This window comes from Bacillus sp. NPDC057893, assembly GCF_042796455.1.
GTDB lineage: Bacteria > Bacillota > Bacilli > Bacillales > Bacillaceae_G > Bacillus_A.
Map to the genome: position 1 here is coordinate 836,985 of NZ_JBHVNG010000001.1, position 115,343 is coordinate 952,327.

121 protein-coding genes, 1 pseudogene and 1 other annotated feature (1 of these 123 only partly in view) are annotated in these 115,343 nt (G+C 36.4%); of the genes and pseudogenes, 101 read left to right on the plus strand and 21 right to left on the minus strand.

Annotated features, from left to right (window positions below):
* Nucleotides 1–46: 46 nt before the first annotated feature.
* The 10 genes from ACFVQC_RS04660 to ACFVQC_RS04705 all read left to right on the plus strand — a co-directional run bounded on the left by ACFVQC_RS04660 (nt 47) and on the right by ACFVQC_RS04705 (nt 7,071).
* Nucleotides 47–283: a YkuJ family protein gene (locus ACFVQC_RS04660; protein ID WP_002111509.1), complete on the plus strand. Its 237-nt coding sequence runs from the start codon at nt 47–49 to the stop codon at nt 281–283.
* Between the two features lie 184 nt (nt 284–467).
* Nucleotides 468–617 carry a hypothetical protein gene (locus ACFVQC_RS04665; protein WP_002033828.1) on the plus strand — a complete coding sequence of 50 codons (150 nt, stop codon included), beginning with the start codon at nt 468–470 and terminating at the stop codon, nt 615–617.
* A 74-nt stretch (nt 618–691) separates the two neighbouring features.
* On the plus strand, nt 692–1,210 hold the full coding sequence (locus ACFVQC_RS04670) for a ribonuclease H-like YkuK family protein (RefSeq protein ID WP_002111508.1): 519 nt from the start codon (nt 692–694) through the stop codon (nt 1,208–1,210).
* A gap of 127 nt (nt 1,211–1,337) precedes the next feature.
* The gene (gene abbA, locus ACFVQC_RS04675) at nt 1,338–1,529 is read left to right on the plus strand and encodes an antirepressor AbbA (protein WP_002145987.1); all 192 of its coding nucleotides are present in this window, start codon (nt 1,338–1,340) and stop codon (nt 1,527–1,529) included.
* 162 nt (nt 1,530–1,691) lie between these two features.
* The gene (gene cbpB / locus ACFVQC_RS04680; RefSeq protein WP_002145988.1) at nt 1,692–2,135 is read left to right on the plus strand and encodes a cyclic-di-AMP-binding protein CbpB; all 444 of its coding nucleotides are present in this window, start codon (nt 1,692–1,694) and stop codon (nt 2,133–2,135) included.
* A gap of 177 nt (nt 2,136–2,312) precedes the next feature.
* Nucleotides 2,313–3,197, plus strand: a complete 885-nt coding sequence (locus ACFVQC_RS04685; RefSeq protein WP_377892824.1) for a transcriptional regulator CcpC — start codon at nt 2,313–2,315, stop codon at nt 3,195–3,197.
* A 71-nt stretch (nt 3,198–3,268) separates the two neighbouring features.
* Nucleotides 3,269–3,991: a 2,3,4,5-tetrahydropyridine-2,6-dicarboxylate N-acetyltransferase gene (gene dapD, locus ACFVQC_RS04690; RefSeq protein ID WP_002014841.1), complete on the plus strand. Its 723-nt coding sequence runs from the start codon at nt 3,269–3,271 to the stop codon at nt 3,989–3,991.
* Nucleotides 3,992–4,052: 61 nt separating this feature from the next.
* Entirely contained in the window at nt 4,053–5,183 is a 1,131-nt protein-coding gene (locus ACFVQC_RS04695) for an N-acetyldiaminopimelate deacetylase (protein WP_377897529.1), read from the plus strand.
* A 272-nt stretch (nt 5,184–5,455) separates the two neighbouring features.
* The gene (locus ACFVQC_RS04700; RefSeq protein ID WP_377892828.1) at nt 5,456–6,322 is read left to right on the plus strand and encodes a cytochrome C oxidase assembly protein; all 867 of its coding nucleotides are present in this window, start codon (nt 5,456–5,458) and stop codon (nt 6,320–6,322) included.
* Between the two features lie 83 nt (nt 6,323–6,405).
* Nucleotides 6,406–7,071 carry a potassium channel family protein gene (locus ACFVQC_RS04705; protein ID WP_000504032.1) on the plus strand — a complete coding sequence of 222 codons (666 nt, stop codon included), beginning with the start codon at nt 6,406–6,408 and terminating at the stop codon, nt 7,069–7,071.
* Between the two features lie 38 nt (nt 7,072–7,109).
* Here the strand turns inward: ACFVQC_RS04705 and rnjA are convergent, their stop codons facing one another.
* On the minus strand, nt 7,110–8,777 hold the full coding sequence (rnjA, locus tag ACFVQC_RS04710) for a ribonuclease J1 (protein WP_002014844.1): 1,668 nt from the start codon (nt 8,775–8,777) through the stop codon (nt 7,110–7,112).
* Nucleotides 8,778–8,781: 4 nt separating this feature from the next.
* Nucleotides 8,782–8,994, minus strand: coding sequence for a DNA-dependent RNA polymerase subunit epsilon (locus tag ACFVQC_RS04715; RefSeq protein ID WP_000576437.1), 213 nt, complete (start codon nt 8,992–8,994; stop codon nt 8,782–8,784).
* Between the two features lie 539 nt (nt 8,995–9,533).
* Here ACFVQC_RS04715 and ACFVQC_RS04720 point away from each other — a divergent pair.
* Nucleotides 9,534–10,307: a Cof-type HAD-IIB family hydrolase gene (locus tag ACFVQC_RS04720; RefSeq protein WP_377897531.1), complete on the plus strand. Its 774-nt coding sequence runs from the start codon at nt 9,534–9,536 to the stop codon at nt 10,305–10,307.
* A 62-nt stretch (nt 10,308–10,369) separates the two neighbouring features.
* Here the strand turns inward: ACFVQC_RS04720 and def are convergent, their stop codons facing one another.
* Both def and ACFVQC_RS04730 read right to left on the minus strand, forming a co-directional pair.
* Nucleotides 10,370–10,924: a peptide deformylase gene (def, locus tag ACFVQC_RS04725; RefSeq protein WP_002145995.1), complete on the minus strand. Its 555-nt coding sequence runs from the start codon at nt 10,922–10,924 to the stop codon at nt 10,370–10,372.
* A gap of 166 nt (nt 10,925–11,090) precedes the next feature.
* A complete protein-coding gene (locus ACFVQC_RS04730; protein ID WP_002160675.1) occupies nt 11,091–11,240 on the minus strand; it encodes a YjcZ family sporulation protein in 150 nt (49 codons plus the stop codon).
* 513 nt (nt 11,241–11,753) lie between these two features.
* On the opposite strand from ACFVQC_RS04730, the gene pdhA reads away from it, so the two are divergent.
* The 5 genes from pdhA to ACFVQC_RS04755 all read left to right on the plus strand — a co-directional run bounded on the left by pdhA (nt 11,754) and on the right by ACFVQC_RS04755 (nt 17,091).
* Entirely contained in the window at nt 11,754–12,869 is a 1,116-nt protein-coding gene (gene pdhA, locus ACFVQC_RS04735) for a pyruvate dehydrogenase E1 component subunit alpha (RefSeq protein ID WP_002160676.1), read from the plus strand.
* 3 nt (nt 12,870–12,872) lie between these two features.
* Nucleotides 12,873–13,850 (plus strand): pyruvate dehydrogenase complex E1 component subunit beta, encoded by a 978-nt coding sequence (gene pdhB / locus ACFVQC_RS04740; RefSeq protein WP_000068162.1) that lies wholly within the window; start codon nt 12,873–12,875, stop codon nt 13,848–13,850.
* Nucleotides 13,851–13,943: 93 nt separating this feature from the next.
* Complete coding sequence (pdhC, locus tag ACFVQC_RS04745; protein ID WP_002145996.1) at nt 13,944–15,233, plus strand: pyruvate dehydrogenase complex dihydrolipoyllysine-residue acetyltransferase; 1,290 nt, start codon at nt 13,944–13,946, stop codon at nt 15,231–15,233.
* Nucleotides 15,234–15,238: 5 nt separating this feature from the next.
* On the plus strand, nt 15,239–16,651 hold the full coding sequence (lpdA, locus tag ACFVQC_RS04750) for a dihydrolipoyl dehydrogenase (protein WP_002145997.1): 1,413 nt from the start codon (nt 15,239–15,241) through the stop codon (nt 16,649–16,651).
* Nucleotides 16,652–16,863: 212 nt separating this feature from the next.
* Nucleotides 16,864–17,091, plus strand: coding sequence for a hypothetical protein (locus tag ACFVQC_RS04755; RefSeq protein ID WP_002111500.1), 228 nt, complete (start codon nt 16,864–16,866; stop codon nt 17,089–17,091).
* A gap of 1 nt (nt 17,092) precedes the next feature.
* On the opposite strand, the gene ACFVQC_RS04760 is transcribed toward ACFVQC_RS04755, so the two are convergent.
* A complete protein-coding gene (locus tag ACFVQC_RS04760; protein ID WP_377892834.1) occupies nt 17,093–17,485 on the minus strand; it encodes a DUF1885 family protein in 393 nt (130 codons plus the stop codon).
* Nucleotides 17,486–17,618: 133 nt separating this feature from the next.
* On the opposite strand from ACFVQC_RS04760, the gene ACFVQC_RS04765 reads away from it, so the two are divergent.
* The 4 genes from ACFVQC_RS04765 to ACFVQC_RS04780 all read left to right on the plus strand — a co-directional run bounded on the left by ACFVQC_RS04765 (nt 17,619) and on the right by ACFVQC_RS04780 (nt 18,600).
* Nucleotides 17,619–17,915, plus strand: coding sequence for a DUF3055 domain-containing protein (locus ACFVQC_RS04765; protein WP_000462037.1), 297 nt, complete (start codon nt 17,619–17,621; stop codon nt 17,913–17,915).
* Between the two features lie 195 nt (nt 17,916–18,110).
* Nucleotides 18,111–18,239 (plus strand): GapA-binding peptide SR1P, encoded by a 129-nt coding sequence (locus ACFVQC_RS04770; protein WP_002111499.1) that lies wholly within the window; start codon nt 18,111–18,113, stop codon nt 18,237–18,239.
* A gap of 59 nt (nt 18,240–18,298) precedes the next feature.
* Entirely contained in the window at nt 18,299–18,427 is a 129-nt protein-coding gene (locus ACFVQC_RS04775) for a GapA-binding peptide SR1P (protein WP_002146000.1), read from the plus strand.
* Between the two features lie 44 nt (nt 18,428–18,471).
* Complete coding sequence (locus ACFVQC_RS04780; protein WP_002111497.1) at nt 18,472–18,600, plus strand: GapA-binding peptide SR1P; 129 nt, start codon at nt 18,472–18,474, stop codon at nt 18,598–18,600.
* Nucleotides 18,601–18,637: 37 nt separating this feature from the next.
* Here the strand turns inward: ACFVQC_RS04780 and ACFVQC_RS04785 are convergent, their stop codons facing one another.
* Together ACFVQC_RS04785 and speA are read right to left on the minus strand one after the other, a co-directional pair.
* Nucleotides 18,638–19,468 carry a protein-glutamine gamma-glutamyltransferase gene (locus ACFVQC_RS04785; RefSeq protein WP_377897533.1) on the minus strand — a complete coding sequence of 277 codons (831 nt, stop codon included), beginning with the start codon at nt 19,466–19,468 and terminating at the stop codon, nt 18,638–18,640.
* 452 nt (nt 19,469–19,920) lie between these two features.
* Nucleotides 19,921–21,393 carry an arginine decarboxylase gene (gene speA, locus ACFVQC_RS04790; protein ID WP_377892837.1) on the minus strand — a complete coding sequence of 491 codons (1,473 nt, stop codon included), beginning with the start codon at nt 21,391–21,393 and terminating at the stop codon, nt 19,921–19,923.
* Between the two features lie 383 nt (nt 21,394–21,776).
* Here speA and ACFVQC_RS04795 point away from each other — a divergent pair, with 383 nt between their 5' ends.
* Nucleotides 21,777–22,046, plus strand: a complete 270-nt coding sequence (locus tag ACFVQC_RS04795; protein ID WP_002146003.1) for a UPF0223 family protein — start codon at nt 21,777–21,779, stop codon at nt 22,044–22,046.
* A gap of 88 nt (nt 22,047–22,134) precedes the next feature.
* On the opposite strand, the gene ACFVQC_RS04800 is transcribed toward ACFVQC_RS04795, so the two are convergent.
* Nucleotides 22,135–22,761: a YktB family protein gene (locus ACFVQC_RS04800; protein ID WP_377892841.1), complete on the minus strand. Its 627-nt coding sequence runs from the start codon at nt 22,759–22,761 to the stop codon at nt 22,135–22,137.
* A gap of 205 nt (nt 22,762–22,966) precedes the next feature.
* Between ACFVQC_RS04800 and ACFVQC_RS04805 the strand changes: the two genes are divergently transcribed.
* Both ACFVQC_RS04805 and ACFVQC_RS04810 read left to right on the plus strand, forming a co-directional pair.
* Entirely contained in the window at nt 22,967–23,155 is a 189-nt protein-coding gene (locus ACFVQC_RS04805) for a hypothetical protein (RefSeq protein ID WP_002088326.1), read from the plus strand.
* An 88-nt stretch (nt 23,156–23,243) separates the two neighbouring features.
* A complete protein-coding gene (locus ACFVQC_RS04810) occupies nt 23,244–24,035 on the plus strand; it encodes an inositol monophosphatase family protein (protein WP_377892843.1) in 792 nt (263 codons plus the stop codon).
* Nucleotides 24,036–24,079: 44 nt separating this feature from the next.
* Here ACFVQC_RS04810 and ACFVQC_RS04815 read toward each other — a convergent pair whose 3' ends face one another.
* Nucleotides 24,080–24,259: a DUF5325 family protein gene (locus ACFVQC_RS04815; RefSeq protein ID WP_000400127.1), complete on the minus strand. Its 180-nt coding sequence runs from the start codon at nt 24,257–24,259 to the stop codon at nt 24,080–24,082.
* Between the two features lie 140 nt (nt 24,260–24,399).
* On the opposite strand from ACFVQC_RS04815, the gene typA reads away from it, so the two are divergent.
* The 3 genes from typA (at nt 24,400) to ACFVQC_RS04830 (ending at nt 26,999) form a co-directional block, all read left to right on the plus strand.
* Nucleotides 24,400–26,244 (plus strand): translational GTPase TypA, encoded by a 1,845-nt coding sequence (typA, locus tag ACFVQC_RS04820; RefSeq protein ID WP_002146007.1) that lies wholly within the window; start codon nt 24,400–24,402, stop codon nt 26,242–26,244.
* A 160-nt stretch (nt 26,245–26,404) separates the two neighbouring features.
* Nucleotides 26,405–26,707: a YlaH-like family protein gene (locus tag ACFVQC_RS04825; protein WP_002066917.1), complete on the plus strand. Its 303-nt coding sequence runs from the start codon at nt 26,405–26,407 to the stop codon at nt 26,705–26,707.
* Between the two features lie 16 nt (nt 26,708–26,723).
* Nucleotides 26,724–26,999: a hypothetical protein gene (locus tag ACFVQC_RS04830; protein ID WP_002146008.1), complete on the plus strand. Its 276-nt coding sequence runs from the start codon at nt 26,724–26,726 to the stop codon at nt 26,997–26,999.
* Nucleotides 27,000–27,034: 35 nt separating this feature from the next.
* On the opposite strand, the gene ACFVQC_RS04835 is transcribed toward ACFVQC_RS04830, so the two are convergent.
* Nucleotides 27,035–27,235, minus strand: a complete 201-nt coding sequence (locus ACFVQC_RS04835; protein WP_002111485.1) for a YlaI family protein — start codon at nt 27,233–27,235, stop codon at nt 27,035–27,037.
* Nucleotides 27,236–27,380: 145 nt separating this feature from the next.
* Here ACFVQC_RS04835 and ACFVQC_RS04840 point away from each other — a divergent pair, with 145 nt between their 5' ends.
* Together ACFVQC_RS04840 and ACFVQC_RS04845 are read left to right on the plus strand one after the other, a co-directional pair.
* Nucleotides 27,381–27,836: a PNPOx family protein gene (locus ACFVQC_RS04840; RefSeq protein WP_377892848.1), complete on the plus strand. Its 456-nt coding sequence runs from the start codon at nt 27,381–27,383 to the stop codon at nt 27,834–27,836.
* A 246-nt stretch (nt 27,837–28,082) separates the two neighbouring features.
* Nucleotides 28,083–29,411, plus strand: coding sequence for a PhoH family protein (locus tag ACFVQC_RS04845; protein WP_219919809.1), 1,329 nt, complete (start codon nt 28,083–28,085; stop codon nt 29,409–29,411).
* A gap of 49 nt (nt 29,412–29,460) precedes the next feature.
* Here the strand turns inward: ACFVQC_RS04845 and ACFVQC_RS04850 are convergent, their stop codons facing one another.
* Nucleotides 29,461–29,958 (minus strand): hypothetical protein, encoded by a 498-nt coding sequence (locus ACFVQC_RS04850; RefSeq protein ID WP_078172903.1) that lies wholly within the window; start codon nt 29,956–29,958, stop codon nt 29,461–29,463.
* A gap of 150 nt (nt 29,959–30,108) precedes the next feature.
* Between ACFVQC_RS04850 and ACFVQC_RS04855 the strand changes: the two genes are divergently transcribed.
* The 3 genes from ACFVQC_RS04855 to pyc all read left to right on the plus strand — a co-directional run bounded on the left by ACFVQC_RS04855 (nt 30,109) and on the right by pyc (nt 35,480).
* On the plus strand, nt 30,109–30,396 hold the full coding sequence (locus tag ACFVQC_RS04855) for an Fpa/YlaN family protein (protein WP_000135698.1): 288 nt from the start codon (nt 30,109–30,111) through the stop codon (nt 30,394–30,396).
* A 125-nt stretch (nt 30,397–30,521) separates the two neighbouring features.
* Nucleotides 30,522–31,700, plus strand: coding sequence for a putative lipid II flippase FtsW (ftsW, locus tag ACFVQC_RS04860; protein ID WP_377897534.1), 1,179 nt, complete (start codon nt 30,522–30,524; stop codon nt 31,698–31,700).
* A gap of 333 nt (nt 31,701–32,033) precedes the next feature.
* Complete coding sequence (pyc, locus tag ACFVQC_RS04865; protein WP_377897536.1) at nt 32,034–35,480, plus strand: pyruvate carboxylase; 3,447 nt, start codon at nt 32,034–32,036, stop codon at nt 35,478–35,480.
* Between the two features lie 86 nt (nt 35,481–35,566).
* Here the strand turns inward: pyc and ctaA are convergent, their stop codons facing one another.
* Nucleotides 35,567–36,502, minus strand: coding sequence for a heme A synthase (ctaA, locus tag ACFVQC_RS04870; RefSeq protein WP_002146013.1), 936 nt, complete (start codon nt 36,500–36,502; stop codon nt 35,567–35,569).
* Nucleotides 36,503–36,999: 497 nt separating this feature from the next.
* On the opposite strand from ctaA, the gene ctaB reads away from it, so the two are divergent.
* From ctaB to ACFVQC_RS04905, 7 genes are all read left to right on the plus strand, one after another.
* Complete coding sequence (ctaB, locus tag ACFVQC_RS04875; RefSeq protein ID WP_070144659.1) at nt 37,000–37,923, plus strand: protoheme IX farnesyltransferase; 924 nt, start codon at nt 37,000–37,002, stop codon at nt 37,921–37,923.
* 93 nt (nt 37,924–38,016) lie between these two features.
* Nucleotides 38,017–39,066 carry a cytochrome c oxidase subunit II gene (coxB, locus tag ACFVQC_RS04880; protein ID WP_002088304.1) on the plus strand — a complete coding sequence of 350 codons (1,050 nt, stop codon included), beginning with the start codon at nt 38,017–38,019 and terminating at the stop codon, nt 39,064–39,066.
* A 60-nt stretch (nt 39,067–39,126) separates the two neighbouring features.
* Nucleotides 39,127–40,962, plus strand: coding sequence for a cytochrome c oxidase subunit I (ctaD, locus tag ACFVQC_RS04885; protein WP_171903074.1), 1,836 nt, complete (start codon nt 39,127–39,129; stop codon nt 40,960–40,962).
* Nucleotides 40,962–41,585: a cytochrome c oxidase subunit III gene (gene ctaE, locus ACFVQC_RS04890; RefSeq protein ID WP_000557861.1), complete on the plus strand. Its 624-nt coding sequence runs from the start codon at nt 40,962–40,964 to the stop codon at nt 41,583–41,585. The genes ctaD and ctaE overlap by 1 nt, the downstream gene beginning before the upstream one ends.
* Nucleotides 41,586–41,588: 3 nt before the next feature.
* Nucleotides 41,589–41,921, plus strand: a complete 333-nt coding sequence (gene ctaF, locus ACFVQC_RS04895; protein ID WP_002121961.1) for a cytochrome c oxidase subunit IVB — start codon at nt 41,589–41,591, stop codon at nt 41,919–41,921.
* An 81-nt stretch (nt 41,922–42,002) separates the two neighbouring features.
* Nucleotides 42,003–42,908, plus strand: coding sequence for a cytochrome c oxidase assembly factor CtaG (ctaG, locus tag ACFVQC_RS04900; RefSeq protein ID WP_002146015.1), 906 nt, complete (start codon nt 42,003–42,005; stop codon nt 42,906–42,908).
* 387 nt (nt 42,909–43,295) lie between these two features.
* On the plus strand, nt 43,296–44,294 hold the full coding sequence (locus ACFVQC_RS04905) for a formamidase (protein ID WP_000535796.1): 999 nt from the start codon (nt 43,296–43,298) through the stop codon (nt 44,292–44,294).
* 46 nt (nt 44,295–44,340) lie between these two features.
* Here ACFVQC_RS04905 and ACFVQC_RS04910 read toward each other — a convergent pair whose 3' ends face one another.
* Nucleotides 44,341–44,706: a YugN family protein gene (locus ACFVQC_RS04910; RefSeq protein WP_002066906.1), complete on the minus strand. Its 366-nt coding sequence runs from the start codon at nt 44,704–44,706 to the stop codon at nt 44,341–44,343.
* 207 nt (nt 44,707–44,913) lie between these two features.
* Between ACFVQC_RS04910 and ACFVQC_RS04915 the strand changes: the two genes are divergently transcribed.
* The 6 genes from ACFVQC_RS04915 to ACFVQC_RS04940 all read left to right on the plus strand — a co-directional run bounded on the left by ACFVQC_RS04915 (nt 44,914) and on the right by ACFVQC_RS04940 (nt 48,471).
* Nucleotides 44,914–45,948 carry a CAP domain-containing protein gene (locus ACFVQC_RS04915; protein WP_377897537.1) on the plus strand — a complete coding sequence of 345 codons (1,035 nt, stop codon included), beginning with the start codon at nt 44,914–44,916 and terminating at the stop codon, nt 45,946–45,948.
* A 216-nt stretch (nt 45,949–46,164) separates the two neighbouring features.
* Nucleotides 46,165–46,602: a YlbD family protein gene (gene ylbD, locus ACFVQC_RS04920; RefSeq protein WP_002111470.1), complete on the plus strand. Its 438-nt coding sequence runs from the start codon at nt 46,165–46,167 to the stop codon at nt 46,600–46,602.
* Between the two features lie 11 nt (nt 46,603–46,613).
* A complete protein-coding gene (locus tag ACFVQC_RS04925) occupies nt 46,614–46,859 on the plus strand; it encodes a YlbE-like family protein (RefSeq protein ID WP_002121947.1) in 246 nt (81 codons plus the stop codon).
* A 77-nt stretch (nt 46,860–46,936) separates the two neighbouring features.
* Complete coding sequence (locus ACFVQC_RS04930; RefSeq protein WP_377897539.1) at nt 46,937–47,509, plus strand: histidine phosphatase family protein; 573 nt, start codon at nt 46,937–46,939, stop codon at nt 47,507–47,509.
* A gap of 116 nt (nt 47,510–47,625) precedes the next feature.
* Nucleotides 47,626–48,078, plus strand: a complete 453-nt coding sequence (locus tag ACFVQC_RS04935; protein WP_070144653.1) for a YlbF/YmcA family competence regulator — start codon at nt 47,626–47,628, stop codon at nt 48,076–48,078.
* A 126-nt stretch (nt 48,079–48,204) separates the two neighbouring features.
* Nucleotides 48,205–48,471, plus strand: coding sequence for a YlbG family protein (locus ACFVQC_RS04940; protein WP_002088292.1), 267 nt, complete (start codon nt 48,205–48,207; stop codon nt 48,469–48,471).
* 53 nt (nt 48,472–48,524) lie between these two features.
* Here ACFVQC_RS04940 and ACFVQC_RS04945 read toward each other — a convergent pair whose 3' ends face one another.
* Nucleotides 48,525–48,914 carry a DUF7147 family protein gene (locus ACFVQC_RS04945; RefSeq protein WP_002111466.1) on the minus strand — a complete coding sequence of 130 codons (390 nt, stop codon included), beginning with the start codon at nt 48,912–48,914 and terminating at the stop codon, nt 48,525–48,527.
* A 521-nt stretch (nt 48,915–49,435) separates the two neighbouring features.
* Here ACFVQC_RS04945 and rsmD point away from each other — a divergent pair.
* On the plus strand, nt 49,436–50,002 hold the full coding sequence (gene rsmD / locus ACFVQC_RS04950; protein WP_377895207.1) for a 16S rRNA (guanine(966)-N(2))-methyltransferase RsmD: 567 nt from the start codon (nt 49,436–49,438) through the stop codon (nt 50,000–50,002).
* The gene (gene coaD, locus ACFVQC_RS04955; protein WP_000200601.1) at nt 49,999–50,490 is read left to right on the plus strand and encodes a pantetheine-phosphate adenylyltransferase; all 492 of its coding nucleotides are present in this window, start codon (nt 49,999–50,001) and stop codon (nt 50,488–50,490) included. Before rsmD ends, coaD begins: the two co-directional genes overlap by 4 nt.
* On the opposite strand, the gene ylbJ is transcribed toward coaD, so the two are convergent.
* Entirely contained in the window at nt 50,482–51,711 is a 1,230-nt protein-coding gene (gene ylbJ, locus ACFVQC_RS04960) for a sporulation integral membrane protein YlbJ (protein WP_377897540.1), read from the minus strand. The genes coaD and ylbJ overlap by 9 nt on opposite strands.
* A 112-nt stretch (nt 51,712–51,823) precedes the next feature.
* Between ylbJ and ACFVQC_RS04965 the strand changes: the two genes are divergently transcribed.
* Both ACFVQC_RS04965 and ACFVQC_RS04970 read left to right on the plus strand, forming a co-directional pair.
* The gene (locus ACFVQC_RS04965; RefSeq protein ID WP_002088284.1) at nt 51,824–52,615 is read left to right on the plus strand and encodes a patatin-like phospholipase family protein; all 792 of its coding nucleotides are present in this window, start codon (nt 51,824–51,826) and stop codon (nt 52,613–52,615) included.
* Nucleotides 52,608–53,633 carry a SepM family pheromone-processing serine protease gene (locus tag ACFVQC_RS04970; RefSeq protein WP_377895209.1) on the plus strand — a complete coding sequence of 342 codons (1,026 nt, stop codon included), beginning with the start codon at nt 52,608–52,610 and terminating at the stop codon, nt 53,631–53,633. Before ACFVQC_RS04965 ends, ACFVQC_RS04970 begins: the two co-directional genes overlap by 8 nt.
* Before the next feature lie 26 nt (nt 53,634–53,659).
* Here the strand turns inward: ACFVQC_RS04970 and ACFVQC_RS04975 are convergent, their stop codons facing one another.
* The gene (locus tag ACFVQC_RS04975) at nt 53,660–54,901 is read right to left on the minus strand and encodes a nucleotidyltransferase (RefSeq protein WP_377895213.1); all 1,242 of its coding nucleotides are present in this window, start codon (nt 54,899–54,901) and stop codon (nt 53,660–53,662) included.
* A gap of 153 nt (nt 54,902–55,054) precedes the next feature.
* Here ACFVQC_RS04975 and ACFVQC_RS04980 point away from each other — a divergent pair, with 153 nt between their 5' ends.
* The 3 genes from ACFVQC_RS04980 (at nt 55,055) to ACFVQC_RS04990 (ending at nt 56,427) form a co-directional block, all read left to right on the plus strand.
* Nucleotides 55,055–55,555, plus strand: coding sequence for a YceD family protein (locus tag ACFVQC_RS04980; protein WP_002111456.1), 501 nt, complete (start codon nt 55,055–55,057; stop codon nt 55,553–55,555).
* 61 nt (nt 55,556–55,616) lie between these two features.
* Nucleotides 55,617–55,790: a 50S ribosomal protein L32 gene (gene rpmF / locus ACFVQC_RS04985; protein WP_001984764.1), complete on the plus strand. Its 174-nt coding sequence runs from the start codon at nt 55,617–55,619 to the stop codon at nt 55,788–55,790.
* 130 nt (nt 55,791–55,920) lie between these two features.
* On the plus strand, nt 55,921–56,427 hold the full coding sequence (locus ACFVQC_RS04990) for an RsfA family transcriptional regulator (protein ID WP_002146023.1): 507 nt from the start codon (nt 55,921–55,923) through the stop codon (nt 56,425–56,427).
* A 35-nt stretch (nt 56,428–56,462) separates the two neighbouring features.
* Here ACFVQC_RS04990 and ACFVQC_RS04995 read toward each other — a convergent pair whose 3' ends face one another.
* Nucleotides 56,463–56,936, minus strand: coding sequence for an N-acetyltransferase (locus ACFVQC_RS04995; protein WP_377897542.1), 474 nt, complete (start codon nt 56,934–56,936; stop codon nt 56,463–56,465).
* A gap of 295 nt (nt 56,937–57,231) precedes the next feature.
* On the opposite strand from ACFVQC_RS04995, the gene panE reads away from it, so the two are divergent.
* The 39 genes from panE to pyrE all read left to right on the plus strand — a co-directional run bounded on the left by panE (nt 57,232) and on the right by pyrE (nt 101,109).
* A complete protein-coding gene (panE, locus tag ACFVQC_RS05000; protein ID WP_377897544.1) occupies nt 57,232–58,119 on the plus strand; it encodes a 2-dehydropantoate 2-reductase in 888 nt (295 codons plus the stop codon).
* Nucleotides 58,120–58,198: 79 nt separating this feature from the next.
* Nucleotides 58,199–59,815 (plus strand): bacillithiol biosynthesis cysteine-adding enzyme BshC, encoded by a 1,617-nt coding sequence (bshC, locus tag ACFVQC_RS05005; RefSeq protein ID WP_377897546.1) that lies wholly within the window; start codon nt 58,199–58,201, stop codon nt 59,813–59,815.
* 366 nt (nt 59,816–60,181) lie between these two features.
* A complete protein-coding gene (gene rsmH, locus ACFVQC_RS05010; RefSeq protein WP_002014746.1) occupies nt 60,182–61,114 on the plus strand; it encodes a 16S rRNA (cytosine(1402)-N(4))-methyltransferase RsmH in 933 nt (310 codons plus the stop codon).
* Between the two features lie 15 nt (nt 61,115–61,129).
* Nucleotides 61,130–61,492, plus strand: a complete 363-nt coding sequence (ftsL, locus tag ACFVQC_RS05015) for a cell division protein FtsL (RefSeq protein ID WP_016106033.1) — start codon at nt 61,130–61,132, stop codon at nt 61,490–61,492.
* 22 nt (nt 61,493–61,514) lie between these two features.
* Nucleotides 61,515–63,665 (plus strand): penicillin-binding protein, encoded by a 2,151-nt coding sequence (locus tag ACFVQC_RS05020; RefSeq protein ID WP_483861755.1) that lies wholly within the window; start codon nt 61,515–61,517, stop codon nt 63,663–63,665.
* 81 nt (nt 63,666–63,746) lie between these two features.
* Nucleotides 63,747–65,663, plus strand: coding sequence for a stage V sporulation protein D (locus ACFVQC_RS05025; protein ID WP_002165145.1), 1,917 nt, complete (start codon nt 63,747–63,749; stop codon nt 65,661–65,663).
* Between the two features lie 210 nt (nt 65,664–65,873).
* Nucleotides 65,874–67,349 (plus strand): UDP-N-acetylmuramoyl-L-alanyl-D-glutamate--2,6-diaminopimelate ligase, encoded by a 1,476-nt coding sequence (murE, locus tag ACFVQC_RS05030; protein ID WP_002121908.1) that lies wholly within the window; start codon nt 65,874–65,876, stop codon nt 67,347–67,349.
* Between the two features lie 22 nt (nt 67,350–67,371).
* Entirely contained in the window at nt 67,372–68,346 is a 975-nt protein-coding gene (mraY, locus tag ACFVQC_RS05035; RefSeq protein ID WP_002146030.1) for a phospho-N-acetylmuramoyl-pentapeptide-transferase, read from the plus strand.
* Nucleotides 68,347–69,699, plus strand: a complete 1,353-nt coding sequence (gene murD / locus ACFVQC_RS05040; RefSeq protein WP_377897548.1) for a UDP-N-acetylmuramoyl-L-alanine--D-glutamate ligase — start codon at nt 68,347–68,349, stop codon at nt 69,697–69,699.
* Between the two features lie 89 nt (nt 69,700–69,788).
* A complete protein-coding gene (gene spoVE, locus ACFVQC_RS05045) occupies nt 69,789–70,880 on the plus strand; it encodes a stage V sporulation protein E (RefSeq protein WP_377895749.1) in 1,092 nt (363 codons plus the stop codon).
* Nucleotides 70,881–70,982: 102 nt separating this feature from the next.
* Nucleotides 70,983–72,077 carry an undecaprenyldiphospho-muramoylpentapeptide beta-N-acetylglucosaminyltransferase gene (gene murG / locus ACFVQC_RS05050; protein ID WP_002088269.1) on the plus strand — a complete coding sequence of 365 codons (1,095 nt, stop codon included), beginning with the start codon at nt 70,983–70,985 and terminating at the stop codon, nt 72,075–72,077.
* A gap of 62 nt (nt 72,078–72,139) precedes the next feature.
* On the plus strand, nt 72,140–73,045 hold the full coding sequence (gene murB, locus ACFVQC_RS05055) for a UDP-N-acetylmuramate dehydrogenase (protein WP_377897550.1): 906 nt from the start codon (nt 72,140–72,142) through the stop codon (nt 73,043–73,045).
* A 98-nt stretch (nt 73,046–73,143) separates the two neighbouring features.
* Nucleotides 73,144–73,914: a cell division protein DivIB gene (gene divIB / locus ACFVQC_RS05060; RefSeq protein WP_215553994.1), complete on the plus strand. Its 771-nt coding sequence runs from the start codon at nt 73,144–73,146 to the stop codon at nt 73,912–73,914.
* A 397-nt stretch (nt 73,915–74,311) separates the two neighbouring features.
* Nucleotides 74,312–75,613, plus strand: a complete 1,302-nt coding sequence (ftsA, locus tag ACFVQC_RS05065) for a cell division protein FtsA (protein ID WP_002146035.1) — start codon at nt 74,312–74,314, stop codon at nt 75,611–75,613.
* A gap of 39 nt (nt 75,614–75,652) precedes the next feature.
* Complete coding sequence (gene ftsZ / locus ACFVQC_RS05070) at nt 75,653–76,807, plus strand: cell division protein FtsZ (RefSeq protein WP_002066873.1); 1,155 nt, start codon at nt 75,653–75,655, stop codon at nt 76,805–76,807.
* A gap of 457 nt (nt 76,808–77,264) precedes the next feature.
* A complete protein-coding gene (gene spoIIGA / locus ACFVQC_RS05075) occupies nt 77,265–78,179 on the plus strand; it encodes a sigma-E processing peptidase SpoIIGA (RefSeq protein WP_002146036.1) in 915 nt (304 codons plus the stop codon).
* Between the two features lie 19 nt (nt 78,180–78,198).
* Nucleotides 78,199–78,918: an RNA polymerase sporulation sigma factor SigE gene (gene sigE, locus ACFVQC_RS05080; protein WP_377894787.1), complete on the plus strand. Its 720-nt coding sequence runs from the start codon at nt 78,199–78,201 to the stop codon at nt 78,916–78,918.
* Nucleotides 78,919–79,075: 157 nt separating this feature from the next.
* Nucleotides 79,076–79,855, plus strand: coding sequence for an RNA polymerase sporulation sigma factor SigG (sigG, locus tag ACFVQC_RS05085; RefSeq protein WP_002014725.1), 780 nt, complete (start codon nt 79,076–79,078; stop codon nt 79,853–79,855).
* A 293-nt stretch (nt 79,856–80,148) separates the two neighbouring features.
* Nucleotides 80,149–80,427: a YlmC/YmxH family sporulation protein gene (locus tag ACFVQC_RS05090; protein ID WP_377894790.1), complete on the plus strand. Its 279-nt coding sequence runs from the start codon at nt 80,149–80,151 to the stop codon at nt 80,425–80,427.
* Nucleotides 80,428–80,544: 117 nt separating this feature from the next.
* Nucleotides 80,545–81,354: a peptidoglycan editing factor PgeF gene (gene pgeF / locus ACFVQC_RS05095; RefSeq protein ID WP_377894792.1), complete on the plus strand. Its 810-nt coding sequence runs from the start codon at nt 80,545–80,547 to the stop codon at nt 81,352–81,354.
* A gap of 5 nt (nt 81,355–81,359) precedes the next feature.
* Nucleotides 81,360–82,034: a YggS family pyridoxal phosphate-dependent enzyme gene (locus ACFVQC_RS05100; RefSeq protein ID WP_002146040.1), complete on the plus strand. Its 675-nt coding sequence runs from the start codon at nt 81,360–81,362 to the stop codon at nt 82,032–82,034.
* Between the two features lie 19 nt (nt 82,035–82,053).
* On the plus strand, nt 82,054–82,524 hold the full coding sequence (locus ACFVQC_RS05105) for a cell division protein SepF (RefSeq protein WP_002014721.1): 471 nt from the start codon (nt 82,054–82,056) through the stop codon (nt 82,522–82,524).
* Between the two features lie 6 nt (nt 82,525–82,530).
* The gene (locus ACFVQC_RS05110) at nt 82,531–82,794 is read left to right on the plus strand and encodes a YggT family protein (RefSeq protein WP_377894794.1); all 264 of its coding nucleotides are present in this window, start codon (nt 82,531–82,533) and stop codon (nt 82,792–82,794) included.
* Nucleotides 82,795–82,809: 15 nt separating this feature from the next.
* Nucleotides 82,810–83,577 carry a YlmH family RNA-binding protein gene (locus ACFVQC_RS05115; RefSeq protein WP_377894796.1) on the plus strand — a complete coding sequence of 256 codons (768 nt, stop codon included), beginning with the start codon at nt 82,810–82,812 and terminating at the stop codon, nt 83,575–83,577.
* 89 nt (nt 83,578–83,666) lie between these two features.
* Nucleotides 83,667–84,173 (plus strand): septum site-determining protein DivIVA, encoded by a 507-nt coding sequence (divIVA, locus tag ACFVQC_RS05120; protein ID WP_002146043.1) that lies wholly within the window; start codon nt 83,667–83,669, stop codon nt 84,171–84,173.
* 51 nt (nt 84,174–84,224) lie between these two features.
* Nucleotides 84,225–84,449 (plus strand) — a binding site (T-box leader).
* Nucleotides 84,450–84,521: 72 nt separating this feature from the next.
* The gene (ileS2, locus tag ACFVQC_RS05125; protein ID WP_377897555.1) at nt 84,522–87,287 is read left to right on the plus strand and encodes an isoleucine--tRNA ligase; all 2,766 of its coding nucleotides are present in this window, start codon (nt 84,522–84,524) and stop codon (nt 87,285–87,287) included.
* Nucleotides 87,288–87,443: 156 nt separating this feature from the next.
* On the plus strand, nt 87,444–87,773 hold the full coding sequence (locus tag ACFVQC_RS05130; RefSeq protein ID WP_002111422.1) for a TraR/DksA C4-type zinc finger protein: 330 nt from the start codon (nt 87,444–87,446) through the stop codon (nt 87,771–87,773).
* A gap of 124 nt (nt 87,774–87,897) precedes the next feature.
* A complete protein-coding gene (gene lspA, locus ACFVQC_RS05135) occupies nt 87,898–88,356 on the plus strand; it encodes a lipoprotein signal peptidase LspA (RefSeq protein WP_002088246.1) in 459 nt (152 codons plus the stop codon).
* A gap of 4 nt (nt 88,357–88,360) precedes the next feature.
* A complete protein-coding gene (locus tag ACFVQC_RS05140) occupies nt 88,361–89,269 on the plus strand; it encodes an RluA family pseudouridine synthase (RefSeq protein WP_002111420.1) in 909 nt (302 codons plus the stop codon).
* A gap of 205 nt (nt 89,270–89,474) precedes the next feature.
* The gene (gene pyrR, locus ACFVQC_RS05145; protein WP_377894805.1) at nt 89,475–90,017 is read left to right on the plus strand and encodes a bifunctional pyrimidine operon transcriptional regulator/uracil phosphoribosyltransferase; all 543 of its coding nucleotides are present in this window, start codon (nt 89,475–89,477) and stop codon (nt 90,015–90,017) included.
* Nucleotides 90,018–90,163: 146 nt separating this feature from the next.
* Nucleotides 90,164–91,447 (plus strand): uracil permease, encoded by a 1,284-nt coding sequence (gene uraA, locus ACFVQC_RS05150; protein WP_377897556.1) that lies wholly within the window; start codon nt 90,164–90,166, stop codon nt 91,445–91,447.
* 148 nt (nt 91,448–91,595) lie between these two features.
* Nucleotides 91,596–92,510: an aspartate carbamoyltransferase gene (pyrB, locus tag ACFVQC_RS05155; RefSeq protein ID WP_377894811.1), complete on the plus strand. Its 915-nt coding sequence runs from the start codon at nt 91,596–91,598 to the stop codon at nt 92,508–92,510.
* Nucleotides 92,494–93,780, plus strand: coding sequence for a dihydroorotase (pyrC, locus tag ACFVQC_RS05160; RefSeq protein ID WP_377897558.1), 1,287 nt, complete (start codon nt 92,494–92,496; stop codon nt 93,778–93,780). Before pyrB ends, pyrC begins: the two co-directional genes overlap by 17 nt.
* Entirely contained in the window at nt 93,777–94,874 is a 1,098-nt protein-coding gene (locus ACFVQC_RS05165; protein ID WP_377894816.1) for a carbamoyl phosphate synthase small subunit, read from the plus strand. The genes pyrC and ACFVQC_RS05165 overlap by 4 nt, the downstream gene beginning before the upstream one ends.
* The gene (carB, locus tag ACFVQC_RS05170) at nt 94,859–98,077 is read left to right on the plus strand and encodes a carbamoyl-phosphate synthase large subunit (RefSeq protein WP_002146052.1); all 3,219 of its coding nucleotides are present in this window, start codon (nt 94,859–94,861) and stop codon (nt 98,075–98,077) included. Before ACFVQC_RS05165 ends, carB begins: the two co-directional genes overlap by 16 nt.
* On the plus strand, nt 98,074–98,853 hold the full coding sequence (gene pyrK, locus ACFVQC_RS05175; RefSeq protein ID WP_002088239.1) for a dihydroorotate oxidase B electron transfer subunit: 780 nt from the start codon (nt 98,074–98,076) through the stop codon (nt 98,851–98,853). Before carB ends, pyrK begins: the two co-directional genes overlap by 4 nt.
* A complete protein-coding gene (gene pyrD, locus ACFVQC_RS05180) occupies nt 98,850–99,761 on the plus strand; it encodes a dihydroorotate oxidase B catalytic subunit (RefSeq protein ID WP_377897559.1) in 912 nt (303 codons plus the stop codon). The genes pyrK and pyrD overlap by 4 nt, the downstream gene beginning before the upstream one ends.
* Nucleotides 99,762–99,763: 2 nt before the next feature.
* The gene (pyrF, locus tag ACFVQC_RS05185; protein WP_377897560.1) at nt 99,764–100,480 is read left to right on the plus strand and encodes an orotidine-5'-phosphate decarboxylase; all 717 of its coding nucleotides are present in this window, start codon (nt 99,764–99,766) and stop codon (nt 100,478–100,480) included.
* On the plus strand, nt 100,477–101,109 hold the full coding sequence (pyrE, locus tag ACFVQC_RS05190; protein WP_000711457.1) for an orotate phosphoribosyltransferase: 633 nt from the start codon (nt 100,477–100,479) through the stop codon (nt 101,107–101,109). Before pyrF ends, pyrE begins: the two co-directional genes overlap by 4 nt.
* 116 nt (nt 101,110–101,225) lie before the next feature.
* On the opposite strand, the gene ACFVQC_RS05195 is transcribed toward pyrE, so the two are convergent.
* On the minus strand, nt 101,226–101,480 hold the full coding sequence (locus tag ACFVQC_RS05195; protein WP_377897562.1) for a YbeF family protein: 255 nt from the start codon (nt 101,478–101,480) through the stop codon (nt 101,226–101,228).
* Nucleotides 101,481–101,647: 167 nt separating this feature from the next.
* The gene (locus tag ACFVQC_RS05200; RefSeq protein WP_377897563.1) at nt 101,648–103,033 is read right to left on the minus strand and encodes a hypothetical protein; all 1,386 of its coding nucleotides are present in this window, start codon (nt 103,031–103,033) and stop codon (nt 101,648–101,650) included.
* A gap of 38 nt (nt 103,034–103,071) precedes the next feature.
* Here ACFVQC_RS05200 and ACFVQC_RS05205 point away from each other — a divergent pair.
* From ACFVQC_RS05205 to ACFVQC_RS05215, 3 genes and pseudogenes are all read left to right on the plus strand, one after another.
* Nucleotides 103,072–103,215 (plus strand): annotated as a pseudogene (locus tag ACFVQC_RS05205) (YoqO family protein); the annotation flags it as partial.
* Nucleotides 103,216–103,362: 147 nt separating this feature from the next.
* Complete coding sequence (locus tag ACFVQC_RS05210; protein ID WP_377894823.1) at nt 103,363–103,698, plus strand: YoqO family protein; 336 nt, start codon at nt 103,363–103,365, stop codon at nt 103,696–103,698.
* A 16-nt stretch (nt 103,699–103,714) separates the two neighbouring features.
* A complete protein-coding gene (locus ACFVQC_RS05215) occupies nt 103,715–104,083 on the plus strand; it encodes a YoqO family protein (protein ID WP_377894822.1) in 369 nt (122 codons plus the stop codon).
* 43 nt (nt 104,084–104,126) lie between these two features.
* Here ACFVQC_RS05215 and ACFVQC_RS05220 read toward each other — a convergent pair whose 3' ends face one another.
* Nucleotides 104,127–105,197: a M24 family metallopeptidase gene (locus ACFVQC_RS05220; protein ID WP_016106014.1), complete on the minus strand. Its 1,071-nt coding sequence runs from the start codon at nt 105,195–105,197 to the stop codon at nt 104,127–104,129.
* 463 nt (nt 105,198–105,660) lie between these two features.
* On the opposite strand from ACFVQC_RS05220, the gene ACFVQC_RS05225 reads away from it, so the two are divergent.
* A complete protein-coding gene (locus tag ACFVQC_RS05225) occupies nt 105,661–106,842 on the plus strand; it encodes a lysozyme inhibitor LprI family protein (RefSeq protein WP_377897564.1) in 1,182 nt (393 codons plus the stop codon).
* Between the two features lie 47 nt (nt 106,843–106,889).
* On the opposite strand, the gene ACFVQC_RS05230 is transcribed toward ACFVQC_RS05225, so the two are convergent.
* Complete coding sequence (locus tag ACFVQC_RS05230; protein ID WP_002146064.1) at nt 106,890–108,599, minus strand: Rqc2 family fibronectin-binding protein; 1,710 nt, start codon at nt 108,597–108,599, stop codon at nt 106,890–106,892.
* Between the two features lie 105 nt (nt 108,600–108,704).
* Here ACFVQC_RS05230 and ACFVQC_RS05235 point away from each other — a divergent pair, with 105 nt between their 5' ends.
* The 7 genes from ACFVQC_RS05235 to priA form a co-directional block, all read left to right on the plus strand.
* Complete coding sequence (locus ACFVQC_RS05235) at nt 108,705–111,428, plus strand: calcium-translocating P-type ATPase, SERCA-type (RefSeq protein ID WP_377897565.1); 2,724 nt, start codon at nt 108,705–108,707, stop codon at nt 111,426–111,428.
* A gap of 99 nt (nt 111,429–111,527) precedes the next feature.
* Nucleotides 111,528–112,403, plus strand: coding sequence for a YicC/YloC family endoribonuclease (locus tag ACFVQC_RS05240; protein WP_002146067.1), 876 nt, complete (start codon nt 111,528–111,530; stop codon nt 112,401–112,403).
* Between the two features lie 67 nt (nt 112,404–112,470).
* Nucleotides 112,471–112,734: an extracellular matrix/biofilm regulator RemA gene (gene remA, locus ACFVQC_RS05245; RefSeq protein ID WP_001251456.1), complete on the plus strand. Its 264-nt coding sequence runs from the start codon at nt 112,471–112,473 to the stop codon at nt 112,732–112,734.
* Between the two features lie 13 nt (nt 112,735–112,747).
* A complete protein-coding gene (gene gmk / locus ACFVQC_RS05250) occupies nt 112,748–113,365 on the plus strand; it encodes a guanylate kinase (RefSeq protein WP_001257739.1) in 618 nt (205 codons plus the stop codon).
* Between the two features lie 2 nt (nt 113,366–113,367).
* Entirely contained in the window at nt 113,368–113,580 is a 213-nt protein-coding gene (rpoZ, locus tag ACFVQC_RS05255; protein WP_002146068.1) for a DNA-directed RNA polymerase subunit omega, read from the plus strand.
* A gap of 200 nt (nt 113,581–113,780) precedes the next feature.
* Nucleotides 113,781–114,986 carry a bifunctional phosphopantothenoylcysteine decarboxylase/phosphopantothenate--cysteine ligase CoaBC gene (gene coaBC, locus ACFVQC_RS05260; RefSeq protein WP_377897567.1) on the plus strand — a complete coding sequence of 402 codons (1,206 nt, stop codon included), beginning with the start codon at nt 113,781–113,783 and terminating at the stop codon, nt 114,984–114,986.
* Nucleotides 114,983–115,343, plus strand: the start of a protein-coding gene (priA, locus tag ACFVQC_RS05265; protein WP_377897569.1) for a primosomal protein N'. Its footprint extends 2,045 nt past the window's final position; 361 of the gene's 2,406 nt are visible here — the first part of the coding sequence; its start codon is at nt 114,983–114,985; its stop codon lies beyond the right edge, outside the window. The genes coaBC and priA overlap by 4 nt, the downstream gene beginning before the upstream one ends.

The window sequence follows — 115,343 nt, forward strand, 5'->3', positions numbered from 1 at the left end:
AGCTGTAAAACCTATTGGTAGGAAGATCAGAGAAAGGAGAGATTTCATGTCTCTACTCCAAGGAATTTTAACTCGACTTGTTAGTCTACAAGAACAAGCTGAAAGCGGTGAAGTAGCACAACGCTATTTTGAAGTGAACGGTGAGCGCAAATGTAGCGTGAAATTTTTCGATAAAAGTGAAATGTATGAATTAGAAGTGTATCAACAAGGTGAAAAACCTCAAGTGTATCAATTCGATAACATCGATATGGTTGCAATTGAGATTTATGATATCATTAATTGATACATATAAAAAAGGTACTGCCAAATGGCGGTACCTTTTTTAGTTATATTAATTAATGGGCTATACAGGTAGTAGAAGTTGCAATTTAAGTCGCGATTAAATAAAAGGTTTTTACAAATGTATATGTATAGGAATTTTTTATTTTTCCTACAATGATAGTAAATATTAATAGGAGGTGCAAAGGATGGAACGCTTACCGATTGTTATTTGTCCTAATTGTCACAGTCATGCTGAAATTAATCATGTATTAACCGCCCAGTCTAATCAAAATGTAATTTATACATGTAGGTTTTGTAATTATGTAATTCGAAATATTGAAACGAATAAAGGGTAGTAAGTTATAATTTTTATTTTTGTCCCATACAATGAGAATACGAAAAGTCTGTCTAATTGAAAGGACGTGACTATGTGGACGGTGAGCATACATTTTATAATGTTTCAGAGAGACATTTGAATTTTGATATGGTATTTAACCGTATTTGTAGTTTCATTGAAAAGGATCCACGAAATTTATATCGATTATCTATTGGGACAGACTCACAAGCGCATCAAAAGGATACGAGGTTTATTACAGCGATACATATTCATCGGGTTGGAAAAGGAGCATGGGGATGTTTGCATCATAAATCAGTGAAAAATAAGCCAGCAACGTTGCGAGAGAAAATATATTTAGAAACACAGTTTAGTCAAGAAATCGCCTATTTATTTACTCCCAATCATATACAAACAATATGGGATTTATTGCACCCATACGCTCAAGATGGAGCAGGATTCATAATGGAAATTCATTTAGATATCGGGAATGATGGTTTAACAAAAGAATTTATTTTAGATATGACGATGAAAATTCAAGCAATGGGATTAACAGCAAAAATTAAGCCAGATGCTTATGCGGCATTTAGTTATGCGAACAGATATACGAAATAATGTGAAATGATGTCTATATATTCGCAGTCGTTAAGTGGTTCTGGCAAAAACCGAATATTACATCTATTGAATAAGTTGAAAATCTTATATAATAAGAGTGATGATGTGAGTGCAAGGAGAGGAGCATATGGAAAAGGAATTTGTTTTAACAAGAGAAGAAGAAAATTTATTGTTGGATATTCTGTTTCAGCAAAATTATGCGAGCGAAATTTTAGCGGTGGAGCTTACAGACATTGAGAATGGTTTAAAACAGACAGATGTGACGCAATATAAAAAAATTACAAGATTGTTTTACCGTTTAAAAAATAAAGGGTATTAAGCGCTACCGGAATGGTAGTCTTTTTTTTATGTTGTATGCTAAAATAGCTGTGTATCTTTATTTTTATTAGAAGAATGTTAGGACAAAATAATAACATGAAAACGCTATCATAAAATGTAAGTAGGATTGGAGAATATAAGCAAGGGAAATGGGGGATGTAACATGATTAGTATTCCGAAAGATGAGTTTCAACAAATTCTTGTGAAGGATTTAATGATTTCATCAGAAAAAGTAGCACATGTCCAAATAGGGAATGGTTTAGAACATGCTTTACTCGTTCTTGTGAAATCTGGATATTCGGCGATTCCTGTTTTAGACCCTATGTATAAATTACATGGGTTAATTAGTACTGCTATGATTTTAGATGGTATTTTAGGATTAGATCACATTGAGTTTGAAAGACTTGAGAATATGAAAGTGGAACAAGTGATGAAGGAAGAGATTCCAGTTCTTATGTTAGAAGATTCTTTTGCAAAAGCTTTAGAAATGACAATTGATCATCCTTTTATTTGCGCTGTCAATGAAGAAGGTTACTTCGAGGGTATTTTAACACGTCGGGCTATTTTAAAATTATTGAATAAAAAAGTGAGACAGCATAATCGATAACGTAGGGAAAGTGACTTCACTGAAAAGGCGAAGTCACTTTTTTTCGTGCATATCAGTTGTGTATGTATTATATTTAAAAAGACATACAGCATAAGAAAAGTTTGAACTAACAAACCGTTCTAATGTATAAAAGTATGCAATTAAATTAAGGATGAAATACTTATTTAAATTAGGTGTATGGAAGCTAAGGAAAGAGGGAGAAAGTTGCAAATTGATGATTTTCAAATGATGGTTGTGTTAGCTCAGGAATCAAATATGAGAAAAGCGGCGGAACGTTTATTTGTTTCCCAACCTGCGCTTAGTCAACGATTACAATCTATGGAGAAACACTGGGGAATGAAATTTTTTATTCGTTCACAAAAAGGATTAACAATTACACCTGAAGGGGAAAAAGTTGCAAATTATGCAAAAGAAATGTTACAACGGGAAGAGGATATTAAAAGTGAACTGGCTCTTTTTAGAACGGAAACATACGGTACGTTAAAAATAGCTGTTGCATCAGTCATTGGGCAATATTGGCTTCCACCTGTTTTGAAAAAATTTGTGCATAAGTATCCTTCTGTGAAGATAGCTCTGTTTACTGGCTGGAGTAGTGAAGTGCAAAAGCAATTTTATGAAGGAGACGTTCATGTTGCTATACTGAGAGGATCACAAGAATACAAAGGGCAGAAACAACAATTATTTGAAGATGAATTATATTTAGTTGATAAAGAAATAAAAGATATTTCGATGTTAAAAGAGACAAATAGACCATTTATTCAATTTAAAAGTGATTCGACCTACTATGGACAAATACAAAATTGGTGGTATGGATTATTTTCAAATCCACCTAAGCGAACGATTGTAGTTGACCAAATTGAAACGTGCAAACAGCTTGTTTTAAATGGAATAGGTTACGCTCTTTTACCTTCGACTGTTTTAAAAGAAGTGCAGGAAAATATGTATAAAACACCTGTTCAATTAACGAGAGAAACATGGTTATTGACGAGTGACTCGGCAAGGCAGTTGAAGCAAGTACAAGCATTTTTAGAAATTATAGAAGAAATTCAAATGGAAAAATAAGATTATTGTCTTGCTACTCGCTCTATCGTTTGGTAGAGTAACATTATAAATGGATTTAGGAGGCAACAAGAATGAAAATGATGGACGCTAACGAAATTATTTCGTTTATTCAAAACAGTGAAAAGAAAACTCCTGTAAAGGTATACATAAAAGGGGATTTAAAAGAAGTAACATTCCCTGAAACTGTACAAGCATTTGTAAATAAAAAATCTGGTGTATTATTCGGAGAATGGTCTGAGATTAAGACAATTCTTGATGAAAATAACAAGCACATTGTTGACTATGTAGTTGAGAACGACCGTCGTAATTCTGCAATTCCAATGCTTGATTTAAAAGGTATTAAAGCTCGTATTGAGCCAGGCGCGATTATTCGTGACCATGTAGAAATTGGTGACAACGCTGTTATCATGATGAATGCAACAATTAACATCGGTGCTGTAATTGGTGAAGGTACTATGATCGACATGAACGCAGTGCTTGGTGGACGTGCAACAGTTGGTAAAAACTGTCACGTAGGTGCAGGTGCTGTACTTGCCGGTGTTATTGAGCCACCTTCTGCAAAACCAGTTATCGTTGAAGATGACGTTGTAATTGGTGCAAATGTAGTGGTTCTAGAAGGCGTTACAGTAGGTAAAGGTGCAGTTGTAGCAGCAGGAGCTGTTGTAACAGAAGATGTGCCTCCATATACAGTTGTTGCGGGAACTCCGGCACGTGTAATTAAAGAAATTGATGAGAAGACAAAAGCAAAAACTGAAATCAAACAAGAGCTTCGTCAATTAAACCCAGAGAAATAAAAAACAAAAAGCGTAAGAGCATGAATGTGCTCTTACGCTTTTTATAGATAGAGGTGCAAAAGTGACAGTAAGCAAATTTGTCCAAGTTCGTAGAGATCTACATAAAATTCCGGAAATCGGATTTAAAGAGTGGAAAACACAACAGTATATTTTAGATTATATAGGAACGCTTCCTAACGAATATTTGGAAGTGAGAACATGGAAAACAGGTGTAATTGTTAAAGTAAATGGGAAAAACCCTGGAAAAATAATAGGTTATCGTGCAGATATAGACGGTCTACCTATTACAGAGGAAACTGGATATGAATTCTCTTCTGTCCATGAAGGAATGATGCATGCATGTGGACATGATTTGCATGCAACAATCGGTTTAGGACTTTTAACAGCGGCTGTAAGCGAAAGAATAGATGATGATCTTGTATTTATATTCCAACCAGCTGAAGAAGGTCCAGGTGGTGCACTTCCTATGTTAGAAAGTGATGAGTTAAAAGAATGGAAGCCTAATATGATTCTTGGACTTCATATTGCACCTGAATACTCTGTGGGAACAATTGCGACAAAAGACGGTTTATTATTTGCGAATACATCAGAGTTATACGTTGATTTAAAAGGAAAAGGTGGGCATGCTGCATATCCGCATACAGCAAATGATATGATTGTTGCAGCGAGTCATCTAGTTACACAACTTCAATCAGTTATTAGTCGTAATGTGAATCCTCTTGACAGTGCGGTAATTACAATTGGGAAAATTACAGGTGGTACAGTTCAAAACATTATTGCAGAAAAGTCTCGTTTAGAAGGAACAATTCGAACGCTATCAGTGGAATCAATGAAACGTGTTAAAAGCCGAATTGAGGCAATTGTTGCGGGAATAGAAGCTTCCTTTCAATGTGAAGCTGTTATTGACTACGGAGCGATGTATCATCAAGTGTATAACCATGAAGAGTTAACGAGAGAGTTTATGCAATTTACACGTGAACAAACGAATATGGACGTAATTACATGTACGGAGGCAATGACAGGTGAAGACTTCGGCTATATGCTTCGAGAGATACCTGGATTTATGTTTTGGCTTGGAGTAAATTCAGAATATGGTTTACATCATGCGAAATTAAAACCAGACGAAGAGGTTATTGAGAAAGCGATTGTATTTTTAAATCAATATGTGAAGTGGAAGGGAAATAGAAAGTGAACTTACTCGCTAATTGTGCAACAGTTTAGAGTGGGGATTTTTTAGTTCCGAGACGAAAACATCTTTTGTATTTGTTAGTGTTAGACATCTTCATACAAATGAGTAGAGTTAAATTTGACGTCTTAATAATGAGCAGGGGTTTTTAGCCACTGCTCATTATTAATTAGTACTAATAGGTAAGATAATTATTTAACTACCTTATACAGGTTTACTTTTAGTATGAAAAGTGTGTAAAATCAATGTGATACATAGAAAAAAGGGTGGGGAATTACGTGCAAATTAGCAGTGCGATTTTATGTTTCGTCTTATATGCATATGTTATTATTGCGGCGGTTTATTTTGGGATAAGTTTTTACGCCTATCGTTTAGCAAATAATAGTGAATATGAAGAAACATACAAATGGGTGAAAAGATATTTGTCACCTGTACTAGAAATTATGAATGGATTTGTTCTTTTTTTATTTATTGGATTAATTGCTTTCTCAACGAGTTTAGTAGGGAATAAGACTACGTTATTTGTATTAGGTATCACTATTTTTATGCTATTAGGAATTCGAATTGGTAATACGGTGTTTTGGAACGAAAGAAAAATAGATGGTTGGACAGGGATGTTTATTCCATGTATGTTAGCTGCAATTGTGACGAATATAGAACATGAATATTATCAATTACATTTTTGGCTTATCATTGTTTTAACAATCCTCTCTGTTTTGTATATAAGTACTGTCGTGCTAACATACATCGCAAATGAAAAAGGAGATGCAAAAGGTGCGCGCTTCTTTAGAGGGCGTGCATTATTATGGAGTGTGCCGACGATGGCAGTTATAGGAATTATTGCGATATTAGTAAATGGATATCAATTCACTAATTGGCAATTGTTTTTAGAAACTTGGTGGATCTTCATTGTTTCGCTTGTAGCTTTTTTAGGCGCAACACATTATTTATTCCATCAACATCATTACATATTGGCACTGTTATTCGCATTTACACAACTTTTATTTGCTTTTTTCGGACAAGAAACGCTATTGTTCGTTTTTGAAACATTTAGTTCATTTGGAAATATATTTGTATTTGGTATGTTAATTTTCGGTATCGCGTTTTATTTACAACAGTATTTTTATATGCAAAAACAAAAATGAGAAGTATATACAGTTTTTTGTAGCGAATTTAAAGTATGTTACAATAAAAGTACATAGTACTTGATGTTATTGGAGGAATTCCTGTGGGCGAAAAAGAGAAAGAATTTGCTGTTATTGGGCTTGGCCGTTTTGGTGGAAGTATTTGCCGTGAATTAGCTCAATTAGGTATGGAAGTAATGGCAATTGACTCAGATGAGGATAAAATTAATGAGTTTGCAAATATAGCTTCGCATGCTGTAATTGCAGATTCAACAGATGAGATGGTATTAAAAAGTCTTGGTATTCGTAATTTTGATCATGTAGTCGTTGCTATTGGAGATAATTTGAATTCAAGTATTTTAACAACGTTAATTTTGAAAGAATTAGGTGTGAAAAATATTACTGTAAAAGCTCAAAATGACTATCATGAAAAAGTGCTAAGTAAAATAGGGGCAGATCATATTGTGCATCCAGAACGAGATATGGGAAAAAGGATTGCTAATAATATCGCATCAAGTAATGTGTTAGATTACCTAGAGCTTTCAGATGAGCATAGTATTGTAGAGATTATCGCAAATAAAAAAATTGATGGGCACTCTTTAATTGAATTAGATATTCGTGCGAAGTTTGGTTTGAACATTGTAGCAATTAAGCGTGGGAAAGAAGTTATCGTATCTCCTCGAGCTACAGAAAACATTCAGGCGGGAGATATATTAATTGTAATTGGTCATGACGATGAAGTAGATCGTTTTAAGCATTTTTTAAGATAAGAGAAAAGGACAATGCCTCCTCGGCATTGTCCTTTTTCTTATATTTCCATAATGATTGGTAAAATCATTGGACGACGTTTTGTTTTTTCGTATAGGAATGGTGCTAATGTGTCTGTAATCTCATTTTTAATTTCAGACCATTGTGTTGTTTTTCGCTCCATTACTTTTTCTAAATGTGTTGTAATTAATGTTTGAGCATCGTTGATTAAATCGCTGCTTTCACGCATATAAACGAAACCACGCGAGATGATATCAGGTCCTGCTGCAACTTTAAATTCTTTCATATCAATGCTTACAACTACAATAACGAGTCCTTCTTCAGAAAGAATGCGACGATCACGTAATACGATATTACCGATATCTCCAATACCATTTCCATCGATATAGACAGAGCCAGATGGGATTTTCCCAGCTACGCTTGCTTCATCAGAACGTAAAGCGAGAACATCCCCGTTATCCATAATGAAACAATTTTCTTCTGGAATACCACAATCATTCGCTAATTTCATATGCATGCGTTGCATACGATATTCACCATGAATTGGCATGAAATATTTTGGCTTAATAAGACGTAGCATTAACTTTTGTTCTTCTTGTCCACCGTGTCCACTCGTATGAATATTTGAGAGTTTACCATGGATTACATCAGCGCCAGCGCGGTACAACATGTTAATTGTACGACTTACACTAATTGTATTGCCTGGGATTGGTGAAGAAGAGAAAACAACTGTATCGCCAGGGATAATTTGAATTTGACGATGTGTACCATTGGCAATACGTGAAAGTGCTGCCATCGGCTCCCCTTGACTACCTGTACATAACATAACAACTTTATTAGCTGGTAGGCGGTTTAGCTGAGATGTGTCTATGAATGTATCCTTTGGACACCGGATATAACCAAGGTTTTGTCCGATTTCAATAGCTGCTTCCATACTTCGACCGAATACAGCTACTTTACGATTGTTTTCAACAGCAGCCTCAACAACTTGTTGTAAGCGATGGATATTCGATGCAAAGGTTGCGAAGATAATACGACCGTCTACTTTGCGGAATATATCTTGAATACTATCACCAACGCGGCGCTCAGACATCGTAAAGTTTGGCACTTCACTGTTTGTACTATCAGATAAGAGACAAAGTACACCGTCTTTTCCGATTTCGGCCATTTTTGTTAAATCTGCTGGCTCGCCTACTGGTGTGAAATCAAATTTAAAATCACCTGTATGAACGACTTGTCCTTGAGGTGTTTTCACAACAACTCCGTATGAATCCGGAATACTGTGAGTTGTACGGAAGAAGGAAACAGATGTCTTTTTAAATTTAATAACATCATCTTCTTGAATTTCATAAAGTTTTGCTTTACGAAGTAATCCGTGCTCTTCTAATTTGTTTTTTATTAGGGCAATTGCTAATTTTCCACCGTAAATTGGAATGTTTACTTGACGTAATAGGTAAGGAATTCCACCGATATGATCTTCGTGACCATGTGTAATGAATAACCCTTTAATTTTATCTTCGTTTCGCACAAAATAAGTGTAATCTGGTATTACATAATCGATCCCGAGGAGTTCGTCTTCTGGAAATTTAATTCCAGCGTCAATTATAATAATTTCATCTTGAAATTGAACAGCATATGTATTTTTACCGATTTCACCAAGACCACCGAGGGCAAAAACGGCAGCTTGATCATTTTTTAGGAATTTCATATGACTATACGATCTCCGCTAATATTAAATCAGCGTTTTGTTTTTCATATTCAAGATGAGCACCAGTAACAGACTGAACGAACTCGATATTATATGCGAACTTTTGTAATTTTTTACGAACATCCTTTTGAGACGTAGCCTCTAAATATAAAACTTTTGTATTTTCACGTACTGGGACCTCAGTTAATTTTTCTTGATAAAATACTTTAAAAATCATTGGGAAAACCTCTCCTTGTCTATGTTTTGCATTATCTGTTACTTATTATAAAGCAAACAGTCACGATTTTCATGTTTTTTCGAATGAGAATGAAGAAAAAGCCCGAAATGGGCACAATTTAAGCGATTGTCTTCTTACGGACTAAATCGTTTAAATAACGCTTGAGCTTTTTCTTCAGCATGATTACTCCTTCCTTTCCTTATTTTAAACATGCATATTACTAATGATAACTCCGTCTCCCGTACAAGAAAGAAGATAAGAAGTGAATAGTGAATCTTGTTCTTTTTAGTATAGTGTAAGTTATCCTGTAGTAACGATTAGTAGCCGTTAGTTATAGATATAGTATGAGGAAGAATAGAAAAGAAAATTCATCCGAACAAGTATCCACATTTTTTTACTAATATTATATGCGCATTTCATAAATAAGGTCAGAAAGTGAACGCTTTCTTCACAGATGTTTAATATGTTATACTTTTTTTTGAAATTTGAAAAGTGATAATCAAAATAGGAATATAGAGTGCCAGAAAGGATTTTGACAAATGAATGATAAAATTGTCTTTTTTGATATTGATGGAACATTATTAGATCATGATAAAAAAATTCCGCAATCTACAAGAGATGCAGTAAGAGATTTACAAGAAAAAGGTGTGCATGTAGCGATTGCGACAGGGCGTGCGCCATTTATGTTTGAAGATATTCGTGAGGAACTCAATATACATAATTATGTTAGTTTTAACGGACAGTATGTTGTATTTGAGGATGAGGTATTATTTAATAATCCATTACATCCTGATGCTCTACATAAGTTTACTCAGTTTGCAAAACAAGAAGGATATCCACTTGTATATCTTGACCATCAAGAAATGAGAGCGTCAGTGGAATATCATGATTATGTAAAAGAAGGTTTTGGAACCTTACAATTCGAGCATCCGGCATATGAACCTGATTTTTATGAGAAACGCGATATTTATCAAACGCTTCTTTTTTGTGAAGTAAACGAAGAAGAAAAGTTTATTCATCATTATCCAGATTTTCATTTTATACGCTGGCATGCATATTCGATGGATATTATTCCTAATGGGGGTTCTAAGGCAAAAGGGATTGAGAAGTTTATTGAGAAAATAGGATTTAATCGTGAACAAGTATATGCATTTGGGGACGGATTAAATGATTTAGAAATGATTGAAGCAGTAGGAACGGGCATTGTGATGGGGAATGGTCATGAGGATTTGAAAAAACTTGCTAATCATGTGACAAAAGATGTTAATGAAGACGGTATTTATCACGGATTAAAGTGGGCTGGCTTGTTATAAGTAAGTGTGGAACCCATTTCATATAATAAAAAGGCGGAAGGTTAACTTCCGCCTTTTTACTATTATCGCTCGAGAGGTTTTGAATCATCGGGAGCCACAAATGGATTGTCTTTATTAATATGGTCATAGAACATAACACCGTTTAAATGGTCGATTTCATGTTGGAATACAATTGCTGGTAAACCTTTTAATCGCAGTTTTACGTCTTCACCGTTAATCGTTGTTGCCTTTACTGTAATTCTTGTGTAACGAGGGACATAACCAGGTACTTCATGGTCTACAGATAGACAGCCTTCACCATTTTGTAAATATGTACGTTCAACAGAATGACTAATGATTTTTGGGTTAAATAATGCGTAGCTATATAACGTATCGTTCGTATCAGTTACATGAACCGCAATCATTTTCTTTGAAATACCGATTTGCGGAGCCGCTAATCCGATTCCGGGGCGTAAATTATATTTTTCAGCCATTTCAGGGTCCTGGCTATTTATTACAAATTCAATCATTTCTTTAAGCGTATTTGTATCTTCCTCACTAGCAGGTAAGGAGACCTCTTCTGCGACGTCGCGCAAAATAGGATTTCCTTCACGAATTACTTCATTCATTGTAAGCATATGTAATCTCTCCTTTCTTCTTTAGTCTACCAAAGGAGATAAAAAAAGTCATCGGCAAGTAAGGAAGAGCTACTTGGAAACAAATCTTCTATAGATAAGTTATGTAATAAAAGAAAAGACGGCAAAGCCGTCTGTTTCTTTCCATAGTTGTTTCATTTTACATTAATTAGCGAATGCAAGCAGCACCAACGATAATTAAAAGGATAAACAACACAACGATTAAGGCGAAGCCGCGTCCAGATTCGCCACAAGAACCGCCATAACCGTAGGAAGGATATGAACAAGTTGTTGGATAGCAATATGAGTATCCGTACATGAGATGACCTCCTTTATCATTTCCCGCTAATACTGCGGTTACTATAATGTATGGAGGAATGATCAGAAATGTATAGGTATTTACCTATAAAAGGAAGAAGTGTTTGTATAATTTTATTGAGAAGAGAGAAAAACTAAAGAGAATTAAATCGTTTACATATTATTCTAAGAGAAAAAACAAGTTAAAAAGGGAATAATATAACAGTAGGTTATTGCTTACTAATACAGATGTGAAAAATAAAAACACGTTTGTGTAGAGGAAACCTGCATATTATTTATAAAAAAACGTATTCAAAGTAATTGACATCGTAATTAGAATAGTTGTAAACTAAAAAACGTGATCAAGATTGTATTAATATGTTTTTGAAAAAACATTAGTACAGATTGTTAGGTACACAAAATTATTCTCAACCGACAGACAAATTTGTTGGTTTACATTGTTGCGCTTTCAGTCTAGTTAATAGATAGTGAAAGCGTTTCAGAATATGGTTCAAGAGAGGAAGAGGTGAACGGAATGGGTACTAAAACAAAAAACACCCTATTTAATGTTGATGAGCAAATGAAAGCTATCGCAGCTCAATTTGAAACATTACAAATTTTAAATGAAAAAGGCGAAGTTGTGAATGAAGCAGCTATGCCTGAATTATCAGACGATCAATTAAAAGAGTTAATGCGCCGTATGGTGTATACTCGCGTACTAGATCAACGTTCTATTTCTTTAAACCGTCAAGGACGTTTAGGTTTCTACGCACCAACTGCTGGACAAGAGGCTTCTCAATTAGCAAGTCATTTCGCACTTGAAGCAGAAGATTTCATCTTACCAGGATATCGTGATGTTCCACAATTAGTGTGGCACGGTCTACCATTATATCAAGCATTCTTATTCTCTCGTGGACATTTCATGGGTAACCAAATGCCTGAGAATGTAAATGCACTTGCTCCACAAATCATTATCGGTGCGCAAATCATCCAAACTGCTGGTGTTGCGTTAGGTATGAAACTACGTGGTAAAAAATCTGTTGCAATTACTTACACTGGTGACGGTGGTGCTTCACAAGGTGACTTCTACGAAGGTATGAACTTTGCGGGTGCATTCAAAGCTCCAGCAATCTTCGTTGTACAAAACAACCGTTATGCAATCTCTACTCCAGTAGAAAAGCAATCTGCAGCTAAAACTGTAGCACAAAAAGCAGTAGCAGCAGGTATTTACGGAATTCAAGTAGACGGTATGGATCCATTAGCTGTATACGCAGCAACTGCTTTCGCTCGTGAGCGCGCAGTAAACGGCGAAGGCCCTACTTTAATCGAGACTTTAACATTCCGTTATGGTCCACATACAATGGCTGGTGATGACCCAACTCGTTACCGTACAAAAGATATCGAAAACGAATGGGAACAAAAAGATCCAATCGTACGCTTCCGTGCATTCTTAGAAAACAAAGGCCTATGGTCTCAAGAAGTTGAAGAGAAAGTAATCGAAGAAGCAAAAGAAGATATCAAACAAGCAATTGCTAAGGCTGACCAAGCTCCAAAACAAAAAGTTACTGATTTAATGGAAATCATGTACGAAAAAATGCCTTACAACTTAGCTGAACAATATGAAATTTACAAAGAAAAGGAGTCGAAGTAAGCCATGGCTCAAATGACAATGATTCAAGCAATCACTGATGCTTTACGCGTTGAAATGAAAAATGATCCTAATGTACTTGTGTTTGGTGAAGACGTTGGTGTAAACGGCGGAGTATTCCGTGCTACTGAAGGTTTACAAGCTGAATTCGGTGAAGATCGTGTAATGGATACTCCACTTGCAGAGTCTGGTATTGGTGGACTTGCAGTTGGACTTGCACTTGAAGGCTTCCGTCCAGTTCCAGAAATCCAATTCTTCGGTTTCATTTATGAAGTAATGGATTCAGTTTCTGGTCAATTAGCTCGTATGCGTTACCGTTCTGGTGGACGTTGGACTGCTCCAGTAACAATTCGTTCTCCATTCGGTGGTGGCGTTCATACTCCAGAACTACATGCTGATAGCTTAGAAGGATTAGTGGCTCAACAACCTGGTCTAAAAGTTGTTATTCCATCTACTCCATACGATGCAAAAGGTCTTTTAATCTCTGCGATTCGTGACAACGATCCAGTTATCTACTTAGAGCATATGAAATTGTACCGTTCATTCCGTCAAGATGTACCAGAAGGCGATTACACAATTGATTTAGGTAAAGCTGATATCAAACGTGAAGGTACAGATGTATCTGTTATCGCTTATGGTGCTATGGTTCATGCTGCATTAAAAGCTGCTGAAGAACTTGAAAAAGAAGGTATCTCTTTAGAGGTTGTTGACTTACGTACAGTTCAACCATTAGATATCGAAACAATCATTGCTTCTGTTGAAAAAACAGGTCGCGTAGTTGTAGTTCAAGAAGCTCAAAAACAAGCTGGTATTGCAGCTAACGTTGTAGCGGAAATTAACGACCGTGCAATCTTAAACTTAGAAGCTCCAGTTGTTCGTGTTGCAGCTGCTGATACAGTATTCCCATTCTCTCAAGCTGAGAGCGTATGGTTACCAAACCATAAAGATATTGTTGAAGCTGTTAATAAAGTAATGAACTTCTAATTTTTAGTTTTTCATGTGCAAAAGAAATCAGCACATGCTGGTTTCTTTTGTACATATTCCATAATAATGAAATGAATCAGGGGGCTGAATTCCGTGGCATTTGAATTTAAACTACCAGATATCGGTGAAGGTATCCACGAAGGTGAAATCGTAAAATGGTTTATTAAACCAGGCGATGAAGTAAATGAAGACGATGTACTTCTTGAAGTGCAAAATGATAAAGCAGTAGTAGAAATCCCTTCTCCTGTTAAAGGTAAAGTACTTGAAGTACTTGTAGAAGAAGGAACAGTTGCAATAGTAGGAGATACATTAATTAAATTTGATGCTCCTGGATACGAAAACCTTAAATTTAAAGGTGACGATCATGATGAAGCTCCAAAAGCTGAAGAAGTAGCAGTAGAAGCTCCAGCAGCGGAAGCTACTCCAGCAGCAACTGCAGAAGTAGTAAATGAGCGTGTAATCGCTATGCCATCTGTTCGTAAATATGCTCGTGAAAAAGGTGTAGATATTCATAAAGTAGCTGGTTCTGGTAAGAACGGCCGTGTTGTGAAAACTGACATCGATGCATTTGCAAATGGTGGACAAACTGTAGCAGCAACTGAGGCTCCAGCAGCAGTAGAAGCTACTCCAGCAGCAGCGAAAGAAGAAGCACCAAAAGCACAACCAATCCCAGCTGGTGAATATCCAGAAACTCGTGAGAAAATGAGTGGTATCCGTAAAGCGATTGCGAAAGCAATGGTTAACTCTAAGCATACAGCTCCTCACGTAACTTTAATGGATGAAATTGATGTAACTGAGCTTGTTGCTCACCGTAAGAAGTTCAAAGCTGTTGCAGCGGACAAAGGTATTAAATTAACTTACCTTCCATACGTTGTTAAAGCTTTAACATCTGCATTACGTGAATACCCAATGTTAAACACTTCTTTAGACGATGCATCTCAAGAAGTAGTTCATAAACATTACTTCAACATCGGTATCGCAGCTGATACAGACAAAGGTCTATTAGTACCAGTTGTTAAAGATACAGATCGCAAGTCTATCTTCACTATTTCTAACGAGATTAATGATCTTGCTGGTAAAGCACGTGACGGTCGTTTAGCTCCGGCTGAAATGAAAGGTGCTTCTTGCACAATTACAAACATTGGTTCTGCAGGTGGACAATGGTTCACTCCAGTTATCAATCACCCAGAAGTAGCAATCCTTGGGATCGGCCGTATCGCTGAGAAACCAGTTGTGAAAAACGGTGAAATCGTTGCAGCTCCAGTATTAGCATTATCTCTAAGCTTTGACCATCGTTTAATTGACGGCGCAACTGCTCAAAAAGCATTAAACCAAATTAAACGTCTATTGAATGACCCACAATTATTAGTAATGGAGGCGTAATAACAATGGTAGTAGGAGATTTCCCAATTGAATTAGATACAGTCGTTGTTGGTGCAGGTCCTGGTGGATACGTTGCGGCAATTCGTGCAGCACAATTAGGTCAAAAGGTAGCGATTATTGAAAAAGCTAACCTTGGTGGCGTATGCTTAAACGTTGGATGTATTCCTTCAAAAGCGTTAATCAATGCAGGTCATCGTTATGAGAATGCAATGCATTCTGATGACATGGGTATCACTGCAGAGAACGTAAAAGTTGACTTTACAAAAGTTCAAGAATGGAAAAACGGCGTAGTTAAGAAATTAACTGGCGGTGTTGAAGGCCTTCTTAAAGGTAACAAAGTTGAAATCATTCGCGGTGAAGCTTACTTCGTAGATGCTAACACATTACGCGTAATGACTGAAGATGCAGCACAAACTTATACGTTTAAAAATGCTGTTCTTGCAACTGGTTCTACACCAATCGAAATTCCTGGATTCAAATACTCTAAACGTGTTATCAACTCTACAGGCGCTTTAAGCTTACCTGAAATTCCTAAAAAACTTGTTGTAATCGGCGGCGGTTACATCGGTATGGAATTAGGTACTGCATATGCTAACTTCGGTACAGAAGTTACTGTAGTAGAAGCTGGCGACGAAATCTTAGCTGGTTTTGAAAAAGCTATGAGCTCTGTTGTTAAACGTGCTCTACAGAAAAAAGGTAACGTAAATATCCATACAAAAGCTATGGCTAAAGGCGTTGAAGAAACAGAAACTGGCGTAAAAGTTAGCTTTGAAGTTAAAGGTGAAATCCAAACTGTAGAAGCAGATTACGTATTAGTAACTGTAGGTCGTCGTCCAAACACTCAAGAAATCGGTCTTGAGCAAGTTGGAATTAAAATGACTGACCGTGGCATCATCGAAATTGATGAGCAATGCCGTACAAATATTTCAAACATCTATGCAATCGGTGATATCGTTCCTGGACCACCACTAGCTCACAAAGCTTCTTACGAAGGTAAAGTAGCTGTTGAAGTAATTAGTGGCCATGCATCAGCAATCGATTACATCGGAATTCCAGCAGTATGCTTCACTGATCCAGAATTAGCATCTGTTGGTTACACTAAGAAACAAGCTGAAGAAGCAGGAATGACAGTAGCTGTATCTAAGTTCCCATTCGCTGCAAACGGTCGTGCGTTATCATTAAACAGCACTGACGGTTTCTTACAACTTGTAACACGTAAAGAAGATGGTCTTCTTGTAGGTGCACAAGTTGCAGGTACAGGTGCTTCTGATATTATCTCTGAGATTGGTTTAGCTATCGAAGCTGGAATGACAGCTGAAGATATCGCTCAAACAATCCATGCTCACCCAACATTAGGTGAAATCACAATGGAAGCAGCTGAAGTTGCTCTTGGAATGCCAATTCACATTGTAAAATAATTTAAGTAATGTAAATAACCCATCTCTTATTTAAAGAGATGGGTTATTTTTATTTTCATAAAATGACTTGCAAGGTCTTTATATGTACTTGTCGAATGAATATATAATACTTTAAATGAACCGTTAGAATATATGCCGTTGCATAATATGTAATTGATTCAAACTTAATCCCATATATTAATAAAATAGAGCATGTCAAAGGAGAAGGTTCCATGAAAATATTACATGTTATATTTTATCATTTTCTATTATGGAGTGGTTTTTCCATTGTATTAACATTATCGAATGGTGATAAGTTTCATTATAAAGTAATACTTTTTTTCGTATTTCTTTATTTAGCATATGTGATTGCATGTTTTCTATTACACGTAAGGAAGCAGGCTTTATTACTTACGTGTTCGAATTGTATACTCTTTTTAATTCTATTCTCTATTTTTTAAATTAACGTTTATAGAAATACATTGTTCTTCCATTAAATAGTTGTAACTCTCCTTCTAATTTCTTCGCTAGAAAACGGCTAAATTCATTTGCTTTTCCTTTATCACCAAATGTTGCTGTAGTAGGTAAAGAAACCTGAATGAAAGATTGTTCCTTTTCTATTCCAATCCCCACATAAATAGAATCATATCGATCGTGACTTGATTGGAGTTTTAATGTTGTTGCTGATGTATCTAATATTTCATAAGGAAAAGCTGTATTTGTATAAGCATAATTAATTTGATCACCAGTCTTGGAAGTAACGGTTTTATAGTTATGAAAAAGGTGTTTTATATCTTCTATTGAAACAGATTGTTGATTAGATTTAGGTACAAGTGTGATAAAAGCGTGTTGCATACAAATTTCCCCCTAGTTTAGTAGAATAATATCATTCTACATCCTACTGAATTTTTTGACAATTAAAAGGAGTATTACTTTTTTTGTTTAATATATTATGAATAGGAAGTGTTATTTAGAAAGGTGGAAACTCATGTTTGAAAAATTGTATGATGAGCATGAAAGTGTGAAGGTACGATTTTTAGGATTTATGACGCATGATACACGTTATGATTTTGGAGTTATTTATACAAATATGTTTTTTGGAAAGCCACTTATTGTTTGTATGCAAACAGGGAGATCTACTTTGCTTGGGCGAGATGATGTAGAAAATGTTCCATATATACAAGAAACTTTTAAGTTAGGATCGGAAGAGGAGGCGGAGGAATTAGCTCAGTTTTTTAAATTTCTTGTTCCGTCTACTTCTTTGCATGCGGAGTATGAAGAATAATTAACAAGAAACAGTCGTATGTATGAAATATGGCTGTTTTTTTGTGTTAATATCGCATACTAATTTAATTTTAAAATATTTAATGTGTTATACTAAAAACCTATTGACGTAAAAAGTATAGCATATTAAAATAAAGACAGAAAGTTAAGCGGTTACAAAAGTTTTTGGGATTATAAACTTAGGGGGAAATGAAAAATGGGAACAATCGTATGTCAAGATTGTGAAGGTACAATTGCACACTTCGAGGATGAGAAAGTAACGGTACTTTACGGGAAATGTGGATCTTGCGGATGTGAGCACACAGAACATACAAAAGCCCAATAATTGATAGGAAATGGACAACTAAAAGTTTTTAGGACCATAAACTTAGGGGGAAATGAAAAATGGGAACAATCGTATGCCAAGTTTGTGAAGGAACAATCGGACATTTTGAAGATGAGAAAACAACAGTACTTTATGGGAAATGTGGTTCGAATTGTGACTGTGCTAGTAGAGAAAATGCGAAAGCTTAATCATATATAAGTAGATTATTCTTAAAACTCAGGGGGAAATGAAAATGGGAACAATCGTATGCCAAGTTTGTGAAGGAACAATCGGACATTTTGAAGATGAAAAATCAACAGTACTTTATGGGAAATGTGGATCTCATTGCGAATGTGACCATACAGAACATACAAAAGCTTAATAATTAAGAAAAAACGCCTACACATGTAGGCGTTTTTTTAATAGATTGTAGTTGTATGTCCGACTGTTGCAACGATTGCATCATCTCTAATAGGAATAAATCCTATTGATGTTTGTGGCGTGTTAGGAGCGGCATATTGACTCATCATACGGCTATCAATACGAGTAATAAAATCGGTTAAATAAGCTGAAATAAAAGCATAAGGAATCCTTCGTTCATTCAATGAATAAATAATTTCCTCTTTCGTTTTTACGCCTACGCCATGTCCGTAAAAAAAGAAGTTTCCTAGATAGATTGTATTTTCTCCTTGCCACTCAATCGTAGCTGGATTAACTTGTGGGTTTTTAAAGTAAACGAGGTCACCTGGAACGATATCGCCACTCGTTTTTGTTATGAGCTTTAAGTCGCGATCGTAGTCCCATGTATAAAGTAAGAGGTTTGCGAATAGACGGTTGAAAGTTTTTTCCTCATATAATGATAGTAATGCTTTGTAAAAAATGATAATCATTGCGGTGGCACATTCAGTTCCGTATAGTTTTCCGTTTTTTAAAATATCTTGGAGGGCAATAGAGGGTGGTACGTTTGGGAGTAGTTGAAATCCGCCAAGTGATGTTCTTTCCCAAAACTGAGGGTTGCAAAAAGATTGTTGAAACGTACGAAACTGAAATCCACTTTGAAAAAGTTCTAGCGCGGAAGTAATAATATTAACTCGTAAATTAAGATCAAAGCTGAGTTCATCGGCTGTTCGGAAGGAATAAACTTCTTGATTTCCCGCCATTATGGATAAAATCTGTTGTTTTTCAGCTGCAAATGGCTCATATTCATTTGTGATATAAGGGTGTACAATAGAACGGCCTATCACAATCATAATGGTATCCCCACCTATACGTTACAGATTTCGCGATACGGGAAAGCCTATATTGGACTTTAGTCCGCCTTTAGACATAGGATGAAAGTATCGCTTTTTCATAGAAAAACATTTATATTTTGGTATACGTTAACTATAGACAAGTACAAGTCTTTAAAACGCCAATGTGTTCCTTGAATAAAAGATGTCATATGGAGTTCGATAGCCGAGTTCAAGCATGATATGTGTCGTCAAGAACAAAGCGCTAAAACACCTGAACACGAACCTATACGGTCTGTTGTGAGAGTGGTGATGGCACACACCGCAATCTTGCACGTCAGCGATACCAGAAGACTTCGCCTTTCATAGCAAGAATCCCACTGACGTTAGTCAGCTGGCCCCATTAGGGGTGGGAATGTCAAATTCTTTAGTATCGTATGAAAAAAAGAGAAAAAAGGTGAAAGAAAAGCCTATCAACTGATAGGCTTGTACTCTTTAATAACACGTAATGTTTGTAATGTCATATCTTCGGGACCTTGTACAGGTAACCCAGCTTCTAAATTTTTACGAATATACTCTAAGTTATCTTGTGTAATAATTTCCCCCGGAGTAAAGATTGGAATCCCTGGCGGATAAACCATAACAAAATCAGCTATAATACGACCTGCTGCGTTTTCAAATGGAATGACTTCTGTTTCTGAATAAAAAGCATCTCTAGGAGAAAGTGCTAGCACAGGTATTTCTGGTATTTCTACTTGTACCTGAACACCTTTATCTGCTCTATTTCTGTATGTTGCTGCTAAATCTTGTAATGCTGTAATAAGTGTATCTGTTTCACTTTCTGTATCTCCAAATGTGATAAGACAAAGTATGTTATATAAATCAGAGAGTTCTACTTCAATGTTGTAATGCTCTCTAAGCCATACTTCAGCCTGATGGCCTGTAATACCTAAATCTTTTACAGATACAATTATCTTTGTAGGATCATAGTTAAAAGTAGCATCTGTACCTAGCATCTCTTTTCCAGGACAATAAAGATGCTCAATAACATTTATAGCATCACGAACATGTTCAGCTAATTGTATTGTTTGTTCTATGAGAGCTGTTCCTTCTGTAGCAAGACGTTTTCTGGCAACATCAAGAGATGCTAACAAAATGTAAGAAGTTGATGTAGTCGTAAGCATGCTAATAATGGATTGAACATGTTTTACGTTAACAAGACCCTCTTTTACATTAAGAATAGAGCTTTGGGTTAAAGACCCTCCTAATTTGTGAACACTTGTTGCTGCCATATCTGCACCTGCTTGCATAGCTGACATCGGCAGTTCATCATGAAAATGGATATGAACACCGTGAGCTTCATCAACAAGTACAGGCATATCGTAAGAATGAGCTAATTCTACAATCTGCTCTAAATCTGCAGCAAACCCAAAATATGTAGGATTTATAACAAGTAAGCCTTTCGCATCTGAGTGCTCTTCAAGAGCTTTTTTGACAGATTGAATTGTGATCCCATGTGAAATGCCGAGCTTCGGATCAATCTCAGGATGCATGAAAATTGGTTTTGCACCTGAGAAAATAATAGCTGACATTACTGATTTATGCACATTCCGTGGCACGAGGATTTTATCCCCAGGACCGCAAACGCTCATCACCATTGTCATAATTGCACCACTTGTACCTTGAATAGAAAAGAACGTATGATCTGCACCGAAAGCAGCGGCTGCTAAATCCTGTGCTTCTTTAATCATACCTTTTGGATGATGTAAATCATCGAGCGGTGCAATATTAATTAAATCAATTGCTAATGCATTATGCCCAATAAATTCGCGAAATGTAGGATCCATGCCCTGTCCTTTTTTATGACCAGGAATATGGAATTGAACTGGATTTCGCTTACTGTGCTCAACTAAAGCGGTAAACAATGGTGTTTCGTATTGGGACAATCTATACACCCCTTCTTCTTCGTAATATTTATTAGAGTTTGTTTTATATGATTTCATCTCATTCTAAAAGGAAATTAAGATGGCAAACTTTTAGAACTTGACTTGTTTTTCTGCCATTCGCAAAAGCCTTTTTGGGGATGGTAGTCTCACTTTATTCTCTATAAAACAAAAGCATTATATCACCAATAATTATAGATGTATAGAAAAATCTCATTTTCAAGGTGAGTATGTTTAATAGTTATATTTTAAATAATACAAAGAGGAAGACAATTCCATTGAAATGGATAAATGGTGTATAATGCAGAGTGGCTATAGTGAAGAATAAAAGATTCTCTTAAAGGTAGCATAATGGAAAAAGAAAGAATACTGAATGAGGTGCAAAAATGGAATATCAATATCCACTTGATTACGATTGGTCAAATGAAGAAATGGTAGCAGTTGTAAAGTTTTATGAAGCGATTGAAAAGGTATATGAAAAAGGAGTTTTGAGAGAAGATTTGATGGAATTATATCGTCGTTTTAAAGAGATTGTGCCATCGAAGGCAGCGGAGAAAACAATTGATAAAGAATTTCAAGAAGTAAGTGGATATTCTATATATCGTACGATTCAAAGAGCAAAAGAAGTAGCGGAAAAAAAGATTGTCAAAATGTAAAAATATTTTGAAAAATAAAATACAAAGTGCTATAATGTGATAACAACTAAAAACGGACAATATAAATTGTCCGTTTTCTACTATCGATTTATCGATTAGAAATCGCATATAAAGGAAGGAGTGATTGCATCGTAGATTCAATCTTAGCAAGGAATTGTTCGTTGGTCATTGCTGAAAACTCCTCTGGTGATATATGAATACCGACTAATAATTCTGCTTTTTTCACAGTAGCTAAACGTTCAATCATCTTTTGTAAGTCTTCCGTTTCAAGCGTTTTATGTAATTTTACACCTGGTTTAGTATGGTCAATGGACCAAACGAAGTCATTTGGAATATTTGTTTTTAAATCATTTAAATGTTCTAAGAAGGCGTGAGCCGTCTCCACTTTTTGTGGACACTCATAGATTAAACCAAAGTATATGAAGGCATGAGTACCCCATAAACCAATTTGGAAGTGTGGTAACATTTTATATCCACGTTTATTTGTTGAAAAAGCAACCCAAGTATCGTTTGGTGGATTGACTTTGCGGCGTGCATGTTTTGCTACATGGTAGAAAAAGTTTTCATCGGTTTGTTGTGATAAATATTCTGCAAACTGTCCCCCTAAAGCGTCTAGCTTAGGATGAATATTCGTTTTAATTGCGCTCATTCGTTCTTCAAGACCATCAACAGTAAAGACTTCAAAATCAGTTGATGTGAATGTTTGTAGTGTCATGATTGTTCCTCCAACTCCTATTTTGTTTTAATTTTAGCATAGCTTGTACTATTCATAAAAAAAACAGCACAAAAAAATTTAAATAAAAAAATATAATTTTGTTGCATAGATGATTTATCCAACATAGTATAGTATAAAACAAAAAATCAGAAAATTGAATCAATTCTAGTCCGAGGGCAGACGAATATTGGGAGGAGGCAAAAAAATGAGACAGGTGATTAATGCGTTAAAGAGAACAGATGCTGAAAAGAGAATTCCGGTGCTACGTTTGGAGCTAGATTATGAATTAGCAACTTTATATGATGCGATGATGGATAACGACAACCAGAAAAAAGAAGAGTGCGTACAAAAATTAGAAGTGTTAAGACTTGAAATGATCCGTTTAGAAGCGTAATAATAGTATATGTATAAATAATTAGTTGGTGCGAACCTTATAAAGGGTTCGTTTTTTCTGTGAACAGTATAGATCGGAGTGTTTAAACATGCAAGAAGTATGGAAAGACATCGATACACACGCGAAACAGTGGATTCGAGAAGCGGGAGAACATTTAATGGCGTCACTGAAAAAAACACTTATTATAGAAACAAAGTCAAATGCAGCTGATCTAGTAACAAACATGGACCGAGAAACGGAGCAGTTTTTAATTGGGAAAATTAAAGAAACATTCCCGGATCATAATATTTTAGGAGAAGAAGGCTATGGAGATGAGATTACCTCTTCTAATGGGGTTGTTTGGTTAATTGATCCAATTGACGGCACGATGAACTTTGTTCATCAAAAAAGGAATTTCGCAATCTCAATCGGGATTTATGAGAACGGTATCGGAAAGATTGGTCTTATTTATGATCCAGTTCATGACGAACTATATCATGCGGTAAAGGGAGAAGGGGCTTTTTGCAATGATTTGGCTATTCCCATGTTGGAAAAAGGAACGGTAGAGCATGGAATTATAGCTTTGAATGCGATATGGCTTACTGATAATCCATTGCTTAATATGGAAAAAATGATGATGCTCGTTAAGAAGGCGAGAGGTACGAGGTCATATGGTTGTGCAGCGTTAGAAATGGTATATGTTGCAACGGGAAGATTAGATGCATATGTAACACCGCGCTTATCGCCATGGGACTTTGGCGGGGGACAGATTATTGTAGAAGAAGTTGGCGGTAAAGTGACAACGTTCTTGGGAACACCTCTTTCTATTGTAGAGAAAAGCAGTGTGTTAGTTGCAAAACCAGGAGTATACGAAGAATTATTACCATTTGTATCGCAATAATAAAAAAAAGTAAGAGGCATAAAGAAGCTTCTTACTTTTTAATGTTATTGCGATTTACGCATTTTTCTTTTTGTTACAAAACCGTATCCGACTGTAACAAATGTGCCGATAATGCAAATGATAATGCCGATGGGACTATTTTCAGCAATCATAATTCCGATACCAATTAAGAAGATAACACCGATAATTGCTGTTAATAAAAAGCGATATTGAATGTGTTCCATTTCTTCACCCTCCAATCTCATTTTACTTTCACAAAAGTAAGAATACAACTATATTTTCATTCTTGATTTTATTTTGATTGCCATTGTATCCCCTTCGCTCTTATAATAGAGAAGGATTAAAAAGACATTAGGAGTTGGACATGTTGAAAAAACGACAAGATTTACGAAATATCGCAATTATTGCCCACGTTGACCATGGTAAAACAACACTTGTTGACCAGTTATTACGTCAAGCGGGGACGTTCCGTGCGAATGAACATATTGAAGAACGCGCAATGGACTCAAATGATCTAGAAAGAGAACGTGGTATTACAATTTTAGCGAAGAATACTGCGATTCACTATGAAGATAAAAGAATTAACATTTTAGATACACCTGGTCACGCTGACTTCGGTGGAGAAGTAGAACGTATCATGAAAATGGTTGATGGTGTTCTACTTGTTGTTGATGCATATGAAGGTTGTATGCCACAAACACGATTTGTTTTAAAGAAAGCTCTTGAGCAAAACTTAACTCCAATCGTTGTTGTAAACAAGATTGACCGTGACTTCGCTCGCCCTGATGAAGTAGTTGATGAAGTAGTTGACTTATTCATCGAACTTGGTGCAAACGAAGATCAATTAGAGTTCCCAGTTGTATTTGCATCAGCAATGAACGGAACAGCAAGCTTAGATTCAAATCCAGCAAATCAAGAAGAGAATATGAAATCATTGTTTGACACAATTATTGAACATATTCCAGCACCAGTTGATAACAGCGAAGAGCCACTTCAATTCCAAGTAGCACTTCTTGATTACAATGACTATGTTGGTCGTATCGGGGTTGGACGCGTATTCCGTGGTACAATGAAAGTAGGACAACAAGTTGCATTAATGAAAGTTGACGGAAGTGTAAAACAATTCCGTGTAACTAAATTATTTGGTTACATTGGATTAAAACGTCAAGAAATTGAAGAAGCAAAAGCTGGAGATTTAGTAGCTGTTTCAGGTATGGAAGACATTAACGTAGGTGAAACGGTATGTCCGGTTGAGCATGAAGAGGCTTTACCATTATTACGTATTGATGAGCCAACACTACAAATGACATTCCTTGTAAATAACAGTCCATTTGCAGGTCGTGAAGGTAAATTCATTACATCTCGTAAAATTGAAGAGCGTCTTCGTTCACAATTAGAAACAGATGTAAGTTTACGTGTAGATAATACAGATTCTCCTGATGCATGGATCGTATCTGGACGCGGGGAATTACATTTATCTATCTTAATTGAAAACATGCGTCGTGAAGGTTATGAACTACAAGTATCTAAGCCTGAAGTAATTATTAAAGATGTCGATGGCGTAAGAAGTGAGCCTGTAGAGCGCGTACAAATCGATGTGCCTGAAGAATACACTGGTTCTATTATGGAATCAATGGGTGCACGTAAAGGTGAAATGTTAGATATGGTGAATAACGGAAACGGTCAAGTTCGCCTTACTTTCATGGTTCCAGCACGTGGTTTAATTGGTTACACAACAGAATTCCTAACATTAACTCGTGGTTATGGTATTTTAAACCACACATTTGATTGCTACCAACCAGTACATGCTGGACAAGTGGGTGGACGTCGTCAAGGTGTTCTAGTTTCACTTGAAGCAGGAAAAGCATCACAATACGGTATTATGCAAGTTGAAGATCGCGGTGTAATCTTCGTTGAACCAGGTACAGAAGTATATGCTGGTATGATCGTTGGAGAACATACACGTGAGAATGATTTAACAGTTAACGTTGTAAAAATGAAACAACAAACTAACATTCGTTCTGCGACGAAAGATCAAACTTCATCAATGAAAAAACCACGCTTAATGACTTTAGAAGAGTCATTAGAGTACTTAAACGATGACGAGTTCTGTGAAGTAACTCCAGAATCAATTCGTCTACGTAAAAAGATTCTTGATAAGAGTGAGCGCGAAAGAGCTGCTAAGAAAAAGAAATCTGTTGAAGCATAAAATAATAGAACAGCTACCTTTTATAAAGGTAGCTGTTTTTTTGTTTTATGTTTATTTTTTTAGAATATTTACTCTTTTTTGTGGACAGTATTTTTTTTGCGAGTTACTCTTGTATTAAGTACATAAAGAGAATTTGTTTCATGAGAAGAGGTGAAAGATAGTGTTAGAAAGAATGTCATTTTTCGCGAAACTTTGCAAAGTTGATGAAAATCCAGAGTTAGGGATGTGGTTGCTTTATGGAACAATAATTTTATTAAGTGCACTTGTATATAATTTAGGATTTGCAAGGAAGCTATCGGTACTAAAAAATATAGTGATATATACATCTTTAGCAATTGGATGCACGGTATTAACTTTTTTTGCAGTTTTTTTACCCGTTGGAGAGGGGCTCGTTGTAGCGGCAATTGTACTTGGAATTTATAGACTGCGTTTACGTCAAGCTAAACAACAAAAAACAGGGTGAAAAAGGAGGGGCTTTCATGCGCTCAGTACAAGATGCACTATATAATTGGTTAACAATTAAAACGGTTGCGGAAGCACGTCCAGATGATAGCGCTGCACAAGAAACGTATGTATTATTTCAAAATATGATATATGAAGAGCATAAATTACGAAATGTAGAAGTTGAAAAGAACGAGGAAATGTATTTGATTACATATGAAATTGATGGAGAAATAAGGTGTGCAAGATTTCCGGTAGAAGCCATTGATTGTTTTTTGGATCAGATGAATCGTGAACCAGAAAAATACAAATAAGTCCTTATCTATATGATTAAGGACTTATTTCCGGTTTACCAATCGTCTTCTACTTTTTTATCACGATATAATCGGAAATTACCACTCGCATGGCGTTCCATAGTACGCTCTGCAATTCGTTCCGTACATTCCATGCACATATATGTATGAATAGGGCGATTACGCAGTTTTTTTGCCATAGGATTTTCGTCATCTAACATATCTTTTTTATCACAAATCATACATTTGACTCTCATTTCGTCACCTCAATACGAATTCTATCAGTATAAGTATATCATGGAAGTATAATGTTTTTGAATAATAGCGGGAAAAAATAATATTTTCGCAATTCGAAAAATAGGTTATGATAAGGATATATAAATAATATTTGGAGGTGGAAATATGGCGAATGTAGTTGAGCCTACATTGACAGGTGATTTAGTACAATCTTTGCGTAAAGAGTGTATCGTTATGATAGCAACAACAGATTTCGAAAAACAAATTCCTAACGTAAGTGCTATTTCTTGGGTATATGCAGTGAGTGAAACTAGTATTCGATTTGCGGTAGATCAACGCTCGCGTATTGTGGGGAATATACGGCATAGTGCAGGGGTTGTATTGACTATAATGGCGAATGAATCCGTATTTTCCATAAGTGGTGAAAGTGAAATTTTAACAGATAGAATGGAAGGGATTCCTCTAAAATTAACGGTAGTAGAAGTGACTGTGCAAGAAGTTCGTGATGTTATGTTTTATGGTGCGAAACTTGCTACTGAACCAACATATGAAAAAACATATGATCTTCGAGCTGCTAAAAAGCTTGATAATCAAGTATTAGTGGGAATGAAAGAATTATAAAGAAGATGAATAGGAACATCGTTCATAAACTTTTACAAGTGAGTATTGTGATTTAATGTGAAAAATTATAATTAAAAGTAATATATTGAATAGAAATGAATAAAAAATAAAGAAAAGGTTTAATTTCTATGAATTTCGATTCTACCTCGTTTTTACGGTACATATAATTATAACAATGGTTCGTCCATATTTTATGGATGAAACCCTTGTTCTACAAATTTAAAAGTGGAGTCAGGGGGTAACAGGTTGGATAAAATTTATGTGTTAGATACGAATGTACTTTTGCAGGATCCTTTATCTATTTTTTCATTTGCAACAAATGAAGTAGTAATTCCAGCAGTTGTATTAGAAGAGGTTGATTCGAAAAAACGTTATATGGATGAAGTAGGACGAAATGCTCGCTATGTATCTAAGTTAATCGACAAATTTCGCGAAATAGGAAAGCTACATGAAAGTATTCCGTTAGAAAACGGCGGTACATTTCGTATTGAATTAAATCATCGCTCATTTGTTCAACTACAAGATATTTTTGTGGAAAAAACAAATGATAATCGAATTTTAGCGGTAGCAAAAAACCTAGCTTTAGAAGAACAAGAAAAAGAGGATGGGAAATCAGTTATTTTAGTAAGTAAAGATGTACTCGTAAGGGTAAAAGCTGATGCAATTGGATTGCAGGCCGAAGATTATTTAAGTGACCGTGTAATTGAAGTGGAAAATATATATTCAGGATTTTTAGAAGGCTATATATCAAAAGAACAGTTAGATTATTTTTATGAAAAAGGTGAACTGCCTTTATCTGAAATCGCAAATCATCCTTTTTATCCAAATCAGTTTGTTGTAATGAAAGATGCACTAGGGGGTTCTAGTTCTGCACTTGGGATTGTGGATCATTTAGGTAAGAAGGTAAAGAAACTTATTTTTCACAATGAGCAAGTGTGGGGGATACGTCCGCGAAACGTGCAGCAAATTATGGGATTAGAATTGCTACTTCGGGAAGATATTCCACTTGTAACGTTAACAGGGAAAGCCGGTACAGGAAAAACGTTACTTGCATTAGCTTCGGGACTAATGCAAACCGAAGATTTAGGGTTATATAAAAAACTACTTGTCGCGAGACCAATTGTACCGGTAGGAAAAGATATAGGTTATTTACCAGGAGAGAAAGAGGAAAAATTAAGACCGTGGATGCAGCCGATTTTTGATAATCTAGAGTATTTATTTAATACGAAAAAGCCTGGGGAGCTAGATGCTATTTTAGCTGGGATGGGTTCGATTGAAGTAGAAGCGCTTACCTATATACGCGGGAGAAGTATTCCAGACCAGTTCATTATAATTGACGAGGCACAAAATTTAACGAAGCATGAAGTAAAGACGATATTAACAAGGGTAGGCGAAAAAAGTAAGATTGTATTAATGGGAGATCCTCAGCAAATTGATCACCCGTATTTAGATGAATATAATAACGGTTTAACATATGTTGTGGAGAAGTTTAAAGAACAACGTATTAGTGGACATGTAAAGTTTGTTAAAGGAGAGCGTTCTAATTTAGCACAACTAGCAGCGGATTTATTATAAAAAGGAGTGAGCCTAAGCTCACTCCTTTTTTTCTTTTTAATTATACAATTTAAATGATTGTAAATTTACGGATGTTACGAATCGGATTTTGTCTATTAGATCCATCATGGAAATATAGATGAACAGGCCCGTCTTCTCGTAATGGTTTACCTTCTTTTGAAAAACCGAGAATAGCTTTATGGGCTGTTTCTAGCGGAAGTGTAATTGTATTGTCTGTGGTTTCAATTTCGACTTGAGTAGCATCTTCTAAAATTTCAGCATTTTTAAGAAATGGATGAAGTGGTATGCCAAATGTCCCGTTAATAAGCTGTTCTTTTTTATATTTCTTTACACTTTGTTGTATTGGCGGGAAGGCAGCACCATCACGGATTTCGCGATCCCAATGCTCTGAAGTATGTTTTAAGTATGTTTCTAATTCGGATGATTCTTCTCTAGTTTCATCAAAGTAGGTTGTCAAATCTATTTTTCGGTCATCGAAAATCCATACAGTTGGATCGATAGTGATTGGAAAACGAACTTTTCCATTAATAAATAAAATTTCGCTCATTGTTGTTCCCCCATTTGTGTTATACTCCCACTTTTCAGTATAATAGTATTAGGCACTGTTGTCACAAAAAATGTTTCTATTGCAATTTATTAAAACTATCGCTAATATTAATAGATATGAGAGAGTAGGACGGAAACGGAGGGAATCAATTTGGCGTCTGAGACAGTATCAAATCATCAGGAAAAGGCACTAGCCCTTCTACAAGCGGATGCAGAGAAGATTTTAAGACTTATTAAGGTACAAATGGACAATCTTACAATGCCGCAATGTCCATTATATGAAGAAGTTTTAGACACACAAATGTTTGGACTATCCCGCGAGGTCGATTTTGCAGTTCGCCTTGGTCTTATTGCAGAAGAACAAGGGAAAGCAATGTTAGGAGAGCTCGAACGTGAGTTGTCTGCACTTCATGAAGCATTTACAAACAAACAACAATAACGGGTTCAAATAAGGGGGCTCAAACTGAAATAGTTTGGGCTTTTTATTTGTATAATAAAGAAGGAAGAACCTATATACATATGGAATACAACAATAATTAATTTGAAACAGAGAGAGGAAATGAAATGAAAAAAGTATGGAAATCAATGGATTATTCATTGTTACTTCCTCTTGTTATCTTATGTGTGCTGGGAGTTATAATGGTATATAGTTCGAGTTCCATTGTTGCGATTTCGAGGCATAACTGGCCAGCAAATTACTTTTTTAAAAAACAATTAATTGCTTTAGCTATTGGAACGATAATGTTAGCGATTATCGTTGCTATTCCTTATAAGTTGTGGAGAAAGCGAATAGTTTTGATCGCAATGGGAATAGGGAGTATTGGTCTATTATCAGCAGCCTTGATTTTCGGTAAGGACGTAAATGGTGCAAAAGGATGGATATTAGGTATACAACCAGCTGAGTTTGTGAAAATAGCGGTTATTATTACGTTAGCAAACTTTTTTGCTAAGAAACAAGAAACGCAAACAGCTTTTGTACAAGGGATAATTCCTCCTCTAGCTGTTGTTGGTGGAGCGATGGGATTAATTTTACTTCAAAATGACTTAGGTACCGATTTGTTAATTGCGGGAACGGTAGGAATTATGTTTCTTTGTTCGGGAGTCCGGATTAACTTATGGATTAAACGAATTGTTTTAACTTCTATAGTGTGGATTCCGGCACTATATTTTCTCGGAAATTATGCATTAAGCCCATATCAAAAGGCACGTTTTTCAGTTTTTCTTGATCCATTTAGCGATCCGCAAAAGGATGGATTCCAATTAATAAATTCATTTATTGGAATTGCTTCAGGAGAGCTAAACGGTAGAGGGTTAGGGAACAGTGTCCAAAAATATGGCTACTTACCAGAACCGCAAACAGATTTTATTATGGCAATTATATCTGAAGAGCTAGGTTTTATTGGTGTAGCTGTTATTTTGATTTGCTTGTTACTCATTATTATTCGTTCATTTAGAATTGCACAAAAGTGTAAAGATCCGTTTGGAAGTTTAATAGCTATCGGAATTGCAAGTTTGTTTGGAGTTCAAACTTTTATAAATGTCGGTGGTATGTCTGGGTTAATACCGCTTACAGGGGTACCATTACCGTTTATAAGTTATGGTGGTAGTTCTTTATTGGCTAATTTACTTGCAATGGGTATACTGTTAAATATTGCCAGTCGTGTAAAACGACAAGAGAAATTACAGAATGAAATGAATACAGAAATAGGGCAAGGTGGACCGCATCTTGTTGTTGTAAAATAAAAAACACATTGAGCTCTAGAGTTCAATGTGTTTTTTATTTTGTTAGGTTTTAAATGTGATATAATATTGATTCTTTTAAAACGAAAAGTATATTACATTTAAGTGAATGTGATATACAATAGTGTTGTTAGAAAAGGAAGAGGTATGCTATACTATTTTTGTGAAACAAATTGCACAGAAAACTTATCATTTGTTAAAAAATAAGGTATGATGGATAAAAATAAAGTGAAGCTTTCTAAGTATAATATAATGTGGAAAGTGAAGAACTTCACGCTCTTTAGAGTGTGTATGTATTTTATCTCTAGAGTGGTAGGAAAGTAGAGGGGGAAAATCATGACAAAGCTGCAACGTATTCAAAAAGTATTGGTAGCTAACCGTGGAGAGATTGCAATTCGTGTATTTCGAGCATGTTCAGAACTTGGATTAAACACAGTTGCAATCTATTCGAAAGAGGATAGTGGTTCTTATCATCGCTATAAAGCAGATGAGTCCTATTTAGTTGGGGAAGGGAAAAAGCCAATTGATGCCTATCTAGATATTGAAGGCATTATTGAGATTGCGAAAAGTAATCATGTAGATGCAATCCACCCTGGATATGGTTTCTTGTCAGAAAATATTCAATTTGCAAAACGTTGTGAAGAAGAAGGGATTATCTTTATCGGTCCAAAAAGTAAGCATCTAGATATGTTTGGAGATAAAGTTAAAGCAAGAACACAAGCGCAGTTAGCACAAATTCCAGTTATTCCTGGTAGTGATGGTCCAATAAATTCAATAGAAGAAGTCGCAGAATTTGCTGAAAAGTATGATTACCCGATTATTATTAAAGCATCGCTTGGTGGTGGTGGTCGTGGTATGCGTATTGTACGTACTAGTGAAGAATTAAGAGAATCGTATAATCGCGCGAAATCAGAAGCAAAGGCAGCCTTTGGTAATGATGAAGTGTACGTTGAAAAATTCGTTGAAAAACCTAAACATATAGAAGTACAAATTTTAGCAGATGAAGAAGGTAATGTTGTACATTTGTATGAGCGTGATTGCTCTGTACAACGACGCCATCAAAAGGTAGTTGAAATTGCGCCGAGCGTGTCGCTTTCAGATGATTTGCGCCAGCGTATTTGTGAAGCTGCAGTAAAGTTAACGAAAAATGTAAATTATTTAAATGCTGGAACTGTTGAATTTCTTGTGAAAGATGATGAATTTTACTTTATTGAAGTAAATCCACGTGTTCAAGTAGAACATACAATTACAGAAATGATTACAGGAATCGATATTGTTCAATCACAAATATTAATTGCAGATGGACATGCTTTACATAGCAAGATGGTAAGTGTGCCGAAACAAGAAGAGATTATTGTACATGGTTATGCAATTCAGTCTCGTGTAACGACAGAAGATCCACTTAATAACTTTATGCCTGATACGGGGAAGATTATGGCGTATCGATCAGGCGGTGGTTTTGGTGTGCGTCTTGACACAGGTAATAGTTTCCAAGGTGCAGTTATTACACCGTACTACGACTCTTTACTTGTAAAAGTTACAACTTGGGCTCTTACTTTTGAGCAAGCTGCTGCAAAAATGGAACGTAACTTAAAAGAATTCCGTATTCGTGGCATTAAAACAAATATTCCATTCTTAGAGAATGTAGTAAAACATAAAAACTTCTTATCAGGAGAATATGATACGTCGTTTATTGATGTGTCACCTGAACTATTCTTGTTCCCGAAACGTAAAGACCGTGGAACGAAAATGTTAAATTATATTGGTTCAGTAACAGTAAATGGCTTCCCAGGAGTAGGGAAAAAAGAAAAGCCAATTTTCCCTGATGCTCGTATACCAAGCGTAAAACACTCAGAGCCAATCCAAAATGGAACGAAACAAATTTTGGATGAGCGTGGAGCGGATGGACTAGTAAAGTGGGTTCAAGATCAAAAACGTGTACTTTTAACTGATACAACATTCCGTGATGCGCATCAGTCTTTACTTGCAACTCGTATTCGAACTAAAGATTTACATCAAATTGCAGAGCCGACAGCGAGAATGTTACCAAATCTATTCTCAGCAGAAATGTGGGGCGGTGCAACATTTGATGTTGCGTATCGTTTCTTAAAAGAAGATCCATGGGAACGATTACTAGATCTTCGTGAACAAATGCCGAATGTTTTATTCCAAATGTTACTTCGCTCTTCAAACGCAGTTGGATACAAAAACTATCCAGATAATTTAATTCAAAAATTTGTAGAATGTTCTGCTCAAGCCGGAATTGATGTATTCCGTATTTTTGATAGCTTAAACTGGGTAGAAGGCATGAGAGTTGCAATTGATGCTGTACGAGATACTGGTAAAATTGCAGAAGCGACAATGTGTTACACGGGAGACATTCATGATCCATTACGCAGTAAATATGATTTGAATTATTATAAAAACTTAGCAAAAGAGTTGGAAGCATCAGGAGCTCACATTTTAGGAATTAAAGATATGGCAGGTTTATTAAAGCCAAACGCAGCATATGATTTAGTTTCAGCATTAAAAGAAACGGTGTCGATACCAATTCACCTGCATACACACGATACAAGCGGAAATGGTATTTTAACGTATACAAAGGCGATTGAAGCAGGTGTTGATATTGTCGATGTAGCGGTGAGTTCTATGGCTGGTCAAACGTCACAGCCAAGTGCGAACACGCTATACTATGCATTAGGTGGAAACGAAAGACAACCAGATGTTAATATAGATTCATTAGAAAAACTATCTTATTATTGGGAAGATGTACGCAAATATTATGCACCATTTGAAAGTGGTATGAACGCACCTCACACAGAGGTATATATGCACGAAATGCCAGGCGGACAGTATAGTAATCTTCAACAACAAGCGAAGGCGGTTGGTTTAGGAGATCGCTTTGATGAAGTTAAAGTGATGTACCGTCGTGTTAATGACATGTTTGGGGATATTGTAAAAGTAACACCGTCATCTAAAGTTGTGGGTGATATGGCATTATTTATGGTTCAAAATCATCTGACAGAACAAGATATTTTAGAACGTGGACATGCTATGGACTTCCCAGGATCTGTTGTTGAAATGTTCTCTGGAGATTTAGGACAACCATATGGTGGTTTCCCGAAAGAATTACAAAAAATTATTTTAAAAGGGAAAGAGCCATTAACAGTAAGACCGGGTGAATTATTAGAACCAGTAGATTTTGATGCTTTAAAAGAAGAGTTATTCCATAAACTTGGACGCGAAGTAACGATTTTTGATGTAGTCGCATATGCATTGTATCCAAAAGTATTTATGGACTACGAAAAAGTTGCTGGGCTTTATGGAAATGTATCTGTACTTGATACACCGACATTCTTCTACGGTATGAGACTTGGTGAAGAAATTGATGTGGAAATCGAGCAAGGTAAAACATTGATGGTTAAACTAGTATCAATTGGAGAGCCTCAGCCAGATGGGAATCGTATTCTTTACTTGGAATTTAACGGTCAACCACGTGAAATCGTAGTAAAAGATGAAAGCGTGAAAGCAACTGTTGCACAGCGTGTGAAGGGGAATCGTGAAAATCCAAATCATATTAGCGCAACGATGCCAGGAACAGTTATTAAAGTAGTTGTAAAAGAAGGCGATGAAGTGAAAAAAGGTGATTCCATGGCAATTACAGAAGCGATGAAAATGGAAACGACGGTTCAGGCGCCATTCAGTGGTAAAGTGAAAAAAGTATATGTAAATGATGGGGATGCAATTCAAACGGGTGACTTACTCATTGAATTAGATCATTAAAATAAAGAAAAAGAGCTGTGCGAAAGCAGCTCTTTTTTGTGTGTAAATAATACCTTGCCGAATTGGCAAGGTATTAAAATTTTACTTTATTTTGTTTGTTTAGAAGTTGATTCAGTTTCTTTTGCATTGACGGTACTTCTTGTACCTATCATAACTAAATAGCATAGTACAGCAAACAGGCAAGAAATGAAGAGTGAATGTAATAATGCCATTGCTAAACTAGCATTTGTCAATACGACTAAAATTCCTACTATAGCTTGAAGTGTAACAAGGATAAAGGAAATAATCCATCCCCAGTATACTACACGCTGCTGCTTGTAATGACGAATAGCTATAAACATTGCGTATAGTATCCAAACGAATATTAACATAGCTGCAACTCTATGCCCCATTTGGACCCACTCATGTAGTTGAGTTGGCATAGGTCTATTTTTACTGCATAAAGGGAAGTCTGGACAGGCTAAGGTAGCTCGTTCGTGACGTACTAAAGCTCCTGTGTAGACAACGATATAACTGTAAATTGTTACACCATAAATATGAAATTTCATTTTTTTGTCCATAATAAGTGAACGTGCATCAAATTTCTGATCAATTTCAAAAATAAGACACGTTAACAAGATGACAGAAGCAAATGAAATTAAGGAAATACCGAAATGAATAGCTAATACAGCAGGCATTTGACCCCAAACAACCGCCGCCGCCCCCATTAATGCTTGTGCAACTAAAAATACGAAGGATAAAATTGCTAACGTCTTTGTTTCGCGCACATGTTTATAATATTTCCAGGACAAGATACAAAGAAGAGTAACAAGGATTCCTGCTGATCCAGATGTTAAGCGGTGACTTAGCTCAATAATAGTTTCCATTGATAAATTAGATGGAACAAATTCACCGTTACAAAGAGGCCATGATTTGCCGCATCCTTGGCCTGAACCCGTTTTTGTAACTAAAGCGCCTCCTAGTAAAACTACTAATAAATCGAGACTTGTAATGACTGCTAACCATTTAATAAAGCGTTGCAATCTCTTTCACCATCTTTCTGCTATGAAGTTATTGCGAAATATTTTCATTCCATTATGTATAGAATAAAACGTGCTACAGTCCTATGATATATAAAAAATAATAAAATAGCAAAGAAATGGAGGGCGAGGACAACGCACGTAGCATAAAGAAAAAAATGGGATTTTAAATACATATTTTAGGAGTAATTTAGGCTGTTTTGAAAAGAAATGGGGAGAATACATGCTAAATATGACAAAATAGTTTATTATAGAAGATAACATCATGTTATGATAAGGATAAATTAGAATAAAGTTTTTTAATGTTCGACACAAAAAGTTCATGTTTTCTTCACAAAATGTTCGGGAAATGTGATTTAATATATTGGAGTATGGGCGTAGATTAGTAGTAGAATGTGTTAACAATATTTCTACTGTAATAATATTGCTATATAGAAGCGAAATATTTCACATGAAATATGTGCTTAGAAAGATGATAGGTTTAAGAGGGGGTTAAAGTGATGAACCATGCAACAAGTGAGCTGCATGATGAGTCAGCTGTTTCAATTGTACCGGAAACAACTCGGTTACAAGATTTATCAGCGCTCGTTAAAATGGGGATTGTAAACTCAAATACACTTACTGTATTTACAGGATTTTGGTTGGCTTTACATTTTAATGGATTGAGTGTTATGGACAATCTAGATAAGCTATTTTTCACAATCGTTGGTTCTGCATTAATTATGGCTGGGGTATGTTGTTTAAATAACTACATTGACCGAGATATCGATCCATTAATGGAAAGAACAAAAAACCGTCCAACGGTAACAGGTAAATATAAACCTGGCTTTGCACTTGCATTTGGACTTGTAATTTTACTTCTTGGCTTTGCATTTTTATTACTTACTACACCGATGGCAGTGTTAATCTCATTTATTGGTGCCTTCACATATGTTGTTTTATATACGTTATGGACGAAGAGAAAATATACGTTGAATACTGTTGTAGGTAGTATATCAGGAGCAGTTCCACCTTTAATTGGATGGGCGGCAATTGATCCGTCTTTAAATCATCCAATTGCTTGGATGTTATTTTTAATTATGTTTATTTGGCAAATCCCACATTTCCTCGCATTAGCGATGAAGCGTGTTGATGAATATCGAAATGCAGGAATCCCAATGCTTCCTGTTGTACAGGGATTTGATATTACGAAACGTCAGATTATGATTTGGACAGTATGTTTATTACCACTACCATTTTATATGAGTGGGCTTGGAATAACATTCATGGTAATTGCAACATTGCTTAACATCGGATGGATCGCATTAGGGTTTTATGGCTTCCGTAAGCAAGATGACATCAAATGGTCCGTAAAAATGTTTGTTTATTCCCTGAATTACTTAACAATCTTATTTGTGTCAATGATTGTAGTTACATTCTTCTAAGACAACGACATGATTGGATTTCTTTACGTTGAGATTTACTTTACTTAACTATAAAGTACAATCTAATTCACAAAGAAAGTGGGGGTTGTTTGTATGAAGAAACAGTGGCGACTGCTTTCGTTCGTTTCACTGCTGGCTTTACTGTTAGGGGGATGCGGTAAAGCTTTTCAGTCTACTTTAATTCCGCAAGGGGAAGTAGCAAAAATGCAATATGATTTGCTCTTACTAGCGAGTGCAATCATGGTAGGAGTAGTACTTGTAGTTACTATTATTTTCTTATATGTAATTGTGCGTTTCCGACAAAAAAAGGGTGAGGAAGATTATATTCCAGAGCAAGTTGAAGGAAATCACAAACTAGAAATTATATGGACAGTTATTCCGATTATTCTTTTGTTAATCTTGGCTGTTCCGACTGTTACATATACATTCAAGCTTGCTGATGTAAGTGCGATGGAGAAAAAGAATATTGATAAAGATACTATCGTTGTTGATGTAACAGCGAATCTTTATTGGTGGGAATTTTCTTATAAATCAGAAAAAATAGTAACTTCTCAAGATTTAGTTATCCCCACAGGTAAGAAAGTGTATTTGAATTTGAAGGGTGCCGATATTAAACACTCGTTTTGGGTTCCATCTTTAGCTGGGAAAATGGATACAAATACAGATAATGTAAACAAAATGTGGTTAAAGGCAGATAAATCGGGCACTTATAATGGTTTTTGTACAGAATTTTGTGGCCCATCACATTCTTTAATGCAGTTCAAAGTGAAAGCTCTGGATGAAAGCGAGTACAAAAAGTGGCTTGCTGACATGAAGAAAATTGATGGAAAAAAAGAAGTAGCTTCTACAAAGGCGCAAGAGGGTCAAGAAATATTTAATAAAAGCTGTATTGGTTGTCATGCAGTTGGATCAAATGATAGTAGACCACCTTCTGCTCGTATCGCACCGAACTTAGCAAACTTTGCAGATCGCGATATGGTTGCTGGTATTGCCGAAAATAATGAAGAGAACTTAAAAAAATGGCTCAAAGATCCTGAAAATATGAAACCAGGTAATAAAATGACTGGTAAATATGGCAACTTAACGGATGATCAAATTAATGCATTAAATGCATATTTACAAACGTTAAAGATTGAAAAGTAAAGAGGGATCATTTGCGAAGGGGAGGTTGAAAACGTGAGTTCTGTAGCAAAAAAACAGGGGATGGGTGCTGTCATATGGGATTATTTGACGACAGTAGACCATAAAAAGATTGCCATTCTCTATTTAATTGCAGGTGGATTGTTTTTTGTAATAGGTGGAATAGAAGCACTATTTATTCGCCTGCAGTTAGCGATTCCTAACAATGCTTTTCTTGTTGGGGATGCCTATAATCAAGTATTAACGATGCACGGTACAACAATGATTTTCCTCGCAGCTATGCCACTCGTGTTTGCATTTATGAACGCCGCTGTACCACTTCAAATTGGAGCACGTGATGTGGCGTTCCCGTTTTTGAATTCGCTCGGATTTTGGTTGTTTTTCTTTGGTGGATTATTTTTAAATTTAAGTTGGTTTTTAGGAGGAGCGCCTGATGCAGGGTGGACATCGTATGCATCTTTAGCTTTAGCCTCTAAAGGACATGGTGTTGATTTTTATGTACTCGGCTTGCAAATATCAGGTATTGGTACATTAATTGGAGGTATTAACTTCCTTGTTACAATTATTAATATGCGTGCGCCAGGGATGACGTACATGCGCATGCCGATGTTTACATGGACAACATTTGTAACATCTTCACTTATTTTATTTGCATTTCCACCATTAACTGTAGGATTAGGACTTTTAATGTTAGATCGTTTATTTGGCACAAGTTTCTTTAATCCGGCACTAGGTGGGAACACGATTATATGGGAGCATTTATTCTGGATCTTCGGTCATCCGGAAGTATACATTCTTATACTCCCAGCTTTCGGAATATTCTCAGAAATCTTCGCCACATTTTCGAAAAAACGATTATTCGGTTATTCCTCGATGGTGTTCGCGACAGTATTAATAGGATTTTTAGGATTTATGGTATGGGCGCATCATATGTTCACTGTTGGTCTTGGGCCTGTTGCAAATGCTATCTTCTCAGTTGCAACAATGGCGATTGCAGTTCCGACGGGTATTAAAATATTTAACTGGCTCTTTACCATGTGGGGTGGAAGTATTAGGTTTACAACACCAATGATGTGGGCGGTAGCTTTTATTCCATCCTTTGTTATGGGTGGAGTTACAGGTGTTATGCTTGCTTCTGCACCAGCCGATTATCAGTTTCATGATAATTATTTTGTAGTAGCACACTTTCATTATGTAATTGTTGGCGGTGTTGTATTTGGTTTACTTGCAGGTGCGCATTATTATTGGCCACTTATGTTTAATAAAGTATTAAATGAAACGTTAGGAAAAATAACATTTTGGTTATTCTTTATCGGTTTCCATTTAACGTTCTTTATTCAGCATTTCCTGGGTCTAATCGGTATGCCGCGTCGTTACTACACATATCTAGAGGGGCAAGGATTGGAAATGGGGAATATGATTAGTTCTATTGGAGCAGTGTTTATGGCTCTTGGAACGATTGTTCTTTTATTCAATGTAATAAAAACAACGGTATCAAAAGAGAAGGCTGGTCGTGATCCGTGGGATGCGCGTACGTTAGAGTGGACAATGCCAGCACCTACACCGGAATATAATTTCAAACAGTTACCATTTGTTCGCGGATTAGATCCGTTTTGGATTGAAAAACGTGAGGGTAATAAAGAGATGACAGCAGCGGAACCGGTCGGTGATATTCATATGCCAAATTCTTCATTTTCACCATTTATTATTTCTCTAGGTTTATTTATAGCTGCTTTTGGTGCGATGTATATGCAGGGTGGCAAAGATAAATTTTGGTTATTAGTAGCAATTATCGGTTTAATCATTACATTTGGTACAATGTTCCTTCGTTCAGTAATTGATGATCATGGATATCATATTCATAAGGAAGATTTAGATGATAAGGGGGGCAAGGCGTAATGCATGTAGATGAGAAATTAACGAATGAAACATTTCCAGCAGAGCCTGAAAAAGCAACCCTTGAGGGAAAAAATAAGTTTGTTGGTTTTTGGTTATTTCTTGGAGGCGAAACAGTGTTGTTCGCTTCCTTATTTGGCACATATTTAGCATTAAAGAACTCTACAAATGGTGGACCAACATCTCAAGAGATGTTTCAAATGCCGCTCGTTTTCATTATGACGATGCTTTTGTTAACAAGTAGTTTAACGAGTGTATACGCAATGTATCATATGAAAAATTTCAACTTTAAGAAAATGCAACTTTGGTTACTTGTAACAGTGTTGCTTGGCTTAGGATTTTTGGGGTTTGAAATATATGAGTTTTATCATTATACGCATGAATTTAAGCATACTATGAGAAGTAGTGCATTTGGTTCTGCATTTTATGCTCTTGTTGGTACACACGGGCTCCACGTGTTGTTTGGATTATGTTGGATTTTAACATTAATCTTTAGAAACGCGAAGAGAGGTTTAAATTTATATAACGCACCAAAGTTTTATGTTGCATCAATTTATTGGCACTTTATTGACGTAGTTTGGGTGTTTATTTTCACTGTAGTATATTTGATGGGAATGGTGGGATAAACAATGGCGGTTAAGCAAACGAATAATCCTAAGGTGGATCTTGTTTATCGGAAGAGAAAAAGTGCAGAGGAAATGAAGCACCAAGTTATTACATTTTCACTAATGATTTTTTTAACATTAGTTGCATTTGCAGCGGTGGCATATCCGAAAACATTTAGCCCGATTTTTTCGGTTCCATTTATATTATTGTTAGCAGTCGTTCAAGTTATATTTCAGTTATATTATTTCATGCATATGAGTCATAAAGGGCATGAAGCGGCGAGTTTCTTCTTATACTCTGGATTGTTAATTGGTTTATTAACAATATTAGCCTTTATGACAATTGTGTGGATTTAAACAGTGATAGTAGGGGGCTCTGATTTATCATAGCCCTCTTTGTATATGAAATATAAGGATTTTGAAAAGGTAGGTGTGGAAATGGAAAACTTATGGGTATTTGGTTTTCAAGCTTTATGGAGTCCGATTTTTTTATTATTTATGATCTCGATTCTTATTAGTTATTTTTTAGTTATTGGACCATATAGAACGCGATTTGAAAATGCGACGAAGGTAAGTAAGAAGCAAATTTTTTATTTTACGACCGGGATTGTTCTTTTGTATTTTGTAAAGGGAGGACCTATTGATTTAATTGGTCATATTATATTTAGTGCACATATGCTTGAGATGGCAGTAATGTATATTGCGGTGCCTCCGTTATTACTGCTTGGTATACCCGTATGGTTATATCAATATATTACTTCTTTTAAGTTCGTTCAAATTGTGCTAAAGGTTTTTGGAAAGCCGCTTATTGCGTTGTTGGTATTTAACGGTCTGTTTTCCTTTTATCATTTGCCAGTTGTTTTTGATACAGTAAAACAAAGTCAAATAGCGCATCCTATTTGCCTTGCTATATTGTTTTTTGCAGCAATGATGATGTGGTGGCCGATGTTAAATCCGCTACCAGAATATCAAACTTTAAGTGATATTAAGAAGCTTGGTTATATGTTTGCTAATGGTATTTTATTAACGCCAGCTTGTGCGTTAATAATTTTTGCGACTGCACCATTATTTGCAACATATACAGATCCGGCCGCTTGGATGAAGGCAATGGAGCTCTGTGTACCGGCGGGGACTTTATCAGATTTAAATATAACTGGACCAGAATTTTTACATTGGATGCCGGTAGTAGAAGACCAACAAACAGGCGGTATCATTATGAAAATTGTCCAGGAAATAGTGTACGGTACGATTATCGGTTATGTGTTCTTTAAATGGGCACGTAGAGAGCGTGAAAAGGATAAAGAGCAGTTGCAACAATTGCCTCCGTATTTACAGACTAAGTAAAAAAAGTGTATGGGATTCCATACACTTTTTTCTTCTTTGGTTTTAGCTAATTATAAAAGATTGAATTTTCAAACTTTTTATGTTAAGTTAGTGTAGGCATGTACTAAAGTGGATATAAAACTTACTACTAGCTTTAATACGTAATAATTCCATATGTAGTGCAAGTTTTTTAGAGAATTACAAATTTATCCCGCATTAACGGGCAGTAAGATTCCCACCTCGAAATTTGGCGACTGCGAGGGAGTTAGGCGGGAGATCAACTGCCCGTAAAAGCCCGATTGGTGTAGGCTAATAATCAGTGGGGGATGGACAAAGCCCCCACTGATTAAAGTTTCACTTTATATTGTTATCTTTAATAAACATGAACTATTTTAAGGGGGAATTTAAATGGGTAGTAGTGGAAGCATGGTAAAGCCGATTAGTGGTTTTTTAACAGCGTTAATTCAATATCCAGTACCGGTAGTAGAGTCGCGTGCAGACATTGATAAACAAATTAAACAGATCATAAAAACAATTCATTCAACGAAATCAGGTTATCCTGGATTAGAATTGATAGTATTTCCCGAATATAGTACACAGGGGCTCAATACAAAAAAATGGACTACAGAAGAGTTTTTATGTACAGTTCCTGGACCAGAAACAGACTTATTTGCTGAGGCATGTAAAGAATCTGAAGTATATGGTGTTTTTTCTATAATGGAAAGAAATCCTGATGGTGGAGAACCGTATAATACAGCAATTATTATTGATCCACAGGGTGAAATGATTTTGAAGTATCGTAAGTTAAATCCTTGGGTGCCAGTCGAGCCTTGGAAAGCTGGAGATTTAGGCTTACCTGTTTGTGATGGACCTGGAGGAAGTAAATTAGCTGTTTGTATTTGTCATGATGGCATGTTCCCTGAAGTAGCCCGTGAAGCGGCCTATAAAGGTGCAAATGTCTTGATTCGTATTTCCGGATATAGCACACAAGTTAGTGAACAATGGATGTTAACTAATCGTTCAAATGCATGGCAAAATTTAATGTATACATTGTCAGTGAACTTAGCGGGTTATGATGGTGTATTTTATTACTTTGGTGAAGGACAAGTATGTAATTTTGATGGGACTACTTTAGTGCAGGGACACCGAAACCCTTGGGAGATTGTTACTGCCGAAGTATATCCAGAGCTAGCAGATCAGGCTAGATTAGGATGGGGTCTCGAAAATAATATATATAATTTAGGTTCAAGGGGATATGTAGCGACTCCTGGTGGGGTGAAAGAAAACCCGTATACGTTTGTAAAAGATTTAGCTGAAGGTAAATATAAGGTTCCTTGGGAAGATGAGATTAAAGTAAAAGATGGATCCATTTATGGGTATCCAGTCAAAAAGACGATTCATTCTTAGGTAAGAGAAATAGAACAAGCGCATCGATATGATGCGCTTGTTCTATTTACTCAATAATTTGAAATTCTTTCAACTCTTTTTCAATATTTTGTAGGAGTTGTTCGCTTTTTTGAAGTACATTCGTCGGGAAAATCTCATCATCTCCATATTCAACGCCATGAGGATAATAATGTTTTCCTAATAAGGGTGGCAATAGTTTTACTTGAGCGTGTCTGCCGCCGATGTCACCTTCAACAGCAAATCCTTGTACACGTAAATAATAAATATCCTTTAATATTTCAAATTTATAATCATATGTAACGCGTTCGTAATCCCATTGTCCAGCAAGTACAAAATGATTGTTTTCCATAATCTCAGTTAAAAGAGTTAAATCAACGACTGCATCATTAAAGTTTGTATTTGTAAATTGCATAGAATACCTCCTTATTTTAATGTTAGTGCATTATTTTTATAATAGTATGAATAATAAGAAAGTGCAATTCATATTGCGAGAAAAGGGATATTCCAGACTTTTTTCGTGAAAATATGATATAGTGAAAAGAGTACGGTACACACAAAAAAGGAAAGAAAAGGATTTGTGTATATCTCGATTTTATGCTTTGTTCAGGAGGTATATCGTTTGAAGAAATTATTGCGTATCGTAATGATTACATTTTTAATTTTAGCTGTTGATTTATACGGGAAGTTACTCGTATCACAATATATATTAACCCCATCTCACTCTAAGCAAGAAAATAAAAATGTGAAAAAGAAGAAGCAAGTAAATGAAGAATCCACAGATACTGTTTTAAGTATGATTGGTGGGGACTCTGAGAATTTATTAGCGAAGTGGGGCGAACCGTCTCGAATAGAGCCGTCTGCTTATGGATATGAATGGTGGGTGTATAACCAAGATTTAGCTCAGTATGTTCAATTTGGAGTTGCTGAACGTAAAGTTGTAACGGCGTATGTTGCTGGTGAGCAAGTTAAGGTGGCTCCCTATTATATAAATGAAAAGTATGAAGAGGTATATAAAAAGAATCCACTTTCACATGAGATTTCATTAAAAAGAGGAAAGAATAGTTATCAATTTGAGTTATCTGATACGGAAGTAATGGAACAACCGCTAGTACCTGTAGAAGATGGATGGGCACAATTATATTTTGATCACTTTACACATGAGCTTGTTGGTCTTCGTTATATGGATGATGAAACGTTATTACGACAAAGACCATATCAACTCGTTTATTCAGGTGAATTAATAGCGGAACAGCCGCTGACGCCAGAAAAAATGAAACAAGTAGAAAATGGAAATATGCAACAAATTCTCGATTTAACAAATGTTATTCGAAGTCGTCATCAATTACCGTTGTTAACATGGGACCAACAAACTGCAGATGTTGCATTAGGCCATAGTAAAGATATGAAGGATAATAATTATTTTTCACACGATTCACCTACTTTTGGTACGTTAGGAGATCGTTTGCAACGTGGGCAAGTGGCTTTTCAACTTGCTGGTGAGAATATAGCGGCGCAACATAGTGATGGAATTGCGGCGGTACAAGGTTGGTTAAATAGTGAGGGTCACAGAAAGAATGTATTAAATGAACAATTTACTGGATTAGGTGTTGGGGTATATGATAAATTTTATACTCAAAACTTTATCCGAAAATAAAATGAAACTTTAATCAGTGGGGGGGCATCCTTCACTGATTATTAGCCTTCATCAATCGGGCTTGTAAGGCTCCCGCCTATTCGTAGAAGTTTAAGGTGGAAGTCTTACTGTCCACAAATAGGGAGATAAAAAGGTGCATGAATCGTCTAAAAATAGGCGAACCATGTGCCTTTTTTTTCTTACAATATAGTAGATATACATGAAGAGGTGAGGATTATGCCAACAACAAAAGGGCCGTTACATCCATCGGTTCAACAGTTTAAAGAGTTTGTAAACCATCACCCTAAAATGGTTCATGAGGTTAGAAGTGGTCAAAAAACTTGGCAGCAATTTTATGAAGAATGGTACTTACTAGGTGAAGAAGATCAAATATGGACAGCATATAGACCTGATGGAGCACCTGCTTTTTCTTCGGTAAAAGAAAATAAAGAAGAAAAAGAAAGTCGAACAGAAGAGGAAAAAACAGCTGATGTGATGGGGCAAATGCTTTCTTTCTTTAAAAAGTTAGACGTAGAACAAATGCAACATCATTTAGCAAATGTAACGAGTGCGATTGGTAGCGTGCAACAAGTTATCCAACAATTTCAAGGGAACCGTGCGCAGCCAGAACAAAGTACTTCTGAAAATAATCCTTTTTTCTTTCAAAAGGATTAGGGGGAAAGAGGATGAGAGCGGAAATTATGGAGTTTATAAAAGCTGATGAGGATTTAGCTCGCTATATTCGGGAACAGCCATACTGGTACCGGAAATTGACGCGTAACCCAGAAGAAAAAGAAGCTTTTGAGTTAGCTGCCATGCAGCATTTCAAAAAAACGATACCAGATAAAGTGGAAAAATTTCAAAATCAATTGGCGGTTGCTTCAATTATGATTGATATGTTCCAGTATATGAAGCAGCAAAATACGACGTAATTGGAAGGGAAAACTATGTCCGTTATGCAAAACTTTTGTTACAATAGAATCGCATTATTTAAAAAAGGAGTTGCAGCATGACGGAAATTTGTTTAGTACGACATGGACAAACTGATTGGAACTTTCAAGAGATTATTCAAGGGCGCGAAGATATTCCACTTAACGAGGTTGGGAAGAAGCAAGCGAGTCAAAGTGCAGCTGCCTTGCAAGCGGAATCGTGGGATATAATTATAAGTAGTCCGTTAATTAGAGCGCAAGAAACAGCTAAGGAAATTGCTGGGGCTATTGGATTACCATCTATTTTATTAGATGAGCGATTTATGGAACGTAATTTTGGGGAAGCTTCTGGGAAACCAGTTGCGACCGTTAGAGAGTTAATTGCAGAAGGTAATGTAGAAGGAATGGAGCAGGATGAAGAAATTGTAGAGCGCTGTTTTACGGCTTTACAAGAGGTTGCAGTAGCACATGGAGATAAACGTATTATCATTGTTGCGCATTCACATGCAATAAAAGCTATTTTACACGCAATTGCACCAGATGAAATTACATTTAAAACGCCGTTAAAAAACGCATGTATTAGCTACGTGAAAGAGAATAGCGGGAAATGGGATGTTCTTAAATATAATATTGCGGAGCATATTAGTGTATAAGAGTTCAAGGGGATTGTATGAAAAGTAGTTAGAATCATATCTTTCTTTTAGGTGAGACACTTCAATTAGTAGTTCTGTTCCAAATGTGTTATGATGAATACTCGGAGGTGTCTCTCATGATTGTAGCGACGCTGGAAAGCGTATTGATTTTAGATAAGGCAGAGCAGCTTGCAAAAGCGATTATCTGTTCAGATATAGCAGAAGATTATCGTAAGTATTATAAGGATTTACAAGAAGATATAGAAGTCCAGACGCTAATTCAGCAATTTACAGCGATGAAAGAGCGATACGAAGAAGTGCAACGTTTTGGTAAATATCATCCTGATTATACTTTCGTTTCGACGAAAATGAGGGAATTAAAGCGTTCTGTAGATATGCATGATAAGGTTGCAGCCTTTAAAAGAGCAGAAACTGCTTTACAAAAGTTATTAGATGAAGTTAGTGTAGCAATTGGTTCTGAGGTGTCTCCTTCCGTTAAAGTTCCAACAGGAAATCCGTTTTTTGATGCGGGTGGCTGTGGCGGTGGTTGTGGTACCGGAGGCGGTTGTGGTTGTAAAAAAACGGGGTAATTTACCCTGTTTTTTAGAATATAGAAGAAAACGTATACAGAGTTTGTCCTTTAATGTCATAAATTTTGATTGGTTTTCATAAAATATAAGAATATAAGTTTTTAAAAGGAGAAGATGGAGAAGATTATGTTCGGGCAACGACAAAGTATGATTGTTTATTTACATTCATTGAAACATGCCAAGATTTTAAGGAAATATGGTAACATTCATTACATATCAAAACGTTTGAAATATGCCGTTGTATATTGTGATATGGAACAAATTGAGCATATGATGCAAAAATTGAATAAACTTCCTTTTGTGAAAAAAGTAGAACAGTCGTATCGCCCATTTTTAAAAACAGAATTCGAAAATTCGCGTCCTGATCGGGCAAAAGAATACGATTATAGCTAAGTGAAAAAATCCCTGCTAAATTTAGCAGGGATTTTTTTATTTGAAATAACGTGTTATTTCATTGGAGGAATGAAATTGTTCATTCGTAAAATACCAATTAGATGATTAAAAAATAGTTCTTTTTCAGGGAAAGTTGTTGATGGTTTTACAGTAAAGGGAGTAACTTTTTTCCCTATTTGTTCCGCCATTTCTTCAAATAAAACGACACGTTTACTTTTTTTATTTTCAAGTAAAGGAATGCCTTCACGACATATGTATAATGGTTGGAAATCACCAGTAGTTGTCGGTTTTAGTATTACAACAAGTGAACACATTTTTTTTTCGTTTTTTACAGTTTCGAATTGTAACATATGTGTTACACGTTCTTGGTTTGTTTTGGCAATTTCAAGTAATTCATATAAGTCAGAGTAGCCTTCTCCGAGTTCTATAAAGCGTTGAATCATATTTTTTCCTCCTCTTTCTTTTACTGTACCACCTCACTTTTTAAATGAAAAGTAGACAAATAAAAAAACCCTGCAAAGCAGGGCCCTTCTAATACTAGTATGTACTAGTAAGAAGGAAAAGGGAGAGGAGAAACCGGAGGAAGAACTTATGGGGAAACGTAAGTCTTCTCCGCGGTTGGCAACAACATCGAAGATGATGTTGTTATATTTATTTATGTCCAATCTAAATGAAGATATACATAATGAAATTAAAATTTATGTTAGGCTTTTTATTTTTATTTTTCTTTTTTTTATTTTATGATAGGATAAAAAAGGTAAAGTGGAACTGATGTACATAAAGGGTTTTTGTTCGCAAATAGTGAGATGAATATGCAAGAAATAGCGAACGGTTATTTTAACTAACGTTCTCTATAGGTTAAGTAACGAATTAGTGAAGAATTGTATGGTTTGGTAGCGGTTACTGACTTGAGATGGATTTACTGTAATCGCTCGATAGATTGAAATAAAGGTAGTGACAACAGATGAGAGTAGTTTCAGGAAAATGTAAAGGGCACCCACTTAAAGCGGTACCTGGTAATACAACACGTCCAACGACAGATAAAGTGAAAGAATCTATTTTTAATATGATAGGTCCTTATTATGATGGTGGTATCGCTCTTGACTTATTTGGTGGTAGTGGTGGTCTTGGAATTGAGGCCATAAGTAGAGGGATTGATAAAGCGATTTTTGTTGACCGAGATAGTAAAGCGATAAAAGTCATTCATCAAAATTTAGAAAGCTGTAGAATACAAGAACAAGCTGAAGTGTATCGAAATGATGCGGAACGTGCGGTAAAGGCGCTTATAAAGCGTGAAATATCATTCGATCTTATACTAATAGACCCTCCATATAAAGGTCAAAAAATTGTGTCTTTAATTAGTGTGATCGATCAACATGGATTGTTAAATAAAGATGGCATCATTATGGCAGAGCATGGGGATGACGTGGTTTTACCTGATTCAATAGGAGAACTTGTAAAAGTACGGGTAGAAAACTACGGGATTACAGCAATTTCGATTTATAAGTATGAAGGTGAGGGGACAGAATGACAAGTATAGCTATTTCTTCAGGGAGTTTTGATCCAATTACCCTTGGACATTTGGATATTATTAAAAGGGGAGCAAAAGTATTTGATGAAGTATATGTAGTTGTTTTAAACAATTCATCAAAAAAACCATTCTTTTCGGTAGAAGAACGCCTAGAGTTAATTCGAGAGGCGACAAAGGATATTCCGAATGTGAAAGTTGATTCACATAGTGGATTATTGGTGGAATATGCAAAAATGCGTAATGCAAATGCAATATTACGTGGTTTGCGAGCGGTTTCTGATTTTGAATATGAGATGCAAATTACTTCAATGAATCGAAAATTAGACGAAAATATCGAAACCTTCTTCATTATGACAAATAATCAATATTCATTTTTAAGTTCAAGTATTGTGAAAGAAGTTGCGAGATATGGGGGAAGTGTAGTAGACCTTGTTCCTCCGATTGTAGAGCGTGCTTTAAAAGAAAAGTTTCAAACCCCGTTAAAGTGAACGGGGTTTTTCTTTATAAATGCGTAAAAACAATAAGATAACATATAAATATAAACAAAATAAGGTGAAGATTGGTCCGTAGTGTATAAATGATGTCCAAATATCAGTTAGTGTGTAAGAATGATTCAATAAAACTACGGGAAGATCTTCTTGCGTAGGCGAGAAAGAATGAACTTTTTCATAGAATGGTCCCCAAAATATAAAAGTGAAAATAGGAGCGAGAATACTTTGGATAATTCGAGCTGAAAAATATGGTTTAAAGCGGATATCTGTCTCCGCTAATATGCTTGCTACTTGTGCCTGAATAGAAAGGCCGCTAAATGCTAAAATGAAGCTTGTTACCATCGCTTGTTGAAGAAGTGTTGATTCATTAGTTTGACTAATCATTTGGCTTCCAAGCGTCATTTCAAAAATACCGGATAATATCGGAATACTAAATTGGGATGTAAGTTGGAAGAATGATAAAATATGTTGCATAATAAAAGAAAGCGCTTTTGTAATTTCGAAAACAGTAATCATTTTATTTAAAACAGAGAATAAAATAATAAACCCACCAATCATGAGCAATGTTTGAATAGAAGAAACGATAGCGTCACCGAGTAGTTTTCCAATCGGTCTTTTTTCTTGCATACGTGTTTGGTGGAGGATAGAAAAAGGGTTTTGAAAGGCACGCTTTTGATTCGTATGTTTGTCTTTTATGTAAGTATCGTTATTACCATAAAAGCGCATAAGTAATCCGACGATAAAGTTACTTATATAATGTGCTGCTGCTAATACGAGCCCTAATTTCGGATTATTGAAAAAACCAATAGAAACCGCTCCGAAAATAAAAAGTGGATTAGAAGAATTTGTGAAAGATACGAGTCGTTCCGCTTCGATTTGTGTTAGTTGATTGCTCTTGCGTAGTCTAGCGCTTAATTTGGCGCCAGCGGGGAATCCTGAAGCCATTCCCATTGCCCAAACAAACCCACCTACCCCTGGAACACGAAACAGTGGACGCATTAGTGGTTCTAATATAACACCGATAAATTTTACAATACCAATACTGATTAGAAGTTCCGCAATGATGAAAAACGGTAGTAGTGAAGGGAATACAACTTCCCACCATATATTTAACCCGCGAATTGAAGCTTGCAAAGCAGCTTGGGGATGAAGTACAAGAGAAAAGGTTAAAAATAACATTGATATGGTAAGAAAAGCAGTTTTCCATTTTTCGTACATGTAAGAAAATCCCCCTTTGTCCCAAAAACGTTCATTTCAGTATACGTGGATATGTGGTGAATTTAGACCATAAGTATGAAAAAGGAATGAAAAAAATTAAAGGGTGAGATAAATGAAGGAACCAAAAATCGGTTTAGCGCTTGGATCCGGAGGTGCAAAAGGTTTTGCTCACATAGGGGTAATAAAAGTATTAAGGGAAGCTGGTATCCCTATTCATATGATAGCAGGTAGCAGTATAGGAGCGTTAATTGGTACATTCTATGCAGCAAGTTGTAACGTTGAAAGACTGTATAAATTGGCAGCTGTTTTTAAAAGGAAATATTATTTGGATTTTACAGTTCCTAAAATGGGATTTATTGCTGGAAAAAGGATCAAAGATATGATTAAAATGTTTACATATAATAAAAATTTAGAAGAGTTAGATATCCCGACGGCTGTTGTGGCTACTGACATTTTGAAGGGGGAAAAAGTTGTTTTTACAAGCGGGCCGATTGCGGAGGCGGTTCGAGCTAGTATATCTGTGCCAGGGGTGTTTGTTCCAGAGAAAATAGATGGCCGCTTATTAGTGGATGGAGGGGTAATTGACCGTATTCCCGTATCGGTTGTAAAAGATTTAGGGGCTGATATTGTTATTGCTGTTGATGTATCTCCAATTAAGGTGAATGGAGAGGTTACATCGATTTATGATGTGATTATGCAAAGTATTGAAATCATGCAACATGAACTTGTGATGAATCGGCAAATAGCATCAGATTTAATGATGCGGCCAGCAGTAGAACAATTTAGTTCGCGTGCTTTTACACATATTGAAGATATCATTCGGGTCGGAGAAGTGGAAGCAGAAAAACACATTTCAAACATTTATTTACTAATTGAGCAGTGGAAGGAGAAACATAATGTTTAAGCGTTTTCGGTTTATATATGCAATTTTAATAGGGGTTATATTGGCGATGCTACTTGTTTATGTGCGTTTGCCATACTTTGTGACAAAACCAGGTATGGCCGCGAAATTAGCGCCGTACGTGCAAGTTGACGGTGGTACTAAAGAGTCTGGTGATTTTATGCTTGTCACTGTCTCAATGGGGCCTGCAAATGTTGTGAACTTAATAGCCGCGCAATTTAATAAATATACACACGTTTCGAAGGCGGAAGAAATATTGCAAAAAGGTGAGAGTGATGAAGAATATCAATTTCGTCAAGAGTATGCGATGAAAGATTCACAAAATGCTGCAATTTATAATGCATATAAACGTGCAAATCGCTCTGTTTCTTTTGAAAATAAAGGTGTACTAGTGGCTGGTGTAGCAAAGGGTATGCCGTCAGAAGGAAAGCTTAAGCTTGGAGATGTTATAGTAGCTGTCGATGGAAAAACATTCGACAAGACGGAACAATTTATTGAGTATATGACAGGGAAAAAAGAAGGGGATACAGTAAATATTGAATACAAGCGGGGCGGAAAACAGTTTAAAGAAAATTTAAATGTAAAGACAATCCCTAATGGGAATGGACGCGTCGGTATAGGGGTCTCTATCGTGACGGAAAGAGAGTTAGTAGTAGATCCGAAAGTGAAAATTGATTCCCATGAAATAGGAGGCCCGTCAGCAGGGTTAATGTTTACACTAGAAATTTATAATCAGCTCGTTGAAGACGATTTAACAAACGGACATGAAATAGCTGGAACAGGTACAATCAATGATAAAGGAGAAATTGGTCCAATTGGTGGTATTCAGCAAAAAGTAGTAGCTGCTAGTGATGCAGGAGCTGAAGTGTTTTTTGCACCAAATGAAAAAGGTGTAGAGAAATCGAATTATAAAGATGCTCTTGAAGCTGCGAAAGATATTAAAACAAAGATGAAAATTGTACCGGTGGACACACTGGATGATGCATTAACGTATTTGGAAAAAATGGGTAAAACAAAGTGAACCTCTCTGAAGAAGAGAGGTTTTTTTTATAGGAATTTTTTCGTTATTTCATCATAACGAATTGGATGATGCGTTGCGTCTTGTTTTAGCAGTTGTGTCCGCAAAGGTTCTTGCATTATGGAGAAATATACAGCATTTGATTTTCGTTCTATATCTAAAGTCGGATGTTCGAATGTTTTTGTATGAGTAAGGATTGGGAGTTCTATTTTTTTCTTATTTTTAGAAAGATAAGTTTGTCCCTTTTGTGACATTCCGAGAAGACGGATATACGGCGCATGTTGCTCTATATTTGCTTTATGTATTTCTTCCTTCGTTGTATTTGTTAAAATATGTGTACAAGCTCTTTGTAATCTAGTCCATGTATAACGTTTTGTTTTTAATGCTTCCATGAATGAATAGAAAGATGAACTGTTTTGTATTTTTGATAAAATACGATGCTCTAAACCTTCTTCCATTTCATATATATGTTGTAAGTCCTCTGAAGACATCGTCATAAGTTTGTATTTAAAAAATGAAAAGTATTTTTCCCAGTTATGTAACGTCCCGTAGTTTTGCTTGTAGTTTTCTAAAAGAGAAGCAGTTATTTTTGGGATAAAAGGCTCAATAGTTGTAGAGGAACTGTTTTCATTAAATAGCTGTTTGCGAATACTTGTTGCACTTGCAATATGTTGATCATGAAATGTTTCATCATGATAATGAGAGGCGAATCTTTTTATAGTTTGCGCTTGCATGGAACTATTTTGTAAGAGAATTGCTTTAATGTACTGTAAGCCTAAAATGTTATTTGGTTGTGACATATCTACGTTTTTTTCGGGTGGTAAGATGTGTGAAAAGGCTTCAGATGTAGCTTTTGCATAACTATTACCTGCATTCATAAATTGCTTCACAAGACGATTAAAAGTCTCTTCTTCATTTTTTTGTATAGCGATGGTAGTGTAGAAATTTTCAGTTTGTCCATCTTCACTGCCGAAACAAATGTCAGAAACACCAAGGGCGTTTAAAATCGAAATTGCGCCATTTGCGAAAGTCTCGGCCTTTTGGGTTGCGAATGCATAAGGAAGCTCTACAACAAGGTCTACGCCGTTTGTTAAGGCCATTTTAGTACGATACCATTTGGAGATGAGTGCGGGCTCACCACGCTGCAAAAAAGGACCACTCATAACGGCGATAATAATATCAGACTGTGTTAACTTTTTTGTTTGTTGCACATGATAAGCATGACCGTTATGAAAAGGGTTATATTCAACAACAATACCACTGGATTTTATGGTAATCTCTCCTTTCGATGTAGCATCTTTTTGGAAAACGTGATAATCTATATATTATTTCCTATGATGACTTCATTATAGTGTAAAGAAAAAACATTGACAAATATAAAATGGCTAGCTATAATTTTGTTTGTTGCCTTGAGGTGATATGATATGAAATGGTCCATCCATCAATTGAACAAATTGAGAAATAAAGGATTGACATTGAATGAAATGGTAGATGTAAGTGAGCTAAAAGAGGTCGAGAAAGATATTCGTGAAATTAATCCTGTTCAAGTAACAGGAAGAGTTGATTTTGGCTCCGGTAAGTTTACGTTTCATCTACATATAACTGGAAGCATGGTTTTACCATGTTCTCGCTCTTTAGTAGATGTGACATTACCATTTGACATTAAAACAACTGAGGTGTTCCAAACTTCAGAAGAAGAATTTGAAACAGAAGCTGAAATTCATTGTTTAGAAGGAGAAGTACTTGACTTACTGCCCGTAATCAAGGAAAATATACTTTTGGAGATTCCAATGCAAATTTTCAGTGATGATGTTTCTGGTGGAGCACCGATGCAAGGTCAAGACTGGCAAGTGATTTCGGAAGAAAACAAAGAAAAGACTGTTGATCCAAGATTAGCAGGACTTGCAAAGTTTTTTGACAAATAATCGGAAGACTGGTTTAGGCCTTCATATGAAAATAACTATTTCTTTTAAGGAGGTGGGAAGAATGGCTGTACCTTTTAGAAGAACTTCTAAAACAGTAAAAAGAAAGCGTCGTACGCATTTCAAATTATCAGTACCTGGTATGGTAGAGTGCCCAAGCTGTGGTGAAGCGAAATTAGCTCACCGTGTATGTAAAGCATGCGGTACTTACAAAGGTAAAGAAGTAATCAGCAAGTAATTGCGGAAAAATAAACGTAGAAGATATCTTCTACGTTTATTTTTTTTTGTCTTATTCTTTATTTGTTGTATTCTATCTTTTCTAGTAACTGCATATGCTTAATAAAAAATGCATAGGGAGGACTAGAGAGATGGCGACAACAAGACAAGATGCTTGGACTGATGATGAAGATTTGCTTCTGGCAGAAGTAGTACTCCGGCATATTCGTGAAGGTGGAACGCAACTTTCCGCTTTTAAAGAAGTGGGGAGGCATTTGTCTCGTACACCTGCAGCTTGTGGATTTAGGTGGAATTCTTACGTTAGAAAGCAGTATAAAGAACGTATTGAAGAAGCAAAGCAACTTCGTAAGGTAGAAAATTATGAAGTGAAAGAGACAACGGTATTAGAGCCAAAATCTATTACGTTGAATGATGTTATTGAATTCTTGCGAAATTATAAAGATGAAAGCTCTTTAATGGTGTTGCAACAACAAATTGAATCGTTACAAACAGAGAAAGAACGTCTTCTGGAGCGATTATCAGTATATGAGGAAGAATATAGAACATTACTTGATTATATCGATCAAAAAAGAAGTGTAATGGTAGCAGAAAGAAATGGTGCTCGCTCGAATGGAGAATTAGAAAAATTAAAGAAATAAAAAAACAGCTGCGTAACAGCTGTTTTTTTTATTTCTTATGCAGATTCTTCGTTTGTAATCGCATTCGAATTTGTTTCTGGTTGCCAAATATAAAAATCACCATTAGTTACTGATACGGGATGGAAACTTAATTTATCCCAAAAACGAGCTGACTGGATACGTGCTATCGTTTTAATTGGGAATTGTAGTTGTTTCGCATAATTAACAAGCATTTGTCCGAATCCTTGTTTTTGAAAAGTCGGCAACACTTCAAGTTTATAAAGTTCTAGGTAAGTACCTGTAATTTCAAATGGTTCTCCACCGTTCCTTTTCATGTATAGACTCATACGTGCGATTAGCGATCCTCCATAATAAATACCGTAAAATGGAGACTCACTATCATTTTCAATAATGTTTGCTTGTAATTCTTCCAACATGGATAGTTCTTGAGCTCCGCACCCTTTAAATTTTTTAAATTCATCTAATGTTTTATAATTGATGAGCAAGCGTTCAACTTTTGGGAATCCCATTACATCACATCCTTTTCTTATCTTGTTGAATGCAGAAAAGTTAAAATATTTATAATAATATTATAACTCATTTTTTAATTTTTATGAAGAAGATAGAATATTTCTTTCATTATTTTTTTGAGGATTTGCTAAACTAAGAATAGAACTATGTATATAGGTAGTATATACATAGTGAAAGAAGAGGTTGCATTTGTTAAAAGATAATTGAACCTTCAACTATGTAATTGTAATTTAATAAGATGTAAAGGGGGAAGGGCAAGGGGACTTATATCACTTGTTAATATGAGTTCTTTGTGTGAAGATGAAAATTGGAATTGTTGGACCGGGAGCTATTGGTCTCCTATATACATTTTATTTACAAAAAAGCAATCAAGATGTTACGTTGTTTACAAGAAACGCTAAGCAAGCAGAAGAAATAAACTTAACGGGTGTAACTTGTATTAGGAATGGAGAACGTGAGACAGTATTTCCATCTATTTTACCGATAGAAAGTATGCTGGATAAACAGTTAGATTATACATTTATTGCTGTAAAGCAATATCATATAACTGATATATTACCTTTTATGCAGGGAGAATCGTCATTAATCTTTTTGCAAAATGGAATGTCACATCTTCAAGTTATGCAAAAAATAGGAAATGAACGTATAGCAGTCGGGATTGTGGAGCATGGTGCAAAAAAAGAGGATGGACATACAGTTCATCATACTGGAATAGGTGTTACAAAGTTTGGTGTAGTGCGTGGTCAATCTAGTTGTTTTAAAAAGGTATTTAATTGTTTTCCTTTTGATTATTTTCCGATTCAAATAGAAGATGATTGGAAGGGGATTATGCGCAATAAATTAGTAGTCAATGTATGTATTAATCCATTGACGGCATTATTGCGGGTTGAGAACGGAGAGTTAATTTCAAATCCGTTTTTTTATCAAATGATGGAGCAAGTATTTCAGGAAGTTGCATTTCTTGTTAAAGAAGAAGATAAGGAAATGGTATGGCAAATGGTATGCCAAGTATGTGAAAAAACATCTCATAATACTTCATCTATGTTAGCGGACGTAAGAGCGAATAGACAAACGGAAGTTAATGCGATTGTTGGATATGTACTAGAAGAAGCTAAGGAACAACAACAATCTGTTCCGACACTTCAATTTTTGTTCAATGTAATAAAAGGAATGGAATTATAAGTGTTTTTCTTTGCTTTTACGTGAAACATTGACTACAATGTGGGTTGGTGAGAGAACAGGATACGAAAGGAAGAATTATATGGAGATAAAAGAGATCTCTGTTCCACTACAAGGTGTTGTAGCGGACTATATGAACGGTAAAAAAGAGATACAGTCATGTTTTGATTATCTGTTAACAGAGGATGCTTTTAAACAGCGATTACATGATTTACGTGAGAGAGAGTTTTTCCGTCAAGATTTAGTAACGCATTTATTAGAATATAATACACAATTGCAAGCGGGAGAATTTACAATTCAAAATATAAAAGCGCTTGAAGATGAAAATACATATGTAGTTATAGCTGGACAACAAGCTGGGTTATTAACAGGTCCGCTTTATACAGTACATAAGATCATTTCAATTTTACAGCTTGCAAAAGAAAAAGAAGAGAGCTTAGGGGTTCGGGTTGTTCCTGTCTTTTGGATTGCTGGTGAAGACCATGATATGGATGAAATTAATCATACATTTGTAACGAAAAATAAAAAAATAAAAAAGACCATTTTTCATGATCGTTATCCGAAAAAGGCGAGTGCTTCTGAGTCTGAACTTTCTATTGAAGACTGTAGAAAATGGGTCGAAGAGATTTTTAAAACATATCCGGAAACGAATTTTACAAAGGATGTATTACAATTTGTTGATGATGCTTTAGGTAAATCGAATACATATGTAGATTTCTTTGCGCGCCTTATTACGAAAATGTTCGCAAATTCTGGTTTAATTCTTGTAGATTCACATCATCCTGCATTAAGAAAATTAGAAGTGCCGTTTTTACAACAAATTATAAGTAAATATAAAGAAATTCAAGTAGCACTTCATGATCAACAGGAAGTAATTAAGGAATTAGGATTTAAACCGATTATTGAAACAAAGACAAATGCAGTGCATATATTTATGGAAATTGATAATGAGCGAGTATTGCTTGAAGAGAATCAAGGGAAGTTTATTGGAAAAGATGGAGTGCATTCATTTTCGTATGAAGAATTGATGGAAGAGATGGAAAGAAGTCCAGAACGTTTTAGTAATAATGTTGTAACGCGCCCTCTTATGCAAGAATATGTGTTTCCTACGTTAGCGTTTATTGGCGGTCCAGGGGAGTTAGCTTATTGGAGTGAATTGCAACAAGTGTTTCATACGGCCGGTTTCCAAATGCCACCTGTTGTTCCGCGCCTTACGATTACTTATATGGAGCGAGATATAGCGACAGATTTATATGATTTAGATTTGCAAGAAATTGATCCATTTCTAAATAATATAGATAATCTGCGTGACAATTGGCTTTCTAATCAAATAGAGGAACCGATAGACGAGCGATTTATAGAAGCGAAAAAAGAAATAATGGATATCCATACATCATTACAACAATTCGTGAAAAAAATAGATCCAGGGTTAAATGAGTTTGCTGGGAAAAATGAACTGAAAATTAATGAGCAAATTGAACTGTTAGAAAGAATGTTGAAAAGAAATGTTGAGAAGAAACATGAGGTTCAACTGAATAAATTCCGCCGTTTACAATTTGCGATTCGTCCATTAGGAGCACCGCAAGAACGTGTGTGGAATGTGTGTTATTATTTAAATCAGTTCGGTCTTGATTTTATTGACCGGGTAATGGAACAATCTTTTTCGTGGGACGGAAAACATCATGTAATAAAACTATAGAATCTTGCTCTTTTGAGCAGGATTTTATTTTTATTTTGTTGAATTAACTGTGAAGTGAAATATTTCTGAATTGTCCATCTTATGTTAATGTAATGAATCGCTATGTATCAGGTATATATATATGACAAAATAGCACAAAATGTAAACGGATTATTATCTTTTTCGACAGGTTTTTGTTTAAATTCCCGCAAAAAATGATAAAATTTAGTATATAATAAAATAAAATAGCGATTTGTATAGCATGCTACCTTGTTGGAAGTTAAATGAGTCGTTCTTTAGTAGCATTTCATCCTCAAGTAGTAAATTTTGTTTGTAGAGTGAGAAATGTATTTAACATAATTAATTGGAAAAAGAGTAGGTGCAGCAATGTTCAAACACGTAACAGTACTTTTGAAAGAAACAGTAGATGGCTTAGATATAAAGCCGAGTGGTACATATGTAGATTGTACACTGGGTGGAGGAGGACATAGTTCTTATTTATTATCTCAGCTAACAGATGGTGGAAAATTAATAGCATTTGATCAAGATGAAATAGCGATTCAAAATGCGAAGGAAAAATTTTCTTCTTATGGTGAACAATTTGTAACAGTGAAGAGCAACTTCCGTTATTTATCTGAAAAACTACATGAATTAGGTATTACAGAAGTAGACGGGATTTTATTCGATTTAGGTGTTTCATCCCCACAATTAGATACACCAGAGCGTGGCTTTAGTTATCATCATGATGCACCGTTAGATATGCGGATGGATCAAGATGCCCCATTAACAGCATATGATGTTGTGAACAGCTGGTCATATGAACAACTCGTAAGAATTTTCTTCCAATACGGAGAAGAAAAATTTTCAAAGCAAATAACAAGGAAAATTGAAGCTTATCGCGAGAATAAGGCTATTGAAACGACAGGAGAATTAGTGGAATTAATTAAAGAAGGTATTCCAGCTCCGGCACGTAGAACAGGTGGACATCCTGCGAAGCGAGTATTCCAAGCGATTCGTATTGCTGTAAATGATGAATTAAAAGTATTTGAAGAAGCGTTGGAATCTGCAATTGATATGGTCAAGCCTGGTGGAAGAGTTAGTGTTATAACATTCCATTCTTTAGAAGATCGTATTTGTAAAACGACGTTTAAGCGAAATAGCACAACACCACAATTACCACAGGGACTACCGATTATTCCGGATGAATTTAAGCCGAAATTAAAGCTTATTACAAGGAAACCGATTTTACCTTCTGACATTGAATTAGAAGAAAATAATCGAGCGCGTTCTGCGAAGTTGAGAATCGCTGAAAAACGATAAAAAGGAGAGAGAGGTATGACTAATTTAGCTGTAAAGTATAAACAACAGGCGCAAGAAGAGGTACAAATTCAAACGCCGCCACAGCAGATGGTTAAACCAAAAGTTAAAACGAAAATTACAAGAATTGAAAAGCTATTGTACGTAACGTTTATTGGATTTTTATTATATGCCTGTGTAGCTTTTATTGGGAATAAAGCGGGTCTATATCAAGTTAATGTAGAAGCAGCGACGATAGAAGAAGAAATTGTGAAAAAACAAAAGGAAAATCAAGAATTGCAGGCTGAAGTAGAGAAGTTAAGTCGTTATGAGCGTATCGCTGAAGTTGCAAAAAAACACGGGCTAGAAATTAATGCGAATAACGTGAAAGGCCTAAAGTAAGGCAAATAGGTGTGAAGAAAAGATGAATAAAAATATGACAAAATTTCATACCAATAAGGGAGCAGGTTATTTTATGATATTTTTCCTCCTGCTCTTTTTTCTATTATTAGCCCGATTTTTTTACATACAAGCAACAGGAACAGTGGATAATCATGATTTGAAAAAACTTGCTGAACAGAAACATAGTAAAAAAGGAGTTCTCGAAGCGAATCGAGGAACAATTTATGATCAAAATGGTCATGTACTAGCGCAAGACGCAAATTCTTATAAACTTGTAGCCGAGCTAAAAGGGGCTAACGCCGTTAAGGATAAAGAGGATACTGCAAAGAAAATCGCAGGAGTACTCGGAAAAGATGAAGATAAAATTTTAGCTACTTTAAATAAAGAAGGCAAAAGTCAAGTGGAATTTGGAACATTGGGTAAGGACTTGACGAAAGAAAAGAAAGAACAAATAGAAGCATTGAAATTGCCGGGAATCTCTTTCATTACCGAAAATGCGAGAGTTTATCCAAACGGTGATTTCGCATCTTACGTCATAGGTCATGCGAAACCTGATGAAAATGGAATCTCAGTCGGTCAATTTGGTTTAGAAAAGAGTTTGGATAAATATTTAGGTGCTTCTAATGGTGAGGTAGCTTATACAGGTGACCGTAAAGGAGTATCTCTTGACGGTGGGAAAGTGAATGTAAAGGCACCTAAAAATGGAGATAATGTGTATTTAACGCTTGACCAACGTATTCAAAGTTATTTAGAAGACGCAATGAAAGAAGCGAGTAAACATTATGAGCCAGAAAATTTAATTGGAATTGTAGCGGATCCAAAGACGGGAAAAATATTAGCGATGTCTAGTAAACCTAGTTATGACCCTAATGATCGTCAAATTAAATATTTCTTCAACGACGCAATTGCAAATGCATTTGAACCGGGATCAACAATGAAGATTTTCACATTAGCAGCGGCCATTAATGAAGGTGTATACAATGGACAAGACTTTTATCAGTCTGGTACATATCAAGTTGGTAATCGCAAAATAAAAGATCATAACGGCGGCGCTGGATGGGGTTCTATTACTTTTGATGAAGGGGTAGAGCGCTCTTCAAACGTAGCGTTTGCAATTTTAGGTGATCAAAAACTTGGTCCAGATCGTTTCCGAAAATATATTCATAATTTTGGATTAGATGAAAAAACAAACATTGATTTACCTGGTGAAGGGTCGAATACAATTTTATTTGATCAACAAATACAACAAGTAACAACAGCATTTGGACAAGGCTCTACAGTTACACCAATTCAACTTGTACAAGCTGCAACAGCGATTGCAAATGATGGGAAAATGATGAAGCCTTATACAATTGATAAAATTGTGGATCCAATAACAGGTAAAGTACAGCTAGAGCATAAACCAGAAGAAGTAGGAAAACCTGTTTCCAAAGAGACAGCAGCGCAAGTAAGGCAATTACTAGAACGTGTTGTTACATCACCGAAAGGAACAGGGACTGCATATAAAATTGATGGGTACTCAGTCGGGGGTAAAACAGGTACAGCACAAATTCCCGACGGGAAAGGTGGCTATATGACGGGAAGAGAGAATTATATATTCTCATTCTTAGGTATGGCACCGATGGACGATCCGCAACTTGTTGTGTATGTGGCCGTTAAACAACCAAAATTAAAAGATGATGAAAACGGGGCTAAACCTTTAGCTGATATCTTTAAATATGTAACGAAAAATAGCTTAGAGTACTTAAAGATTAAGCCAAATGAAGTAAAAGACCCGAAAAAATATGTGAAAGAACAACAAACTGTCGTTCCAGATGTAACCGGAAAAACGATGGAAGAAGCGAAAAAAACAATTGATAAAGCAAAACTTCGTCCAATCGTATTAGGTGAAGGTAAAGTGCAGCAGCAAGTGCCAAAAGCAACTGAACAAACATTAAAGGGTGATCGAGTCTTCTTAGTAGGAGATAAGCCTACAATGCCAAATATACAGGGATGGGCACTGCGTGATGTTATGAATTTAGCAAAAACATTAAAGCTTAACTTAAAACCTTCTGGTACAGGATATGTAACGGAACAAAGTGTGGCGGAAGGAACATTGTTGCAACCTGGTACAGAATTAGGTGTAACACTCGTACCACCACTTGAGCCACAGCAAGAAGCAGAAAAACCATAATGGTAATAGGGAAGAAGTTCTAATTAAATAAGTACAAGCATATATTGGAACAAGCTAGGCGTAAGGGAGGCTTGTTCCAATATGCGTGTATCAAATGTAACAGTTAGAAAACGACTTATTTTTATACTTATATCGGGTATACTCATTTTCACCATTATCGATATTCGTCTTGGATATGTGCAATTTTTTCTTGGAAATATGTTAACGGATCGTGCGAAGGATTCATGGAGTCGTAATATTACTTTTGAACCAGAGCGAGGGAAAATTTTAGATCGAAATGGTGTGGAGCTTGCTACGAATAAAAGTGCACCGACCGTCTTTGTTGTGCCGAGGCAAATTGAAAAACCAGCAGAGACTGCAGAGAAGTTAGCTGCAGTATTAGGTGTGGAAAAAGATGATGTTTATAAGCGGATTACAAAAAAAGAATCGATTGTAAGGCTTGATAAAGGCGGAAGGAAAATATCGCATGACAAAGCGAAAGAAGTACGCGGATTAAGTTTAAAGGGTGTGTACATCGCAGAGGATTCTATCCGGTACTATCCATTCGGTAATTTTTTATCACACGTATTAGGATTTGCGGGCAGTGATAATCAAGGGCTTATGGGACTAGAGAAATATTATGATAAAGAGCTAAATGGTGATAAAGGTCATGTGCGATTTTTTGCAGACGCGAAAGGACAGAGAATGCCTAACGTTGGAGATGATTTCAAAAAACCAGAAGCCGGCTTGAATTTAGGATTAACAATTGATTCACGCATTACGAGGATTATGGAAAGAGAAATGAATATTGCGGAATCAACGTATAATCCTGACGGTATGATAGCAATTGCAATGAATCCGAAAAATGGTGAAATTTTAGGTATGTCAAGTCGACCAAGTTTTGATCCAGCAGATTTCCAAAGTGTTTCTCCGGAAGTATATAACAGAAACTTACCTGTATGGAGTACGTATGAGCCGGGGTCAACATTTAAGATTATTACATTAGCTGCAGCCTTGAATGAAAATTTGGTAGACTTAGAGAAAGATACATTTTATGATGATGGAGCAGCTGAAGTTGGTGGAGCTAGATTGCGGTGTTGGAAAGCTGGAGGCCATGGTAGCCAAACGTTTTTAGAGGTAGTTCAAAACTCTTGTAACCCAGGATTTATTGAACTCGGTGATCGTCTTGGTAAAGATCGATTGTTTAAATACATTCGCAATTTCGGGTTTGGACAGAAGACCGGAATTGACTTACAAGGTGAAGGTAGCGGGATTTTATTTAATTTAGATAAAGTTGGTCCAGTCGAGCAAGCGACGACTTCATTTGGGCAAGGTGTTTCTGTTACACCGATTCAACAAGTAGCAGCTGTAGCGGCCGCTGTAAATGGTGGAACTTTGTATCAGCCATATATAGCGAAGGAATTTATTGATCCGAAGAATAATCAAGTTGTCAGCAAAAAGACACCTGTTGTGAAAAGGGAAGTTATTTCCAAGGAAACTTCAGAGAAAGTTCGTTACGCATTAGAGAATGTTGTAGCGAAAGGTTCTGGTAAAGGGGCTTATATTGATGGATATCGTGTAGGTGGAAAAACTGGAACTGCTCAAAAGGTGAAAGATGGAAAATATTTAGATAATAACTATATTGTATCATTTATCGGTTTTGCTCCAGCTGACGATCCGCAAATTGTTGTTTATGTAGCAGTGGATAACCCAAAAGGAGTCACTCAATTTGGTGGAGTTGTAGCAGCACCTATTGTTGGGAATATTCTTCGTGACGCACTTCCTGTAATGGGAGTGGAACCGAGAAAAGAGCAAGTTGAGAAAGAATATAAATGGGGCGATACACCAACTGTGGAAGTTCCGAATTTAATTGGTATGAAAAAGAAAGATTTACAAACGCAACTTGTAGACTTGAAGCTTGATATAAGTGGTGATGGTGGGAAAGTAATTAAACAATCACCAGAAGCAGGAGCTAAAGTAAAAGAGGGCTCAAAAGTTAGAATTTACTTCGGGAATTAAAGGTAACTGATTGTGTTTTATGGTACAATTGGTGGAAGTGAGTTCTTTATAGAAAAATTGCTTTATTTGAGACGATAAGTGTCTCATTAATAAATAAATCTATTGATTAGACTATAGTAGCACTTACCTCCTATTTTTATATAACTAGGAGGTAACGTGTTACTTGCTAAAATAAGAGATAAATAAACAATGTAGAGAGGGTTTAGTGAAATGAAGTTGCATACACTTGTATCATGTTTGCATGATTTTCCCGTTGTTCCAACAGAAAATCCAGAAATAACATCTATTGAAGCGGATTCACGTAAAGTGAAAGAGGGAAGCTTATTTATATGTATGAAAGGATATACGGTTGATAGCCATGACTTTGCTAAGCAAGCAGCCGCACAAGGAGCGGCTGCTATTGTTGCGGAAAGACCAATTGATGTTGACGTTCCAGTTGTACTTGTGAAAAATACTTTTCGTTCGCTAGCGGTTTTAGCTGATTATTTTTATGGCCAACCAACACACAAGTTACATTTAATCGGTATTACAGGTACAAATGGAAAGACAACAACATCGCATATTATGGATGAAATTATGCGCGCACATGGTCATAAAACAGGGCTAATTGGAACGATTAATATGAAAATCGGTGATGAAACATTTGAGGTGAAAAATACAACACCAGATGCACTAACACTTCAACAGACATTTTCAAAAATGGTTGAACAAGGTGTGGATAGTACAGTAATGGAGGTTTCGTCTCATGCTTTAGATCTTGGCCGTGTACACGGGTGCGATTACGATGTTGCAGTATTTACGAATTTAACACAAGATCATTTAGACTATCATAAAACGATGGAAGAATATAAACATGCGAAAGGGTTGCTTTTTGCACAGCTTGGCAATAGTTATCATCATAATCGTGAAAAATACGCTATATTAAACAGTGATGATCCAGTAGCAGAAGAGTATATGAGAAGTACAGCAGCTACTGTTGTAACATACGGTATAGATGTTGCAAGCGACATTATGGCACGAGATATCGTAATGACGAGTGGCGGTACAACATTTACACTTGTAACACCGTATGAAACTGTAAATGTTACGATGAAATTAATTGGTAAGTTTAATGTATACAACGTGTTAGCAGCTACAGCAGCAGGTCTTGTTTCAGGAGTGAGCTTACAAACAATTATTGATGTAATTAAAGAGCTTGCTGGCGTTCCTGGACGTTTTGAAGTTGTTGATGGTGGACAAAATTACACAGTTATTGTTGACTATGCACATACACCTGATAGCTTAGAGAACGTACTAAAAACAGCAAAACAGTTTGCAAAAGGTGATGTATATTGTATCGTTGGTTGCGGTGGTGATAGAGATAGAACGAAAAGACCAATAATGGCAAGTGTTGCAACCAAATATGCAACTCATGCAATTTATACATCGGATAATCCAAGAAGTGAAGATCCGAAGGCTATTTTAGATGATATGGTAAATGATGCAAATGGGAATAATTATGAAGTAATTGTTGATCGAAAAGAAGCGATACGTTCCGCTATCTCGAAAGTGAAAGCAGAAGATATTATTATTATTGCTGGTAAAGGGCATGAAACGTATCAAATTATTGGTAAAGAAGTTCATCATTTTGACGATCGTGAAGTTGCTAAAGAAGCAATCACGGAGCGTTTAAACAACGAAGTGTAACAGCATGAGAGGAGGACTACATGTGCTTGAACAAGGTTTATTAGTAACGGCTGGGGTAGCATTCTTAATTTCTGTTGCCCTTTCGCCATTATTTATTCCATTTTTAAGAAAGTTAAAGTTCGGACAGAGTATTCGTGACGAAGGACCGAAGTCACACCAAAAGAAATCAGGGACACCAACGATGGGTGGTATTGTCATATATGTATCTATGATGGTGACTACGCTTATTATGGCGATTAAATTTAACAATTTAGGTGCAGAAGTATCATTGTTATTATTAGTTACATTTGGGTACGGATTAATCGGATTTTTAGATGACTACATAAAAGTAGTAAAGAAAAGAAATCTTGGTTTAACATCAAAACAAAAATTGATTGGTCAGCTTGTAATTGCTATTGCGTTCTTTTTAATTGGAAAAGGGCAAGCATTTCACACTTATATCATGATTCCGGGAACTGATGTTAAATTTGAATTAGGCTGGGCATATTTTATTCTTGTATTATTTATGCTTATTGGTGGATCAAATGCGGTTAATTTAACAGATGGTTTAGATGGTTTATTATCAGGAACAGCTGCTATTGCATTCGGAGCATTTAGTATTATTGCTGTAGCTCAAGAACAATTTGGGGTAGCGATTTTCTGTATGGCAGTTGTAGGAGCTGTACTTGGCTTTTTAGTATTCAATGCGAATCCAGCGAAAGTATTTATGGGGGATACAGGTTCTCTAGCTTTAGGTGGTGCTATCGCAGCTGTAGCGATTTTGTTAAAACAAGAATTGTTACTCGTTATTATTGGCGGTGTATTCGTAGCGGAAACTTTATCTGTTATTATCCAAGTTATTTCGTTCAAAACAACAGGAAAGCGTGTCTTTAAAATGAGTCCATTACATCATCATTATGAATTATGTGGTTGGTCAGAGTGGCGCGTTGTTGTAACGTTTTGGTCTGTAGGATTTTTATTAGCTGTGCTAGGAATTTATATCGGGGTGTGGATGTAATTGAAAACTGTAACTGAATATCAAAATAAAAATGTTCTTGTATTAGGTATTGCTAAAAGTGGTTATGCAGCAGCTACTTTATTAAAAAAATTAGGGGCAAACGTCATTGTAAATGATGGGAAACCATTAGTGGGTAATCTGCTTGCTGCTGAGTTACAAGCGGAAGGAATGGATGTTATATGTGGTGGGCATCCGTTAGAATTGCTGGAGAGAAACATTTCACTTGTCGTAAAAAACCCAGGAATTCCATATTCTAATCCACTCTTAGTGGCGGCGAAGGAAAAGCAAATTCCAATTGTAACTGAGGTTGAATTAGCATATCGCATTTCAGCAGCACCGTTTGTTGGGATTACGGGATCTAACGGCAAAACAACAACGACAATGTTAACGTTTGAAATGTTAAAAGAAGGACAAAAACACCCAGTTATTGCGGGGAATATAGGTACTGTAGCTTGTGAAGTTGCACAATTGGTGAAAGAAAATGAAGTTATCGTTACGGAACTTTCATCGTTTCAATTGATGGGAGTGGAATCGTTCCAACCAAAAATTGCAGCCTTTTTAAATTTATTTGAAGCGCATTTAGATTATCACGGGACGAAGAAAGAGTATGGTTTGGCGAAAGCGAATATTTTCAAAAACCAAACTGAAACAGATTATAGTGTAATTAACGCAGATGATGCAGATGTAATGGCATTATCGGCATATAGTAAAGGACAGAAAGTATTATTTTCGACGACGAAAGAAATTGAAGATGGTGCGTGTATAAAAGATAACGCTCTTTATTTTAAAGGCGAAAAAGTAGTTAAAGTAAGCGATATTGTTTTACCTGGTAAGCACAGTTTAGAAAATATTTTAGCAGCAATGAGTATTGCTAAATTACTAGGTGTTTCTAATGAAGCAATTACTGCTGTGTTAAAAAGTTTTACAGGTGTAAAACATCGCTTAGAATATGTAACAACGATTAATAATCGTAAATTTTATAATGATTCAAAAGCGACGAATATGCTAGCGACAGAAAAAGCATTATCTGCATTTACACAACCGATTGTATTATTGGCTGGTGGACTTGATCGTGGTAATGAATTTGATGATTTAATTCCATACTTTAAACATGTCAAAGCGATTGTAACATTTGGACAAACTGCACCAAAATTAGTAAGAGCGGCAGAAAAAGCAGGATTAGATGTAATTGAAAGTGTCGATACTTTAGATGATGCAGTAGTGAAGGCGTATGCTCATTCTACCGATGGTGATGTTATTCTTCTTTCACCAGCATGTGCAAGCTGGGATCAATTTAAAACATTTGAAGAAAGAGGAGACATTTTTATACAAGCTGTGCATAAACTTATATAAAGTAAATCAAAACATCAGTAGGCTAACACCTACTGATGTTTTGTTACATAGGGCAAAGGTTCTGCCCAAAGAGGTGGTGTTCATGGGTAATGAAGAAAACGCCTGATTTTATTCTCATCATCGTTACACTTGCGTTGTTAACAATCGGAATGATTATGGTTTATAGTGCGAGTGCGGTTTGGGCCTCTTATAAAATGGGGGATTCATTCTTTTTTGCAAAAAGGCAATTGTTATTTGCAAGTCTTGGAGTAGTAGCTATGTTTTCTCTCATGAAAATTGATTATTGGGTGTGGCGTACGTATTCAAAAGTAATTTTACTAGTTTGTTTCGTTCTTCTTATTCTCGTTCTTATTCCTGGAGTAGGTCTCGTTCGTGGGGGAGCACGAAGTTGGATTGGAATCGGAGCATTTTCTATCCAACCGTCAGAGTTTATGAAATTCGCGATGATTATTTTCTTAGCAAAATTTTTAGCGGAACGACAAAAATTAATTACCTCGTTTAAACGAGGTTTGCTACCGGCTCTTAGTTTTGTAGTTCTTGCTTTTGGGATGATTATGTTACAACCAGATCTTGGTACGGGAACGGTAATGGTTGGGACATGTATTATTATGATATTCATTTCGGGAGCAAGGGTTTTTCACTTTGCAATGTTTGGTTTGCTTGGTGCAGCGGGATTTGTAGGGTTAATTGCATCAGCACCATATCGAATGAAACGCATCACATCATATTTAGATCCGTGGTCGGATCCGCTCGGAAGTGGATTTCAAATTATCCAATCGTTACTCGCAATTGGACCTGGTGGTTTATTTGGGCTTGGACTTGGACAAAGTAGACAAAAATTTCTTTATTTACCTGAACCACAAACAGACTTTATATTTGCAATCTTATCCGAGGAATTAGGTTTTATTGGTGGTTCATTTGTGTTATTATTATTTAGTCTATTATTATGGCGCGGGATTCGTATAGCATTAGGAGCGCCAGATTTATATGGTACGTTTTTAGCAGTAGGTATTGTGGCGATGATTGCGATTCAAGTAATGATTAATGTTGGTGTTGTAACAGGACTGATGCCTGTTACGGGTATTACTTTGCCGTTTTTAAGTTATGGTGGATCAAGTTTGACCTTAATGTTAATGGCAGTAGGTGTATTATTGAATATAAGTCGCCATTCTCGCTATTAAACCCTGTTTAAAAGACAGGGTTTTTCGTGTGTGTGTGAAAATACAATATGTATATAGAAATAAATACGATTGAATAAGAACAGGGAAGTGGAGGAATCAGTAGTGCGAGTATTAGTAAGTGGTGGGGGTACTGGAGGACATATTTATCCAGCTCTTGCTTTAATTAGAGAAATAAAAAAACTAAATCCGGAAGCAAGATTTTTATACATTGGTACAGAGAATGGATTAGAGAGTACCATCGTACCGAAAGCGGGTATTCCGTTCCAATCTATTGTTATAAGTGGATTTAAACGAAAAATATCTCTTGATAATGTAAAAACAGTGATGCGTTTCCTAAAAGGTGTTCAAGATAGTAAACGATATATTCGTCGTTTTAACCCTGATATTGTGATTGGTACGGGTGGATACGTATGTGGGCCAGTTGTATATGCTGCGGCTAAATTAGGTATTCCGACTATTGTACATGAACAAAATAGTGTACCTGGTGTAACGAATAAATTTTTAAGTCGTTATGTCGATAAAGTTGCAGTTTGCTTTGAAGCAGCTGCAGAACATTTCCCACAGTCAAAAGTGGTTATGACAGGTAATCCACGTGCATCAGAAGTAATGGACCAAAATGGAATGAAAGGAAAACGTTCGGTAGGACTATCCCTTTCTAAAAAATCGGTGCTTATTTTTGGTGGGAGTCGCGGTGCTAGACCGATTAACGATGCTTTTGTAGAAGCGATTGAACAATTTGGGAATAAAAGTTACGAAGTATTATATGTAACAGGCGAAGTACATTATGATAAAGTTATGGAAGCCGTGAAACAAAAAGGGAATCCGAATAATGTTATTATTAAACCTTTTATTCATAATATGCCAGAGGTACTGACTGGTGTAGATCTTGTTGTTTCAAGAGCAGGTGCTACAACGCTTGCAGAATTAACAGCGTTAGGAAAACCAAGTGTATTAATTCCAAGTCCGTATGTAACAAATAACCATCAAGAAAAAAATGCACGATCAGTTGTTGATAAAGGAGCAGCTAAAATGCTACTTGAAAAAGATTTAACATCTGAAACGCTTATTCGTGACATTGATGAGATTTTATTGGATACACAAACATTACAAAATATGAAACTGGCTACTAAGCAACTTGGTATTCCAGATGCAGCAAATAAGCTATATGAAGTAATGAACAAGCTTATTAAAAAATAACATTAGGTGAACGCCCTGCATATTACTGTAATTAAGGAGACTTAATATGGGGGAGATTGTCTATGGAACAATTAGTAAAAGAGCTTTTAGAAGCAAATGTTGGCCGCGTGTTAGTTAATGAACCGTTAGCGCGTTACACGACTATGAAAATAGGCGGACCAGCTGATATTTTAATTGTGCCAAAGCATGTTGCTGGTATTGAGAAGACGTTAGAGTTAGTAAAGAAGTACAAGACAGGGTGGACGGCAATTGGTCGTGGTTCAAATCTTCTCGTATCTGATCAAGGTATAGAAGGTGTGGTTATTCGTTTAGGAGAAGGATTAGATCACTTAGAAGTCGAAAAACATAGAGTAAGAGTTGGTGCTGGATACCCCCTTATTAAATTGTCAACTTTACTTAGTCGACAGGGATTAGCTGGCTTGGAATTTGCAAGTGGTATTCCAGGAAGTGTTGGCGGTGCAGTGTATATGAATGCAGGCGCTCATAAGTCTGACATATCGAGTGTATTAACGAAAGCTCGTATTTTGTTTGAAAATGGAACAATTAATTGGTTGACGAATACCGAAATGGGATTTTCTTATCGCACATCTGTATTGCAAGTGAAACGCCCTGGTATTGTTTTAGAAGCTGAATTCCAATTGGAGGTAGGCGAACGCGAGGAAATTGTAAGAAGCATGCAAAAGAATAAAGAGTATCGCCGTGAAACGCAGCCTTGGAATCACCCTTGTGCAGGAAGTATATTTCGAAATCCAGTCCCATGTTTTGCAGGAGATTTAATAGAAAAAGCAGGGCTTCGTGGCTATAAGATAGGTGGAGCTCAAATTTCTGAAATGCATGGAAATTTTATTGTTAATACTGGTGTGGCTTCAGCACAAGATGTATTAGACCTGATCGTATTGATAAAGCGTACAATTAAGGATAAATTTGGTGTCGATATGCATACAGAAGTAGAAATAATTGGAAGATAACGGTTGTTCGTTCCGCTCATTATCATTTATGTTATAATAAGAAGATAAGAACGGCATGAGGAACATGCCGTTCTTTATGTTACATAGGGGGATCGTACATGAAAAATAGTAAAGTGATTAAACTACAAGATCGTGTACCAAAATTAAAGAATCAAAAGAAAAAGAATAAGAAACCTGTTAATCATCGGTTAATTTTATACATATCGATTTTATTTTTATTAGTACTCTTTTTAATTTATTTTCGGTCTCCGCTTAGTAATATAAAAAAGATAAGTGTGTTTGGAAATCATTATATGACAGATGAACAAGTTATGAAGGAATCAGGTGTGACATATGATACGAGTTATTTCCGAGTAACAGCACATAAAGCAGAAGAAAACTTAACGAAACGAAAAGAAATTAAAGCGGTAAATGTAAAAAAACGTTTCCCAAACAAAATTGATGTTCATATCGAAGAATATTTAACAATTGGCTATATAAACAAAGATGGGAAATTACAACCGTTATTAGAAAATGGGAAAACACTCGATGTACTTCCGAACGGAAAACTTCCAGTTGCAGCACCAATTTTTGAACCGTTTAAAGAGGGGAAAATGAAGGAATTAATTGCAGAACTAGAAAAATTAACGCCGACTATTTTAAGGTCTATTTCTGAAATTCGTTATACACCAACGAACGCAAATGAAGATCATCTTACTTTATATATGAATGAAGGATATGAAGTGAGCACCACTATTCAAAATTTCGCAAAGCGAATGGAAGCTTATCCACTTATTTTAAAAACAATTGAACCTGGTAAGAAGGTTTTAATTGACTTAGAAGTGGGTGCATATACGAAGGAACTAGGTGCTGAAGAAAAGAAAGAATAGAATGATAGTTTTTACTGCGTACGTATGAAATGAAACAAACGTTCTTTTATATGGATGCTAATTTGCAAGAATGCTTAATTTGATGAAAAAAATGTAAATTTTCTTAGATTCATACTAGGATTGGTACAAGTTTCACTTTTCTACAAGTACATCTTAGTGTAGACTTATACTTGGCGGTAATCTTTACACTTGAAATATAATTATTTCAAGATAAAGCAGTTATTCACAGGTTACTGCGATATTCTTAAATGAATGTTAAATAAAAATAAGAAAAATATAGGGTTAAAAAAGGGAAACGTATAAAGACGTTGAATATTTTTCTTATAAATAGTAAAGTTGCGATTGTTGTTCCATATATTGAGTTGTATGGTATAAATAAAGAAGGAGGTGCCAAAGAATGAACAGCAATGAAATATATGTTAGTCTTGACATCGGTACATCCAATGTTAAAGTCATCATTGGTGAAATGGTTAATGATAGCTTAAACATTATTGGTGTTGGAAACGTAAAATCAAATGGTTTGAAGAAGGGATCGATAGTTGATATAGATGAAACTGTTCGATCAATTAAAAAAGCAATTGAACAAGCTGAGCGCATGGTGGGTATCCACATTGAGCAAGTTGTAGTAGGTGTCAATGCAAACCAGGTACAGTTGCTCCCGTGTCACGGAGTAGTCGCTGTTTCAAATGAAGATCGTGAAATCGGGAATGAAGATGTCTTACGCGTTCTAGATGCAGCGCAAGTTGTGTCAATTGCTCCTGAACGTGAATTTATTGATGTGGTACCTCGACAGTTCATTGTAGACGGTCTTGACGAGATTAACGATCCACGCGGGATGATCGGTGTAAGATTAGAAATGGAAGGTACACTTATTACAGGCTCGAGAACTTTACTACATAACCTACTTCGTTGTGTAGAAAAAGCAGGTCTTGAAATTGTTGATATTTGTCTGCAACCTTTAGCGGCAGCGACAGTTGCGTTATCTTCGGATGAAAGAAATAGAGGGGTAGCCCTTGTTGATATGGGTGGAGGATCTACAACCTTATCTATTTTTAAAGATGGAGAGTTGCAAGCAACGAGCGTATTGCCATTAGGTGGAGATCATATAACGAAGGATATAGCGATTGGGCTGAAAACTTCAACAGAAAATGCAGATCAAATTAAGCTGAAATATGGACATGCTTTTTATGATACAGCATCTGAAGAAGAGATGTTTACGGTTCCTATTATGGGAAGCGATCAAACAGAACAATATTCTCAGTTGGAATTATCGGATATAATAGAGGCTCGTGTAGAGGAAATTTTAATGTTTGTTCAAGATGAAGTGCATAAGTTAGGAGTAAAGCAAGCTGCTTCTGGATATGTACTAACTGGTGGGATAGCTTCTATGCCAGGTGTTCTTGATCTTGCATACGATATTTTACATGAAAATGTTCGTATAGCAACTCCTGATTATATTGGTGTTCGTGAGCCTCAATATACAAGTGGAGTTGGATTAATTAAACATTCTTATCAAAAAGCTAAATTACGTGGGAAAAATGTGCAGGAAAAGCAAGAACATTTTGAACCAGTACCAGCACCAATGCCGGTACAACAGCAACCTGCGAAGCAAAAAACTCGTAATCAAAACAATACTAATCAAAATGATGACCGTATGATGTCAAAAGTAAAACGTGTATTCCGTTATTTATGGGATTAAAATTGGACACGAAAAATGAGGTTCTAGGGGGATTTCGACATGTTAGAGTTTGATACTACTCAAGATCAATTAGCAAATATAAAAGTTATCGGTGTCGGCGGTGGCGGAAACAATGCTGTAAACCGTATGATTGAACACGGTGTACAAGGTGTAGACTTTATCGCTGTGAATACTGATGCACAAGCATTAAATCTATCAAAAGCTGAAACGAAAATGCAAATTGGTGGAAAATTAACGCGTGGACTTGGTGCAGGCGCAAACCCTGAAGTAGGGAAAAAAGCTGCAGAAGAAAGTAAAGAACAGATTCAAGAAGCACTTCGTGGCGCGGATATGGTCTTCGTAACTGCTGGTATGGGTGGCGGAACTGGAACTGGTGCAGCTCCAGTTGTTGCTCAAGTTGCAAAAGAACTAGGTGCGTTAACAGTTGGTGTTGTAACACGCCCATTTACATTTGAAGGACGTAAACGTGCAACTCAAGCTGCATCTGGTATTGCTTCATTTAAAGAAAATGTAGATACACTTATTGTAATTCCAAATGATCGCTTATTAGAGATTGTTGATAAAAATACGCCAATGTTAGAAGCGTTCCGTGAAGCTGATAACGTATTACGTCAAGGTGTTCAAGGTATTTCTGATTTAATTGCTACACCAGGTCTAATCAACTTAGACTTTGCAGACGTAAAAACAATTATGTCTAATAGAGGTTCTGCTTTAATGGGTATCGGTTCTGGTAATGGTGAAAATCGTGCAGCTGAAGCTGCGAAAAAAGCGATTTCTAGTCCATTACTAGAAACATCTATTGATGGAGCTCAAGGTGTTATTATGAACATTACGGGCGGCGCAAACTTAAGTTTATATGAAGTACAAGAAGCAGCAGACATTGTAGCTTCAGCTTCGGATCCAGAAGTAAATATGATCTTCGGTTCTGTTATTAATGAAGGATTAAAAGATGATATCGTTGTCACTGTAATTGCAACTGGTTTTGATGATAGTGCTTCGACACAGCCACCAAAACCAATTATCCGTCCGACTGCGAATCACACGCAACAGCAACAACAACCAGTAGCTCAACCTTCAAAACAACGTGAAGTTAAGCGTGAAATGAAACGTGAAGAGCCGGTTATGCATGATCGTCATACAGATTCAGATGACATCGATATTCCAGCATTCTTACGTAACCGTCGTAGACGATAAAAGAAAAGGAGCTTTCATGCTCCTTTTTTTTGTTGTCTAAATGGAAAAGATCTGCTAAGCAGATCTTTTTTTATTATTTTGCATATGGAGAGTCCAGTCCTATTTTTAAGCTATAAGCTGTGATAAATAAAGTGAAACTTTAATTAGTAGGGGTTGTTCATCCAAAATGATTGTTAGCCCGACTCCCGCTTAACTTCTCTACTTTTTTGTAGCTGAATTTTGAGGCAGGGGTGTTACTGCCCGCAAATTGCAAGATAAACTTTGTATATATATAATCCAATTATTATGTATACAAGTAAGGAATTTATATTATTCTATGAAAAATACACTTTTATCTTTTACCGACAGATTATGTCTAGAAATCACAAAATAACAAAAAAACCCCTCCACCAATTGACACACTTTCCTATTGGATATGCATTATACTAGTCTCAACTTAAAAAAAGAGGTGAATTGTTTGGTTGTTTACGCCGACATTGTTTGGTTGTTAAACGCCTGCATTGATTTTCTTTTACTTTTATTAACAGCCACCGTGTTAAAAAAGAGAATCAAAAGATGGAGGCTTGTGTTAGGGGCATTTATAGGTTCAACTATTGTTATTTTCGCCTTTACGCCTTTTGCTTCTATGATGACACATCCAATTATGAAACTATTGTACTCGTTACTTATTGTGTATACAGCATTTGGGTTTTCAACATTTAGAAATTATGCACAAACTGTTTTTACTTTCTATTTTGTAACCTTTATGGTTGGTGGAGGATTAATTGGAACGCATTACTTTTTGCAAACGAACGAAATGGTAAATGGGTTAGTTCAATCTAAATCAGTTTCTTACGGTGATCCAATTAGTTGGTTGTTTGTTGTTTTTGGTTTTCCAGTAATTTATTATTTTTCTAAAAAGCGTATAGAAAGCGTAGAGGTCACAAAGATACACTATGATCAAATCGTGAAAGTGAAAATTCAATTAGCTGGAGAGGAACTAGAACTGGCAGGTCTAATTGATAGTGGGAACCAACTTTATGACCCGTTAACAAAAACACCCGTTATGATTATGCATATTTCATCATTAGAACATTGTTTGCCAGCTTGGTTAACAGAACAAATTTATTCCAAAACAGAAATTCCTCAAATACCAGAAAATGATTCTGGGTGGGCGACGAAACTACGTTTAATTCCTTTCCGAGCAGTAGGAATAGAGAATCAATTTTTATGGGCAATTAAGCCAGATTGTGTGCAAGTTTATCATGAAGGTTTGGTTGTTGTAAACAAAGTACTGATTGGATTAAATACACAACAATTATCTACCAATGGAGAGTATCAATGCATTGTACATCCGAAAATGTTGATTTCGCAAAAGATGGTAATTGCTTAATTATGAGAGGCGGGATAATATGGTGAAATTTAAATTTTATTTGGTATACCTTTGGTATAAAGTATTGCTGAAATTAGGAATTAAGACCGATGAAATTTATTATATTGGCGGAAGTGAAGCGTTGCCACCGCCGTTAACGAAAGACGAAGAGGCAGTTCTTTTGAATAAATTACCAAATGGAGATCAAGCTGCCAGGTCGATACTTATTGAACGTAATCTACGGCTTGTTGTATATATAGCAAGAAAATTTGAAAATACAGGGATAAATATTGAGGATTTGATTAGTATAGGAACAATTGGTCTTATTAAGGCAGTGAATACATTTAATCCAGAAAAGAAAATTAAATTAGCAACATATGCATCTCGTTGTATAGAAAATGAAATTTTAATGCATTTGCGTCGAAATAATAAAAATCGTTCGGAAGTTTCTTTTGATGAACCGCTTAACATTGATTGGGACGGAAATGAACTGTTATTATCAGATGTGTTAGGTACAGATGATGACATTATTACAAAAGATTTAGAAGCTACTGTAGATCGTCATCTTTTAATGAAAGCATTGCATCAATTAAATGATCGTGAAAAACAAATTATGGAGCTTCGGTTTGGACTCGCTGGTGGCGAAGAGAAGACACAAAAAGATGTGGCTGATATGCTTGGAATTTCACAGTCGTATATTTCTCGTTTGGAAAAAAGAATTATAAAAAGATTACGAAAAGAATTTAATAAAATGGTGTGAAGAATAAGACCAGTCGGTATCTAGACTGGTCTTATTCTCTTTTTGTGCATTAGGAAATATGATGTTTGTGAAAAACGATGGGAAAACCGTATGCATAAAATCCCCTTCAAAGGAAATACTTTACACTGTACAGCAACTCCCGATAGGAGGGAACACTTTGACGAGAAACAAAGTAGAAATTTGCGGTGTTGATACAGCTAAACTTCCAGTACTAAAAAATGAAGAGATGCGTAAATTATTTCGTGAAATGCAAAGTGGAGAGATAAGCGCCAGAGAGAAATTAGTGAATGGAAACTTACGTCTTGTACTGAGCGTCATCCAAAGATTTAATAACAGAGGAGAATATGTTGATGATTTATTTCAAGTTGGTTGCATTGGACTTATGAAATCCATTGATAACTTTGATTTAGGCCAAAATGTAAAATTTTCAACGTATGCTGTGCCGATGATTATTGGGGAAATACGCAGATATTTGCGTGATAACAATCCAATTCGCGTATCTCGCTCATTACGAGATATTGCGTATAAAGCGTTGCAAGTAAGAGAAAAATTGATTGCTGAAAATTCAAAAGAACCAACAGCAATGGATATTGCGAAAGTTCTTGAAGTGACACATGAAGAGATTGTTTTTGCACTAGATGCTATTCAAGACCCGGTTTCATTATTTGAACCGATTTATAACGATGGAGGAGATCCTATCTTTGTTATGGATCAATTAAAGGATGAAAAACAAAAGGACGAGCAGTGGGTTGAAGAACTGGCGTTGAAAGAAGGAATGAAGCGTTTAAATGATCGTGAAAAAATGATTATTCGAAAACGTTTCTTCCAAGGAAAGACACAGATGGAAGTTGCTGAAGAAATTGGGATTTCTCAAGCGCAAGTATCACGTTTGGAGAAGTCTGCTATTAAGCAAATGAATAAGACGATTCAAGGATAAGGTCCTCACCAGTTATGGTGAGGCCTTTTTTATATATAATATTTTGCGCTCATAGTAGAGTAGGTAGGTTCATATAATGAAAATAAAATGGATGTTCTATTAGTAGCGGTTATATACTGTTTACCCGCTTCAAAATTCGGCTGAAGTAAGAAGTTAGATGGAAGCGGAGCTACCCGAAAAAGTCCGATTAGCATGGGCTAATAATCAGTAGGGATGGGAAAAATCCCACTGATTAAGGTTTCACTTTATTTGAGAGCGTACTTATGATTCATGATATAAGGGAGAGGATGAATATGATACGAATTTCGGAGTTTCAAATGAAGGATGTTGTAAATATTTTAGATGGAAAAATGCTTGGAAATATTGGAGATATTGATTTTGATATAGACACAGGGAAGATTAGGACAGTTATTATTTCCAAGCAGACACGTATGTTAGGACTCTTTGGAAAGGAAGTAGAATTTGTGATTCCTTGGGAGCAAATTATGAAAATTGGGGAAGATGTCATACTTGTCAGAGTAGATAATATTAATTCTGTAACAGGATCAATACAAACACCGACAATTTCATAAAGAATATTACAAATTCCCCTTTTTTTTCAGTTGTCATTATGAAAAAATAAAAGTATGGTAAAATAGACAGGAAGTACCATGCTTTTTTCTGTTATTTTAATTAAAAGGAGCCGCTTTATGAGAGAACCATTTAAATATGTGGACGGTATACTGTATTTACAAGCGTGGAAAGAACTTGGAAACATTACTGTTGGATTTACGACAAAAGATGGTGGAGTAAGTACAGGCTCCTTTCATGCGATGAATTTAGGATTACATGTGAATGATATCGTGGAGAATGTTCATGAAAACAGACGCATTTTAGCGAATAAGTTACAAAAACCATTAGAAAAATGGATTTGCTCTGAACAAGTTCATGACCATCATGTTGAGAAAGTAGGACTGCAAGAAAAAGGGAAAGGCGTTTATTCATATGAAGACGGTATTCCAAAAACGGATGGCATTTATACGACTAACAAAGATGTTCTCTTAACATCTTGTTACGCTGATTGTGTTCCGCTCTATTTTTATGCACCATCACATGATATGATAGGACTTGCGCATGCTGGGTGGAAAGGGACTGTAACAGAGATTGCGAAAGAAATGATTCAAAAGTGGAATGCAGAAGGTGTTTCAAGTGATGAAATTTATGTCGCAATTGGTCCTGCAATCGGATCGTGTTGTTATGTTGTTGATGATCGTGTATTAACAGCAGCACAGCAAGTAGTAAACGGATCTGTTCCCTATAAAGTAATTTCTAATGGTCAGTATGCAATTAATTTAAAAGAAGTTAATCGTATATTATGTGTACAAGCAGGCATAAAAGAAGAACATATTGTAATGTCATCTCTTTGTACAAGCTGTGAAGAACAATTATTTTTCTCTCATCGTCGTGATCAAGGTAAGACGGGGAGAATGTTGAGTTTCATAGGTTTTAAGGAGGAGTGAAGCAAGTGACAGTGCAAGGGAATTTAGCAGATGTAAACGAAGCAATTAAAGAATCTTGTGCACGAGTTGGACGTTCGATGAAAGATATTAAGCTCGTTGCAGTTACAAAAACTGTAGGAATTGAAAAAACAAGCGAAGTAATTGAAGCAGGAATTATTGATTTAGGTGAAAATAGAAATGAAGGTTTCTTACAAAAATACGAGCATTTCGGTTCAAAAGTGAATTGGCATTTTATTGGCTCATTGCAAACGAGAAAAGTAAAAGAAATCATTAATGAGATTGATTATTTACATTCATTAGATCGTCTTTCGCTTGCAAAAGAAATTCAAAAACGTGCTGATAAGAAAGTTAAATGCTTTATTCAAGTGAAAACATCATCTGAAGAATCAAAGCAAGGATTGGCGATAGAAGAAACAATTTCTTTTATTCAAAGTTTGCAAGAATTGGATAAGATTGAAGTGGTAGGATTAATGACAATGGCTCCGTTTACAGGAGAAGAGGAAGAGATTCGTCGCTGCTTTAAGGAATTGCACATGCTACAAACAGAGGTGCAGGAGCTAGAATTATTACATGCACCATGTAAAGAATTATCAATGGGAATGTCAAATGATTACACGATTGCAATTGAGGAAGGCGCTACATATATTCGTTTGGGAACGGTTTTAGTAGGAAAAGCGTAAGAGGAAGGAGAAAGTTATTATGAGTTGGTCAAAAGTAAAATACTTCTTTTTTGACACACCGGAAGAAAAAGAAGCAGCTCAATATAGTTATGAAAAGGAGCAAACAGACATGAAAAAACAACAAGATCCCCCAGAACAACAAGATGTTCCGTTTGCGAAAGTGCAACCGAAGCAAAATGTAGTGAGTATTGAAACAGCGAAGCAATCTTCAAAAGTTGTTTTACTAGAACCACGCACATATTCGGAAGCGCAAGGCATTTCGGATCACTTAAAAGGTAGACGAGCTGTTGTAATTAATTTGCAAAGAATGTCTACAGATCAAGCTGTACGTATCGTTGACTTTTTAAGTGGTACTGTATACGCTATAGGCGGGGATATTCAAAAAATAGGCCCGAAAACATTTATGTGTACACCTGAAAATGTTGATATCGTTGGTGCGATTTCAGAGTTATTCGGTGAAGAAGAAGAGACAAATATAAAGAGGTGGTAATACGCCATGACAACAGTTGTACAAGTATTGCAGTATGCTATTCAAATTTATTCCTATGCGCTTATCATTTATATTCTTTTGTCTTGGTTCCCAGGTGCAAGAGAATCAAAATTTGGTGATTTTCTTGCACGCATTTGCGAACCTTATTTAGAACCTTTTAGGAAATTTATTCCACCGCTTGGTATGATTGATATTTCTCCACTTGTTGCGATTTTCACATTGAATCTCGCTAGTAGAGGATTGACAAGTTTGTTTTTTTATTTTGTTTAGCGAAAGGCTACATACATGAGCATCTACGAGCATTTTAGACCGGATGAAGAGGTCTTTGTGGATAAAGTATTAGAGTGGAAACAGGCTGCTGAGTACCATCAAGTCAAGTTAACAGATTTTCTTGATCCAAGACAGCAACAAATTGTTTCTATGGTAATAGGGCAAGGAGATGTAGCTGTACGGTTTGATGGTGCGATGCCTGAAGCCGAACGGAAAAGAGCACTAATTTATCCAGATTATCTAGAATTAAATAAAGAGGAATTTCAAGTAGAAGTATTAGAAATTGACTATCCTTCCAAGTTTTTCACGCTAGAACATAGGCAAATATTAGGTGCATTCATGTCACTTGGTTTAACAAGGGAAAAATGTGGTGATATTTTGCTTCAAGAAAATCGTGCCCAAATTGCAGTTGCGAAAGAAGTTGTATCCTATATTGAAATGAACTTACAATCAATAGGGAAAATGAAAGTCACACTCTCTCCTATACAAGTAGAGAAAGTTTTGCGTGTAGGTGAAAAGTGGGGAGAAAAATCTGGAACAGTTTCGTCACTTCGTCTAGATGTTTTATTAGCTGAAATGCTGCATATATCTAGGCAGAAAGTACAGCCTCTGATAAAAGGTGGCTTAGTAAAAGTCAATTGGAAAACAGTAGAGCAAACTTCGTATGAATGTTTTCCGGGGGATGTTTTCTCGGTTAGAGGGTATGGACGAAGTAAATTATTTTCTGTAGAAGGTAGAACGAAGCGCGACAAATGGAGAGTTTTGTATGGTATACTAAAATGATTGGTTTTTTAGAAGGAAATTCTCTTATTTTGTCGAAGAAAAGATATAATTGAAAGAGGAAATTTAGATAACTACTTGGAGGTGGCGTTGTGCCGTTAACACCATTAGATATTCATAACAAAGAATTTGGTCGCGGATTCCGTGGCTACGATGAAGATCAAGTAAATGAATTTCTTGATCAAATCATCAAAGATTATGAATTAGTCATTCGTGAGAAAAAAGCTTTAGAAGAAAAGGTTGCACAATTAGAAGGAAAGTTAGATCATTTTTCTAATATTGAAGATACGCTTAACAAATCTATCATTGTCGCACAAGAAGCTGCTGAAGAAGTGAAACGTAATGCACAAAAAGAAGCAAAATTAATTGTACGTGAAGCAGAAAAAAATGCAGATCGTATTATTAATGAAGCATTAGTGAAATCAAGAAAAGTTGCATTTGATATTGATGAGTTAAAGAAACAAGCGAAAGTATTCCGCACTCGTTTCCGTATGTTGTTAGAAACACAGCTTGAAATGTTAAGCAACGATGATTGGGACAAATTAATTGAGTTAGAAGACGAAGTGGACGAACTGTTGAAAAAAGAAGAAACAGTGTAAGCTTGACGTTTTTCTCATTATTACATATAATTTTAAACAGCATATTTATTAAGAAAAACGAAGATAGGGATAAGTACCTTTTTCATACCTTATATAGCGAACTGAGGATGGTGTAAGCTCAGGATAAGGAGATAATGGGAATATCACCCTGGAGTTCCGCGCTGAACAAATGGAGTAAGCGTAGGCGTATATTCGCGTTAAGAATATAAAGAGGATTTTATACATACGTATAGGATCTACTAGGGTGGTACCGCGGGAGACTTTCTCGTCCCTTTTTGGGGATGAGAGGTCTCTTTTTTATTCCCTTTTTTAAGGTCTGTCGTTTATATATTTAAGGAGGAATTGAGCATGGAGTACAAAAATACATTACTAATGCCAAAAACAGAATTCCCGATGCGTGGGAATTTACCGAAACGTGAGCCTGCAATGCAAGAAAAATGGGCTGAAATGAATATTTATGAAAAGGTACAAGAACATACAAAAGGTCGTCCTTTATTTGTACTACATGATGGACCTCCATATGCAAATGGTGACATCCATATGGGACACGCACTAAATAAAGTGTTAAAAGACTTTATTGTTCGTTTTAAATCAATGACAGGATACTGTGCACCATATGTGCCAGGTTGGGATACGCACGGTTTACCAATTGAACAAGCTTTAACGAATAAAGGTGTAAAGCGTAAAGAAATGACAGTTGCTGAATTCCGTAAGTTATGTGCAGAGTATGCATATGAACAAGTAGAACGTCAACGTGAACAATTTAAGCGTCTAGGTGTACGTGCAGATTGGGATAATCCATACATTACTTTAGAGCCTGCTTATGAAGCACAACAAATTAAAGTGTTTGGTGACATGGCGAAAAAAGGTTATATCTATAAAGGACAGAAACCAGTTTACTGGTCTCCAACGAGTGAATCAGCTTTAGCAGAAGCTGAAATTGAATACCAAGATAAAAAATCAGCATCTATTTACGTAGCATTCCCTGTAAAAGACGGAAAGAACGTATTAGAAGGTGATGAGAAGTTCATTATTTGGACAACAACACCTTGGACGTTACCTGCTAACTTAGGTATTTCTGTTCATCCAGAACTTGAATATGCTATTGTGAACGTAAATGATGAGAAATATATTATTGCTTCTGAACTATTTGAGACAGTTGAAAAAACGTTAGAGTGGGAAAATGCTGAAGTTGTGAAAACAGTAAAAGGTAGCGAACTTGAGTATACAGTTGCAAAACACCCATTCTACGATCGTGATTCTTTAGTTATGCTAGGTGACCACGTTACAACAGATGCTGGTACAGGTTGTGTTCATACAGCGCCTGGACACGGGGAAGATGATTTCCTTGTTGGTAAGAAATATGGTTTAGAAGTTCTTTGTCCAGTTGATGACAAAGGTGTGTTAACAAATGAAGCACCTGGATTTGAAGGCATATTCTACGATAAAGCTAATAAACCAATTACGGAAAAATTAGAAGAAGTAGGTGCGTTACTAAAGTTAACATTTATTACGCATTCATACCCACATGATTGGAGAACGAAAAAACCAATTATTTTCCGTGCAACAGCACAGTGGTTTGCATCTATTGAAGCATTCCGTAAAGAATTATTACAAGCTGTTGAAGAAACGAAATGGGTGCCAGCATGGGGTGAGACTCGTCTTCATAATATGGTTCGTGACCGTGGCGATTGGTGTATTTCTCGTCAACGTGCATGGGGTGTACCAATTCCAGTATTTTATGCGGAAAATGGAGACCAAATTATTACAGATGAAACAATTAGCAATGTAGCAGATTTATTCCGTGAACACGGTTCTAACGTATGGTTCGAGCGTGAAGCGAAAGATCTATTACCAGAAGGATTTACACATCCAGGTAGCCCAAATGGTGAATTCCGTAAAGAAACAGACATTATGGATGTATGGTTTGATTCAGGTTCTTCTCACCAAGCGGTATTAGAAGAGCGTGATGATTTACAACGTCCAGCAGATTTATATTTAGAAGGATCTGACCAATATCGTGGTTGGTTTAACTCTTCATTATCAACAGCAGTTGCTGTAACAGGTAAAGCACCGTATAAAGGTGTTCTAAGCCACGGTTTCGTACTAGATGGTGACGGACGTAAAATGAGTAAGTCGATTGGAAACATCGTCGTACCGAAGAAAATTATGGATCAATTAGGCGGAGATATTTTACGCTTATGGGTTTCTTCTGTTGACTATCAATCTGATGTACGTATTTCAGATGATATTTTAAAACAAGTAGCAGAAGTATATCGTAAAATCCGTAATACATTCCGTTTCTTATTAGGAAACTTAGATGACTTTAATCCAGGTGAAAATAAAGTGGCGGCAGCTGATCTTCGTGAAGTGGACCGTTACATGTTAGTAAAATTAAATGACTTAATTACAAAAGTAAAAGAAGCATATGAAGCATATGACTTTGCGGCAGTATATCACGCAATCCATAACTTCTGTACAATTGATTTAAGCTCATTCTATTTAGACTTTGCGAAAGACATTTTATACATTGAAGGTGCAAATCACCACGATCGCCGCGCAATTCAAACAGTATTATATGATGTTCTTGTTGCATTAACAAAACTTGTAACACCAATCTTACCTCATACAGCTGATGAAGTATGGCCTTATGTTCCTGGTGCAGAAGAAGAAAGCGTACAGTTAACTAATATGCCAGAAGTTGTAGAAGTAGATGGTGCTGAAGCGTTAAAAACAAAATGGGATGCATTTATGACACTGCGTGATGACGTATTAAAAGCTTTAGAAGTCGCTCGTAATGAAAAAGTAATTGGTAAGTCATTAAATGCAAGCATTACACTATATCCGACTGCAGAAATGAAAGCTATGTTAGAGTCTATTAGTGAAGACTTAAAGCAACTATTTATCGTTTCTGAGTATAAACTTGGTGGTATGATAGAAGAAGCGCCAGCAGATGCGCCTAAGTATGAGCATACAGCGGTTGTTGTAGCTCAGGCAACGGGTGACACATGTGAACGTTGTTGGGTTGTTTCAGAAACAATCGGTAAAGATGCGGAACATGAAACATTATGTGAGCGTTGTGCAACGGTTGTTAAAGAAAACTATGTAAAATAATGAAAAAACTGACTGCTCATAATAGCAGTCAGTTTTTTGTTGATGATATATCGAAATAACTTTCACTCTCTTTCCTATGAAGGAAAAATGTGTGTGAGGTAAGCGTGGAAATTTCGGATACACTAATTGTACATTGCAGCTGGGAGGAATGTACACGTGAATGAAATTTATATGGAAATAAAAGAAGAATTGCAATTGATGAGAAAAGAGTTGCAAGATAGACTGGCGAAAGAAGTAATGCACACATACTATATGGAATTTGGGCAAGAACTTGGATACGAAATAAAGGAAGAGACAAAGAAAAAATTGCTATTACATGATATAAAAGAGGATTTAAAAGATGTAGAACGTGCATTGTTTAAAATGGAAATAGATATGTACGGTATTTGTGAAGAAACTGGAAGAGCGATTCCTACCAAACAAATGAAAACAATGCCGACTGCCCGTACTATTCATGAATTTTTCTATGAAAAGGTAAATGTATGAATACGCACAACGATATTATGTTACCTTTTTTAAATTTATTTTATTCTTCTATAAAGGTTCATTGTGAAAAGGTAGCAGCTATGCTAAAATTTTGAGGTACACTGTCTTTGTGGGGGAAATGAAAATGATATATTATGTAATAGCGTTATTTGTCATTGCCATCGATCAAATATCGAAGTGGCTAATTGTAAAGAACATGGAATTGGGTACGAGCATTCCGATTATCGATAATGTATTATACATAACATCACATCGAAATAGAGGAGCTGCCTGGGGTATTTTAGAAAATAAAATGTGGTTTTTCTACATTATTACAGTCATTTTCGTAGCATTTATCGTATTTTATATGAAAAAATATGCGAAAACGGACAAGCTTCTAGGTATTTCATTAGGTCTAATTTTAGGCGGAGCAATTGGCAATTTTATTGATCGTGTATTTAGACAAGAAGTAGTGGATTTCATTCACGTGTATATTTTCTCGTACAACTATCCAGTATTCAATATAGCTGACTCAGCATTATGTATTGGAGTTGTATTAATTATTATTCAAACAGTATTAGAAGGAAAGAAAACGAAGGAGTAATTGAATGAGTGAAGTAGTACAAGTAACAGTTGCAGAAGAACAAAAAAGCGAGCGAATTGATAAATTCGTTGCAGAAATAAACAGTGAATGGTCACGTTCACAAGTGCAGCAATGGATTAAAGATGCTGTTGTGACAGTAAATGGGAAATCAGTTAAAGGGAATTATAAAGTAAAAGGAAATGATGAAATTACAGTAACAATTCCCGAGCCAGAAGAGTTAGATATTCAACCGGAAGATATGAATTTAGAAGTTTATTATGAAGATGCCGATGTACTAGTTGTAAATAAACCGCGTGGCATGGTAGTACATCCAGCACCAGGGCATACGAAGGGTACGCTTGTAAACGGACTTATGCATCATTGTACAGACCTATCAGGTATTAACGGTGTAATGCGTCCTGGTATAGTACACCGTATTGATAAGGATACATCTGGATTATTAATGGTTGCTAAAAATGATGTGGCGCACGAATCACTTGTAAATCAACTTGTAGCAAAAACGGTAACAAGACGCTACAAAGCGATTGTACATGGTGTAATTCCACATGATAAAGGAACAATTGATGCTCCAATTGGTCGTGATAAAAAAGAACGTCAAAGTATGACCGTTGATGAAAATGGTAAGAATGCTGTTACACATTTCCAAGTGTTAGAGCGATTTAAGGATTTCACACTTGTAGAATGTCGCTTAGAAACGGGACGTACACACCAAATTCGTGTTCATATGAAATATATTGGTTATCCACTTGCAGGGGATCCAAAGTATGGTCCGAAGAAAACATTAGATATGAATGGACAAGCACTTCATGCAGGGATTTTAGGTTTCGATCACCCTCGTACTGGTGAATATATTGAGTTTGAGGCACCGATTCCAGAAGTGTTTGAAGAAGCACTAAATATTTTACGGAAATAGTATTGACAAATCATAAGAAAACTGAGATACTGACAACAGTTAAATAATGATCCTTTAACACAGCCCCGTGAGGTTGAGAAGGTAACGGTTTGAAATACTTAGGGTATGCTGTACCCTTTTTTCAAAAGTCCTCTCGCACACGCTGAGAGGACTTTTTTTATACCATTACTCTCACGCAAGAAAAAAAAGCTTGGAGGTGTAGAGCATGCAAGAGAAAGCTGTCGTTTTAGATGACCAAATGATTCGCCGCGCTTTAACACGAATTAGTCATGAAATCGTGGAACGAAATAAAGGTGTCGATAATTGTGTTCTTGTCGGAATAAAAACACGTGGAATTTTTATTGCACAACGTTTGGCAGAACGAATTGGTCAAATTGAAGGAAAAGCGATGGAAGTAGGAGAGTTAGATATTACGTTATATCGTGATGATTTAACACTACAATCGAAACATAAAGAACCACTTGTAAAAGGTTCTGATATTCCTGTAGATATTACGAAGAAAAAAGTTATCCTTGTGGATGATGTGTTATATACAGGAAGAACAGTTCGAGCAGCAATGGATGCTCTTATGGATTTAGGTAGACCATCACAAATCCAATTGGCTGTTCTTGTTGATAGAGGTCATCGTGAATTACCAATTCGCGCTGATTATGTAGGAAAGAACATTCCAACATCTAGTGAAGAGCGTATCGAAGTTGATTTGCAAGAGACAGATCAACAAGATCGAGTAAGCATATACGATAAGTAAAGCCCTTTTAAATGTAGTCCTGTGAGGCTGCCAAAGGGTCTTGGCTTTCATATGTCAAATTTGGCATACGAAAGTGTAGGACTCTTTGTGCACAGGCACAAAGAGTTTTTTTATTGCAAAAATTAAAACTGAAGGAGGATGTAACAATGGAGCAAAAGCCAGTGTTAGACATTCATGAAGTACCGAAACCGGGAAAATGGTTATTATTAAGTATACAACATTTGTTCGCGATGTTTGGATCAACAGTGCTTGTTCCGTTTTTAACAGGACTGAATCCATCAGTAGCTTTAATATCAAGTGGATTAGGAACGCTAGCGTTTCTTCTAATAACGAAAGGTCAAGTACCGGCGTATTTAGGATCATCATTCGCCTTTATTGCACCAATTATTACAGCGAAAACAGCAGGTGGACCTGGAGCAGCGATGCTTGGAGGAATGTTTGCGGGACTTGTGTACATCTTAATCTCACTCGGAATTAAGAAATCTGGGTCAGAATGGATTATGAAATTACTTCCGCCAATCGTAGTTGGACCAGTCGTAATGGTAATCGGTTTAGCTTTAGCACATACAGCGGTGAACATGGCGATGAACGGTGCGGATGGTAAGTATAGCATTACACACTTTTCAGTAGCATTAGTAACATTAGCAATTACAATCATTTGCTCCATATTCGGAAGAGGGTTTTTCAGTATCATACCAGTTCTACTTGGAATCATCGGCGGGTATATATTCGCTTACTTCCAAGGGCTAGTAGATTTAAAGCCAGTAGCTGAGGCAAAATGGTTTGTCATACCAGACTTTACAGTACCGTTTGTAACATATACTCCGGAGTTTTCATGGAAAATTGTACTCTTAATGGTACCAGTTGCACTAGTAACAATTTCAGAACATATCGGACATCAAATTGTACTTGGAAATGTTATTAAAAGAGATTTAATTGAAAAACCAGGTTTACATCGTTCAATCTTCGGCGATGGGGTAGCAACATTGATCGCATCACTAATAGGTGGACCACCGAATACAACGTACGGTGAAAACATCGGTGTGCTAGCAATTACGAGAGCATACAGTGTATACTTATTCATCGGTTCAGCAGTGTTCGCAATCATGTTTGGATTTATCGGGAAGATTTCAGCACTGATCCACTCGATTCCAACACCAGTTATGGGCGGTGTATCAATCTTACTATTCGGTGTAATCGCATCAAGCGGTTTACGCATGATGGTAGACGATAAAACAGACTTAAGCGACAAACGAAACTTAATGATTGCATCAGTTATACTAGTAATCGGTATTGGCGGGGCGGTACTGCACGTAGGTGAATCGTTCCAAGTAGAAGGAATGGCACTAGCAGCAATTGTAGGTGTACTGTTAAATCTACTACTACCAGAAACGAAACAAATAAAACAATCTAAGCAGATTGCTTCATAAAAACAACCTTTTAATTCAGTCCTGTGAGACAGAAAAGGGTGGCTACTTTAACGCACCCTAGTCTCAAAAGGCTAGGGTATTTTTATACGGTTGTTGTTATATAAATTCAGTGGTGTTATCATAAAAAACAGAAAGATGAGGGATGACGATGAGCCATTTGTTAACGATGAGTGAATTATCGGATCAAGAAATTTCAGAAATCCTAAAAGACGCAGAAGATTTCGCGAATGGAAAAGAGAGAAAAACAACAAAGCAAACTTTTGTTGCGAACTTGTTCTTTGAGAATAGTACGAGAACGAGATTTAGCTTCGAAGTTGCTGAGAAGAGATTAGGACTTGACGTGTTAAACTTTTCGGCAGATTCATCTAGCGTACAAAAAGGAGAAACTTTATACGACACGATAAGAACACTAGAATCAATCGGAACAAAAGCGGTAGTCATCCGCCATGAGCAAGATCGTTACTTCGATGAATTAAAGGATCAGGTGAATATCCCAATCTTGAACGCTGGAGATGGATGTGGAAATCATCCAACGCAATGTCTACTCGATCTTCTAACAATTAAACAAGAGTTTGGAAGATTTGAAGGTTTGAAGGTTGCAATAGTTGGGGATGTTCGTCATAGCCGAGTAGCACGTTCTAATGCAGAAGCATTAACGAAACTGGGCGCAACAGTTTACTTTGCAAGCCCGGAAGACTGGAAAGATGAAGAGAACACATTTGGAACGTACAAGAGTTTAGATGAACTTGTTCCAGAAGTGGATGTGATGATGTTACTTCGTGTACAACATGAGCGTCATGACCATTATGAAACAGACATTATGAAAGAGTATCACGAGCAACATGGGTTAACAGTTGAAAGAGAAAAACGTATGAAAGAAGGAAGCATTATTATGCATCCAGCTCCTTTCAACCGTGATGTGGAAATTGCAAGTGAACTTGTTGAGTGTGAGCGTTCACGCATATTTAAACAAATGGAAAATGGAGTTTACGTAAGAATGGCTGTACTAAAACGCGCCTTACCAAATGTATTAGGAGGAATGAAACATGAATTATTTGTTTAAAAATGGTCGTTATATGAATGAAGAAGGAAAAATCGTGGCAACAGATCTTCTCGTACAAGACGGTAAAATTGCGAAGGTAGCAGAAAATATTACGGCAGATAATGCTGAAGTAATCGATGTAAATGGAAAGTTAATCGCACCTGGATTAGTAGATGTACACGTTCATCTTCGTGAACCAGGTGGTGAACATAAAGAAACAATTGAAACAGGAACACTTGCAGCAGCAAAAGGTGGATTTACTACAATTTGCGCAATGCCAAACACACGCCCAGTACCAGATTGTAAAGAACATATGGAAGACCTGCAAAAGCGTATTAAAGAAAAAGCACATGTAAATGTATTACCATATGGAGCAATTACAGTACGTCAAGCAGGTTCTGAAATGACTGATTTTGAAACGTTAAAAGAACTTGGGGCATTCGCTTTCACTGATGATGGAGTAGGCGTGCAAGATGCAAGCATGATGTTAGCTGCAATGAAGCGTGCATCGAAATTAAATATGGCAGTTGTTGCACACTGTGAAGAGAACACACTTATTAATAAAGGATGTGTACATGAAGGGAAGTTTTCTGAGAAACACGGATTAAACGGTATCCCATCAGTATGTGAATCCGTACATATTGCCCGGGACATCTTACTTGCGGAAGCTGCAAATTGTCACTACCACGTATGTCACGTAAGTACAAAAGGATCTGTACGTGTAATCCGTGACGCGAAACGTGCTGGAATTAAGGTGACAGCAGAAGTAACACCGCATCACTTAGTATTATGTGAAGATGATATCCCATCGGCTGATCCTAACTTTAAAATGAATCCACCGCTTCGAGGAAAAGAAGATCATGCAGCGTTAATTGAAGGACTATTAGATGGAACAATTGATATGATCGCAACTGACCATGCACCGCATACTGCAGAAGAGAAAGCGCAAGGGATTGAAAGAGCACCGTTCGGAATTACTGGTTTTGAAACAGCATTCCCGCTTTTATATACGAACCTTGTGAAAAAAGGAATCATTACATTAGAGCAACTAATTCAATTCTTAACAGAAAAACCGGCGGACACATTCGGTTTAGAAGCAGGGCGCCTAACAGAAGGTAGAACAGCTGATATTACAATTATCGATTTAGAACAAGAAGAAAAAATTGATCCAACAACATTCTTATCAAAAGGAAAAAATACACCATTCGCAGGTTGGAAATGCCAAGGTTGGCCGGTTATGACAATCGTTGGTGGTAAGATCGCATGGCAAAAGGAGAGTGCATTAGTATGAAAAGACAACTTATCTTAGAAGATGGAACAGTATTAATTGGAAAAGGTTTCGGAGGAGAAATCGAAAAGTCAGGTGAGGTTGTATTTACAACTGGGATGACTGGATATCAAGAAACTTTATCTGATCCATCATACTGCGGTCAAATCGTAACATTTACGTATCCATTAATCGGAAACTACGGCATTAACCGTGATGATTTTGAATCAATTCACCCATCTGTAAATGGTTTAATCGTAAACGAAATTTGTGATCACCCATCAAACTTTCGTAATGAAATTTCGTTAAATGATTACTTGAAAGAAAGAAATATCCCAGGATTAGCAGGAATTGATACGAGAAAATTAACAAGAAAAATTCGTGAATATGGAACTTTACGCGGACGTCTTTGTAATATGGATGTGGATGTAGAGGACATCGTTAGCCAATTGAAAGCAACTGTCTTTACAGATCATGTGAAACGCGTATCAACAAAAGATCCATACCCAAGTCCAGGCCGTGGTCATCGCGTTGTACTTGTAGACTTCGGAATGAAACATGGTATTTTACGAGAATTAAATAAGCGTGACTGTGATGTAATTGTTGTACCTTACAATACAACAGCAGAAGAAATTTTACGCCTTAGCCCAGATGGAATTATGTTAAGTAATGGACCTGGGGACCCAAAAGATGTACCAGAAGCAATTGAAATGTTAAAAGACATTATTGGTAAAGTTCCTTTATTCGGGATTTGCCTAGGACATCAATTGTTCGCGCTAGCATCTGGTGCAAATACAAGTAAGTTAAAATTCGGTCACCGTGGTTTAAATCATCCAGTAAAAAATATTGCAACTGGAAAAGTAGCAATCACTTCTCAAAACCATGGTTACGCAGTAGAAGAAGAGTCAGTTGAAAATATAGATCTTGAAATTACGCATGTTGCTTTAAACGACGGAACAGTAGAAGGCCTTCGTCATACGAAGTTCCCAGCATTTACAGTACAATACCATCCAGAAGCTTCTGCAGGACCAGAAGATGCAAATGATTTATTCGAAGATTTCTTAGCAATGATTGAAAACTTCAAGAAAGAAGGGGAAGAGTTATGCCAAAACGCCTAGACATTAACACAATTTTAGTAATCGGATCAGGACCAATTGTAATTGGGCAAGCAGCAGAGTTTGATTATTCTGGAACACAAGCTTGTCAATCTCTTAGAGAAGAAGGTTACAAAGTAATCCTTGTTAACTCTAACCCAGCAACAATTATGACAGATACTGCAACAGCAGATAAAGTATATATAGAACCATTAACATTAGAATTCGTAAGCCGTATCATTCGTAAAGAACGTCCAGATGCACTCCTACCAACATTAGGTGGTCAAACAGGCCTAAACATGGCGGTTGAACTTGCGAAATCAGGCATACTTGAAGAGTGCGGAGTTGAAATTTTAGGAACAAAATTATCAGCAATCGAGCAAGCCGAGGATCGTGATTTATTCCGTACATTAATGCAGGAATTAAATGAACCAATTCCATCTAGCACGATTATTCATACGCTGGAAGAAGCACATGAATTTGTAAAAGAAATTGGTTATCCAGTTATTGTTCGCCCAGCATTTACAATGGGGGGAACAGGTGGCGGAATCTGTAATAATGAAGAAGAACTAATTGAAATCGTATCAGGTGGATTAAAACATAGTCCAGTAACACAATGTCTATTAGAAAAGAGTATTGCTGGTTGTAAGGAAATTGAATATGAAGTAATGCGCGATTCGAATGATAACGCGATTGTAGTATGTAACATGGAAAATATCGATCCGGTTGGGGTTCACACAGGTGATTCTATCGTTGTAGCACCGAGCCAAACATTAAGTGACCGTGAGTATCAAATGTTACGAAACACTTCATTAAGAATTATTCGTGCATTAGGAATTGAAGGTGGATGTAACGTTCAGCTTGCACTTGATCCACATAGCTTCCAATACTATGTAATCGAAGTAAACCCGCGTGTGAGTCGTTCGTCTGCACTAGCGTCTAAAGCAACTGGATATCCAATTGCGAAGCTAGCGGCGAAAATTGCAGTCGGTTTAACATTAGATGAAATTGTAAACCCAGTAACACAAAAAACATACGCTTGCTTCGAGCCAGCATTAGACTATGTTGTTTCAAAAATTCCACGTTGGCCATTTGATAAGTTTGAATCAGCAAACAGAACACTTGGTACACAAATGAAGGCAACTGGTGAAGTTATGTCAATCGGACGTAACTTAGAACAATCATTATTAAAAGCGATCCGTTCTTTAGAGCTTGGCGTTTATCACCTAGAGTTAGACCACTTAAAAGAGCTTGATAAAGAAACGATGAAAAAGCGTATTATAAAAGCTGATGACGAGCGTCTGTTCGTTGTAGCAGAAGCGATCCGTCAAGGTGTAACGAAAGAAGAAATCAACGAATGGTGTGAAATGGACTTCTTCTTCTTACAAAAAGTTGAAAATATCGTAAATATGGAACGCGAAGTAAAAGCGAATGTAGGAAATATGGAAGTGTTACAATCTGCGAAAGAAATGGGATTCAGTGACCATTACATCGCCAATGCTTGGAACAAAACAGAGCGTGAAATTTACGATATGCGTAAAGAAAGCAATATGACTCCTGTTTATAAGATGGTAGATACTTGTGCGGCAGAGTTTGAATCTGCAACACCATACTACTACAGCACATATGGTGACGAGAATGAATCGATTGTAACAGATCGTAAGAGTGTAGTTGTACTAGGATCTGGTCCAATCCGTATTGGTCAAGGTGTTGAGTTTGATTATGCAACAGTTCACTCTGTATGGGCAATAAAAGAAGCTGGATATGAGGCAATCATTGTTAATAACAACCCAGAAACAGTTTCAACAGACTTCAGTATTTCTGACAAATTATACTTTGAACCATTAACAATCGAAGATGTAATGCACATTATCGATTTAGAAAAGCCAGAAGGTGTTATCGTCCAATTCGGAGGACAAACGGCAATTAACTTAGCAGCTAAATTAGAAGCACACGGTGTGAAAATATTAGGAACATCACTTGAAGATTTAGACCGTGCAGAAGATCGTGATAAGTTTGAAGCAGCTTTAACAAAGCTTGGTATCCCGCAACCAGTTGGTAAAACAGCAACGACTGTAGAGCAAGCAGTAGCGATCGCTGACAAAATTGGTTACCCAGTATTAGTAAGACCATCTTACGTACTAGGTGGACGTGCGATGGAAATCGTATATCGTCAAGAAGAATTACTGCACTACATGAAAAATGCGGTTAAAGTTCACGCAGATCACCCAGTATTAATCGACCGTTATATGGTTGGTAAAGAAATTGAAGTAGATGCAATTTCAGACGGTGAGAATGTATTCATTCCAGGTATTATGGAACATATCGAACGCGCTGGAGTTCACTCTGGGGATTCAATTGGAGTATATCCACCACAGAGCTTATCTGAAAAACTAAAAGAACAAATTATTGAACATACAATTGCGCTTGGAAAAGGTTTAAACATTGTTGGATTACTAAACATTCAGTTTGTAGTATTCAAAGATGAAGTGTATGTAATTGAAGTAAATCCACGTGCGAGCCGTACAGTACCATTCTTAAGTAAAATTACAGGCGTACCGATGGCAAATATCGCAACGAAAGTTATTTTAGGTCAAAACCTTGTAGAACAAGGATATGGAACTGGCTATCACCCAGAAGAGAAGGAAGTGTATGTAAAAGCACCGGTATTCTCATTTGCGAAACTACGCTCAGTTGATACAACATTAGGGCCTGAAATGAAATCAACAGGGGAAGTAATGGGTAAAGATTTAACGCTTGAAAAAGCATTATATAAAGGACTTGTTGCTTCAGGAATTAACATTCCAACGCACGGATCAGTAATCATCACTGTAGCGGATAAAGATAAAGAAGAAGCGCTGGAAATTGCAAAACGCTTCCATGAAATCGGCTATAACTTATTAGCAACAGCAGGAACAGCACAATCGCTAACAGAACAAAACATTCCGGTGCAAGTTGTAAACAAAATTGATTCTGAAGACTACAACTTACTTGATATTATCCGTCAAGGGAAAGCGCAGTTTGTAATCAATACATTAACAAAAGGAAAACAACCAGCGCGTGATGGTTTCCGCATTCGCCGTGAATCAGTAGAAAATGGTGTGGCTTGCTTAACATCACTTGATACAACGAGAGCAATCTTGAGAGTATTAGAATCTATGACATTCTCAGCTCATTCAATGAAAGAAATTACGCAAACGAAGCGTCACGAGGTGGTACATGCATGATGCAAAAGCAAAATATGATCGTCGTTAACCAAAAAGAAATCGCAAAAAACATTTACGAATTAGTGCTTCAAGGGGATTTAGTGCAGCAAATGAACGATCCAGGGCAGTTTGTACACATTAAGGTAGCAGAGGGCATTACGCCCCTTCTGCGCCGCCCAATTAGTATTTGTAATGTCGATCAAGACAAGAACGAATTTACAATGCTATATCGTGCGGAAGGACAAGGGACAAAAACATTAGCGAAAAGAAAACAAGGTGAACTTGTAGATGTGTTAGGACCACTTGGGCATGGATTTCCTGTAGAAGAAGCGGAATCTGGACAAACGGCTCTATTAGTTGGTGGCGGAATTGGTGTACCACCACTATATGAATTGTCACAGCGTCTTGTAGCAAAAGGAGTACGCGTTATTCACATCTTAGGTTTCCAAACGAAAGATGTTGTCTTCTATGAAGAGAAATTCGCAGAACTTGGTGATACGTATGTTGCAACAGTTGATGGTACACATGGTACAAAAGGGTTTGTAACAGATGTAATTGATAGCTATGGAATTGACTTTGACATTCTCTACTCATGTGGACCTTTAGCGATGCTTCGTGCATTAGAAGGACGCTATAAGGAGAGAAAAGCCTACATTTCATTAGAAGAACGTATGGGCTGTGGCATCGGAGCATGTTTCGCGTGTGTATGCCATTTACAAGCAGATCCGAGTGGACATTCTTACAAGAAGGTGTGTAGCGACGGACCAGTATTTCCAATCGGGGAGGTTGTACTATGAACAGATTGCAAGTTGAATTACCAGGGTTATCATTAAAAAATCCAATCATCCCAGCATCTGGTTGCTTCGGATTTGGTCGTGAGTATGCACAGTTCTATGATTTAAGTGTACTTGGATCAATTATGATTAAAGCGACAACAGAACAACCTCGTTATGGAAACCCAACGCCTCGTGTTGCTGAAACACCAGGCGGAATGCTAAATGCAATCGGGCTTCAAAACCCTGGATTAGAAAAGGTAATGAATTCTGAATTACCTTTTCTCGAGCAATTTGATCTTCCGATTATTGCAAACGTTGCGGGTTCACAAGCTGAGGATTACGTAGCGGTTGCGAAGGCAATTTCAAAGGCACCTAATGTTCATGCGCTAGAATTAAATATTTCTTGTCCAAACGTAAAAACGGGTGGTATCGCTTTTGGTACAAATCCTGAAATTGCTGCTGATTTAACGAAGCGAGTAAAAGAGGTTTCTGAAGTACCGGTATATGTGAAATTGTCACCGAACGTGGCAAACATTGTGGAAATTGCAAAAGCAATTGAAAATGCGGGTGCGGACGGTTTAACGATGATTAATACATTGCTTGGTATGCGTCTAGATTTAAAAACTGCAAAACCAATTTTAGCAAACCGTACGGGCGGACTATCAGGGCCTGCGATTAAGCCAGTAGCAATTCGTATGGTACATGAAGTAAGTCAAGCGGTTAACATTCCGATTATCGGAATGGGTGGTATTGAAACAGCGGAAGATGTAATTGAATTCTTCTATGCTGGCGCAAGCGCGGTTGCAGTTGGAACGGCGAACTTTATTGATCCGTTCGTATGTCCGACAATTATTGAAGAATTACCAGCATTACTAGATGAATTAGGATTTGATCACATTTCGGAATGTAAAGGAAGGAGCTGGAAGTAAGTATGTCACAGTCGCTAATTGTTGCACTAGATTTTCCTGGGAAACAAGAGGTAGAACAATTCTTATATCATTTTGAAGGGGAAGAGTTATTTGTCAAAGTGGGTATGGAGTTATTTTACAAAGAGGGTCCTGCAATTATTACGTACTTAAAAGAAAAAGGACATAAGATTTTTCTAGATTTAAAACTTCATGATATTCCGAATACGGTAAAGAGCGCTATGCGTAGCCTAGCTAGTCTAGATGTAGATATGGTAAATGTTCATGCTGCTGGGGGAAGTAGTATGATGAAAGCTGCGATTGAGGGATTAGAGGAAGGTAAGAAAGAAGGAAAAGAGAGACCGATTTGTATTGCAGTTACACAACTAACAAGCACTTCGGAAGCTATGATGAAAAAAGAGATTGGTATTGAGAAAACATTAGAAGAAGCGGTTGCTCATTATGCAAAATTAACGAAAGAAAGTGGACTTGATGGCGTTGTTTGTTCAACACTTGAAGTACCAAAATTACGTGAAGTATGCGGAAATGAATTTGTAACAGTAACACCGGGGATTCGTCTTGCAAGTGATGATGTGAATGACCAAGTGCGCGTTGCAACACCGAAACGTGCGAGGGAACTTGGTTCAAGCTACATCGTAGTTGGACGTAGTATTACAAAAGCAGAAAATCCGCTTGAAGCGTATAAAATAGTAAAACAACAGTGGGAAGGTGTAACAGTATGAAAAAAGAAATCGCATCGCATTTATTAGAAATTGGAGCAGTATTTTTACAACCGAATGATCCATTCACTTGGTCTTCTGGTATGAAATCACCAATTTATTGTGATAATCGTTTAACTTTATCTTATCCAAAAGTACGCCAAGCGATTGCAGCTGGATTAGAAGAGTTAATTAAAGAGCACTTCCCAACTGTAGAAGTTATTGCAGGAACAGCAACTGCTGGTATTGCGCACGCTGCATGGGTAAGCGATCGTATGGATTTACCAATGTGCTACGTACGTAGCAAGGCAAAAGGTCACGGTAAAGGGAACCAAATCGAAGGAAAAGCTGAAAAAGGTCAAAAAGTAGTAGTAGTAGAAGATTTAATTTCAACTGGCGGTAGTGCAATTACATGTGTAGAAGCACTTCGCGAAGCTGGCTGTGAAGTATTAGGAATCGTATCAATCTTCACGTACGAGCTTGAGTCAGGAAAAGAGAAACTAGAAGCAGCAAACGTAGCATCATATTCTTTAAGTGATTACAGTGCATTAACTGAAGTTGCAGCAGAAAAAGGTATGATCGGACAAGCTGAAACGAAAAAATTACAAGAGTGGCGTAAAAATCCAGCTAATGAAGCTTGGATCACAGCGTAACACGAAAAAAGACGACCGCGGGGGAACGCGGTCGTCTTTTTTATATCATTGCTAAAATTTTATGTAAAGTTCCATCGATATCAAAGAAAATCATATTACAATCTCCTCACTAATAACTACTTATTGCTTTCTGCAACTTCATATCCTCTCACAAACAATAGAGTCATATAAGAAATAATAAATGAGAAGATACTATACATACCGACCCAAAAGAAAAACTTTGGAGGGAAGGCGATAGCACCTACTATTAAAAAACTAGCAAACGTTACAAATGGCATTACATAGTAGGTTCTCGTTCTACGTGTTCCAATAACAGAAGCGATAAAGATAAGTAATGGACAAATTAATAAGACGAAAATCAATTCATTCATAGGTATGTCCCCTTTTCTAATTGCAGTAATCTGTTTCTCGTAAACGTTTTGAAATAATTACTCTCCTAATATAATTTCGCTAAGTAATAACGAATCCCTCTTGAAAACCAGTAATTCATGATGAATTTTACAAGAAAAAAACGTAAGCAAGAGAACACTTGCTTACGTTATAAAATAAACATCGCAACGATCGTGGTGACAATTAAGCCAATCACAACCGGTAAAAAGTTTCGGCGTGCAAGTTCAAATGGATCTACCTTGCAAATCGCAGCAGCAGGAATAAGGGCCCAAGGAATTAAAGTCCCGCCCCCGGTCCATATAGCTGCAATTTGCCCGAGTGCTGTTAATGTAGCTGTTCCATGCCCAAGTGCTGTTCCGAAAAGATTGGCAATCGAACCAGCAAGTGATATACCGGAAAAGCCAGATCCATCTAAGCCTGTTATGACACCAACGATAGTTAATGTTCCTGCCGATACATATTGGTTTAAAGGAACAGTTTGAGATAAGGCGATTCCTAAGTCGTTAATGATTCCATGTGAACCTTTCGGTAAATAGTCCCCGATAATTTTCACAAAGCCGCTATCTCCTAAATAAAAGAGTGCAGCAATTGGAATAACTGGACCGAAAATTTTAAATCCAAATTGGAGTCCTTCTATAAAATAATCGGTCGTTTTATTTAGTCCATTTCCTTTGTAGGCGATGAGAGAAATGATGATAATCATAATAACAGTCGTCCCGCCGATAAGTGCTGTTGCGTCGCTTCCTTGTAGTTTAAACTGAATCATGCAAAGGATATCAATGATATATACGATAGGGATACATATGGCAAGCCATTTCTTTGCCCGAGGAGATAATGGGATGAGGGTTTTAGAAGGCTCGGTTGATGGGGGAGATTCTTGTATAGATAAGCCTGTATGAAATTCTTTTCGTAAGAAGAAAAATGCGACGGAAGTTGTCACAATACCCATAACGATAACGAGCGGAACACTGGCAGAAACAACACTGGAAACAGGAAGACCAGCAGCATCCGCTGTTAACTTCGGTGCACCTTGAATAACGAAGTCACCAGATAAGGCGATGCCGTGTCCGAATAAGTTCATAGCGATTGCGACTCCAATTGGCGGAAGGCCGACGCGTACAGCGACTGGTAATAAAATGGCCCCCATTAAGGCGACAGCTGGAGAAGGCCAAAAGAAAAAGGAAATTGTCATCATTAAAAGACCGATAATCCAGTAGGCATGTGCAGGTGTACGAATCATTTTTGTAAATGGTGAAATCATCGTATCATTTATGCCGGTATGAACGAGTAGATTGCTCATTGATACGATAATGGAGATGATTAATATAGTTGGTAATAGTTCGGTAATGGCGTAAATGAAACTTTGAAAGATACCACTAATGGCAAGAGGGATAGAACCTGTTGCGGTTAATGCCAATAAAAAGATAAAAACGATACAAATAATCGTCGTATCTTTTCTAAAAATAAAGAAGGTAATAATGGCTAGTAAACAAAGAATATAGAGAGCATGTAAAAGCGTTAATTCAACTCCCATAACATTCACATCCTTTAGGCATTCGTGTAGTTCATTGTATGAAAGCAGTGAAAGTATGTGAGTATAGGAAAAAAATTTCATGTACTGTAATGGTAAGAATATAAAATGGATGTTACAATACAATTAATCCTAAAAATGGAATTCGAGGAGGGGTTATGCGCAAAAAAATTGGTTTTTGGGGATCCATCCCGCATTAACGGCAGTAAGACTCCCACTTCAAAATTTGCGAATGCGAGGGAGTTAGGCGGGAGATCAACTGCCCATAAAAGCCCGATTGGTTCAACTAATAATCAGTGGGGATGGCCCCCCACTGATTAAAGTTTCACTTTATCATATCTTGTATTCTAGTAATCATTTTAAATTTATTTACAAACAATGAATGGATAAATATCATACCTGTTTTCGGGTTTGTTTTTATACTGTTATACCGTTGGGATGATATAAAACAACATAATAAGAAAAGTATTGGAATTATGATAGGTATCATTGTTGTTTGTTCATTTGTGGCAGTGATTATTTTAGTAGAGGGTCAGAAGCAAATGGAGAAAATGCCTATTTTTCAACAGTGGTTGTCTTCTGCGAAAGGTCTTTACCTTGTAATTGTAGTCGTTATTTTTCTAAGAGTCATGATAAGAATAGGGAGTTACATATTAAAGAGAGGATAGAATGGAGGTAGTACGAATGAGAGAAAAAATAGGGTATTATGGTGTGCTCGGTTGTTTACTATTATCTATCATTTCAGGACAATTTCTTAAAAGTGAATGGGTACCAGTAATATTATGTATAGGAGTATTGATTTTTGCTCCTATGTATCGCTGGAATGAATGGAAAGCATATAGCCGAAAAAAGAAAATTGTTTTCAGTATCGAGTTTGTTATTATAATTAGCACGATTCCGTTTTTGTTATTGAAAGGAAATGAGATAATAGATGGAATTGTAATGTTTCAAGGGTGGTTATTTATCGCGAAATTGCTATATTTAATATGCATTCTAATAGCGATAGTAGTGATTGCTAAAAAAGTAAATAAAATAATATTTGCTAATGAATAGAAGAAAGTGCCACCGAATAAGGTCGCACTTTCTTACTTTAATTTTAACAGGGAATGACAATTAGTTCCCGATTTGCCTTTGTAATAACCTCATAGCCTTCTTTTGTAATGACGATATCGTCTTCAATTCTACAACCGCCCCAGTTCGGTATGTAAATACCCGGCTCAACTGTAACAACCATACCTTCTTGTAAAGTTGCCTTACTTTCTTGGGATAGGCGAAGCGGTTCATGTATTTCTAACCCGAGACCGTGCCCGGTAGAGTGGCCAAAGTATTGACCGTATCCATGTTCTGTAATGTAATCTCTCGTTATATCATCAATACTTTTCGCAGTTTCTCCAGGTTTAATTGCTTCAGTTCCACGCTTCAATGCTTCTAATACAACATTATATATTTTTTTGAATTCTTCTGATGGTTCGCCGATTGCTACAGTACGTGTTATATCGGAACAATAGCCGTTGTAAAGTGCACCGAAATCTAATGTAATCATATCGCCTCGTTCAATGATTTTATTTGATGCAACGCCATGAGGAAGAGAAGAACGAACACCAGAAGCTACAATGATTTGAAACGATGAGGACGTAGCTCCTTTTTTTCGCATGAAAAATTCTAATTCATCTCGGACTTCAGTTTCGCTTATTCCCGGTTTTAGAAAGCTGAGAATGTGTTGGAAAGCTTCGTCAGCAATAGTAGCGGCAATTTTCATTGTTTCTATTTCGGGTGTGTCTTTAATAATACGAATATCTTCGATGATTTCACACACCTGAACCATTTCTGCCTTCATATATTTTTGTAAGTTCTTATATTGTTGCAATGTCATGTTATTTTCTTCAATTCCAAGTTTTTGAATGTTTAATTTGGATACTTGATTTGCAACTTCTTTTTCTAAATTTCCTTTATGCATAATGATTTCTGCGTCTTTTATTTGTGATTTCGCTTGATCTACATAGCGGAAATCAGTTATAAAAACAGCGTTATCCGCAGAGATTAAGACGACGCCAGCGCTACCTGTAAAGCCTGTTGCATATTGGCGATTTTCTTTTTTTGTAATAAGTAATCCGTCAATTTCATAGTTTTTTAGTTGATTTTGGATTTTATTAATTCTTAAAGTCATGTTAATTCCCCCTTTTCACAGTATTGAATAAAGCAAATAGCGTGCCAAAAAATATCTTTAGAGAAAAAGATAGTGGGAATTACATATGTTTTAGAGAAGATAAGAAATTTAGCCCATTATTTGTGGCCGGTGGGCTGCTCGTGAAATACAGATTACTTCAATTAACAGTGGGAGAATGAAAAAAACATCAACTCAAGATTCACTTTCTTTACACACTGTAAAAAAATTTATACAAATAAGAAATAGCACTGTCAAATTTTTTGACAATATTGAAGTTAGGAAAGGAAAGGATAAGTGATGTTTAGAGTATATATTTGGAAAAACATTATGTTTACGTTTTATTTTAATGTAAATTTTAATATATAAATTAACTATTATTATTATTGATATAATAGGGAATTGTTGGATTTCTCTCGAAGATAGGGATACGTAACAAATATGAAGGGATAAGGATTGTGAGTATATGAAAAAATTAAGTAAAGTAATGTCATTTTGCTTGGTAGCTAGTATGGTTGTTCTAGCAGGTTGTGAAAAAAGTGAAAACAAAGTTCAAGTAAATAAAACAATTGAACAGCTTGATGAAGCACCAGAAGTGACAGAAAAAGAAGCGAAAAAGATTGTAAGAAAGAGCGTAGATGGAATAGCAAACTCTTTTAGTGAAATGGAAAAAGAGAATGGATGGAGTCGAAATAATCCTGGAGATTTGGGTACAGCTAAAAAAGGCGTTAAGGGTATAGTTTCAGATAAGTTTCTGGAGAAACAGCTTCCAGGTTTGCTTGATACATTTAATAGGTCAAGGGAAACTGATATGTTGCCATTCCCAATTCATATTGAGCCCGACGTGAGGATAACTTATTCACAGAAAAATGATGTTTTAAAGATTGAGACACTTACCCTTGCAAATGACATGGGGAATGAAGCGGAGACGTGGGAATTTATTTTAGTTTATAAAGATGGAAAATGGTTAATGGATAGATGGTCATCAAATACGCTAGCAAATTTAAAGTTAACGAAAGAAGAAGCTAACGAACTTCTTAGAGTTCAAGGTTTCAAGAATGTCTCTTTTGTTAGAGAAGAGAATAGTGGAAATAAGAAATATATTTTTAAAGAAAGTAACGGAGTAGTTGCTGTGGACACCCAAACATCTGTTATTACTCACAATGTAGATGACAAAGAACAAGAAAAGGTAACGAAAGAAGATTTTATTCAAGAGCAAGAAACAGCTAAGGGAAATGATTCCAGTACGTATACTAGTTCGAAAGAAGAGAAGCAGCCTAAAAAAGAATCTTCTTCAGTATTAGGTAAAACTAAGGTTCTAAATGAGTTAGCCGCGCTAGAAAATCAAGAAAAACATACAAATGTTATGACAACAAACGATATAGTTAATGAAATAGAAGGAAATTATCAATTGTGGGATAGTAAATTAAATGAAATTTACAGCGCATTAAAAAATACGATGTCACCTGATGCATTTCAGTCGTTAAAAACGAAACAAATTGCGTGGGTTAAAGAAAAAGAAAGTAAAGTTACAGCAATTGGTACTGATCCAAACAATGGAACGATGAGACGTATAGAAGCTTCAGAAGAGAAATATAAGATGACAAAAGAAAGATGTTATGAATTAGTTAATGGATATATGAACTAAGCTGGAAAAATAAAAAATGCGTTGCTAGCAAGCAACGCATTTTTTATTTACGCTTTTAATTTCATTACGATGTCAGCATCTGGTGTTACATATACTGTTTGTTGGTTATCATACGTAACGAATCCAAGTTTTGCACCACTCGGTTTTTTAACGTGACGTATTTTAGTGAAATCAACAGGTACAGAGCTAGACTCTTTTGCTTTACTGTAATAAGCGGCGATTTTTGCAGCTTCCAGTAAAGTTTCTTCAGCAGGTTCTAAAGAACGAATGACAACATGAGAGCCAGGTATGTCTTTCGTATGTAACCAAATTTCATCACGACGGGCAAATTTCGTTGTTAAATAATCATTTTGCTTATTGTTTTTACCAACGAAAATCTCTGTACCGTCACTAGCTAAATATTTATCCAATACTGGTTTTGTAGGTTTTTTCTTTGCATTTTTCTTCTTACGATTGCGCACATATCCTTCTTCAGCTAGCTCCTCACGAATTTCTTCAATATCTTTTGAAGAAGCAGCTTCCATTTGTTGAAGTAAGCTATCGAAATAAAGAATTTCTTCATTGGTTTTTTCGATTTGTTCTTCTACAATAACAACTGAATTTTTTGCTTTTTGGTACTTTTGGAAATAGCGTTGTGCATTGTCAGATGGTGTTTTTAAAGGATCTAATGTGATTTTTACAGTTCCGCCATTTTCATCGTAATAATTAATGACCTCAATATCTTTATCACCTTTTTTCAAAGTGTACATATTGGCTGTAAGCAGCTCTCCAAATAGTTGATATTTATCTGCTTTTCCAGCATCTTGTAATGTTTTTTCAAGTTTAATAAGTTTTTTCTCATTTTTGTTTTTTTCGTTTTGCATAAAGCGTTCTAAATCGTGAGCTTGTTGTTTTACACGGTCTCGCTCTGCTTTTCCGAAAAAGAAACGGTCTAACAATTCACTAACAGATGAAAATGTTTTTTCGTTTCCTTGTAAGTGAGAAAGAGGGAATAGATAAAAGAACTCTTTTCCATTTGCTGTTATCATTGCTGGCACGTACTGATGTGTTAGCAATGGTTTTTGTAAGCTGAAGAAAGCTTCAGATAATGCTTTTTCATTTGCCATACCTGCTTTTTTTACAACTTCTTTTGCAAATAATGGGGAAATTCCCATGAATGCTCCGACAAGTTGTTTGTCCATGTTGCCAGATAAAAAGTCTAGCGGTTTAATAAAATCATCTTCTGTTTCGATAAGAAGCGGATTAACTTTATGTTGTGCCGGTGGGGCAACATATTCAGCTCCAGCATATACAGTACGATGTCGGTTTACCGCTAAAGAAACGTGTTTTAAGCTATCTAAAATAACATTTGTTTTCGTATCTACTAAGATAATATTACTGTGTCGTCCCATTATTTCGATTACTAATGTTTTTACTGATTCGTCACCGATTTCATTGCGACTGCGGACTGTAATTTGAATAATACGTTCTAAGTCAATTTGTTCAATTTTTTCAATAAATCCACCTTCTAAATGTTTGCGAAGAAGCATACAAAACATCGGCGGTTGCGCTGGTGAATCGTAGTTTTGATTTGTTAAGTGCATACGCGCATATGTAGGGTGAGATGAAAGAATCAGCTTTTGGTTTTTTCCGTTTGCTCGAATATGTAATAAAACTTCATATTTTGAGGGTTGATATATTTTTGAAATTCTTCCTGTTTGAAGAGAATTTGCAATTTCATGTGTAATTGCTCTTGTAAATAATCCATCGAATGCCATGAATGAACACTCCTTTCTAACTAAAAGTTAATTATAGCATTTTTTTGGACGAGGCTGAATAAGCTTTCATTAGAGTATGTCTGGAATCAGGAGGTCGATGGCAGGATGAATTGGTATGAAATGCGAGCACATGAAGTGGAGGAAAGAACGAATACGAATGTGGAGGTAGGTCTTACAGAGCAAGAAGCAGAGGGCCGATTAAAGAGATTTGGTACAAATGAATTGCAAGAAGCAAAGCGGCCTTCTGCGCTTATGGTGTTTTTAGCGCAATTTAAAGATTTTATGGTACTTGTTTTATTTGGTGCTACAATTATTTCAGCTTTTTTAGGAGAGTATATTGATTCGATTGCAATTGTTGCAATTGTTATTATCAATGGTGTCCTCGGTTTCTTTCAAGAGAGGAAAGCTGAAAAATCGTTGGAAGCTTTAAAAGAATTGGCAGCCCCTCAAGTTACTGTACTAAGAAATGGAAAGTGGATAAAAGCGCCGTCAAAAGCACTTGTACTAGGTGATATTATTAAGTTTTCTAGTGGTGACCGTATTGGCGCGGATGTTCGCCTTGTGGAATCTTCAAGTTTATATATTGAAGAATCGGCTCTTACAGGAGAGTCATTGCCTGTACAAAAGAAGGTAGAGGCGTTACAAGGCCAAGATGTTTCAATTGGTGATCAAAAAAACATGGCATTTATGGGGACGATGATAACGAGAGGTGCTGGAACAGGAGTAGTCGTAGCGACTGGAATGAATACAGCTATGGGGCAAATTGCAAATATGTTGCAAAATGCTGTGCAAATGGAAACGCCATTACAAAGAAGATTAGAACAGCTTGGGAAAATTTTGATTATTGTTGCTCTTATTTTGACGGCTCTTGTTGTATTAGTTGGTGTATATCAAGGGAATGAAGTGTATCACATGTTTTTGGCTGGGGTTTCGCTTGCTGTTGCAGCTATTCCAGAAGGATTACCAGCTATCGTTACGGTTGCGCTATCACTTGGTGTACAGCGTATGATTAAAAAGAGGGCAATTGTGCGAAAGTTACCAGCTGTAGAAACGTTAGGCTGTGCTTCTGTTATTTGCTCAGATAAAACAGGAACAATGACACAAAATAAAATGATGGTAACGCATATGTGGTCAGGGGGAGAATTGTGGAAAGTAACAGGTCAAGGCTATGAGCCGGCAGGTTCGTTTATGAAAGGTGAAGAAGTAATTGACCCTACTAAGACGAAATCATTGTATCAACTACTTACATTTGGCTGTTTATGTAATAATGCGAATGTTATTCAAAAGAAAAAGACGTATGTGTTAGATGGAGATCCAACAGAGGGAGCTCTCGTTGCGGCTGCAATGAAGGCGGGAATATCACGTGAAGCTCTTAAAGGAAAGTTTGAAGTCATTCGTGAATTTCCTTTTGATTCAACTAGAAAAATGATGAGCGTTATCGTTCGTGATCGTGAAGGTAAAAAATTTGTTATTACAAAAGGAGCACCAGATGTTCTTTTGCAAATGAGTCAAACAATTTTGTGGGGAAATAAGCAGCAGCCTTTAAGTGAAATGTATCGAAAAGAAGTGCAGGCAGCGATTCATAGTTTAGGAAGTCAGGCGTTACGAACGATTGCGGTGGCATTTAAACCGTTAAAAGCTACAGATTCAATTGAACACGAAAGAGAAGTCGAGCAGGATTTTATGCTTGTTGGAATACAAGGAATGATAGATCCGCCAAGACCAGAAGTGGCACAAGCGGTGAAAGAGTGTAAGGAAGCTGGTATTAGAACGGTAATGATTACGGGAGATCATAAAGTGACAGCAATGGCAATTGCGGAACAGTTAGGGGTTTTACCAGCGGGTGGACGCGTTGTTGAAGGTGTAGAACTTGCGAATATGGATGTAGAGGCATTAGAAGATATTGTAGAAGATACGTATGTATTCGCTCGTGTGTCTCCTGAGCATAAATTGAAAATCGTTAAGGCGCTGCAAAATAAGGGGCATATAGTAGCTATGACAGGTGATGGAGTGAACGATGCTCCAGCTATTAAAACAGCTGATATAGGGATTGCGATGGGAATTACAGGGACAGATGTTGCAAAAGAAGCTTCTTCACTTGTGTTGTTAGATGATAACTTTGCTACGATTAAATCGGCGATTAAAGAAGGTAGAAACATATATGAAAATATTCGGAAGTTTATTCGGTATTTGTTAGCATCTAACGTTGGTGAAATTTTAGTTATGTTATTTGCGATGTTACTGGCACTGCCATTGCCGATGGTTCCAATTCAAATTTTATGGGTGAACTTAGTTACTGACGGTTTACCAGCGATGGCATTAGGTTTGGATAAGGCTGAAGGAGATGTGATGAAGAGAACACCACGCCATCCGAAAGAAGGGGTGTTCGCTAGAGGGCTTGCGTGGAAAATCATAAGTCGTGGTTTTTTAATCGGAGCAGTGACATTAGTAGCGTTTATTATTGCATTTAACCAGCATCCAAATGAATTGAAGTATGCACAAACGGTAGCCTTCGCAACATTAGTACTTGCTCAGCTTATTCATGTATTTGATTGTCGTAGTGAACATTCTATATTTCACCGCAACCCGTTTGGAAATATATATTTAGTAGGGGCGGTTATTATTTCTTTATTATTAATGCTTGTAGTTATATATTATCCACCATTGCAGCCGATTTTTAGCACAATGCCGATACAAGCACGAGATTGGTTGTTAATTGGGGGATTATCATCTATTCCGACCTTCTTATTAGTAGGATCCTTATTAACAAGAAAAAAGGAGAAAAAGAAAAAGCCACTGTTATATAAGAAGGGATTAAACTTGAAATAGTCAATGATATGAAAATATGATATAATTTACAGAAGGTAGTAGAGCCTTGTCTCTATTACCTTTTTCATTGAGTTATTTCATGGCTTGGATGTGATAAAGATGATTTGTAGTATGACAGGATTTGGAAGATCGAAAGTAGAAAACGATACTTTTCAAATAACAGTAGAAATGAAGTCGGTGAACCATCGCTTTTTAGAAATGAGTATTCGGCTTCCGAAGCAAATGATGGTGTTTGAAGATAAGATTCGCAAAATAATTGCAAAGCAAGTTCGCCGTGGACGTATTGAAGTGTCTATTAGTATAACAGGTGAAGGGCTTGTTGAAAGAAAATTAACTGTGAATTGGGAACTTCTCAAGCAGTACCAATCCATTATGGAAAATATAAAAGGGAAATTTCAATTACAAGATTCTATTACACTCGGGCAGCTAATGAGAATGCCAGAAGTAACGGCAATTGAAGAAATAGAAAATGTAAATGAACAATTTGAAACCAGTTTATATGAGGCTGTTCGCCAAGCTGCTCATATGTTGAAAACGATGAGAGATGGCGAAGGAGAACGATTACATAAAGATATAGCATATCGTTTGCAAGAGATTCATAATTGTGTAAATGCAATTATTCCACATGCACCAATTGTCACACAAAAATATCGTGAACGATTAGAAAATCGCTTAAAAGAATTACATAATCAAGATTTAGATGAACAGCGATTGTTGACAGAAATAGCAATATTTGCAGAGCGTTCAGATATTCACGAAGAATTAGTTCGATTACAGAGTCATTTAGATCAATTTCGTGAAGCACTGCAAATTACAGAGCCTGTTGGAAGGAAAATGGACTTCATTGTGCAAGAAATGCATAGGGAAGTAAATACGATAGGTTCTAAGGCAAATGACTTAACAATTTCAAAATATGTCGTAGAAATGAAAAATAACCTTGAAAAAATTCGTGAACAAGTACAAAATATTGAGTAGCTTTCAAAAAATATATAAAGTTATACGTGGTGGAGAAATCGGATAGACTTACTAGGAGGCGCAAACTATGGCCATGCGGTTTTTAAATATTGGATACGGAAATATTGTATCTGCTCATCGAATTATTGCTATTGTAAGTCCGGAGTCAGCTCCTATTAAACGAACAGTACAGGAAGCGCGTGAACATAATGCTTTGCTTGATGCTACGTATGGGAGAAAAACAAGGGCGGTTATTGTTATGGATGATGGGCATGTAGTATTAAGTCCAATTCAGCCAGAGACGATTGCACATCGTTTGAATAATAAAGAAGATTTAAGTGAGGAAGGGTAGGTTTTACATATTTATGAGAAGTAGAAGAGGATTGCTCATCGTTCTTTCGGGACCTTCTGGTGTCGGGAAAGGAACGGTTCGAAAAGAGCTGTTTAGCCATGAAGACACACGTTTTCAGTACTCTATTTCAGTAACGACACGTAAACCGCGTGAAGGTGAAGTAGATGGGGTGGATTATTTCTTTAAAGAGAGAGAAGAATTTGAAGAAATGATTCGTAATGAAAAATTACTTGAATGGGCTGAGTTCGTTGGTAATTATTACGGAACACCGATTGATTATGTTGAAAAAACGTTACAAGAAGGAAAAGATGTGTTCTTAGAAATTGAAGTGCAAGGAGCAATTCAAGTTAAGAAAGCCTTCCCTGAAGGTGTATTTATTTTCTTAGCACCTCCAAGTTTATCTGAACTAAAGAACCGAATTGTCGGCCGTGGTACAGAAACTGAAGATGTTATTGAAAATCGTTTAACTGTAGCGAAAGAAGAAATCGAAATGATGGACGCTTATGACTATGTTGTAGAAAACGATCAAGTTGAATTAGCTTGCGACCGAATTAAAGCAATTGTGGTTGGTGAACATTGCCGCCGCGAAAGAGTGGCAAAATACTATAAAGAAATGACGGAGGGTCTATAATTATGTTAAATCCATCAATTGACTCATTATTAACAAAAATCGATTCTAAATATACACTTGTAACAGTAGCTGCAAAGCGTGCACGTGAAATGCAAATTGCTGACAATTGTGTTATTGAAAATCCTGTTTCTCATAAATGTGTAGGTAAATCATTAGAAGAAATCGATTTAGAAGTATTAAAATATGTACCAAGTGATGACAAAATAATTGATTAAGACATTCTTTTCGACAAATTAAAACATAGACTTTATAATTTTCTATGTAACGGTAACAACCTATTTACAAGTAGGTTGTTATTTTTTTACGACAGAGCTGAAAAGAACTTGGATAAAGATGAAACGAAATGCTAGCACTGACGAGCTGAAAAAATTCCATTTCAGCAGAATAAGTTTGAAAAAGAAAGAGGACGAGTCATATGCTAAAAGGGAAAAAAATACTTCTATGTGTAACAGGAGGCATTGCGGTTTTTAAAGCAGCGGCGTTAACGAGTAAATTGACACAAGCGGGGGCAATTGTAAAAGTAATGATGAGTGAGTCGGCAATGAAATTTGTTACGCCTCTTACATTTCAAGCACTTTCCCGTCATGATGTATATACAGATACGTTTGATGAGAAAGACTCGGCTGTTATCGCTCATATTGATTTAGCGGATTGGGCAGATATTGTACTTGTTGCACCGGCTACAGCTAATTGCATTGGAAAGTTAGCTGGCGGTATTGCTGATGATATGATCACAACTACTTTGTTAGCTACTACAGCTCCAGTGTGGATTGCACCGGCTATGAATGTGCATATGTACGAAAATAAAATTGTTCAAAAAAACATGATGACGTTAAAAACATTAGGATATACATTTATTGAGCCTGGGGAAGGTTTTTTAGCATGTGGTTATGTAGCAAAAGGAAGACTGGAAGAACCTGAAGTGATTATTGGACGATTAGAAGAGGCTTTCTCAGAACAAAAACCATTGCAAGGAAAGCGAATATTAATAACAGCTGGACCGACACGTGAAAAGATTGATCCGGTTCGTTTTATGACGAATTTTTCTTCTGGAAAGATGGGGTATGCAATCGCAGAAGTTGCAGCAAGCTTAGGTGCTGATGTCATACTTGTGTCAGGACCGACAGCATTAGAGTCACCATTACATGTAACAACAATACAAGTAGAATCTGCACAAGATATGTTAGAAGCGGTCCTTCAACATTATCAGAATGTGGATGTTGTCATCAAAACAGCAGCAGTTGCAGATTACCGTCCCAAATATGTTCATGATAATAAAATGAAAAAGAAAAATGGCGATGCTGTAATTGAATTAGAAAGAACAGTGGATATTTTAAAAACGTTAGGTGAGAAGAAGGACCGACAGTTACTTATCGGTTTTGCAGCTGAAACGACAAACATAGAGGAATATGCAACGAGAAAATTACGTGAGAAAAATGCAAATATGATTGTTGCGAATGACGTGAAAGCTCAAGGGGCTGGGTTTGGTACGGATACAAATATTGTGACAATGTATAGAAAAAATGGAGAAATTATTGAGCTGCCACTTTTAACGAAGAAAGAAGTAGCTCGTGAAATATTAAAGCAAATAGAAATGATGTTAGAAGATGATCGTGTATGAAGTTTGCAAGTGTAATTGTTGATGTACCTGCACGTCAAACAGATCGACCGTTTGATTATATTATTCCTGAAAAATGGGAAGATATCGTGCAAACAGGAATGCGTGTAGTAGTCCCATTCGGTCCGAGGAAATTGCAAGGTTTTATTATTGGCATAAAGGATTCGGTTGACCTAGAAAGTAAAAAGTTAAAAGTGTTGTATGAAATATTAGATGTCACTCCGGTTTTAAATGATGAATTATTAAAGCTTGGGTATTGGCTTACAAGTGAAACGTTATGTTATATGATTTCAGCTTTTCAGGTAATGCTTCCGACGGCGATAAAAGCAACATATAAAAAGCGTCTGCAACTTCGTAACC

Excerpts from the sequence above, each read along its gene's own strand:
- ACFVQC_RS04660 (WP_002111509.1), top strand. The coding sequence starts at position 47 with ATGTCTCTACTCCAAGGAATTTTAACTCGACTTGTTAGTCTACAAGAA.
- ACFVQC_RS04665 (WP_002033828.1), top strand. The coding sequence starts at position 468 with ATGGAACGCTTACCGATTGTTATTTGTCCTAATTGTCACAGTCATGCT.
- abbA (WP_002145987.1), top strand. The coding sequence starts at position 1,338 with ATGGAAAAGGAATTTGTTTTAACAAGAGAAGAAGAAAATTTATTGTTG.
- cbpB (WP_002145988.1), top strand. The coding sequence starts at position 1,692 with ATGATTAGTATTCCGAAAGATGAGTTTCAACAAATTCTTGTGAAGGAT.
- ACFVQC_RS04685 (WP_377892824.1), top strand. The coding sequence starts at position 2,313 with ATGGAAGCTAAGGAAAGAGGGAGAAAGTTGCAAATTGATGATTTTCAA.
- dapD (WP_002014841.1), top strand. The coding sequence starts at position 3,269 with ATGAAAATGATGGACGCTAACGAAATTATTTCGTTTATTCAAAACAGT.
- rnjA (WP_002014844.1), bottom strand. The coding sequence starts at position 8,777 with ATGAAATTCCTAAAAAATGATCAAGCTGCCGTTTTTGCCCTCGGTGGT.
- ACFVQC_RS04715 (WP_000576437.1), bottom strand. The coding sequence starts at position 8,994 with ATGATTTTTAAAGTATTTTATCAAGAAAAATTAACTGAGGTCCCAGTA.
- ACFVQC_RS04720 (WP_377897531.1), top strand. The coding sequence starts at position 9,534 with ATGAATGATAAAATTGTCTTTTTTGATATTGATGGAACATTATTAGAT.
- def (WP_002145995.1), bottom strand. The coding sequence starts at position 10,924 with ATGCTTACAATGAATGAAGTAATTCGTGAAGGAAATCCTATTTTGCGC.
- ACFVQC_RS04730 (WP_002160675.1), bottom strand. The coding sequence starts at position 11,240 with ATGTACGGATACTCATATTGCTATCCAACAACTTGTTCATATCCTTCC.
- pdhA (WP_002160676.1), top strand. The coding sequence starts at position 11,754 with ATGGGTACTAAAACAAAAAACACCCTATTTAATGTTGATGAGCAAATG.
- pdhB (WP_000068162.1), top strand. The coding sequence starts at position 12,873 with ATGGCTCAAATGACAATGATTCAAGCAATCACTGATGCTTTACGCGTT.
- lpdA (WP_002145997.1), top strand. The coding sequence starts at position 15,239 with ATGGTAGTAGGAGATTTCCCAATTGAATTAGATACAGTCGTTGTTGGT.
- ACFVQC_RS04755 (WP_002111500.1), top strand. The coding sequence starts at position 16,864 with ATGAAAATATTACATGTTATATTTTATCATTTTCTATTATGGAGTGGT.
- ACFVQC_RS04760 (WP_377892834.1), bottom strand. The coding sequence starts at position 17,485 with ATGCAACACGCTTTTATCACACTTGTACCTAAATCTAATCAACAATCT.
- ACFVQC_RS04765 (WP_000462037.1), top strand. The coding sequence starts at position 17,619 with ATGTTTGAAAAATTGTATGATGAGCATGAAAGTGTGAAGGTACGATTT.
- ACFVQC_RS04770 (WP_002111499.1), top strand. The coding sequence starts at position 18,111 with ATGGGAACAATCGTATGTCAAGATTGTGAAGGTACAATTGCACACTTC.
- ACFVQC_RS04775 (WP_002146000.1), top strand. The coding sequence starts at position 18,299 with ATGGGAACAATCGTATGCCAAGTTTGTGAAGGAACAATCGGACATTTT.
- ACFVQC_RS04780 (WP_002111497.1), top strand. The coding sequence starts at position 18,472 with ATGGGAACAATCGTATGCCAAGTTTGTGAAGGAACAATCGGACATTTT.
- ACFVQC_RS04785 (WP_377897533.1), bottom strand. The coding sequence starts at position 19,468 with ATGATTGTGATAGGCCGTTCTATTGTACACCCTTATATCACAAATGAA.
- ACFVQC_RS04795 (WP_002146003.1), top strand. The coding sequence starts at position 21,777 with ATGGAATATCAATATCCACTTGATTACGATTGGTCAAATGAAGAAATG.
- ACFVQC_RS04800 (WP_377892841.1), bottom strand. The coding sequence starts at position 22,761 with ATGACACTACAAACATTCACATCAACTGATTTTGAAGTCTTTACTGTT.
- ACFVQC_RS04805 (WP_002088326.1), top strand. The coding sequence starts at position 22,967 with ATGAGACAGGTGATTAATGCGTTAAAGAGAACAGATGCTGAAAAGAGA.
- ACFVQC_RS04810 (WP_377892843.1), top strand. The coding sequence starts at position 23,244 with ATGCAAGAAGTATGGAAAGACATCGATACACACGCGAAACAGTGGATT.
- ACFVQC_RS04815 (WP_000400127.1), bottom strand. The coding sequence starts at position 24,259 with ATGGAACACATTCAATATCGCTTTTTATTAACAGCAATTATCGGTGTT.
- typA (WP_002146007.1), top strand. The coding sequence starts at position 24,400 with ATGTTGAAAAAACGACAAGATTTACGAAATATCGCAATTATTGCCCAC.
- ACFVQC_RS04830 (WP_002146008.1), top strand. The coding sequence starts at position 26,724 with ATGCGCTCAGTACAAGATGCACTATATAATTGGTTAACAATTAAAACG.
- ACFVQC_RS04835 (WP_002111485.1), bottom strand. The coding sequence starts at position 27,235 with ATGAGAGTCAAATGTATGATTTGTGATAAAAAAGATATGTTAGATGAC.
- ACFVQC_RS04840 (WP_377892848.1), top strand. The coding sequence starts at position 27,381 with ATGGCGAATGTAGTTGAGCCTACATTGACAGGTGATTTAGTACAATCT.
- ACFVQC_RS04850 (WP_078172903.1), bottom strand. The coding sequence starts at position 29,958 with ATGAGCGAAATTTTATTTATTAATGGAAAAGTTCGTTTTCCAATCACT.
- ftsW (WP_377897534.1), top strand. The coding sequence starts at position 30,522 with ATGAAAAAAGTATGGAAATCAATGGATTATTCATTGTTACTTCCTCTT.
- pyc (WP_377897536.1), top strand. The coding sequence starts at position 32,034 with ATGACAAAGCTGCAACGTATTCAAAAAGTATTGGTAGCTAACCGTGGA.
- ctaB (WP_070144659.1), top strand. The coding sequence starts at position 37,000 with ATGAACCATGCAACAAGTGAGCTGCATGATGAGTCAGCTGTTTCAATT.
- coxB (WP_002088304.1), top strand. The coding sequence starts at position 38,017 with ATGAAGAAACAGTGGCGACTGCTTTCGTTCGTTTCACTGCTGGCTTTA.
- ctaD (WP_171903074.1), top strand. The coding sequence starts at position 39,127 with ATGGGTGCTGTCATATGGGATTATTTGACGACAGTAGACCATAAAAAG.
- ctaE (WP_000557861.1), top strand. The coding sequence starts at position 40,962 with ATGCATGTAGATGAGAAATTAACGAATGAAACATTTCCAGCAGAGCCT.
- ctaF (WP_002121961.1), top strand. The coding sequence starts at position 41,589 with ATGGCGGTTAAGCAAACGAATAATCCTAAGGTGGATCTTGTTTATCGG.
- ctaG (WP_002146015.1), top strand. The coding sequence starts at position 42,003 with ATGGAAAACTTATGGGTATTTGGTTTTCAAGCTTTATGGAGTCCGATT.
- ACFVQC_RS04905 (WP_000535796.1), top strand. The coding sequence starts at position 43,296 with ATGGGTAGTAGTGGAAGCATGGTAAAGCCGATTAGTGGTTTTTTAACA.
- ACFVQC_RS04910 (WP_002066906.1), bottom strand. The coding sequence starts at position 44,706 with ATGCAATTTACAAATACAAACTTTAATGATGCAGTCGTTGATTTAACT.
- ylbD (WP_002111470.1), top strand. The coding sequence starts at position 46,165 with ATGCCAACAACAAAAGGGCCGTTACATCCATCGGTTCAACAGTTTAAA.
- ACFVQC_RS04925 (WP_002121947.1), top strand. The coding sequence starts at position 46,614 with ATGAGAGCGGAAATTATGGAGTTTATAAAAGCTGATGAGGATTTAGCT.
- ACFVQC_RS04930 (WP_377897539.1), top strand. The coding sequence starts at position 46,937 with ATGACGGAAATTTGTTTAGTACGACATGGACAAACTGATTGGAACTTT.
- ACFVQC_RS04935 (WP_070144653.1), top strand. The coding sequence starts at position 47,626 with ATGATTGTAGCGACGCTGGAAAGCGTATTGATTTTAGATAAGGCAGAG.
- ACFVQC_RS04940 (WP_002088292.1), top strand. The coding sequence starts at position 48,205 with ATGTTCGGGCAACGACAAAGTATGATTGTTTATTTACATTCATTGAAA.
- ACFVQC_RS04945 (WP_002111466.1), bottom strand. The coding sequence starts at position 48,914 with ATGATTCAACGCTTTATAGAACTCGGAGAAGGCTACTCTGACTTATAT.
- rsmD (WP_377895207.1), top strand. The coding sequence starts at position 49,436 with ATGAGAGTAGTTTCAGGAAAATGTAAAGGGCACCCACTTAAAGCGGTA.
- coaD (WP_000200601.1), top strand. The coding sequence starts at position 49,999 with ATGACAAGTATAGCTATTTCTTCAGGGAGTTTTGATCCAATTACCCTT.
- ylbJ (WP_377897540.1), bottom strand. The coding sequence starts at position 51,711 with ATGTACGAAAAATGGAAAACTGCTTTTCTTACCATATCAATGTTATTT.
- ACFVQC_RS04965 (WP_002088284.1), top strand. The coding sequence starts at position 51,824 with ATGAAGGAACCAAAAATCGGTTTAGCGCTTGGATCCGGAGGTGCAAAA.
- ACFVQC_RS04970 (WP_377895209.1), top strand. The coding sequence starts at position 52,608 with ATGTTTAAGCGTTTTCGGTTTATATATGCAATTTTAATAGGGGTTATA.
- ACFVQC_RS04980 (WP_002111456.1), top strand. The coding sequence starts at position 55,055 with ATGAAATGGTCCATCCATCAATTGAACAAATTGAGAAATAAAGGATTG.
- rpmF (WP_001984764.1), top strand. The coding sequence starts at position 55,617 with ATGGCTGTACCTTTTAGAAGAACTTCTAAAACAGTAAAAAGAAAGCGT.
- ACFVQC_RS04990 (WP_002146023.1), top strand. The coding sequence starts at position 55,921 with ATGGCGACAACAAGACAAGATGCTTGGACTGATGATGAAGATTTGCTT.
- ACFVQC_RS04995 (WP_377897542.1), bottom strand. The coding sequence starts at position 56,936 with ATGGGATTCCCAAAAGTTGAACGCTTGCTCATCAATTATAAAACATTA.
- bshC (WP_377897546.1), top strand. The coding sequence starts at position 58,199 with ATGGAGATAAAAGAGATCTCTGTTCCACTACAAGGTGTTGTAGCGGAC.
- rsmH (WP_002014746.1), top strand. The coding sequence starts at position 60,182 with ATGTTCAAACACGTAACAGTACTTTTGAAAGAAACAGTAGATGGCTTA.
- ftsL (WP_016106033.1), top strand. The coding sequence starts at position 61,130 with ATGACTAATTTAGCTGTAAAGTATAAACAACAGGCGCAAGAAGAGGTA.
- ACFVQC_RS05020 (WP_483861755.1), top strand. The coding sequence starts at position 61,515 with ATGAATAAAAATATGACAAAATTTCATACCAATAAGGGAGCAGGTTAT.
- ACFVQC_RS05025 (WP_002165145.1), top strand. The coding sequence starts at position 63,747 with ATGCGTGTATCAAATGTAACAGTTAGAAAACGACTTATTTTTATACTT.
- murE (WP_002121908.1), top strand. The coding sequence starts at position 65,874 with ATGAAGTTGCATACACTTGTATCATGTTTGCATGATTTTCCCGTTGTT.
- spoVE (WP_377895749.1), top strand. The coding sequence starts at position 69,789 with ATGAAGAAAACGCCTGATTTTATTCTCATCATCGTTACACTTGCGTTG.
- murB (WP_377897550.1), top strand. The coding sequence starts at position 72,140 with ATGGAACAATTAGTAAAAGAGCTTTTAGAAGCAAATGTTGGCCGCGTG.
- divIB (WP_215553994.1), top strand. The coding sequence starts at position 73,144 with ATGAAAAATAGTAAAGTGATTAAACTACAAGATCGTGTACCAAAATTA.
- ftsA (WP_002146035.1), top strand. The coding sequence starts at position 74,312 with ATGAACAGCAATGAAATATATGTTAGTCTTGACATCGGTACATCCAAT.
- ftsZ (WP_002066873.1), top strand. The coding sequence starts at position 75,653 with ATGTTAGAGTTTGATACTACTCAAGATCAATTAGCAAATATAAAAGTT.
- sigE (WP_377894787.1), top strand. The coding sequence starts at position 78,199 with ATGGTGAAATTTAAATTTTATTTGGTATACCTTTGGTATAAAGTATTG.
- ACFVQC_RS05090 (WP_377894790.1), top strand. The coding sequence starts at position 80,149 with ATGATACGAATTTCGGAGTTTCAAATGAAGGATGTTGTAAATATTTTA.
- pgeF (WP_377894792.1), top strand. The coding sequence starts at position 80,545 with ATGAGAGAACCATTTAAATATGTGGACGGTATACTGTATTTACAAGCG.
- ACFVQC_RS05105 (WP_002014721.1), top strand. The coding sequence starts at position 82,054 with ATGAGTTGGTCAAAAGTAAAATACTTCTTTTTTGACACACCGGAAGAA.
- ACFVQC_RS05110 (WP_377894794.1), top strand. The coding sequence starts at position 82,531 with ATGACAACAGTTGTACAAGTATTGCAGTATGCTATTCAAATTTATTCC.
- ACFVQC_RS05115 (WP_377894796.1), top strand. The coding sequence starts at position 82,810 with ATGAGCATCTACGAGCATTTTAGACCGGATGAAGAGGTCTTTGTGGAT.
- ileS2 (WP_377897555.1), top strand. The coding sequence starts at position 84,522 with ATGGAGTACAAAAATACATTACTAATGCCAAAAACAGAATTCCCGATG.
- lspA (WP_002088246.1), top strand. The coding sequence starts at position 87,898 with ATGATATATTATGTAATAGCGTTATTTGTCATTGCCATCGATCAAATA.
- ACFVQC_RS05140 (WP_002111420.1), top strand. The coding sequence starts at position 88,361 with ATGAGTGAAGTAGTACAAGTAACAGTTGCAGAAGAACAAAAAAGCGAG.
- pyrR (WP_377894805.1), top strand. The coding sequence starts at position 89,475 with ATGCAAGAGAAAGCTGTCGTTTTAGATGACCAAATGATTCGCCGCGCT.
- uraA (WP_377897556.1), top strand. The coding sequence starts at position 90,164 with ATGGAGCAAAAGCCAGTGTTAGACATTCATGAAGTACCGAAACCGGGA.
- pyrB (WP_377894811.1), top strand. The coding sequence starts at position 91,596 with ATGAGCCATTTGTTAACGATGAGTGAATTATCGGATCAAGAAATTTCA.
- pyrC (WP_377897558.1), top strand. The coding sequence starts at position 92,494 with ATGAATTATTTGTTTAAAAATGGTCGTTATATGAATGAAGAAGGAAAA.
- ACFVQC_RS05165 (WP_377894816.1), top strand. The coding sequence starts at position 93,777 with ATGAAAAGACAACTTATCTTAGAAGATGGAACAGTATTAATTGGAAAA.
- carB (WP_002146052.1), top strand. The coding sequence starts at position 94,859 with ATGCCAAAACGCCTAGACATTAACACAATTTTAGTAATCGGATCAGGA.
- pyrK (WP_002088239.1), top strand. The coding sequence starts at position 98,074 with ATGATGCAAAAGCAAAATATGATCGTCGTTAACCAAAAAGAAATCGCA.
- pyrD (WP_377897559.1), top strand. The coding sequence starts at position 98,850 with ATGAACAGATTGCAAGTTGAATTACCAGGGTTATCATTAAAAAATCCA.
- pyrF (WP_377897560.1), top strand. The coding sequence starts at position 99,764 with ATGTCACAGTCGCTAATTGTTGCACTAGATTTTCCTGGGAAACAAGAG.
- pyrE (WP_000711457.1), top strand. The coding sequence starts at position 100,477 with ATGAAAAAAGAAATCGCATCGCATTTATTAGAAATTGGAGCAGTATTT.
- ACFVQC_RS05195 (WP_377897562.1), bottom strand. The coding sequence starts at position 101,480 with ATGAATGAATTGATTTTCGTCTTATTAATTTGTCCATTACTTATCTTT.
- ACFVQC_RS05200 (WP_377897563.1), bottom strand. The coding sequence starts at position 103,033 with ATGGGAGTTGAATTAACGCTTTTACATGCTCTCTATATTCTTTGTTTA.
- ACFVQC_RS05215 (WP_377894822.1), top strand. The coding sequence starts at position 103,715 with ATGAGAGAAAAAATAGGGTATTATGGTGTGCTCGGTTGTTTACTATTA.
- ACFVQC_RS05220 (WP_016106014.1), bottom strand. The coding sequence starts at position 105,197 with ATGACTTTAAGAATTAATAAAATCCAAAATCAACTAAAAAACTATGAA.
- ACFVQC_RS05225 (WP_377897564.1), top strand. The coding sequence starts at position 105,661 with ATGAAAAAATTAAGTAAAGTAATGTCATTTTGCTTGGTAGCTAGTATG.
- ACFVQC_RS05230 (WP_002146064.1), bottom strand. The coding sequence starts at position 108,599 with ATGGCATTCGATGGATTATTTACAAGAGCAATTACACATGAAATTGCA.
- ACFVQC_RS05235 (WP_377897565.1), top strand. The coding sequence starts at position 108,705 with ATGAATTGGTATGAAATGCGAGCACATGAAGTGGAGGAAAGAACGAAT.
- ACFVQC_RS05240 (WP_002146067.1), top strand. The coding sequence starts at position 111,528 with ATGATTTGTAGTATGACAGGATTTGGAAGATCGAAAGTAGAAAACGAT.
- remA (WP_001251456.1), top strand. The coding sequence starts at position 112,471 with ATGGCCATGCGGTTTTTAAATATTGGATACGGAAATATTGTATCTGCT.
- gmk (WP_001257739.1), top strand. The coding sequence starts at position 112,748 with ATGAGAAGTAGAAGAGGATTGCTCATCGTTCTTTCGGGACCTTCTGGT.
- rpoZ (WP_002146068.1), top strand. The coding sequence starts at position 113,368 with ATGTTAAATCCATCAATTGACTCATTATTAACAAAAATCGATTCTAAA.
- coaBC (WP_377897567.1), top strand. The coding sequence starts at position 113,781 with ATGCTAAAAGGGAAAAAAATACTTCTATGTGTAACAGGAGGCATTGCG.